At 59.3% G+C, this 115343-nt stretch carries 97 protein-coding genes (2 of these 97 cut by a window edge); 32 read left to right on the top strand and 65 right to left on the bottom strand.

Annotated features, from left to right (window positions below; genetic code table 11):
- On the top strand, window positions 1–990 hold the 3' portion of the coding sequence (locus ACFVTJ_RS18685) for an NAD(P)/FAD-dependent oxidoreductase (protein ID WP_386909926.1). 813 nt of this gene lie to the left of the window's left edge; 990 of the gene's 1803 nt are visible here — the last part of the coding sequence; the start codon falls outside the window, past its left edge; its stop codon occupies window positions 988–990.
- A gap of 161 nt (window positions 991–1151) precedes the next feature.
- On the opposite strand, the gene ACFVTJ_RS18680 is transcribed toward ACFVTJ_RS18685, so the two are convergent.
- Window positions 1152–3095, bottom strand: a complete 1944-nt coding sequence (locus tag ACFVTJ_RS18680) for a methyl-accepting chemotaxis protein (protein WP_386909925.1) — start codon at window positions 3093–3095, stop codon at window positions 1152–1154.
- A 409-nt stretch (window positions 3096–3504) separates the two neighbouring features.
- Window positions 3505–6294, bottom strand: a complete 2790-nt coding sequence (locus ACFVTJ_RS18675; protein WP_386909923.1) for a bifunctional aconitate hydratase 2/2-methylisocitrate dehydratase — start codon at window positions 6292–6294, stop codon at window positions 3505–3507.
- Window positions 6295–6657: 363 nt separating this feature from the next.
- Between ACFVTJ_RS18675 and ACFVTJ_RS18670 the strand changes: the two genes are divergently transcribed.
- The 4 genes from ACFVTJ_RS18670 to ACFVTJ_RS18655 are packed head-to-tail and all read left to right on the top strand — an operon-like array spanning window position 6658 to window position 11250.
- The gene (locus ACFVTJ_RS18670; protein WP_386909922.1) at window positions 6658–7155 is read left to right on the top strand and encodes a spore coat U domain-containing protein; all 498 of its coding nucleotides are present in this window, start codon (window positions 6658–6660) and stop codon (window positions 7153–7155) included.
- Between the two features lie 21 nt (window positions 7156–7176).
- Window positions 7177–7893, top strand: a complete 717-nt coding sequence (locus tag ACFVTJ_RS18665) for a molecular chaperone (RefSeq protein ID WP_386909920.1) — start codon at window positions 7177–7179, stop codon at window positions 7891–7893.
- Window positions 7865–10303, top strand: coding sequence for a fimbria/pilus outer membrane usher protein (locus ACFVTJ_RS18660; RefSeq protein ID WP_386909918.1), 2439 nt, complete (start codon window positions 7865–7867; stop codon window positions 10301–10303). The genes ACFVTJ_RS18665 and ACFVTJ_RS18660 overlap by 29 nt, the downstream gene beginning before the upstream one ends.
- A complete protein-coding gene (locus ACFVTJ_RS18655; protein WP_386909916.1) occupies window positions 10300–11250 on the top strand; it encodes a spore coat U domain-containing protein in 951 nt (316 codons plus the stop codon). The genes ACFVTJ_RS18660 and ACFVTJ_RS18655 overlap by 4 nt, the downstream gene beginning before the upstream one ends.
- On the opposite strand, the gene ACFVTJ_RS18650 is transcribed toward ACFVTJ_RS18655, so the two are convergent.
- The 5 genes from ACFVTJ_RS18650 to ACFVTJ_RS18630 form a co-directional block, all read right to left on the bottom strand.
- Complete coding sequence (locus tag ACFVTJ_RS18650) at window positions 11244–12845, bottom strand: ABC-F family ATP-binding cassette domain-containing protein (RefSeq protein ID WP_386909915.1); 1602 nt, start codon at window positions 12843–12845, stop codon at window positions 11244–11246. The two genes, ACFVTJ_RS18655 and ACFVTJ_RS18650, sit on opposite strands and share 7 nt — an antisense overlap.
- Before the next feature lie 180 nt (window positions 12846–13025).
- Window positions 13026–14840, bottom strand: a complete 1815-nt coding sequence (locus tag ACFVTJ_RS18645; protein ID WP_386909913.1) for an ABC transporter ATP-binding protein — start codon at window positions 14838–14840, stop codon at window positions 13026–13028.
- 459 nt (window positions 14841–15299) lie between these two features.
- The gene (locus tag ACFVTJ_RS18640; RefSeq protein ID WP_386909911.1) at window positions 15300–16289 is read right to left on the bottom strand and encodes a Bug family tripartite tricarboxylate transporter substrate binding protein; all 990 of its coding nucleotides are present in this window, start codon (window positions 16287–16289) and stop codon (window positions 15300–15302) included.
- Window positions 16290–16402: 113 nt separating this feature from the next.
- A complete protein-coding gene (locus ACFVTJ_RS18635; RefSeq protein WP_386909909.1) occupies window positions 16403–17098 on the bottom strand; it encodes a superoxide dismutase in 696 nt (231 codons plus the stop codon).
- 199 nt (window positions 17099–17297) lie between these two features.
- Complete coding sequence (locus ACFVTJ_RS18630; RefSeq protein WP_386909907.1) at window positions 17298–17624, bottom strand: GCG_CRPN prefix-to-repeats domain-containing protein; 327 nt, start codon at window positions 17622–17624, stop codon at window positions 17298–17300.
- Window positions 17625–17882: 258 nt separating this feature from the next.
- Here ACFVTJ_RS18630 and ACFVTJ_RS18625 point away from each other — a divergent pair, with 258 nt between their 5' ends.
- From ACFVTJ_RS18625 to ACFVTJ_RS18600, 6 genes are read left to right on the top strand one after another with little or no spacing between them, the layout of a single operon-like run.
- The gene (locus tag ACFVTJ_RS18625; RefSeq protein ID WP_386909906.1) at window positions 17883–19034 is read left to right on the top strand and encodes an extracellular solute-binding protein; all 1152 of its coding nucleotides are present in this window, start codon (window positions 17883–17885) and stop codon (window positions 19032–19034) included.
- Entirely contained in the window at window positions 19031–19915 is an 885-nt protein-coding gene (locus ACFVTJ_RS18620; protein ID WP_386909905.1) for an ABC transporter permease, read from the top strand. Before ACFVTJ_RS18625 ends, ACFVTJ_RS18620 begins: the two co-directional genes overlap by 4 nt.
- Before the next feature lies 1 nt (window position 19916).
- Window positions 19917–20741, top strand: a complete 825-nt coding sequence (locus ACFVTJ_RS18615; protein WP_386909903.1) for an ABC transporter permease — start codon at window positions 19917–19919, stop codon at window positions 20739–20741.
- A gap of 9 nt (window positions 20742–20750) precedes the next feature.
- Window positions 20751–21785 (top strand): ABC transporter ATP-binding protein, encoded by a 1035-nt coding sequence (locus ACFVTJ_RS18610; protein ID WP_386909901.1) that lies wholly within the window; start codon window positions 20751–20753, stop codon window positions 21783–21785.
- A gap of 1 nt (window position 21786) precedes the next feature.
- A complete protein-coding gene (locus ACFVTJ_RS18605) occupies window positions 21787–22623 on the top strand; it encodes a glycerophosphodiester phosphodiesterase (protein ID WP_386909899.1) in 837 nt (278 codons plus the stop codon).
- On the top strand, window positions 22620–23429 hold the full coding sequence (locus ACFVTJ_RS18600; protein WP_386909897.1) for an inositol monophosphatase family protein: 810 nt from the start codon (window positions 22620–22622) through the stop codon (window positions 23427–23429). Before ACFVTJ_RS18605 ends, ACFVTJ_RS18600 begins: the two co-directional genes overlap by 4 nt.
- 39 nt (window positions 23430–23468) lie before the next feature.
- Here ACFVTJ_RS18600 and ACFVTJ_RS18595 read toward each other — a convergent pair whose 3' ends face one another.
- The 6 genes from ACFVTJ_RS18595 to ACFVTJ_RS18570 all read right to left on the bottom strand — a co-directional run bounded on the left by ACFVTJ_RS18595 (window position 23469) and on the right by ACFVTJ_RS18570 (window position 31338).
- Window positions 23469–25280: an ABC transporter ATP-binding protein gene (locus tag ACFVTJ_RS18595; protein ID WP_386909895.1), complete on the bottom strand. Its 1812-nt coding sequence runs from the start codon at window positions 25278–25280 to the stop codon at window positions 23469–23471.
- Window positions 25281–25284: 4 nt separating this feature from the next.
- Window positions 25285–27069, bottom strand: coding sequence for a gamma-glutamyltransferase family protein (locus ACFVTJ_RS18590; RefSeq protein ID WP_386909893.1), 1785 nt, complete (start codon window positions 27067–27069; stop codon window positions 25285–25287).
- Between the two features lie 21 nt (window positions 27070–27090).
- The gene (locus tag ACFVTJ_RS18585) at window positions 27091–27963 is read right to left on the bottom strand and encodes an ABC transporter permease (protein WP_386909891.1); all 873 of its coding nucleotides are present in this window, start codon (window positions 27961–27963) and stop codon (window positions 27091–27093) included.
- 12 nt (window positions 27964–27975) lie between these two features.
- Window positions 27976–28923: an ABC transporter permease gene (locus ACFVTJ_RS18580; protein WP_063951703.1), complete on the bottom strand. Its 948-nt coding sequence runs from the start codon at window positions 28921–28923 to the stop codon at window positions 27976–27978.
- Window positions 28924–28990: 67 nt separating this feature from the next.
- Window positions 28991–30499 carry an ABC transporter substrate-binding protein gene (locus ACFVTJ_RS18575; RefSeq protein WP_386909889.1) on the bottom strand — a complete coding sequence of 503 codons (1509 nt, stop codon included), beginning with the start codon at window positions 30497–30499 and terminating at the stop codon, window positions 28991–28993.
- Between the two features lie 77 nt (window positions 30500–30576).
- Window positions 30577–31338, bottom strand: coding sequence for a FadR/GntR family transcriptional regulator (locus tag ACFVTJ_RS18570; RefSeq protein ID WP_386909887.1), 762 nt, complete (start codon window positions 31336–31338; stop codon window positions 30577–30579).
- Window positions 31339–31589: 251 nt separating this feature from the next.
- Between ACFVTJ_RS18570 and ACFVTJ_RS18565 the strand changes: the two genes are divergently transcribed.
- The 4 genes from ACFVTJ_RS18565 (at window position 31590) to ACFVTJ_RS18550 (ending at window position 34245) form a co-directional block, all read left to right on the top strand.
- Entirely contained in the window at window positions 31590–33068 is a 1479-nt protein-coding gene (locus tag ACFVTJ_RS18565) for a PAS domain S-box protein (protein WP_386909885.1), read from the top strand.
- A gap of 139 nt (window positions 33069–33207) precedes the next feature.
- Window positions 33208–33387: a CsbD family protein gene (locus ACFVTJ_RS18560; RefSeq protein ID WP_386909883.1), complete on the top strand. Its 180-nt coding sequence runs from the start codon at window positions 33208–33210 to the stop codon at window positions 33385–33387.
- A gap of 7 nt (window positions 33388–33394) precedes the next feature.
- The gene (locus ACFVTJ_RS18555; protein ID WP_386909882.1) at window positions 33395–33742 is read left to right on the top strand and encodes a BON domain-containing protein; all 348 of its coding nucleotides are present in this window, start codon (window positions 33395–33397) and stop codon (window positions 33740–33742) included.
- The gene (locus ACFVTJ_RS18550; RefSeq protein WP_386909880.1) at window positions 33739–34245 is read left to right on the top strand and encodes a DUF992 domain-containing protein; all 507 of its coding nucleotides are present in this window, start codon (window positions 33739–33741) and stop codon (window positions 34243–34245) included. The genes ACFVTJ_RS18555 and ACFVTJ_RS18550 overlap by 4 nt, the downstream gene beginning before the upstream one ends.
- A 102-nt stretch (window positions 34246–34347) precedes the next feature.
- Here ACFVTJ_RS18550 and ACFVTJ_RS18545 read toward each other — a convergent pair whose 3' ends face one another.
- Window positions 34348–34917, bottom strand: coding sequence for a hypothetical protein (locus ACFVTJ_RS18545; RefSeq protein WP_386909878.1), 570 nt, complete (start codon window positions 34915–34917; stop codon window positions 34348–34350).
- A 133-nt stretch (window positions 34918–35050) separates the two neighbouring features.
- Here ACFVTJ_RS18545 and ACFVTJ_RS18540 point away from each other — a divergent pair, with 133 nt between their 5' ends.
- Both ACFVTJ_RS18540 and ACFVTJ_RS18535 read left to right on the top strand, forming a co-directional pair.
- On the top strand, window positions 35051–35713 hold the full coding sequence (locus ACFVTJ_RS18540; protein ID WP_386909877.1) for a response regulator transcription factor: 663 nt from the start codon (window positions 35051–35053) through the stop codon (window positions 35711–35713).
- Window positions 35710–37068, top strand: coding sequence for a sensor histidine kinase (locus ACFVTJ_RS18535; RefSeq protein ID WP_386909875.1), 1359 nt, complete (start codon window positions 35710–35712; stop codon window positions 37066–37068). The genes ACFVTJ_RS18540 and ACFVTJ_RS18535 overlap by 4 nt, the downstream gene beginning before the upstream one ends.
- A 103-nt stretch (window positions 37069–37171) precedes the next feature.
- Here ACFVTJ_RS18535 and ACFVTJ_RS18530 read toward each other — a convergent pair whose 3' ends face one another.
- From ACFVTJ_RS18530 to ACFVTJ_RS18495, 8 genes are all read right to left on the bottom strand, one after another.
- On the bottom strand, window positions 37172–38824 hold the full coding sequence (locus tag ACFVTJ_RS18530; protein WP_386909873.1) for an OFA family MFS transporter: 1653 nt from the start codon (window positions 38822–38824) through the stop codon (window positions 37172–37174).
- A 115-nt stretch (window positions 38825–38939) separates the two neighbouring features.
- A complete protein-coding gene (locus ACFVTJ_RS18525; protein WP_004444566.1) occupies window positions 38940–39284 on the bottom strand; it encodes a formate dehydrogenase subunit delta in 345 nt (114 codons plus the stop codon).
- Between the two features lie 70 nt (window positions 39285–39354).
- Window positions 39355–42237: a formate dehydrogenase subunit alpha gene (gene fdhF / locus ACFVTJ_RS18520; protein ID WP_386909870.1), complete on the bottom strand. Its 2883-nt coding sequence runs from the start codon at window positions 42235–42237 to the stop codon at window positions 39355–39357.
- Window positions 42238–42241: 4 nt separating this feature from the next.
- Complete coding sequence (locus ACFVTJ_RS18515; protein WP_386909868.1) at window positions 42242–43798, bottom strand: formate dehydrogenase beta subunit; 1557 nt, start codon at window positions 43796–43798, stop codon at window positions 42242–42244.
- The gene (locus tag ACFVTJ_RS18510; protein WP_386909866.1) at window positions 43795–44274 is read right to left on the bottom strand and encodes a formate dehydrogenase subunit gamma; all 480 of its coding nucleotides are present in this window, start codon (window positions 44272–44274) and stop codon (window positions 43795–43797) included. The genes ACFVTJ_RS18515 and ACFVTJ_RS18510 overlap by 4 nt, the downstream gene beginning before the upstream one ends.
- Window positions 44275–44378: 104 nt before the next feature.
- Window positions 44379–45314, bottom strand: coding sequence for a LysR family transcriptional regulator (locus ACFVTJ_RS18505; protein WP_386909864.1), 936 nt, complete (start codon window positions 45312–45314; stop codon window positions 44379–44381).
- A gap of 100 nt (window positions 45315–45414) precedes the next feature.
- Window positions 45415–46137: an aspartate/glutamate racemase family protein gene (locus ACFVTJ_RS18500; protein ID WP_386909862.1), complete on the bottom strand. Its 723-nt coding sequence runs from the start codon at window positions 46135–46137 to the stop codon at window positions 45415–45417.
- Window positions 46138–46158: 21 nt separating this feature from the next.
- On the bottom strand, window positions 46159–46788 hold the full coding sequence (locus ACFVTJ_RS18495; RefSeq protein WP_386909860.1) for a flavin reductase family protein: 630 nt from the start codon (window positions 46786–46788) through the stop codon (window positions 46159–46161).
- A 129-nt stretch (window positions 46789–46917) separates the two neighbouring features.
- On the opposite strand from ACFVTJ_RS18495, the gene ACFVTJ_RS18490 reads away from it, so the two are divergent.
- Window positions 46918–47595, top strand: a complete 678-nt coding sequence (locus ACFVTJ_RS18490) for a GntR family transcriptional regulator (protein ID WP_386909858.1) — start codon at window positions 46918–46920, stop codon at window positions 47593–47595.
- An 8-nt stretch (window positions 47596–47603) separates the two neighbouring features.
- On the opposite strand, the gene ACFVTJ_RS18485 is transcribed toward ACFVTJ_RS18490, so the two are convergent.
- The 7 genes from ACFVTJ_RS18485 to ACFVTJ_RS18455 form a co-directional block, all read right to left on the bottom strand.
- Window positions 47604–48626 carry an ABC transporter ATP-binding protein gene (locus ACFVTJ_RS18485; RefSeq protein WP_386909856.1) on the bottom strand — a complete coding sequence of 341 codons (1023 nt, stop codon included), beginning with the start codon at window positions 48624–48626 and terminating at the stop codon, window positions 47604–47606.
- Window positions 48623–49606, bottom strand: coding sequence for an ABC transporter ATP-binding protein (locus ACFVTJ_RS18480; protein WP_386909854.1), 984 nt, complete (start codon window positions 49604–49606; stop codon window positions 48623–48625). Before ACFVTJ_RS18480 ends, ACFVTJ_RS18485 begins: the two co-directional genes overlap by 4 nt.
- On the bottom strand, window positions 49599–51092 hold the full coding sequence (locus tag ACFVTJ_RS18475; protein WP_386909852.1) for an amidohydrolase family protein: 1494 nt from the start codon (window positions 51090–51092) through the stop codon (window positions 49599–49601). Before ACFVTJ_RS18475 ends, ACFVTJ_RS18480 begins: the two co-directional genes overlap by 8 nt.
- Window positions 51092–52285: an amidohydrolase family protein gene (locus ACFVTJ_RS18470; protein WP_386909850.1), complete on the bottom strand. Its 1194-nt coding sequence runs from the start codon at window positions 52283–52285 to the stop codon at window positions 51092–51094. Before ACFVTJ_RS18470 ends, ACFVTJ_RS18475 begins: the two co-directional genes overlap by 1 nt.
- Window positions 52286–52290: 5 nt before the next feature.
- Window positions 52291–53238, bottom strand: coding sequence for an ABC transporter permease (locus ACFVTJ_RS18465; RefSeq protein WP_386909848.1), 948 nt, complete (start codon window positions 53236–53238; stop codon window positions 52291–52293).
- Window positions 53239–53256: 18 nt separating this feature from the next.
- A complete protein-coding gene (locus ACFVTJ_RS18460) occupies window positions 53257–54225 on the bottom strand; it encodes an ABC transporter permease (RefSeq protein ID WP_386909846.1) in 969 nt (322 codons plus the stop codon).
- A gap of 222 nt (window positions 54226–54447) precedes the next feature.
- Entirely contained in the window at window positions 54448–56013 is a 1566-nt protein-coding gene (locus ACFVTJ_RS18455) for an ABC transporter substrate-binding protein (RefSeq protein WP_386909844.1), read from the bottom strand.
- Between the two features lie 162 nt (window positions 56014–56175).
- Here ACFVTJ_RS18455 and ACFVTJ_RS18450 point away from each other — a divergent pair, with 162 nt between their 5' ends.
- Complete coding sequence (locus tag ACFVTJ_RS18450; RefSeq protein ID WP_386909842.1) at window positions 56176–57693, top strand: amidohydrolase family protein; 1518 nt, start codon at window positions 56176–56178, stop codon at window positions 57691–57693.
- Between the two features lie 193 nt (window positions 57694–57886).
- On the opposite strand, the gene ACFVTJ_RS18445 is transcribed toward ACFVTJ_RS18450, so the two are convergent.
- From ACFVTJ_RS18445 to ACFVTJ_RS18415, 7 genes are all read right to left on the bottom strand, one after another.
- Window positions 57887–58942: a porin gene (locus ACFVTJ_RS18445; RefSeq protein WP_386909840.1), complete on the bottom strand. Its 1056-nt coding sequence runs from the start codon at window positions 58940–58942 to the stop codon at window positions 57887–57889.
- Window positions 58943–59411: 469 nt separating this feature from the next.
- Complete coding sequence (locus ACFVTJ_RS18440; protein WP_386909838.1) at window positions 59412–61586, bottom strand: putative bifunctional diguanylate cyclase/phosphodiesterase; 2175 nt, start codon at window positions 61584–61586, stop codon at window positions 59412–59414.
- Window positions 61587–61813: 227 nt separating this feature from the next.
- Window positions 61814–62749 carry a 2-hydroxyacid dehydrogenase gene (locus ACFVTJ_RS18435; RefSeq protein ID WP_386909836.1) on the bottom strand — a complete coding sequence of 312 codons (936 nt, stop codon included), beginning with the start codon at window positions 62747–62749 and terminating at the stop codon, window positions 61814–61816.
- Between the two features lie 23 nt (window positions 62750–62772).
- Window positions 62773–63504, bottom strand: coding sequence for an amino acid ABC transporter ATP-binding protein (locus ACFVTJ_RS18430; RefSeq protein WP_386909834.1), 732 nt, complete (start codon window positions 63502–63504; stop codon window positions 62773–62775).
- Complete coding sequence (locus ACFVTJ_RS18425; RefSeq protein ID WP_386909832.1) at window positions 63485–64144, bottom strand: amino acid ABC transporter permease; 660 nt, start codon at window positions 64142–64144, stop codon at window positions 63485–63487. Before ACFVTJ_RS18425 ends, ACFVTJ_RS18430 begins: the two co-directional genes overlap by 20 nt.
- Window positions 64141–64845: an amino acid ABC transporter permease gene (locus ACFVTJ_RS18420; RefSeq protein ID WP_006700307.1), complete on the bottom strand. Its 705-nt coding sequence runs from the start codon at window positions 64843–64845 to the stop codon at window positions 64141–64143. Before ACFVTJ_RS18420 ends, ACFVTJ_RS18425 begins: the two co-directional genes overlap by 4 nt.
- 66 nt (window positions 64846–64911) lie before the next feature.
- Window positions 64912–65715 carry a transporter substrate-binding domain-containing protein gene (locus ACFVTJ_RS18415; RefSeq protein WP_386909830.1) on the bottom strand — a complete coding sequence of 268 codons (804 nt, stop codon included), beginning with the start codon at window positions 65713–65715 and terminating at the stop codon, window positions 64912–64914.
- A gap of 294 nt (window positions 65716–66009) precedes the next feature.
- Here ACFVTJ_RS18415 and ACFVTJ_RS18410 point away from each other — a divergent pair, with 294 nt between their 5' ends.
- Window positions 66010–66330, top strand: a complete 321-nt coding sequence (locus ACFVTJ_RS18410) for a hypothetical protein (RefSeq protein ID WP_386909828.1) — start codon at window positions 66010–66012, stop codon at window positions 66328–66330.
- Window positions 66331–66487: 157 nt separating this feature from the next.
- The gene (locus ACFVTJ_RS18405; RefSeq protein WP_386909826.1) at window positions 66488–67510 is read left to right on the top strand and encodes a LacI family DNA-binding transcriptional regulator; all 1023 of its coding nucleotides are present in this window, start codon (window positions 66488–66490) and stop codon (window positions 67508–67510) included.
- Window positions 67511–67729: 219 nt separating this feature from the next.
- Here the strand turns inward: ACFVTJ_RS18405 and ACFVTJ_RS18400 are convergent, their stop codons facing one another.
- The 7 genes from ACFVTJ_RS18400 to ACFVTJ_RS18370 all read right to left on the bottom strand — a co-directional run bounded on the left by ACFVTJ_RS18400 (window position 67730) and on the right by ACFVTJ_RS18370 (window position 74742).
- Window positions 67730–68758 (bottom strand): proline racemase family protein, encoded by a 1029-nt coding sequence (locus ACFVTJ_RS18400; protein ID WP_386909824.1) that lies wholly within the window; start codon window positions 68756–68758, stop codon window positions 67730–67732.
- A 10-nt stretch (window positions 68759–68768) separates the two neighbouring features.
- Window positions 68769–70463 (bottom strand): aconitase X, encoded by a 1695-nt coding sequence (locus ACFVTJ_RS18395; protein ID WP_386909822.1) that lies wholly within the window; start codon window positions 70461–70463, stop codon window positions 68769–68771.
- Between the two features lie 112 nt (window positions 70464–70575).
- Window positions 70576–71817, bottom strand: coding sequence for an NAD(P)/FAD-dependent oxidoreductase (locus ACFVTJ_RS18390; RefSeq protein ID WP_386909820.1), 1242 nt, complete (start codon window positions 71815–71817; stop codon window positions 70576–70578).
- Window positions 71817–72539, bottom strand: a complete 723-nt coding sequence (locus ACFVTJ_RS18385) for an amino acid ABC transporter ATP-binding protein (RefSeq protein WP_065657687.1) — start codon at window positions 72537–72539, stop codon at window positions 71817–71819. Before ACFVTJ_RS18385 ends, ACFVTJ_RS18390 begins: the two co-directional genes overlap by 1 nt.
- Complete coding sequence (locus ACFVTJ_RS18380; protein ID WP_386909818.1) at window positions 72532–73185, bottom strand: amino acid ABC transporter permease; 654 nt, start codon at window positions 73183–73185, stop codon at window positions 72532–72534. Before ACFVTJ_RS18380 ends, ACFVTJ_RS18385 begins: the two co-directional genes overlap by 8 nt.
- 12 nt (window positions 73186–73197) lie before the next feature.
- The gene (locus tag ACFVTJ_RS18375; RefSeq protein WP_386909817.1) at window positions 73198–73863 is read right to left on the bottom strand and encodes an amino acid ABC transporter permease; all 666 of its coding nucleotides are present in this window, start codon (window positions 73861–73863) and stop codon (window positions 73198–73200) included.
- A 72-nt stretch (window positions 73864–73935) separates the two neighbouring features.
- Complete coding sequence (locus ACFVTJ_RS18370; protein ID WP_386909815.1) at window positions 73936–74742, bottom strand: transporter substrate-binding domain-containing protein; 807 nt, start codon at window positions 74740–74742, stop codon at window positions 73936–73938.
- A gap of 342 nt (window positions 74743–75084) precedes the next feature.
- Here ACFVTJ_RS18370 and ACFVTJ_RS18365 point away from each other — a divergent pair, with 342 nt between their 5' ends.
- Complete coding sequence (locus ACFVTJ_RS18365; protein ID WP_386909813.1) at window positions 75085–76122, top strand: Ldh family oxidoreductase; 1038 nt, start codon at window positions 75085–75087, stop codon at window positions 76120–76122.
- 339 nt (window positions 76123–76461) lie between these two features.
- Here the strand turns inward: ACFVTJ_RS18365 and ACFVTJ_RS18360 are convergent, their stop codons facing one another.
- From ACFVTJ_RS18360 to ftsZ, 3 genes are all read right to left on the bottom strand, one after another.
- Complete coding sequence (locus ACFVTJ_RS18360) at window positions 76462–77427, bottom strand: dihydrodipicolinate synthase family protein (RefSeq protein ID WP_386909811.1); 966 nt, start codon at window positions 77425–77427, stop codon at window positions 76462–76464.
- Between the two features lie 110 nt (window positions 77428–77537).
- Entirely contained in the window at window positions 77538–78236 is a 699-nt protein-coding gene (locus ACFVTJ_RS18355; protein ID WP_386910064.1) for a GntR family transcriptional regulator, read from the bottom strand.
- A 188-nt stretch (window positions 78237–78424) separates the two neighbouring features.
- Window positions 78425–79387 carry a cell division protein FtsZ gene (gene ftsZ / locus ACFVTJ_RS18350; protein ID WP_060725598.1) on the bottom strand — a complete coding sequence of 321 codons (963 nt, stop codon included), beginning with the start codon at window positions 79385–79387 and terminating at the stop codon, window positions 78425–78427.
- Between the two features lie 380 nt (window positions 79388–79767).
- Between ftsZ and ACFVTJ_RS18345 the strand changes: the two genes are divergently transcribed.
- Window positions 79768–80208: a response regulator gene (locus tag ACFVTJ_RS18345; protein ID WP_386910062.1), complete on the top strand. Its 441-nt coding sequence runs from the start codon at window positions 79768–79770 to the stop codon at window positions 80206–80208.
- A gap of 466 nt (window positions 80209–80674) precedes the next feature.
- On the opposite strand, the gene ACFVTJ_RS18340 is transcribed toward ACFVTJ_RS18345, so the two are convergent.
- The 11 genes from ACFVTJ_RS18340 to ACFVTJ_RS18290 all read right to left on the bottom strand — a co-directional run bounded on the left by ACFVTJ_RS18340 (window position 80675) and on the right by ACFVTJ_RS18290 (window position 96083).
- On the bottom strand, window positions 80675–80821 hold the full coding sequence (locus ACFVTJ_RS18340) for a DUF1127 domain-containing protein (RefSeq protein ID WP_386909809.1): 147 nt from the start codon (window positions 80819–80821) through the stop codon (window positions 80675–80677).
- Window positions 80822–81037: 216 nt separating this feature from the next.
- Window positions 81038–81640 (bottom strand): hypothetical protein, encoded by a 603-nt coding sequence (locus ACFVTJ_RS18335; RefSeq protein ID WP_386909807.1) that lies wholly within the window; start codon window positions 81638–81640, stop codon window positions 81038–81040.
- A 135-nt stretch (window positions 81641–81775) separates the two neighbouring features.
- The gene (locus ACFVTJ_RS18330) at window positions 81776–82894 is read right to left on the bottom strand and encodes an ABC transporter permease (RefSeq protein ID WP_386909805.1); all 1119 of its coding nucleotides are present in this window, start codon (window positions 82892–82894) and stop codon (window positions 81776–81778) included.
- The gene (gene rbbA / locus ACFVTJ_RS18325) at window positions 82891–85668 is read right to left on the bottom strand and encodes a ribosome-associated ATPase/putative transporter RbbA (protein WP_386909803.1); all 2778 of its coding nucleotides are present in this window, start codon (window positions 85666–85668) and stop codon (window positions 82891–82893) included. The genes ACFVTJ_RS18330 and rbbA overlap by 4 nt, the downstream gene beginning before the upstream one ends.
- A gap of 11 nt (window positions 85669–85679) precedes the next feature.
- Window positions 85680–86744: an HlyD family secretion protein gene (locus ACFVTJ_RS18320; protein WP_386909801.1), complete on the bottom strand. Its 1065-nt coding sequence runs from the start codon at window positions 86742–86744 to the stop codon at window positions 85680–85682.
- A gap of 317 nt (window positions 86745–87061) precedes the next feature.
- A complete protein-coding gene (locus ACFVTJ_RS18315; protein WP_386909799.1) occupies window positions 87062–88435 on the bottom strand; it encodes an alpha-glucosidase/alpha-galactosidase in 1374 nt (457 codons plus the stop codon).
- Between the two features lie 22 nt (window positions 88436–88457).
- Entirely contained in the window at window positions 88458–90125 is a 1668-nt protein-coding gene (locus ACFVTJ_RS18310) for an ABC transporter ATP-binding protein (RefSeq protein ID WP_386909797.1), read from the bottom strand.
- Window positions 90126–90137: 12 nt separating this feature from the next.
- The gene (locus tag ACFVTJ_RS18305; RefSeq protein WP_386909795.1) at window positions 90138–91274 is read right to left on the bottom strand and encodes an ABC transporter permease; all 1137 of its coding nucleotides are present in this window, start codon (window positions 91272–91274) and stop codon (window positions 90138–90140) included.
- A gap of 1 nt (window position 91275) precedes the next feature.
- Entirely contained in the window at window positions 91276–92283 is a 1008-nt protein-coding gene (locus tag ACFVTJ_RS18300) for an ABC transporter permease (protein WP_386909793.1), read from the bottom strand.
- Between the two features lie 140 nt (window positions 92284–92423).
- Complete coding sequence (locus tag ACFVTJ_RS18295; protein ID WP_386909791.1) at window positions 92424–94511, bottom strand: ABC transporter substrate-binding protein; 2088 nt, start codon at window positions 94509–94511, stop codon at window positions 92424–92426.
- A gap of 105 nt (window positions 94512–94616) precedes the next feature.
- Window positions 94617–96083, bottom strand: a complete 1467-nt coding sequence (locus tag ACFVTJ_RS18290; RefSeq protein ID WP_386909789.1) for an alpha-glucosidase/alpha-galactosidase — start codon at window positions 96081–96083, stop codon at window positions 94617–94619.
- 198 nt (window positions 96084–96281) lie between these two features.
- On the opposite strand from ACFVTJ_RS18290, the gene ACFVTJ_RS18285 reads away from it, so the two are divergent.
- Both ACFVTJ_RS18285 and ACFVTJ_RS18280 read left to right on the top strand, forming a co-directional pair.
- The gene (locus ACFVTJ_RS18285; protein ID WP_386909788.1) at window positions 96282–97169 is read left to right on the top strand and encodes an AraC family ligand binding domain-containing protein; all 888 of its coding nucleotides are present in this window, start codon (window positions 96282–96284) and stop codon (window positions 97167–97169) included.
- 77 nt (window positions 97170–97246) lie between these two features.
- Entirely contained in the window at window positions 97247–97714 is a 468-nt protein-coding gene (locus tag ACFVTJ_RS18280; protein WP_386909786.1) for a hypothetical protein, read from the top strand.
- 3 nt (window positions 97715–97717) lie between these two features.
- Here ACFVTJ_RS18280 and ACFVTJ_RS18275 read toward each other — a convergent pair whose 3' ends face one another.
- The 3 genes from ACFVTJ_RS18275 to ACFVTJ_RS18265 are packed head-to-tail and all read right to left on the bottom strand — an operon-like array spanning window position 97718 to window position 102274.
- On the bottom strand, window positions 97718–98629 hold the full coding sequence (locus tag ACFVTJ_RS18275; RefSeq protein ID WP_386909784.1) for a DMT family transporter: 912 nt from the start codon (window positions 98627–98629) through the stop codon (window positions 97718–97720).
- Window positions 98626–101028: a PIG-L family deacetylase gene (locus tag ACFVTJ_RS18270; RefSeq protein ID WP_386909782.1), complete on the bottom strand. Its 2403-nt coding sequence runs from the start codon at window positions 101026–101028 to the stop codon at window positions 98626–98628. The genes ACFVTJ_RS18275 and ACFVTJ_RS18270 overlap by 4 nt, the downstream gene beginning before the upstream one ends.
- Before the next feature lie 19 nt (window positions 101029–101047).
- A complete protein-coding gene (locus tag ACFVTJ_RS18265) occupies window positions 101048–102274 on the bottom strand; it encodes an ROK family protein (protein ID WP_386909779.1) in 1227 nt (408 codons plus the stop codon).
- 254 nt (window positions 102275–102528) lie between these two features.
- Here ACFVTJ_RS18265 and ACFVTJ_RS18260 point away from each other — a divergent pair, with 254 nt between their 5' ends.
- The 6 genes from ACFVTJ_RS18260 to ACFVTJ_RS18235 are packed head-to-tail and all read left to right on the top strand — an operon-like array spanning window position 102529 to window position 109029.
- A complete protein-coding gene (locus ACFVTJ_RS18260; RefSeq protein ID WP_386909777.1) occupies window positions 102529–103782 on the top strand; it encodes an extracellular solute-binding protein in 1254 nt (417 codons plus the stop codon).
- Between the two features lie 17 nt (window positions 103783–103799).
- Entirely contained in the window at window positions 103800–104741 is a 942-nt protein-coding gene (locus ACFVTJ_RS18255) for a carbohydrate ABC transporter permease (RefSeq protein ID WP_386909775.1), read from the top strand.
- Window positions 104738–105580, top strand: a complete 843-nt coding sequence (locus ACFVTJ_RS18250) for a carbohydrate ABC transporter permease (protein ID WP_386909774.1) — start codon at window positions 104738–104740, stop codon at window positions 105578–105580. The genes ACFVTJ_RS18255 and ACFVTJ_RS18250 overlap by 4 nt, the downstream gene beginning before the upstream one ends.
- 4 nt (window positions 105581–105584) lie before the next feature.
- Window positions 105585–107099, top strand: coding sequence for an argininosuccinate lyase (gene argH / locus ACFVTJ_RS18245; RefSeq protein ID WP_386909772.1), 1515 nt, complete (start codon window positions 105585–105587; stop codon window positions 107097–107099).
- The gene (locus ACFVTJ_RS18240) at window positions 107099–108139 is read left to right on the top strand and encodes an ABC transporter ATP-binding protein (RefSeq protein ID WP_386909770.1); all 1041 of its coding nucleotides are present in this window, start codon (window positions 107099–107101) and stop codon (window positions 108137–108139) included. Before argH ends, ACFVTJ_RS18240 begins: the two co-directional genes overlap by 1 nt.
- On the top strand, window positions 108136–109029 hold the full coding sequence (locus tag ACFVTJ_RS18235) for a carbohydrate kinase family protein (protein ID WP_386909768.1): 894 nt from the start codon (window positions 108136–108138) through the stop codon (window positions 109027–109029). The genes ACFVTJ_RS18240 and ACFVTJ_RS18235 overlap by 4 nt, the downstream gene beginning before the upstream one ends.
- A gap of 17 nt (window positions 109030–109046) precedes the next feature.
- Here the strand turns inward: ACFVTJ_RS18235 and betC are convergent, their stop codons facing one another.
- Together betC and choX are read right to left on the bottom strand one after the other, a co-directional pair.
- Window positions 109047–110561 (bottom strand): choline-sulfatase, encoded by a 1515-nt coding sequence (betC, locus tag ACFVTJ_RS18230; protein ID WP_386909766.1) that lies wholly within the window; start codon window positions 110559–110561, stop codon window positions 109047–109049.
- Between the two features lie 15 nt (window positions 110562–110576).
- The gene (gene choX, locus ACFVTJ_RS18225) at window positions 110577–111530 is read right to left on the bottom strand and encodes a choline ABC transporter substrate-binding protein (protein WP_386909764.1); all 954 of its coding nucleotides are present in this window, start codon (window positions 111528–111530) and stop codon (window positions 110577–110579) included.
- A 94-nt stretch (window positions 111531–111624) separates the two neighbouring features.
- Between choX and ACFVTJ_RS18220 the strand changes: the two genes are divergently transcribed.
- The gene (locus ACFVTJ_RS18220; protein ID WP_386909762.1) at window positions 111625–112521 is read left to right on the top strand and encodes a choline sulfate utilization transcriptional regulator; all 897 of its coding nucleotides are present in this window, start codon (window positions 111625–111627) and stop codon (window positions 112519–112521) included.
- 30 nt (window positions 112522–112551) lie between these two features.
- On the opposite strand, the gene ACFVTJ_RS18215 is transcribed toward ACFVTJ_RS18220, so the two are convergent.
- The 3 genes in view from ACFVTJ_RS18215 to ACFVTJ_RS18205 are tightly spaced (at most 16 nt apart) and all read right to left on the bottom strand, a layout consistent with a single transcriptional unit that may run on beyond the window.
- A complete protein-coding gene (locus ACFVTJ_RS18215; protein WP_386909760.1) occupies window positions 112552–114003 on the bottom strand; it encodes an aldehyde dehydrogenase in 1452 nt (483 codons plus the stop codon).
- Window positions 114004–114019: 16 nt separating this feature from the next.
- A complete protein-coding gene (locus ACFVTJ_RS18210; RefSeq protein WP_386909758.1) occupies window positions 114020–114742 on the bottom strand; it encodes an ABC transporter ATP-binding protein in 723 nt (240 codons plus the stop codon).
- A protein-coding gene (locus ACFVTJ_RS18205) for an ABC transporter ATP-binding protein (protein ID WP_386909756.1) crosses the window boundary here: on the bottom strand, window positions 114735–115343 show its 3' portion. Its footprint extends 120 nt past the window's final position; the window shows 609 of its 729 coding nt (coding positions 121–729); its start codon lies off the right edge, out of view; the stop codon is at window positions 114735–114737. The genes ACFVTJ_RS18210 and ACFVTJ_RS18205 overlap by 8 nt, the downstream gene beginning before the upstream one ends.

Raw genomic sequence — 115343 nt, 5'->3', positions numbered from 1 at the left:
GAATGGACGGTGATTGTTGATCGCGCCGGAAAGGAGGTCGTGCTGCGGCCGAAACAGTTGGTGCTGGCGACCGGCATGTCCGGCAAGGCCAATGTGCCGAAATTCCCCGGTCAGGACGTCTTCAAGGGCGAACAGCAACATTCCTCGCAGCATCCGGGTCCGGACGCCTACGCGGGCAAAAAGGTCGTGGTGATCGGCTCCAACAACTCGGCGCACGATATCTGCGCAGCGCTTTGGGAAGCGGGCGCTGATGTCACCATGCTGCAGCGCTCTTCCACCCATATCGTCAAGTCGGACTCGCTAATGGAGATCGGCCTTGGCGATCTCTATTCCGAGCGCGCGGTTGCGAACGGCATGACCACGCGTAAGGCCGACCTCATCTTCGCGTCCCTGCCCTACAGGATCATGCATGAATTCCAGGTTCCGATTTACAACCGCATTCGCGAACGGGATGCCGATTTCTACGCGGCGTTGGAAAAGGCCGGCTTCATGCTCGATTTCGGCGATGACGCATCCGGTCTTTTCATGAAATATCTTCGCCGCGGCTCGGGTTATTACATCGATGTCGGCGCCTGCGATCTCGTGATCGACGGCTCGATCAAGCTGAAATCCGGCGTGGACGTCTCACATCTCACCGAAAGCAACGTGGTACTGAAGGACGGCACGGAGCTGCCCGCCGATCTCGTTGTCTATGCCACCGGTTATGGCTCGATGAATGGCTGGGCAGCGGATCTCATTTCGCGCGAAGTAGCGGACAAGGTCGGCAAATGCTGGGGCCTCGGCTCCGACACGACCAAGGATCCCGGCCCATGGGAAGGAGAACAACGAAACATGTGGAAGCCGACCCGGCAGCAAGCCCTGTGGTTCCACGGTGGCAACCTGCATCAGTCGCGCCATTATTCGCAATATCTGTCGCTCCAGCTCAAGGCCAGACAGGCGGGCCTCGAAACACCCGTCTACGGGCTGCAAAAGCCGCATCATCTGTCCTGAGCGTGGTCCGCGCCGCCGGCCAAACCGGCCGCATTCTGGGCTGACACGAACTGAAACGCAGAACACCGGAGATCAGAGCCGAAATCCTGATCCCCGGTGTCCGTGTCTGAAACGATGCCTTCAGCTCCCTACCGAATGGAAGGGCTGAAAGCGGGTGAGGATCAGAACTCTTCCCAGTTGTCCGCTGCGGTATTCAGTGCGGCGTTGCCGGAAAACGCAGCCCTGATCCTTCCACCGAGGGCGCGGGCGGGCGAAGCAGCTGGCCTGTCAGCTGCCGATGCCGTGCGCATGGGTGCTGCGGTTTCCGCATAACCGGCTTCAGACAGCTTGAACTGCGCAATCAGCCGGTTGAGTGACGATGCCTCGCGGGCGAGGCCGTGGCTTGCCGCCGTACTTTCTTCCACCATGGCGGCGTTCTTCTGGGTATCCTGATCCATCTGGTTCACAGCCGTATTGATCTGCTGCAGGCCGGAGGATTGCTCCTGCGCCGATTCCGAAATGGCGGCAACGTGCCGGTTGATTTCCTGCACCTCCGTGACAATCAGTTCCAGCGCCTTGCCGGTTTCGCCAACCAGCTGCACGCCCTGCTGAACCTGCCCGTTCGACGTGTTGATCAGGTTTTTGATCTCCTTGGCGGCATTGGCGGAACGCTGCGCCAGTTCGCGTACTTCCTGCGCGACAACGGCAAAACCTTTGCCCGCCTCGCCCGCACGGGCCGCTTCCACACCGGCGTTCAGCGCCAGAAGGTTGGTCTGGAAAGCAATCTCGTCAATAACGCCGATAATGTTGGAAATCTCATTGGCCGAGGTCGCAATCTGCTCCATCGCGGAGACCGCCTTCTGAACCACTTCTCCGGATTTTTCCGCACCGATTTTCGCGCGGCCAACGAGATGGCCCGCTTCCTGCGCCCGCTTGGTGGAATCCTTCACCGTCGTGGTGATCTCTTCCAGAGCCGCCGCCGTTTGTTCGACTGCTGCAGCCTGCTGCTCCGTGCGTCTGGCAAGATCGTCCGCGGCGGATCTGATTTCGTTGGCGCCGGCATCGATGCCGCGTGCATTCTGCGCCACCTGGGTCAGCGTCGATTGCAGCTGTTCCGCAGCCCTGTTGAAATCGCCGCGAATACCGTCAAGGCTCGGCACGAAGGGCTGGGCGATGCGGTAGGTCACGTCACCTTCGGCGATCCTCGAAAGCGCCGTGGCGAGATTGCTGACCGCGAACTGAACATCGGCGGCCTCCTGCGCCTTCTGTTGTTCGCGCTCCATCCGATCCTTCTCGGACATGGAGCGGTTGGCTTCGGTTTCATTCTCAAGCCGCACGCGCGCGATGGCGTTTTCGCGGAACGCCTGCACGGTGGCGGCCATCTGGCCGACCTCATCCCTGCGGTCCTTGCCGTCAATCTCGCTTGCGGTATCGCCGGCGGCAAGTGATTCCATGCGGGCGCGAAGCCGGGCAATTGGTGTCGTAATGCCGCGCGATGAGATCAGCAGACCAAGCGCAATTACGGCGAGAGACACCAGCGCGAGGGTAATGAGACCCGTCCAGATCGTCGTGTTGGTGCTGGCCGTCAGACGCTCCCTGCCATCATTCATAACCTGGATGAGCTGCTCGTTGCCCGCACTGATCTTTGGCGAGACCTCGGTTATTTTCCTGAGCACGTTGAGTGCCATCTGCTGCGCTTCGGCCTGCTTTCCCGCCTGCATCAGGGTGATGACCTGGTTGCCGATCTCCTCAACCTCGACAATGCCCTTCAGGATGTCGCGGGCGGCTTCCGTGCGCGCCGGCACCAGCTCCATGATCTTGTTCTGGCGCTCTTCGAGCTGCTTGCGGTCCGCTCTGAATGTTTTGACCGCGGCTTCGAAATCGCTGCTGGCCGGGTCATTGAGGCTGGCGCGCAGCATCTGCATGCCGAGCGCATTGAGATTACCGCTGGTTCTGGCGTTCAGCACCGCAGCGAGGGCCTCATGGCCGATGAAATCGCTATAGACGGCGTCGGTACTTTTATATTGCAGGCTGACGTAGCTTATTCCGGAAAGCGACATCAGGCTCATCAACGAGATGACAAAAACGACCTTCGTTTTTATCTTGGTATTCTTCAGGAAAGACATGAATGGCCTCAAGGCAAGCGCTCTCCAGCCGCCCCTAAGGGCAGGCCGGGAACCAATAATGAAACATCGCGGGTAGCTGTTGCCCCTCCTCATAGGGCGACAAGCGGAGCGCCTTTTGAACTGCCGCCGAGGCGGGCAAGGTGGCTCTGCTTGTTCTACCGGCTCCGGACCAACCCTTGGAACCTGCGTATTTTAGATTTCACAAAAACACTGAATGAAGCGTTACCCGGGCCATGCAAGTGCTGACAATTCGGCAGGTAAACACCCGTTTTCGCTATTACACCGAATTATAAAAACCAACCGCCATATAAATGAAAACGCAGCAGAAATTGCTTTCCGCTGCGTCCATTCACGTGATGCTGGTCGGTCTGGCCCGCATTCTCAGGCCAGAGCCTGCGAAATCCGATGCTTAGTAGTGTACCGACTGGGAATCGATCGGTGTTGTCTTCGGCGGAGCGAACTTCGTCAAGTCGATCCCTTCGACGGCAGAGCGATACTCTTCAATGCTCGGCGTGCGGCCAAGAATTGCTGCAAGCACCACGACAGGGGTAGAAGCCAGAAGCGATTCACCCTTCTTGTCGGCGCTGTCTTCCACGACGCGTCCCTGGAAAAGACGGGTCGAGGTTGCAAGAACCGTATCGCCCTTTGCCGCCTTTTCCTGGTTGCCCATGCAAAGGTTGCAGCCCGGACGCTCGAGATACAGGATGTTTTCGTATTCGGTGCGGTTCGTGGTCTTCGGATTGATATCATCGAATTCAAAGCCGGAATATTTCTGGAGGATTTCCCAATCCCCTTCCGCCTTCAGCTCATCGATGATGTTGTAGGTAGGCGCGGCAACGACGAGCGGCGCCTTGAACTCGACCTTGCCTTCGGTCTTTTCGATGTTGCGCAGCATCTGCGCAACGATCTTCACGTCGCCCTTATGCACCATGCACGAGCCGACGAAACCGAGATCGACCTTCTTGGCGGCGCCGTAATAGGACACCGGACGGATCGTATCGTGCGTGTAGCGTCTGGAAACATCGTTGTTGTTGACGTCAGGGTCGGCGATCATCGGCTCGTTGATAACATCGAGATCGACAACGACTTCCGCGAAATATTTCGCATTCGCGTCCGGCTTCAAGGCTGGCACTTCACCTGAACGGATCTCGGCAATACGTTGATCTGCCTTATCAATCAGGCCCTGCAGAGTCTGCGAGGCATTATCCATGCCCTTGTTGATCATGATCTGGATGCGCGACTTGGCGATTTCGAGCGACTCAATCAGCGTCTCGTCTTCGGAAATGCAGATCGACGCCTTGGCCTTCATTTCGGCCGTCCAGTCGGTGAAGGTGAAGGCCTGGTCGGCAAGCAGCGTCCCGAGATGGACTTCGATGATACGGCCCTGGAAGACGTTGTCGCCGTGCTGCTGCAACATCTGCGCCTGCGTGGCGTGCACCACGTCGCGGAAATCCATGTAGGGCTGCATCGTGCCCTTGAAGGTAACCTTGACCGATTGCGGGATCGGCATGGTCGCTTCACCGGTTGCCAGTGCCAGCGCGACAGTGCCGGAGTCGGCACCGAAAGCGACGCCCTTCGACATGCGGGTGTGGCTGTCGCCGCCGATGATGATTGCACGATCATCCACGGTGATGTCGTTCAGCACCTTGTGGATCACATCCGTCATGGAATGATAGACGCCCTTCGGGTCACGACCCGTGATGACGCCGAAATTGTGCATGAAGGACATGAGCTTCGGCGTATTGGCCTGAGCCTTCTTGTCCCACACGGAAGCCGTGTGGCAACCCGACTGATAGGCGCCGTCCACCAGCGGCGAAATGACCGTGGCCGCCATCGCTTCCAGTTCCTGCGCGGTCATCAGACCGGTCGTATCCTGCGAACCGACGATATTGACCTTGACGCGAACGTCAGAGCCGGCGTGCAGCACCTTGCCGGGCGTTACGCCAACGGCGTTGCGGTTGAAGATCTTCTCGACGGCGGTGAGGCCCTGGCCTTCGATCGAGATTTCCTTGTTCGGTGCAAAGACCGGGGTTGCCTCGACGCCGAGTGTCTCAGCCGCGAATGTCTGGAGCTTCTTGCCGAAGACAATGGCGTAGGAGCTGCCGGCCTTCATGAACTCCATCTTCTGGGGCGTGAAGGAAGAAGCGAGATCCACAAGTTCCGTGCCATTCTCGTCGCGAAGCTTGAAGTTTTTGGCGTCGATCTTCAATACGGTGCCGGTCTCGACCGAATATTTTTGCTCGAGAATCGGGTTGCCGTCATTGTTCAGGATCGGCTTGCCGTCTTCGCCGAGCTTCTTTACCCAGTTCTTGAGGTTGACACCGATACCGCCGGTCACATCGACGGTCGTGGCGAAAATCGGCGAAATGCCGTTGGTGCCGGCAACGATCGGCGCGTAGTTGACGAAAGGAACATAGGGGCTGGACTGCTTTCCGGTCCACAGCGCCACGTTGTTGACGCCGGACATGCGCGATGAGCCAACACCCATCGTGCCCTTTTCGGCGATCATCATCACCCGCTTGTCCGGGTGCTGCTTCTGAAGCGCGACGATCTGCGCCTGCGCCTCCGGCGAGATCATACACTGACCGTGCAGCTGGCGGTCCGAGCGCGAATGCGCCTGATTGCCGGGAGACAGAAGATCGGTCGAAATATCGCCTTCGGCGGCGATGAAGGTGACGACCTTGATCTCGTCTTCAACATCGGGAAGCTTGGTGAAGAATTCGGCCTTGGCGTAGCTTTCCAGCACGTCTTTGGCAATGGCATTGCCTGCCTTGTAGGCGTCGCGCAGGCGGAACATGTCGGCGTCGTAGAGGAAAACCTGGGTTTTCAGCACGTCGCCGGCGGCGGCGGCAATCGCCGCGTCGTTACCGAGCGCGATATCCAGCAGCACCCTGATCGACGGGCCACCCTTCATGTGCGACAGCAGTTCGAGCGCGAAGGAAGGCGTGATCTCAGGGACGATTGCTTCGCCGAGAATGATCTGCTTCAGAAAGGCCGCCTTGACACCCGCAGCACTCGTGGTGCCCGGCAGGGTGTTGTAGATGAAGAACTTCAGAGCATCGGCGCGGTGTTCGCTGCCGGCATCCTTGATGAGCTCGATGATTTCGGCCGTCAGTCCACCGTCATCAATCGGCTTGGGCGCGAGACCCTGTGGTTCTCTGCTTTTGATTTCAGCCAGGTAATCCAAGTAAAGTGTCATCGCGATCCCAACGTCCAGGTGTCTGTGGAGCCAAACCCAACGCCACCGGCAGGTAGCGTTGAAAGCCCCGGGTTTCTGTCGTTTTCGACTACGCCAACCGGGGCCGGCTGACAAGATGCCGCACACCGGTAAAGAACGCGTGGATGGATAAATGCCGCTTTCGTGACCCTGCCGCCAGGCCTGTCGCAATATTCATAAAGTTGTAGCTCCTAGCGCATTTCACCCGGAAGTTTTCCGACCTCAGCTATTAAGTATTCGTTAACCAAATGAGCGCGAATATTAGCGTATTCTAATTACTCGTTATCAGAGTAGTTCGAGATCGCGCACGGCTAAATCGGCAGCGCGACAGCTTGGGGAGGCAGCATGAGGTTTTCTACATCAAGCTATGTGTTGTCGCTGGCGGCACTGGTTCTCGCACCGGCATCAGGCCTTGCGCAGGTCGCCACGACGAATTTCAACGTCCAGATCACCATTCAGGCAGCATGCCAGATCAATTCCGCCGGTAATCTCAACTTCGGTACCAACGGCGTGATCAGCAGCAATATCGACGCGACCAGCAGCATCATCGTGCAATGCACGGCCAGCACCCCATACAGCCTGGGCCTAAGCGCCGGTGGCGGCACGGGTGCAACGGTCGCCAACCGCCTGATGACATCACCCGCGGGTGCAACCATTTCCTACTCGCTCTATACGACTGCGGCCCATACGACGGTGTGGGGCAACACCGTGGGAACCGACCGGCAAACCGGAACGGGTAACGGCGCACCGCAGACTTTCACCGTCTATGGGCGCGTACCTGCCCAGACGACACCTGCGGTTGGCACCTATACCGATACGGTGACGGCCACGCTCAACTACTGATCGCCATAGGGAGGATCGCGCATGCGTCTTTTTACCTTAGCGGCTGCGTTTTTTGCCGGTTTGAGTGTTTCATCTTCACAAGCTGCATCGCTACGGGTCGCACCCGTACTTCTTGATCTCAAGGCGCCAACGGCGGCCTCAAGCCTCCGCATCTGGAACGATGCGAAAACCCCGATCAATGTCCAGGTCCGGATTTTCCGCTGGACCCAGCAGAACGGCCAGGATGTCTATACCGCGGTAAATGACGTCGTCGCCAGCCCGCCGATGACGCAGCTGAAGGGCGGGGCGGAAAATCTTGTCCGCATCGTCCGGCTTTCCAAAACACCCATCAAGGCGGAGGAAAGTTACCGCATCATCGTTGACGAATTGCCGCCGGCGGGAAAGATACAATCCGGCACCGTCAATCTGGTAGTCCGCCACTCCATACCCGTTTTCTTCTCGCCCGCTTCCAGTGGTGAGGCGGAACCGGTCTGGAAGGTAACGGCGCAGGGCAAGAGTTACAAGGTCTCGGTGTCGAACGCAGGCGAAAGGCGTATCAGGATCGCCAACCTGACACTGTCAGGCGGCAACGGCCAGCCTGTTGGGCGCCAGCAGGGGCTGGTGGGTTATGTACTCGGCAAATCCGCCGCAACCTTCCTCATTCCGGCAACGGGCCGTGGGGCCGGCGGCACGCTGAAGATTTCGGCAGACAGCGAAGGCGGCCCCGTCAATGCGACGGCGCGCGTCTCGGGCGGCTGACCTTGCCGTTTTGACGATTGCCGGTTTGACGGTCTTTTATTCGGGCAGTTTTTCCATGGCGCAGGATATCCCTCCTGCGGCAGCACCCCCTTCTTTTTCCGCAGGAGAAGCGGGTCAATTGCAGCTCGAAGTCTACATCAACGATGTTTCGACGGACCTGATCGCGACATTTCGCCAAAACGAAGCCGGATCGCTTCTCATCGAACCGAGTCAGCTGAAGAATATCGGGATTTCCCCAGTCAAGAGGGCCGTTAATACGGATGGCTGGATCGATGTCTCCCGGCTGCCCGAGGTGACGGCGCGTTACGATGGAAGCACCCAGTCCGTGCATTTCACTGTGCCGATGGCGGCCCGCGCGAGCAAGGTGCTCGACGCTTCAGGAAAGAGCACCCAGGAGGAAAACGAAGAGACTGAGGAAAAGGCCACGAGCAACTTTGGAGGTCTCGTGAATTACACGATCTATGGCTCGTCCGGCGGTGGCAATTGGTCCGACATCGCCGATTTCAACGGCGTTTCCGCCCTTCTGGAAAGCCGCGTCTTCGGTCCGCTTGGCGTCTTGTCCTCCTCTCAGGTCCTGAGCACGTCTCGCATGTCGGAATTCGATACCCAGCGCCTCGATACCACCTGGAGCTATTCGAACGAAGAAACGCTGACGACCTATCGGGCCGGTGACCTGATCACGGGCGGGCTGAGCTGGACACGGCCGACGCGGCTTGGCGGTCTGCAGATCCGCCGGAACTTCGATCTGCGGCCGGATATCGTCACCATGCCCATGCCCGAATTTGCCGGCTCCGCTGCCGTGCCCTCCACCGTCGATGTCTATGTCAACAATATCCGCCGTCTGTCGCAGGACGTGCCGGAAGGTCCCTTCTCCATCACCAACCTTCCGGTCATCAGCGGTGCGGGCAATGCGAGACTGGTCGTGCGCGACGCGCTCGGCCGCGAAGTCGTCTCAGAAACACCGTTCTACACCTCGCCGGACCTGCTGGCGAAGGGTCTGGTCGATTTCTCGGCCGAGCTTGGCTTTGCCCGGCGCAATTACGGAACCTCGTCTTTCGATTACGACGACAGGCTGCTCGGATCGGCGACGCTACGTTATGGGGTGTCGGACGGTTTCACGGTAGAGGGCCATGCGGAGGGTGGTGAGGATTTCTACAATTTCGGCCTTGGTGGCGTCTTCACGCTCGGAGCCCACGGGTTGGCAGCACTTTCCGGCGCATCCAGCCGTTTCGGCGATGAAAGCGGCTACCAGCTTTCCGCAAGTGTCGAGGCCGAACTGCTGGGCGTAAGATTGAACGCGCGATCGCAACGGGCGTTCGGCGATTATAACGACATGGCCTCGGTCTCCGCCAATGTCTCGAGAAACCAGCCGATTTCCGGCCTGCTCAGCGTGAGGCCACCGCGCGCCCTCGATCAGATTTCCGTTTCCACGCAGCTGGGTTTCAATGAAACCAGCCTGAACTTCTCCTACACCCAGCTCGAGACCTTCGATGAGCGGCGGTCCCGTCTTCTCGGTCTCTCCGCCACCCGACCGTTTGGCGAAAACGGCAATATCTTCATTACCGCCTACAAGGACCTCGAAGACAGCAACTCCTACGGCATTTTCGCGGGCCTCTCCTGGTCGTTCGGCGGCGGCGTCTCGGGCTCCGCCGGCATGTCTTCCAATGCCGATGGATATTCGCTGACGGCGGAGGTCGTGAAATCCGAGGAACAGTCGGAGGGAAGTTACGGCTGGCGGCTGCGCGGCGCGCTCGGCGGCAACGATATCGCCTCCGCATCCGGCAGCTATCGCGGCAGCGCCGCTCGCGTTTCGGCTGGCATCGACCAGTTCAACCACACCACGCAGGCCTATGCCCAGATCGAAGGATCGATCGCGCTCGCCGGCGGCGATGTCTTTGTCGGGAACCGGATCGATGACGCCTTCGCCGTCGTGGATGCAGGCGCGCCCGGCGTCGATATCCTCCTGGAAAACCGCCCGATCGGCCAGACGAACCGGCGCGGCAAGATATTGCTGCCCAACCTGCGCTCTTATGACGTCAACAACATCACGCTCGACCCCAGCAATCTGCCCGTCGACGCCCGCATCGACCATACGAAGCAAATGGTAAGGCCGACCGAGCGTGCCGGCGCGGTCGTCAATTTTAAGGTCGAAACCGAGGGCAAGGTGGCGCTGGTGACGCTGAAGACCGAAAGCGGCGAATTCGTCGAAACCGGATCGACCGGCACGATCGACGGCAAGCACGAGTTCATCGTCGGCTATGACGGGCAAGCCTATCTCGACAATATCGGCGAAACCCATCGGCTCGACATCGCGCAGCCCACCAGAGGAAAATGCGAAGCCGAGATCACCGTCCCCACCGCTGGCGCGCAACGCGCTACTCTCGAAACCCTTTGCAGGAGCGTTCCATGAAGGTCCTGACCCGCGCCGCCCTTGCCATCGCTGCCTTTTTCGCCGCTTCCCCGGTTCTGGCGCAAAGCTGCAGCTTCAGCATGTCGGATATGAATTTCGGCTTCGTCAATCTCGCGGGGGGCGCAGCGGTGGACACCACTGCGACACTGTCGGTGACCTGCAACAACCCATTGTCGCTGGCCCTTTCCGTTCGCATCTGCCCCAACATCAATGCCGGCAGCGGCGGACAGTCGGGCGGTATCCGCCGGATGCTTCAGGGCAGCAACATTCTCAATTACCAGCTCTATCAGAATTCCGCCCGAACAACCTCCTGGGGATCGGTCACGCAGCCAGCACTCGGATCGCCTCCGCCGATCGACCTTGTGCTATCGCCGCTGATCAACACCGCCAGCCGCACGGTCTATGGTCGGATCAATGCGAGCCAGGCTTCGGCGGCCCGCGGTCTTTATCTCTCCAGCTTTGCCGGAGCGGAGACCAGTTTCACCTATACGAGCTATACCGTGATTGCACCAAACTGCTCCTCCGTGACCCAGAACCCCACCCAGGTACCATTCAACGTATCGGCCGCCGTGGCGCCGACCTGTATCATCTCGGCCCAGAACATCGACTTCGGCAGCCACGGCGTGCTGAATACGGCGGTCGATGCGAACGGCGCCATCGATCTCACCTGCACCAATGGCCTGAACTACAGCGTGGCGCTGAATGGCGGCCTGAGCAACAGCCCGCCCGCCGCGCGCCAGATGGTGCAGGGTGCATCGTCGATCATCTACGGCCTCTATCGCGATATAAGCCGCACCAATGTGTGGGGAAGCGCCGCCGGGCAAATCGCGACCGGAACCGGAAATGGCAGCCTGCAGACCTTGACCGTCTATGGGCGGGTGCCGGCACAGAACACGCCGGCACCGGGAAACTACTCAGATACAGTCGTCGTGACGGTGAACTACTGACGCGCACCGGGTAGCGCACCAAGTTCCAGCCGACAATCGATACCGATGCTGGTGAGAAACGCCTCATCATGGCTGACGACCAGCAAGGCACCGTCATAGGCCCTGAGGCCCGCTTCAACGGCGGTAATGGAATCGATATCCAGATGGTTCGTCGGCTCATCAAGGATCAGCAATTGCGGCGGCTGCGGTCCACCGAGGACACAGGCAAGGCCGGCACGCAGCATCTGCCCGCCCGACAGTGTTCCGACATTCTGCAAGGCAGCATCCGTGCGGAACATGAAGCGTGCAAGCGCTGCCCGGCAGGCATTTTCCCCTGATTGCGGATTGAGCTGGAGAAAGTTCTCGCGGATCGACAGCTTCGCATCCAGCAGGCTGACCTGCTGATCGAGAAACGCCGATTTGACACCGAGATGAACCTTCCCTGCGAAAGGTGGCAAATCCCCTGTTATGACTGACAGCAGCGTCGTTTTTCCCGATCCATTCGGACCGGTGACGGCGACCCGTTGCGGACCGGTGATCTCGAAGGACAGATCGGCAAGCACGGGACGGTCGGCAGAATAGCCCGCACTCAGCTTTTGCAGGCTCAACACGGTTTTCGTCGCGTGCAGGCCGCTCGCCGGCAGGGTGACGGTAACTTCCTGCAGGATTTCGATCCTTTCACGCGCCGTCCGCAAATCATCCGTCGCTTCGGCTTTCAGGCGGCTGGCAAGATTGGCATTGTCTCCGCTCGTCTTTTCGGCGCGCCTTTTCATGCCCCCGGCAACGATGCGCGGCATATCCCCCTTCGCTGCTTTTGCACTCCCCTTCGCATCGCGGCGCGCCTTGCGTTCCAACGCCTCCTGCGACTTCCTTCTGACCTCGGTCAGGCGCCTATCGGCGCTGGCAAGATCCTGTTCGGCAGCCGCCAGTTCCAGCGCCTTTTGCGCGCGGTAATGGCTCCAGTTGCCGCCGTAGCGCGTAGCACCCAATGTCGTCATCTCGACGATAGCATCGAGCGTCTCGACAAGCTCGCGATCATGGCTGACCACGATGGCTCCGCCACGCCAGGCCGCCAGGAAATCGGCGACGAACAGGCGGCCGTCGCGATCAAGATTGTTGGTCGGTTCGTCAAGGATCAAAAAATCCGGCGCGGCGTGGATCTGGGCGGCGAGCGCCGCCCGTGTGCGTTGTCCACCAGAGAGAGCGGAAAGCGATGTGGCGGGAGATGCATCGAGCCCGACCTCGGCCAGGGCACCGGCAATCTTTTCCTCCAGAATCCAGTCGACATCGCCGAGTTCTTCGAGCGTGGCCAGCCCCGTCTCTGCGCGGGAAAGGATATGCAGCGCATGGCGCGCCTCGAACAGGTCGGCGATGGTCTCGTCGGCCCCGACCTGCACGCTTTGCCGCAGAATGCCTATCCTGCCGGACACGGAGACCGTGCCTGTCGAGGGCGAAAGCTCACCGGCGATCAGCTTCAGAAGTGTCGTCTTGCCAACGCCGTTGCGCCCGACAAGGCCAACGCGCTCAAGGCCGAAGCGAAGATTGATATTGGAAAAAAGCGAATGACCGTCAGGCGTGGACCACGAGAGGTCTGAAAGGGTAATGGAGTGCGGCATGGATATGGGTTCCCCTGATGACAAGGCGTTGCGGCTTTGTGATCGGGTTGAAATCCATGGTTCACCATCCTGTTGGTATTGCGGGAAAAAATGCCTTTACGCGAGGAAAGCGGCGCGTTCATGGCATGGATTCAGTGATTCCAGAGGAAACGCCGGGAGAACCCCGGCGCCTCGTTTTCTTCAGGCCACAAGGCCCTTGGTCAGTTCCAGCGCCTGCCTTTCGAACAGCCGGCGATAGATGCCATCATGGAGCCGGATCAGCGCCTGATGATCACCTTCCTCGACAATCCTGCCCTTGTCGAACACCAGCAGCCGGTCGAGCGCCCGGACTGTGGAGAGACGGTGAGCGATGACAAGCGTTGTGCGGCCATCCATCAGCCGTTCCATCGCCTGCTGGATCTGCACTTCGCTTTCGCTGTCCAGGCTTGATGTCGCCTCGTCCAGGATCAGCACCGGTGCATCTGCCAGGAAGGCCCGGGCGATGGCAACGCGCTGGCGTTCGCCGCCCGAGAGCTTGACACCGCGCTCGCCCACCATGGTCTCATAACCCTTGGGCAGGGACATGATGAAATCATGGGCGCTCGCCTGTTTCGCCGCCTGCTCGATCTCCCGACGCGAGGCGTCCGGACGGCCATAGGCGATGTTTTCCGCCAGCGTGCGGTGAAACAGGATGGGTTCCTGCTGCACGATGGCGATCTGGCCGCGCAGGCTCGCCTGCGTGACATCAGCGACACTCTGCCCGTCAATGCGGATCGCCCCCGCCTTTATGTCATAAAGGCGCTGGATGAGTTTGACGAAAGTCGTCTTGCCCGACCCGGAATGACCGACCAGACCCACACGCTCACCCGGCTTGATGGTGACCGAGAAGTCCTCATAAAGCGGGGTGGCATGCGCGCCGTACTGGAAGGTGACGTGATCGAAGACGATCTCGCCCTTTTCAATACGGATCGCCTTCGCATCCGCCCGGTCTTCGATGCCGAGCGGCATCTTGTCGAGCAGGACCAGTTCTTCCATGTCGTTGACGGCGCGCTGCAGGTTGCGGATATCCTGACCCACATCGCGCAGATAGCCCTGCAATACGAAGAACATCGCCAGCACGAAGGTGATGTCACCGGGCGTCGCCAGACCCTTTTGCCACATGATGAGGCCGGTGCCGAGGATGCCTGCCTGCATCGAGACCATCATGAAGCTCTGGATCGTGCCGTTCAGCGTACCGCGTTTCCATGTCCTGCGTGTCCGGTTGTCCCATTTCACCAGAACATGGCCAAGCCGCGTTTCTTCACGGGTTTCGGCACCAAAGGCCTTGACCACCGCGTTACAGCTGATCGCGTCCGCCAGCGCACCGCCAAGCCGGGTGTCCCAGGCATTCGCAAGCCGTGCCGCCGGCGACACATAACCCATCGAAAGCCCGACAGTGACGCCGATATAGATCAGCGAGCCGAGACCGACGATCAGGCCCATTACCGGCCAGTAACTGCCAAGCACGATAGTAGCGCCCACCAGCATGACGATGGAGGGCAGGAGCGCGACGAGCAGCAGGTCGTTGAGCGAATCCAGCGCCCACATGCCGCGCGTGATCTTGCGCACCGTCGAGCCTGCAAAGCTGTTGGCGTGCCAGTCGGTGGAGAAGCGCTGCACTTTGTGAAAGCCATTATTGGTGACGTCCGCCATGGTCTTCAGCGTCAGCCGGATGATGCCGTTGAAGATGAACCAGCGCAGCACAACAGTGGTGAGGCCAAGCGCCACAACGATGACGAAGGCGCGCAGCGCTCCGTTGCCCTCCCCGGCGCCCCCATTGCCAAGCCCGTTACCGCCGGCAATGGCATCAACGATCTGGCCGGAAAAGACCGGCACCATCACTTCGGCCAGCGTGCTGGCAACCACCAGCACGATAATGAAACCAACGAGCGCCTTTCGGTGGCGCCAATGGTTGAAAACAAAGCCGAGCACATGACGATAGGCATCGGCGCGGAAATCGAGCTTCTTGCGAGACATTTTAACCAGCCCGGCGCCAGAAAACAGGACGACCGGTCCTCAAAAACGGAAGTTGGATGGCACAGCCCGGGCGGGAGACAAAATGATCCCGTCAGATCAATCGGGCTATGAAGGAAAACAAACCGCATGTCGGGCGCGCAAAAGGCGGGCCGCGAATGGATATGACCTAGTGGCGGGTCATTCCCTGCGGGAGGGTTCTGATGAATGCTGGTGTCATGCAACGCCTCCCTTTGTTCGATCTGACGCGGTGAAGTGTTTTGTAGCTGAGCCGTTCGATCTTGCCAAGCGGGTTTTTGCAACCTTGTGGCAAGTGATGTGAAAATGGCACACCGCCTGACCCGGCTGTCATGATCGTGGCCGCGCCGGGCGCAGCCACGATGTTTGAGGTCACTATCAATCGCCGCGCAACCAGACAGTATGCGCGGCGACAAACCGGAAGCGGAGATTTACCGCTCCTGATCAGTCCATCTGCACATTTGCGTTTTTGACCACCGGTTCCCACTTGGCGATCTCGGCCGCGACGTGGTCTTTCAGTTCATCCGGCGAGGAGGCGACAATCTTAGCGCTGAAATCCGCCATGCGAGCGGCAACGCCCGCATCGGCAAGCGCCTTCTTGGCGGCGGCATTGAGCTTGTCGACCACATCGGCCGGTGTGCCGGCGGGTGCAAACAGCGCATTCCAGGTATAGGTCTCATAACCCGGTACGGTTTCGGCAATCGTCGGCAAATCCGGGAAGGAGGACGCCCGCTCCTTCGTCGTGACGCCGAGCGCCCGCAGGGTGCCGGATTTTATATGTCCTGACGACGACGGCAGATTGTCGAACATGATGGAAATCTGGTTGCCGAGAAGATCGTTGAGCGCCGGACCTGCCCCCTTGTAGGGCACGTGCTGCATGCTGACACCAGCCATGCTTTTGAACAGCTCGCCGGAAAGATGCAGCGGGGTGCCGTTGCCGGAAGAGGCATAGGCATATTTGTCGGGCTCGGCCTTCAGAAGAGCGATCAGTTCCTCAACGCTGTTGACGTTGAGCTTCGGATTGACCACCAGCACGTTCGGGACCACCACCAGCAGCGACACCGGTGCGAAATCCGTCTGCGGATCATAAGGCTTGGTCTTGAGGATGAGCGGGTTGAGCGCGTGGGTGGCAACCGTCCCCATCAGGATCGTATAGCCATCAGGCTCGGCACGGGCCACCCGGTCAGCGCCGAGATTGCCACCCGCACCTGCAATATTCTCAACCACGATCTGTTGGCCGAGCTCATCACCCATCTTCTGCGCGATGACACGCGCTACCACGTCGGTGGAGCCGCCCGCCGCGAAAGGAACGACCAGCGTGATCGTTCGATCGGGAAAACCCTCGGCATTCGCCGTCATTCCCATCATGCCGAAAGACACCGCCGCAGCCGCAAGTTTCAACACGGTGCGTCGTTTTGAAGACCGGTAAATCATGAACCCTCCTTATAGATGGCCTCCTCGCCATCGGCGCATAGTAGCTCAAATGCACCTCGGGGCAACCCGCCAGGCACCCAGCCATCCTGGCAGGTCTACACATAAAGGGCTCGTCAGGCTTTCAAGCGCTCTTCAACGATCCGCCAGTTGACCAGCTTGTCGAGCACGGCGCGGATATGTTCGGGCTTGCGGTTTTCATAATCGAGGTAATAGGCGTGTTCCCAGATATCGATGCCGAGATAGGCGGGGCGACCGACGGCCACAGGGTTGTTGCCGTCCTCATATCCGATCAGCGCGAGCTTGTTGTCGTCACCGCTCGTCAGCCACACCCAGCCGGTGCCGAACACCGTATCGGACACATCGACAGCGCGTTTGATGAAACCCTCATAGTCACCAAATGTCTCGTTCAGGGAAGCAGCGAGATCGCCTGTCGGCCGGCTTGGCCCGCCCGGAACGAATTGATCCCAATAGGCGACGTGGTTCCAGGCCTGCGCAGCATTGTTGAAGATTTTGATATCGGCCGGCTCTTTCGACTTTGCGGATTGCGTCACGATCTCGGCCAGTTCCATATCGGCATAACGGGTACCGGCCGCAAGTGTGTTCAACTTGTCGAAATAGGCCTTGTGGTGTTTTCCGTAATGCAGGCCGACCGTTCTTGCTGAAATGACTGGCGCAAGATCAGCCTCAGCAAAGGGAAGCTTCGGCTGTGCCAAAGGCAGAGCGGCCCGCGCGACATGCGGCCGGGGAAAGATTGCAGCGGCGGCAGTTACTGCGCCGGCGGTGAGAATGGTGCGTCTGTTGATGTCCATCATATCCTCCTTATGAATGGTGATATGGGACTAACCCCGAACTGCCGCCCGGGTTTCCTCACGCCATATGCAATTCTGTCACAGGTTCGGGAGATGAGAGGCAGCGGCACTATGTTAACGCCCTGCCCGGCGACGAATATTTGGGCTTCTTCCCCCCATATGGAAAAAGGCCCTCCCGGGTGGAGAGGGCCTTGCCCGTTCAGTAACGGTAATAATCGCGGCGATCGCGGTAGTCGCGGTAATCTCTGCGGTCGTGCCACTGACGCCATTCACGTCTCGCCTGACGCTCGCGCCATTCCCGGCGGGCTTCCCAGCGGTCGCGTCGGTCCCAGCCACGCTCATAACGCGGGGCGTTCGGACGGCAATTGCCGCGCGGTGTCAAATGATAACCACGCCCACAGGCATAATCCACCGTTTGAACGTGGGATGCCGAAGGTGCGGACGGTTGACCAACTGGCATGGCATTCGCGCCGGTGCCGAACAGGGCGCCGAAAATCAGTCCGGCGGTTAAAATCATCTTGCGCATCTTATTTCCCTCCTTGTGGGATGAGGGGATTTAGCGCCCTGCCGGGTGAACTGTGGCTGAATGAATCGTGATCTTTTCGTGGCAGCGGGGAGGCGTTTGTCAACGGCCAGCTGTCACGAAAGCGTTAAGGAAAGTCATTAGAACCGCCGCCAGCCCGTCCAGAAGATGCACAGCCGTGCAACGACCGGCCAGCGCCTTGCCCCTCCAGCGGGTCAGCGCTTTACAGTTCCACTCGCGCCGAAAATATCGGAGACATAGATGAAACGCCGCACCTTTATGATGTCCGCCGCAGGCGCTGCTGCCGGCCTCGCCCTTGCGCCCCGCATGAGCTTCGCCGCCCCGGGCACGATCGACTGGTACACCGGTTCGGATGCCAATATCCTCGATTTCTGGTCCAACACCATCAAGCCCGCTTTCGAAGCGGCCAATCCCGGCCTCAAGCTCAATCTCGTTGATGCCGGCGATGGTGCAGGCGTCATCGCCATTGGAGAGCGCGCCATTGCCGCCAAACAGACGGGCACCGATCCGCAGGCCGATTATTTCGAAAGCGCCGATCCGCTGCTGCCCGCCGGCGCCATCGATGCCGGTATCTATGTGAACATGGCGAAAGCCGGCCTTTCCAACTATTCGCGCGTCAACCCGCTCGCCATCCGCAGTGAATACAGCCTGCCCTATCGCGGCAGCCAGGTTCTGCTTGCCTATGACACAAGCAAGCTCAAGCCGGCGGATGCACCGAAGACCTGGGATCAACTCGTCACCTGGATAAAGGCCAATCCCGGACAGTTCGTTTATAACCGTCCCGACAAGGGCGGTTCGGGTGGCAACTTCGTCCGCCGCGCCATCCATCAGGTCAACGGTCTCGATCCCAAGGCCTTTACGGTCGACAACTACACCCAGGAAGCCGGTGATAAGGCTCTCGACAAAGCATGGGCGCTTTTGACCGATATCGCCCCTTCGCTCTATGACAAGGGCGCTTACTCCTCCGGCAATACACAGTCGCTGCAGCTTCTCTCCCAGGGCGTTGTCACCATGACCCCCGTCTGGTCCGATCAGGTGCTGAAGGCCATCGATCAGGGCGTTTTGCCCACGGAAACCGGCCTCGTCCAGCTTCAGGATCTGGCACTTTGCGGCGATTTCTCGCGCGCCGTGGTACTCGCGAACGGTGCCAATCGCGACGCCGCCCTCAAGCTCGCAAACTTCGTGCTGTCGGAAGAAATCCAGAGCGCCATTCTCACCGAACTCGGTGGGTTCCCCGGCGTTTCCTGGGAATATGTGTCGGCCGACCTGCGCAAGCGCTTCGCCGCCATCATCCCGCAGACCATTCCGACCTTCCCGGGCGGCAAATGGGAAACTGCCATCAACGATGGCTGGTATCGTCACGTCGCTCCGAACGTCGACCGCAAATCGTGACCGAGGTTGCAGAAGGAGCGGTTCGCCCGCTCATCGACACCACGGCAGGCAGGAGGCCAGTCGGCCTCCTGCTCGTCGCCATTCCCGTTTTCCTGATGATCTGGCTCGTGATCTGGCCCGCCATCAACGCCATCGGCCGCACTGTCTGGCGCAAGGCTGCCGACGGTCATTCGAGCTTTGATCTGTCGAGTTACGTGTTCTTCTTCTCGGATCGTTACAGTCTCGACAATCTCGCCGTGACGCTCTGGACCACCCTCGTCTGCGCGGCGCTGCTTCTGGTGATCTGCCTGCCGATCGCACTTTACCTTCGCTTTTCCCAGGGCCGCCTTTCGGCCTATGTGCAGGCGCTGGCCATCTTTCCCATGTTCGTTCCCTCCATCATCCTCGCCTTCGCCTTCATCCGCGTTCTGGGCCCCAACGGCATGGTGGATATATTGCTGAATGCCGTCCATCTGCCGAAAATCCGCACGCCCTATCTCACCCCCTGGGGGCCGGTGATCGGCCTCGTGTGGGACAATATTCCGCTAACTGTGCTCATCCTGCTCGCGGGGCTCGGCAGCGTCGCCAACCAGTCGGTCGAGGCTGCGCGCGATGTGGGGGCCAATGCCCTTCAGGTCTTCTTGCACATCATCCTGCCGCGCATTTCCAACTCCATTCTGGTTGCGCTTTCCTTTTCGGTGCTCGGCATTTTTTCGTCTTTCACCCTGCCCTATCTTCTCGGCCCCGCAGCTCCCGAAATGCTCGGCCCTTTCATGCAGCGCACATTGCGCGACGTGCAGGATCCCGTCGGCGCCATGACCCAGGCCGTCGTCGCTTTTGGCTTCTGCATCGCGTTCGGCCTGTTCTACGTGCGCTCCGTCGCGCGCAACCAGGGGAAATGACATGGCGACCCTTACAAGACCACGGCTACGCTTGGACTGGCCCGGCATCATCTTCGCCACCCTTCTTACTGTCGTCATCGTCGGACCTCTGCTCGTTGTCGGCACCTGGGCCTTCACCGAGGTCTGGCGTTTTCCCAACGTGATCCCGCAACAATTCGGTTTCCGCTTCTGGGGCCAGACGCTCGGCCGTGCCGACGTGTGGAATGCCCTGACGCTGAGCCTGCAGTTGACCACAACGGTGACCCTGCTTTCGGCGCTGATCTGCCTTCCTGCCGCCTATGCCTTCGCGCGCATGCGCTTTCCAGGCCGCAATATCCTGTTCTTCTCCTTCCTTGCCGGCCATGCCTTTCCGAAATTCGGGCTGCTGGTGGCGATTGCCGCCATTTTCCTGCAACTCAACCTCATTGGCACGTTCTGGGGCGTTGTCCTGATCCAGCTCGTCGGCACACTGATGTTCATGATCTGGATTCCGGTTGCCGCCTTCCAGGCGGTCGACCGGCGCATGGAAGAAGCTGCCCGGGATGTCGGCGCCAGCCCGCTCCGGGTGTTCTGGTCAGTGACGCTTCCGCAGGCGGGACCAACCATCGCTGCCGCCGTGCTTTTGAGCTTCGTCAGCACGTTTTACGAGACCGAAGGCGCTTGGCTCATCGGCGCACCTGGCATCCGCACCATGCCGGTGCTGATGATCAGCTACATCAACAACCAGATGGTCATCCAATATGGCGCAGTTCTCTCCGTCCTGCTCTGGGTGCCGTCCTTCATCGCCCTCATCTTTGCCCGCCGGGTCATCGGCGGCGGCGCCTTCGCCCGTGGTTTTGGCGGTTAGGAAATCAGCATGTCCGTACTTCATATCCGCCAGGTCACCAAAAGCTTCACCGGCGGCACCAAGGCAGTCGACAGTTTCTCTCTTGATGTCGCCGATGGCGAACTCGTCTGCCTTCTCGGTCCTTCCGGTTCGGGTAAATCGACGCTGCTGCGCATGGTCGGCGGGTTCGAGCAACCGACCGGCGGGAGGATTACCATCGACGGAGAAGACGTCACCCATCTGCCACCAGAGCGACGGCCGACCGGCATGGTGTTCCAGAGCCACGCGCTCTGGAGCCATATGAACGTCTTCAACAACCTCGCTTTCGGCCTGAAGCTGCGCCGCCTGCCCGCTGCCGTGATCCGGCAAAAGGTGGAGGCCGTTCTCGAACTCGTCGGGCTCTCGGGTTATGGCGAGCGCGCCACAAGCCAGCTTTCGGGCGGCCAGCAGCAGCGTGTGGCGCTTGCCCGCTCGCTGGTTCTGGAGCCGAAAATCCTGCTTCTCGACGAGCCCTTCGCCAGTCTCGACCAGCATCTGCGCGAAAGGCTGCGGGAAGAGGTTCGGGATATCCAGCAGCGCCTCGGCATCACCACGCTGTTCGTCACCCACGGTCAGGATGAGGCGCTTTCCATGGCAGACCGCATTGTCGTGATGGCGAATGGCAAGACCGAACAGATCGACCGACCGAATGTGATCTATCGGGAGCCGCATACCCCGTTCGTCGCCGGCTTCATCGGCACGATGAACCTGATTGAGGGCACGGTTTCAAGTGGAAACTTCATGCGCGCTGGCTTCACTTTTCCGCTTCCCATCTCTGATGGCCCGACCATTCTCGCCGTTCGTCCGGAAGCCATTGATCTGGCAGTATCCGAAACGCCCGAGGCGAATGTGCATCGCGTGACCGATTACGGGACCCACGGTCTTGTCGACCTTGATCTGATCGATGGTACCAGGATCAAATCCATGGTCTCCCATCCGGATATGTTCCGGGCCGGACAGGGGGTAAGGATTTCGCCTCGTTCCATCACGGCCTATCGCGACAATCGCCCGATCTACCGGAGCTAACATGACCCATCCGATACTCATCAACCGCAACGGCCACAAAACATGGCTCAAATGGCACCGCGGCCGCCGCCGTGCCTCTGATCCGGTCTTTACGGGGGAGCGCATCATCGAAGCGATGCGGCTGGGTGCAAGCATCGAAGTCGACCTCGTCATTCATGCCGATCACGGTTGCGCCGTTTTGCATGACCGGACGCTGGGGCGGGAAACGACTGGCACCGGGAGGGTACGCGACACATCCGCTGCCGCCCTGCGAGAGCTTCACCTGCGCGACAATGACGGCCAGCCGATCGTTTCAAAAGTGATGCTGCTCGAAGACCTTTGCGCCCTGCTTGCCGATGACGCCGTTCATCCCGACGCCCTGCTCCAGCTCGATTTCAAGGAAAACCGGCAGGCGCTTGCTCCGCAGGTCGTCGCCGGGTTCGGGATGAGCGTTTCACCCATAGCGAAATCGTTGATCCTGTCAGGCGGCGATTTCGACGCCATTACCACGCTGGCCGGCTCGGCCCCCGGCCTTCGCACCGGATATGATCCATGCCATCGCACCACACTTGCTGAACTGCAGGCAAATGGACATTATCTGGACTTCATCAAAAATGCCCTCGCCACCGCGCCTGATGCGGGCATCATCTACCTCGCCTATGAAATCGTCCTTGCCGCTGAGGATGCCGGTGTCGATATCGTCGCCCCGGTCCATGCCGCAGGCCGCCGCGTCGATGCCTGGACGATCAACAGGGTAACGCCGCAATCCACTGATGCTGTCGAGCGGCTCTTGAGGCTGAAGGTCGACCAGATAACCACCGATGACCCGGAAGGGCTCGCAGAGGTTTTTAGCAAATGACAGTCAATTACAGCGCCATCCTCGACCACATGGTCGCCACCGCCCGCGAAGTCGGCGCATTGACGCTCGACCATTTCCGGCGCTTTCGCGACATCGAGATCGGCGTCAAGGGGCCGGGAGACTTCGTTTCCGATGCCGACAGGGATTCCGAGACGCTGATCCGAAAGCGTCTGCTCGGCCAATATCCTTGGGGACTGACCGGCGAGGAATTTGCGCCTGTGGAAGGAGCCGATCAGGATCATCGCTGGCTGGTCGATCCAATCGACGGCACCACCAATTTCCTCTTCGGCCAACATTATACGATCACCATCGCGCTAAGGCGCGGCAACGAGACCATATGCGGCCTGGTCTACAATCCCGTCTCCGACGAGATGTATACGACGATCAAGGGCTGCGGCGCCTACCTCAACGGCGAGCGCCTGCAGGTCAATGCCAGCACCGATGTTGCTTTGATGTGCGTCGGCACCGGTCTGCCGACGCCCAATCTCCAGCTTTATCCCGGCGCCTATCAGCGCCTCGACGCGATCCGCGCACCCATCGGCGCGGTCCGTGTTGTCGGCAGCGCCGCCAATTCGTGCGCGTACGTGGCATGCGGCCGGCTGACCGGTTATTACGAGGAAACCGGTTTCGTCGACACCGCAGCCGGCATCCTGCTGGTGCAGGAGGCGGGCGGAATAGTGACCGACTGGTGGGGTCGCGGTCCTGAGTTCTACGAAAAGACGGGCACGCTGATCGTCGCCAATCCCGCGACCCATGCTTACCTGATGGAGCACCTGCGAGGCGTTCCGCTCAAGAACCCGGCTTAACGGCTTCTTCTTCGAAGCATTGATACCGCAGCAACCGCCTCAGGCCACCTGCACCACATGGCCGGGCGATACCGTCCTGTAGTTTCGCGCCGGTGTTTCATATCCCATTGCCCGTATCGGGCTCGTCAGCTCATCATTGGATATGCCACGCCTTATCCCCCGCCTTGCCGGATCGGGCACTGGCACTGCTGCCATCAGCTTTTTTGTGTAGGGATGCTGCGGATTGTCGAAGACGGCCGCCCGCGGGCCGATCTCGACGATTTCCCCCAGATACATCACCGCGACACGATGGCTAACACGCTCCACCACCGCCATGTCATGGCTGATGAACAGAAACGCGAGGTTGAGGCTTTGTTGCAGGTCGAGCAGCAGGTTGCACACCTGCGCCTTGATCGAGACATCGAGCGCCGACACACTCTCATCGGCGACAATAACCTTTGGATCGAGCGCAAGCGCACGGGCAATGGCGATGCGCTGGCGCTGGCCGCCCGAAAACTCATGGGGATAGCGATTGGCCATGTCCGCTGAAAGGCCGACTTTTTCGAGAAGATCGGCCGTCTTTTCCTTCGCCTGTTTCGTGGTGCCCAGCCTGTGCTTGATGAAGGGTTCGGAAATCGCCGTACCCACTGTCATGCGCGGATTGAGCGACGAGAACGGATCCTGAAAAATCATCTGCACGGATTTGCGCATATTGCGCAGCTCGACCGTATCGAGACGCATCACGTCATAACCATCGAGTGACACATCGCCGGACGACGGCTCAACAAGCCGCATGATCGAGCGGCCGGTGGTGGATTTGCCACAGCCGGATTCGCCCACGAGCGACAGCGTTTCACCCTGGAAGAGATCAAAAGAGACGTTTTCAACGGCGTGAACCGCACCCGTCTGACGCGCCAGCAGGCCGGACCGGATGGGAAAACGCGTCACAAGGTTCTTCACCGACAGGACCGGGGTCTGACCGCTTGCAACGGTCTCGGCCACCTCTTGAGGCTCAGTCGAAAGACCGGTCTTCATGTCGAGCACGGGAAAACGCGTCGGCCATCGCCGGTCACGCATTGAGCCGAGTTTCGGCACCGCCGAAAGCAGCGCCCTTGTATAGGGATGCTTGCCGCGTTTGAAGATCTCCTCGGTCGGCCCGGTCTCGACCTCGTCGCCGCGATACATCACGATCGTCCGGTCGGCGATTTCGGCCACGACGCCCATGTCATGAGTGATGAAGAGCACCGACATGCCCTCCTCTTCCTGCAGCAGTTTTATCAGGTCGAGGATCTGGCCCTGAATGGTCACGTCGAGCGCGGTCGTCGGCTCGTCGGCGATCAGCAGTTTCGGTCGTGAGGCGAGCGCCATGGCGATCATCACGCGCTGGCGCATGCCGCCCGAAAACTGGTGCGGATATTCGTCGAAACGGCCTGCTGCATTGGGAATTCGGACCTTTTCCAGAAGCCGCACCGTCTCGGCCCGCGCCTCACGTTTCGAAAGCCCCTTGTGGCGAATGAGGACTTCCGAAATCTGGCGGCCGATGGTGAAGATCGGGTTGAGCGACGTCATCGGCTCCTGAAAGATCATCGAGATATCGTTGCCGCGTACACCGCGCATTTCCTTTTCGGAAAGCGAAAGCAGATCGCGGCCGTTGAGCAGCACCTCGCCTTCTATCCGGCTGGAGGCCGGGGCAAGCAGGCGCATCAGCGACAGCGATGTCACCGATTTGCCGGAACCGGATTCCCCCACAATGGCGACGGTTTCACCGGGCGCGACATCGAAGGAGACATCACGCACGACACTCTTCCAGGCGCCATCGACGAGGAAGGAGGTGGTGAGGTTGCGGACGGAGAGGACTGGTTTTGTCTCCATGGTCTCACCGCCCCACCGCATAGGCCTGCATCAACCGCGGTGTTGCGGCGGCGCGCAGCAGGCCGTCCGCATCGCGGCGGGCGGCGGTGAGCCGCCCGACCGACCAGGCATCGGCAACGGTGACCCGATGGCCTCGACGGCGAAGCTCCTGCAAGGTCTCTTCGCCCACCGAGCTTTCTACCATGATTTCGCCAGGCGAGCTTGTGCGAGGATAAAACGAACCCGGGAAATGCGACGTGTGGAACAGCGGCATGTCGATGGACGCCTGCAGGTTTTTGCCGTGGTGGGCATAACGCAGGAAGAAGGGCAGCTGCCACTGGTCCTGCTGGTCGCCACCCGGCGTACCGAAGACCATGGAAGGCCGGCCCTGATGCAGCGCAAGCGAGGGCGTCAACGTGGTGCGCGGGCGTTTACCCGGCGCAAGCGAGGTCGGCAGGCCTTCCTTCAGCCAAAACATCTGGGCGCGGGAATTGAGCGCGAAACCGAGACCCGGCACGATGGGCGAGGATTGCAGCCAGCCGCCCGATGGCGTGGTGGAAACCATGTTGCCCCAGCGGTCGATGACGTCGATATGCACGGTGTCACCCCGCTTTTCGGTCAGATGCGACATGGTCGGCTCGTAGACGGTGCCCTTGCCGCTCATCTCGGCCAGCATCGCCATTGTCGCGTCCACCTGCTTTTCGTAACCCGGCACGATGCCTGGACGCAGCTCCAGCGAGGCCTCACCACCGATCAGCGCCCGGCGATCGGCATTATATCCCTCGGAGAGGAGATACTCCGTTGGAATCTGCCCGAATTCCGGATCGCCGTAATAGACCTCGCGGTCAGCAAAGGCGAGCTTCATGGCTTCGACGATGGTGTGGATGAAATCGGGACCGGACGGGTCCATGGCGGCAATATCGAAGCCCTTCAGGAGCGCAAGAGATTGTAGCAGAACCGGGCCCTGCCCCCAGGCGGGCGTCTTGGCAATCGTCCAGTCGTGATAATCGAGCGTCTGCGGCGCTTCCACGGTAGCGCGCCACCCGGCCATATCCTGCGCCGTCAGCACACCCTTGTGCCTTGTGCCGCTGGCATCCATCACCTCTGCGGTGCTGACGTAACTGTCGATGGCTTCCGCAACGAAACCCCGGTAGAAGGCATCGCGCGCCGCCTCGATCTGGTTTTCGCGGCCAGAACGCACTTCGGCTTCGGTGACGATCCGCTGATAGGTCGCCGCCAGAACGGGATTACTAAAATTGGCGTGAGGCTCCGGCGCGGCACCGCCCGGCAGCCATGTTTCGTAAGATGTCGGCCATTCCTTCTCGAAGAAATCGGCCAGCCCCTTGATGGTGGCAGAGACACGCGGCAGCGTTGGATGCCCATGTTCGGCATAATAGATGGCCGGTTCCAGTACGTCGCGCACGCTCATTGTGCCATAGTCGCGCAACATCAGCATCCAGCCATCGAAGGCGCCGGGGATGACGGTGGCAAGCAGCCCATCGCCCGGGATGAGTTTCAGCCCTTCCGACGTGTAATGTTCAATCGTCGCACCACTCGGGGCCGGGCCCTGTGCGCAAATGACTTCCACCTTGTCCTTCTGCTTCGAATAAAACACGGCGGGCATATCGCCGCCTGGACCGCACAGATGCGGCTCGACGATCTGCAGGACGAAACCGGTGGCGACGGCGGCGTCGAAAGCATTGCCACCCTTCTCGAGGATCGCCATGCCGACGGCCGAGGCGATCCAGTGGGTTGAAGTGACGACGCCAAAGTTGCCAAGGATTTCAGGGCGTGTGGTGAAATCAGTCATTCCGATATTCCTTGTAAAAAATCATGCTTCGCGCGGATCAAGCGCATCGCGCAGGCCGTCGCCCAGAAGATTGAAACCGATGACGACGAGGAAGATGGCGATACCGGGCCACATCGTCATCCATGGCGCCTGGCTCAAGAAGTTCTTGGCGGTGTTCAGCATCGAACCCCAGGAAGGCGCGGGCGCCTGCTGGCCAAGTCCGAGGAAGGAAAGGCTCGCCTCCGCGATGATGGCGGTCGCGACCGTTAGCGTCGCCTGCACGATGATGGGGGCAAAGACATTCGGCAGGATGTAGCGGGTCATGATGTCGATGTGGTTGAGGCCGATAGACCTCGCGCCCTCGACATAATCCTCCATCTTGACGGCCAGCACCTGCCCGCGCGTCAGCCGCACGAAAATGGGCATGGCGGAAAGGCCGATCGCGATCATCGCATTGGTGAGGCTCGGGCCAAGGAACGCGGCAAGCGCGATCGCCATGATCAGGAACGGCATGGCCAGCAGCGCTTCGGTAATGCGGGAGATGACCATATCCACCCAGCCGCCGAAATAGCCGGAGATCAACCCGAAGGGGACGCCGATTATCACGGCGATCATGACGGATACGACGCCGGCCATCAGCGAAGCGCGGGCGCCATAAATCATGCGCGAGAGGATATCGCGGCCGAGATCATCCGTGCCGAGCCAGTGGGCCGCTGACGGCGCCTTGCGGATGGCCGACCAGCTGGTCGCGACCGGATCGGCGATCGGCAATATCGGCGCGGCAATCGCTAGCACGCCGAAAAACACGACGATGATCAAGCCGGCGAGCGCCGATTTGTTGCGCTTCATCTTTTTCCAGGCGCGGCTTTCCTGCCGTGTCGCCGGTATCGAAAGGTTTTGATCCAGAAGGGTCATGATATCAGGGCCTTAGATTGTCGCCCTGAGGCGGGGGTTGAGCAGGACATAGGCAATGTCGGCCAGGAGGTTCATGAGGATGAAACCAACGGCCGTGCAGAGCACGATGCCCTGCACGACGGCATAATCACGGGTGAAGACGGCATCCACGGTCATCTTGCCGAAGCCGGGAATGGTGAAAATCTGCTCCGTCAGAACCGCACCGGCCAGCAGTTCCCCGAAGAGCAGCGCCAAGAGCGTGATGACGGGCAGAAGCGCGTTGCGGAAACTATGCGACAGGATGATTTCCCGCGGCGAAAGCCCCTTGGCGCGGGCGGTGCGAATGTAATCGGAGCTGAGCACCGCTACCATCGCCGAACGCGTATGGCGCATCAGCGTCGCCGCCAGTGCATTGCCCAGCACGAAGGCCGGCATGATCATGGTTTCGATGGAGCGGACAGGGTCTACGAAGATCGATTCATAACCCGATGCTGGCAGCCAGCCCAGTTTCACCGACACCAGCAAAATGAGCATGATGCCGAGCCAGAAATTCGGGATGGACAGCCCGGAAAGCGCGACGATATTGGCCGTGTAATCAATCCACGTATTCTTCTTGACGGCCGCCAGAATGCCGATCGGAATTCCGATGACCATGGCAAAGAACATCGCCATGACAGCCAGCTGAATGGTCACCGGCAGCTTCTGGCCAATCAGTTCCAGAACCGGCTGGTTCGTGCGTAGCGAAATGCCGAAATCGCCGGTTACCACGCCGCCCAGCCAGTTGACGTACTGGAGTGGAACTGGGTCGTTAAGACGGTATTTCTCTCGCAGAAACTCTATTGTCGCGGGATCGCGCTCTTCGCCAGCCATCGCCAGGATGGGATCGCCCGGCAAGAGTTTCTGCAGGGAAAAAACGAAGATGGAAATGATCAGAAGCGTCGGGATCGCGACCAGCAGTCGCTTGCCGATATAAACAGGCATGGCATTGCCCCCGTTTTGGTCCGGTCTTGGCGGCCGCACGGCAAGCCGCGCGGCCTATGCGAAGTGGTCAGTCCTTGGAAACGCCGAGAAGGCGGATCATGCCGTCAGGCGACGGCGCCCAGCCCTTGACCTTTTTGGAGATGGCATAGGCATAAGGCTGGTGGCCGAGATAGATGATCGGCATGTCATCGTTGAGGATGACGCTTGCGGCATCGTATTTTTCCTTGCGGACCGCGTCGTCGGTCGAAGCGCGGGCCTCGTTCAGCAGCTTGTCCACTTCAGGATTGCAATATTTCACATCGTTGATGCCGCCCTTGCAGGTGACGAACTGGTGCAGGTTGCCATCGGGATCGATACGTCCCGACCAATCGGAGCGGCTGAGCTGATAATTGCCGGCAGTCTGCTCGGACAAAAGCGTGGCGAATTCCGTGGCCTTCAGGGTGACGTTGAAGCCGGCCTCCGCCACCATGGACTGGATGACCTGCATCATCTGCGTCTGTGTGGTATTGTTGGCATGCTGAAGCTCGACATCCAGCGTCTCGTAACCCGCCTCTTTCATCAGCTGCTTGGCCTTGTCGATATCACGCGGCGGAACCGGCAGGTTCTGGTTGAACCAGGGGCTTGTGGGCGGATAAGCCTGATTGCCGGCCTTGGATGTGCCTTCAAAAACAATCTGGCCGATCGCTTCGCGATCGATCGCGTAGGAGAAAGCCTGACGCAGGCGCTTGTCCTTGCCGAGCGGATTATCCGCGCGCGCGCCATTGTTGATGTTGACATACATGGCCATGTAGCCGGGACCGATGACATCGGCATAATTCAATTTGGGGTCATTCTTGACGGATTCCGCATCGGAAGCCGAGATGCGCTCGGCGAGATCGAGATCGCCGGCACGAAGGTTCGCAAGCTTCACCGTGGTGTCGGGGATCGGCAGATAGACGACCTTGTCGACGAGGATTTTGTCCTTGTCCCAATAGTCAGCAAATTTTTCGAGCACGATGCGATCCTGCTGGATGCGCTCGACAAATTTGAACGGTCCGGCGCAGACTGGCTTCGAACCGAAATTAGCGCCCAGTTCCTTGGCCGCTTTCGGTGCGACGATCATGCCGGCGCGGTCGGAAAGCTGTGCCAGAAGGGTAACGTCCGGCGTCTTCAAGGTGAATTTGACTTCCAGCGGTGCTGTCGCCTCAACCTTCTCGACGGAGGACAACTCGCTCTTGCGGCGGGATTCCGGCAGCGTCATGTTGCGCTCGATGGTGGCGACGACGGCCGCCGCATCCAGCGTTTCGCCATCGTGGAACTTGACGCCGTCGCGGATTTTCATGGTCAGCACCTTGCCGCCTTCGGACCAGGCCCATTCGGTGGCAAGCTGGGGCACGATCTTCATGTCCTGCGAGATATCCACCAGCTTGTCGCACATGGCGGTGTAAACGATGCGGCCGACGAAGGTGCGCGATTGGGCGGGGTCGAGCACATCGGCATCGTCATTGAGGCCGATGCGCAATTCGGACGATAGCGCCGGCGAGGCCAGAAATACGCTTGCCAACAGCGCCGCAGTCAATGTCTGGATTTTCTTCATGTTCGTTCCTCTGGTCAGGTTATCTTGGCTTTTTGTCATTGGCCGCCCGTAAGGGACGACAGTTTTTATCCGTGGCCTCAAGAGGCCTCGGTCAGCGAATTATCGAATTTGGCCGCATTGCCCTCCCCGGCACCTTCCTCCAAAAAGCCGAGAGACGTGGCGCGGATCAGCCTTTCCTGATGCATGAGAAGATGCTGACGCATGGCTTCACCGGCTCTGGCGGGATCGCGGTCGGCGATGGCATCGACAATGGCCATATGCTGTTCGAAAGATGCTCTGCCGTTTGCACCGCTGCGCCGGGCAAGCTCCCGTATCGACTGCCAGGCATCATCCTGACGCACGCGGTTGATGACATCGAAGATGGACAGGAAAAGTTTGTTGCCGGCGCTCTGGGCGATCTGGCGATGGAGCGAGCCATCCCACAATTCCTTGGCATCGGCATCCGTGCTCTGACCGGTCTTTTCGACAAGGGCGCGCATACGCTCCACCTCGGCCGGCTTGGCGCGCATGGCCGCGAGTTGCGCCAGCTGCGGCTCGATGCGCAGGCGCACTTCCATGATTTCCATGAAATCCGTACCGGCGACCAGTTCCGTGACATGGGCGGACCAATCATCCGGCTTTTCACCCACAAAGGTTCCGGCCCCCTGCCGCCGCCAGATCAGGCCTTCTGCTTCCAGAACTTCCAAAGCGCGTCTGACAGCGCGGCGGCCGACGTTAAAACTTTCGGCAAAGGCGCGTTCAGTGGGGAGGCGCCCGTCCTTCGAGACCTCATTTGCCTGGATATAGTCCCTAAGGCGAGCGAGCGCGTAGTTGGAGTTGTCGTTAGGACCCGCCGTCAATATCGCACCATTTATGTGAACCAATCTATTATTGGTTCATTTGGGAGGAAATTCAGAGGCAGGTCAAGCATATTTTTGAACCATAATTTCCGATGATTAAAACGTGGGCAGAAAGCGTTTTTTTGGGGCGCACTTTTATCGACGTGCTAGAAAACAAGGAGCACGGGGACAAAATGTCCCCTTCTAATCCTGCTGCAACACTTGGCGAAACCGTGCGTTATAGTCGCGCAAATCAGGAGATGCCGGGCGACATGGACGACAGCTTAGAAATTCCAAAGATAAACCGGCTTGTGTTGCAGAACCTGATAGCCGGACTGAGTGATGGGCTGATATTGCTCGAAAACGACGGAACGATCGAATGGGCCAACAGGGCCGCACTTGAGATGCACCGTGTAGAGACGATATCCGAACTTGGTGCCGATGCGGGAAGCTACAGGCGCAATTTCACGCTTCGCTATCGCAACAACCATCTTCTCGACGAAGGACAGTACCCGCTGGAGCGGCTTCTCGCTGGAGAGACGTTTGAAGATGTGACAGTGGAGATATCACCGAGCGATGACGATACAGAATGCTGGGTCCACACCGTTCGCGGTCTCATTCTCGAAGACGCCGGCGCGAAGCCGGATGTGCTGGTACTGATCATTCGCGACGAGACACCGCGGTTTGAGGCGGAAGCGCGGTTTGAAAGCGCCTTTAATGCCAATCCGGCACCAGGGCTGATCTGTCGTCTGGAAGACGAACGCTTCATTCGCGTCAACCAGGGTTTCCTGGAAATGACCGGTTTCAGCCGGGAGGAGATCATCGGTATCAGCGTCGAGGAACTCGGGTTGTTTTCCGAGTGCGAAACCGGTGAGGATGCTCTTAAGCGTCTGCACGAAGGCCGGGTCATCCGCCACCGCGAGGCCCTCATTCCCATTCCCGGTGGCGACAGGCTGGTGATTGTGGCGGGGGAAACGATTGCCGTTGCCGAAGAACCCTGCATGCTTTTTACCTTTGCGGATCTCGACGGTCGCCGGAAGGCACAAAACGCTCTCCGTCAGAGCGAGGAGCGTTTCTTCAAGTCATTTCGCCTGTCGCCAGCGCCCGCAGCGATTTCACGGCTGGACGATTTCGTGCTGACGGAAGTCAACGATGCATTCCTTACGCTCTGCGGCCGCAAGGAAGCCGAGGTGGTCGGCAAGACCGCAAGCGAATTGCGGCTATGGGAAGATGTGGCGGCGCGGCGCGACATTGAAAAGCGGCTGAAGGACAATATCCCGATCCGCAATGAGGCCATGCGCATGAACCTTGCCGAAGGCGGCGCGGCCGAATGCCTCGTGTCCGCCGAGCGCGCCGAAATCAACGACCAGCTCTGCGTCATCTGGGCAGTACAGGACGTCACCGAACGGCGCAGATCCGAGAACGAGTTGATCGAAGCCATCGAAAGCGTGATGACCGACACGTCCTGGTTCAGCCGCACCGTCGTGGAGCGGCTGGCGGGGCTGCGGCAGAATTCGCGCGGCGGCTCGCCCTCCGCATCGCTGAAGGACCTGACAGATCGGGAAGAACAGATATTGTCGCTGATCTGCGATGGGTGCAGCGACAAGGAAATGAGCGATAGGCTGAACCTATCCAAACACACGATCCGCAACCATATCGCTTCGCTCTATGGCAAGATTGGCGTCAACCGCCGCACGGCGGCAGTCATCTGGGCGCGGGAACGCGGCTTTGCCGGTCGCAGGGAAAAATAACCGTCACAGCAGGCAAATTAGGTCAGTTTGTACCAGTTGAACTAGTAGCTATTGCTCTCCAAGGTGCGTTTTTTCCGGCCTATCTTTCCATCATGCCGTCAATAACAGCGGCACTCTCGAACGATGGAAGGAATTCGTCATGGACAACAACCGTATCGAAGGTATCGCCCGTCAGGCAAAGGGCACCATTAAGGAAGCGGCTGGAAAGATTACCGGCAACGACAAGCTTCAGGCGGAAGGTAAAGCCGAAAAACTGGCGGGCCAGGCGCAGGAGAAGCTCGGCCAGACGAAGGATGCCGTCAAAAAGCCATTCAAGTGAACCGCTGATGTTCAAGGTAGGAAGTTTCACCATGATGCTTGCTAATGAACTGACCCCGGCCACAAACTGCCTTCCCCAGGAGATCAGCCTGTGTGCCGCTTTGCAAGCGGTGCTCGCCTATGCGGATGGACAGGAGAACAGTTCTATCTCCGTTACATCCGTCGAGGGCCGCATCGTGCTCTCGGGCGAAGTAGAAACGCTTTCTGCCTTCGAACGCGCGGTCATCATCGCTGAATGTTTCGCATCGCGGCCTATCATCGCCAATCTGGCGATCCGGCAGCGCCCCCATACCTATCTGGATGCATCTTCACCGCGCATCCGTCTCGTGAATAACAACAGGAGTGACAAACAATGAAGAAACTCGTTCTTGCAACGGCAATCGCAACTCTGGCCGTTGCGCCGCTCGCTTCCGCCGAAACGAAGCACAGCAGCAAGCGCGCAACGGAAACTGCCCAGAAGGAACGCGTCGGCACCCTGTCCTGTGAAATCGCTGGCGGTGTTGGTCTTGTCGTCGGCTCGAGCAAGGCAGTGGACTGCCAGTTCCGCCAGCGCTCCGGCAAAACGGAACGATATACCGGCACCATTGGCAAACTTGGCCTCGACATCGGCGTGACCGGCAAGACCTATATGAGCTGGATCGTACTGAACACGGCGGCAAGCCGCGTGGGTGACGGCGCTCTGAGCGGCGACTATGTGGGTGCTTCCGCAGGTGCATCCGTTGGCGTCGGCGTTGGTGCCAATGCACTTGTCGGCGGTAATGCCAAGAACTTCGCGCTGCAGCCCATCAGTGCCGAGGTTGGTACCGGCGTCAATGTTGCCGCGGGTGTTTCGCACCTGAAGCTGAAGCGTGCGGGTTAATCGCCCATCCGGTCTCTCCATACCCGGCAATGACCGCCTCAAAAGCAAGCGCGCCGCGATTATCGCGGCGCGCTTTTTCAATTGTGATATGGACAAGGTGCGTTAGGGCTTGGGCGGAGGTGGTGGTGCGTCGTCCATCGGACCATGGCCGATCTCACCTGCCGGACCGCGCCTCATATCATGTTTGGGACCATGGCGCGGTGGACCACCCGCCGGGCCTAAGGCTTCTATGGTACCATCCTGCCGAACGATGTAGCTCGCATGCAGCACGCCGTCATCGAAACGACCCTGTACGCTGATCGCCTCATCCACCTTCGCGGCTTTTCCATTTTCGCCCTCCGGGCCGGTATCGACGAGGGCCCGACCGCTCTCATCCTGAACAATGAACTTATTGCCGAATATTTCCGCCACCTTGCCCTTGAAGGTGACGAGATTGCCTTCCTTGACGGTAGAAATCGCGACAGGAGTCATCGGCGCCATCTCGGGTGTCGGCCTTGTCAGTTTCATCGCACCCGCACCGGCGGCAGCACCCACCGCCAGTATGGCTATTGCCGCAAAGGTGAAGGCCGCTTTCTTGCGGCGGTGTTTCCGGTGGGGCGGCACCGGCGCTTCCGCCGCAGTTTTCTGGGTAACGGAAGATTCGATCTCTTTATTGTCTTCAGAATGGGACATGGTGATCTCCTGTTTGAATGGACAGCCATGTTTTAATCGAAGCCTGCCATCGGCAGCCTGAACCTTGTGGTTCAGCTTGAGTTAAGCCTTCCGGGACTAGTAAAACGCATCCATCAGCGCGAGCAGGCACACCATGCGGGTACTTCTTGTCGAAGACGACAGCGACCTTTCAAAACGTATCGCGGCCAGCCTGCGCGCGGAGAATTTTGTCGTCGACATCGCGCAAAATGGTGAGGATGCCGAACATGCCGGCCTGACCGAACTTTACGACGTCGCCGTTCTTGACCTTGGATTGCCCAAGATAGACGGGGTTTCGGTTCTCAAATCATGGCGGGCGGCACAGCGCACGCTGCCTGTGCTGGTATTGACGGCGCGCGATGGCTGGCCGGACAAGGTGGCAAGCTTCAAGGCCGGAGCGGATGATTTCGTGACAAAGCCGTTCAAGGTGGAGGAACTCGTTCTGCGGCTGCGTGCACTGGTTCGCCGTGCCACGGGCCACGCCGCCTCCATTGTCACCTGCGGTTCGCTTGTTTTCGACGCGCAACTCGGGACCTTCGAGCAAAACGGCCTGCCGCTGAAGCTCACCGCGCTGGAATGGCGGGTGCTCTCCTGCCTCATCCTGCGAAAGGAGGTGGTGGTTGACCGTCGCGAACTCATCGAACGGGTCTACGAGGGCGATGTGGAGGTGGATTCCAATTCCATTGAAGTCATCATTGCGCGCCTGCGACGCAAGATTGGTGCCGAACATATCGAGACCGTTCGCGGTCGTGGTTACATGTTGAAGGCCGAGCCATGAGCGAACCGCCAGTGAGCCGAGGGCCTTCCATATCGCGCCGTTTGACGGTTTTTTCGGTGATTTTCGTCACCGCAAGCGTTATGGTCGCTTCGATCATTCTTTACCTCATCGTTGCCGGCGTCGTGCGTGAACAGATCGATCAGCGGCTCGATACGCAGATCGAGGGCCTACGCAGCGCCCTTTCTGGCGACGAGACCGGCCGTCTGACGCTGAACGCGGCCCTTGATGGCCCGCCTTTCGACAGGCGCCGTTCCGGCTGGTACTGGCAGATCCGTGGTGAGGGCGTTGCCATCACCTCACGCTCGCTCGCCGGGCAAAGCCTCGACAATCCACCCTCCCCGTTCGACTGGGGCAAGATGATGGGGCATGGGCCGCGTCCAGGCGTCAATGCCGAACTTCACGGTCAGGAACTCTATCTTCGCTCCATTCAGACCATGGTGGGCGCGAAACTCATCGAAATCACTGCCACCGCGCCACGTTTTGCCCTGGTGGCCCCTGCCCGCAGCGCGCTTTTATGGTTGATCCCGGCCATGACGCTGCTCGGCGCCAGTCTCGTCGCAGGCATTTTCCTTCAGGTGCGATACGGTCTGCGGCCTTTGCGGCAACTGACCGCCGACATTTCCTCGATTTCGGCCGGCACATTGGAACGGTTGCCGGACGCGGAGGTGAAGGAGCTTCGCCCTGCCTCCCATGAGATAAACCGCCTTGTGGAACAGAACAGGGAAAGACTGACCGAGACGCGCCTGCATTTCGCGAATCTCGCGCATGGCCTGAAAACGCCGGTGACGAGCCTTTATCTTGCGCTCAACGATATCAACGACCCGGATAATACGATGCGGACACTGGTGGACAGGATCGACCAGAGAATCCGTCATCATCTTGCCCGCGCCCGCAAGACCGCCGCCGGCGGCGTGGCGGCCGCAACGCCGGTGAGGCCGCGAGTAGACGATATCATCGAGATCATGACGCATATATATGCGGACCGGGGTATCGCCGCGCGGGTGGAGGTGGACGGTTCGTTGCGTGTGCAGGTGGGGCCTGAAGACCTGGATGAGATCCTCGGCAACCTCGCGGACAACGCTTTCAAATGGGCAAAGAGCCGAGTCGAAATTTCTGCCCGCAAGAGCGGGCGCGATATTCTGCTCACGATCTCGGACGATGGCCCCGGTATCGACGGCGCTCTCGTTGCAGAGGTATTTGAGCCTGGCAGGCGGATGGACGAGACCGTGCCGGGAGATGGGTTTGGTCTTACCATCGTCAGGGAACTCGTCGAACTTCACGGCGGCAGGATCACCCTTGAGCGCAATGGCGATGGCGGGCTGTCCTGCGTGCTTACGCTACCCTCCGCCATATGAGACCAGCCAGATCGCAGCCTGCTATTCGAGAAGCTTCTGCTCAGGGCCGTAAACAAATCCGGGCAGCACACGGCTGCCCGGAGGATGTCGAACCTGTCGGTGATCAGCCGAACAGCGCGAGGCTGCTCCTTACGGTCACCCATACACCCCAGAGCAGCGGGATGCCAACGGCAGCCCAGGCAAGAGCCGCCTTGGCATCCAGCCCGCCGCGGCCGATGCCGAAGGAGCCCGTGGGGCCGGCATTGGCGGCCGCCGTTTTCGCCTGCAATGCCGCGACTTCCGCGTCGGACATGAACCACTTGTCGGCAAGTGGTCGTACGAAGGCATTGGCGATCAGGCCAATCGCCAGCATGCCGGCCAGGATATACATGGTGCTTGTGTAGAGCGCCGGTCCGGGTGCCACGCCCGCTGCGATTTGCGCCTCGCGGATGTAGTTGACCACGACGGGACCAGCGATCCCGGCAGTCGCCCATGCCGTCAGGAGACGGCCGTGGATTGCGCCGACGAACTGCGTGCCGAAGATGTCAGCAAGATAAGCCGGGATGGTGGCGAAACCGCCGCCATACATGGACAGGATGATACCGAAGGCGAGGACGAAGAGCGCCTTGTTGCCCATCGTCGCGAGCGTCGGCGCCAGCGCGTAAAGAATGATGCCGAGAATGAAGAAGCAGAAGTAGGTGTTCTTGCGGCCGATCTTGTCGGACATGGACGCCCAGAAGAAACGGCCGCCGATGTTGAAAAGCGAAAGAAGGCCGGTGAAGCCGGCGGCAATCGCCGCAATCTGCGCCTTCTGACCGGCATCGAGATCAGCAAACCCCACGCCCGGAAGGCCGATCAGCGAACCCGCAAAAATTTCCTGCAGCATAGGCGAGGCCATGCCGATGACCCCGATGCCGGCCGAAACGTTCAGGCAAAGCACCGCCCAGATCAGCCAGAACTGTTTCGTCTTGTGGGCATCGCGAAGATGGACGTGTCGGGTTGTGATCATGGCGCTTTTGGCCGCCGGCGCCGTCCAGCCTTCCGGACGCCAGCCCGCAGGCGGAATGCGATATCCGAAAGCACCGGCCATCATGAACACGAAATAGATCAGCGCCATAACGACGAATGTCTGCCAGACGCCTACGGATGTCTCGGTCTTGAAATAATTCATCAGCAGGTTGGCGAGCGGCGCACCGATCATCGCGCCACCGCCGAAACCCATGATGGCCATGCCCGTCGCCATGCCGCGACGATCGGGGAACCATTTGATCAGCGTCGAGACCGGCGAAATATAACCGAGGCCAAGGCCAACGCCGCCAATGACGCCGGCACCCAGCCACATCAGCCACAATTGGTGGGTCATGACGCCAACGGCTGCCACCAGAATGCCGCCGCACCAGCAGCAGGCAGAAACGAAGCCCGCCTTGCGGGGTCCCACCCGTTCCAGCCAGCCGCCCCAGATGGCCGCCGAGCAGCCGAGAAGCACAAAGAAGAGCGTATAGATCCAGCCGAGATCTGCCACGCGCCAGTTGCACTCGGTGGTAAACAACGCGCCCATCAGGGTCAGGGCGGAGCAACTCGGATCGGTCGCAGGCAACGCTTTCGACAGCGGCAGCCAGAACACACTGAAACCATAGGCCATGCCGATGCACAGATGGATGGCAAGGGCCGCCGGCGGCACCATCCAGCGATTGAAACCCGGTCTTGCGATTATTCGTTCGCGGTCCAAAAACCCGGCTTGCGCCGCCTCTCCCGCCGTTGCGCCTGCTACTGCCATTGACACTACCTCCCTCGTGAATGTCTGGACATTTTTCATTCGCCCCGCCAGGCGAATAGCGATGCCGCCGAACGTCCTCCCATGCGGCGGCAAGCTTCATTCATTTCCGCACGCGTCAGACGCGCGTTGTTTCGGGCACGCTCGGCTCCGACAGGGATTCCCCCGCAATCGGTCCCTTGCCGCCCGGTGCGCCCTTTGCGTCTTCGCCGAGCCCTACGGCATCTGCCGCTGGCGCGTCAGGCCTTCTGATCTCTCTGGATGCCGCAATCACGAGTGGTAGAAAATCACCGGCACCGGCGTCCACCATCTCAAAGAAGCGCCGGCGCATGCGCGGTTCCCAGAACTTGTTGATGTGGGTGGCAACACCATCGATACGGATATCTTCCGGCTGCGACAGAAAAAACGTCGCAATCTGGTTCGCCATCCTCACCAGCTTTTCGTCCGTGTGATTGAGTAACATGATCTATTCCCCGCGCCAGTTCACGTCTCGACGCCACATGATGAAAAGGCCGGGACAAGCCCGGCCCCAATTATTCCGCAGCTTCTAGCTTGCCGGCGATGCGGCGGGACTGACGCGAAAGCGCATCATATTCTTCCTGCCATTCCGTCGCCCCGTTGGAAGGCGAGACCTGAACCGCAGTCACTTTGTATTCCGGACAATTGGTCGCCCAGTCGGAGAAATCGGTCGTGATGACGTTCGCCTGTGTGCCGGGGTGGTGGAAGGTCGTATAGACCACGCCCGGCGCCACCCGATCGGTAATCAGCGCTCTCAGCGTCGTGTCGCCCGATCGGCTGACGAGCTTGATCCAGTCGCCGTCCTTCACGCCGCGCTGTTCAGCATCGTGCGGATGGATTTCCAGCCGATCCTCCTCGTGCCAGACGACGTTTTCAGTGCGCCGTGTCTGCGCCCCGACATTGTATTGCGACAGGATGCGGCCGGTGGTGAGCAGCAGTGGAAAACGCGGACCGGTGCGTTCGTCCGTCGCCACATATTCCGTGCGGATGAACTTGCCCTTGCCGCGCACGAAGCCGTCCACATGCATGATCGGCGAACCCTCTGGGAATTTTTCGTTGCAGGGCCACTGCACCGAACCCTTTTCTTCCAGATAGGCATAGGAAACGCTGGCAAAGCTTGGCGTCGTTGCCGCGATTTCGTCCATGATCTCGGAAGGATGTGTGTAGTTCCACGAAAGGCCCATGGCCTGCGCCAGCTTCTGGGTCACTTCCCAGTCGGCATAACCGTTCTTCGGCGACATGACCTTGCGCACGCGGTTGATGCGACGCTCGGCGTTGGTGAAGGTGCCATCCTTTTCGAGGAAAGTGGAACCCGGCAGGAACACATGCGCATAATTCGCCGTCTCGTTCAGGAAGAGGTCGTGCACGACAACACATTCCATGGCGGCAAGGCCGGCCGAAACATGCTTGGTGTCCGGGTCGGACTGGAGAATGTCCTCGCCCTGAATGTAGATGCCCTTGAAACTGCCATCCACGGCCGCGTCCAGCATGTTGGGGATACGCAGCCCCGGCTCGTTGTTGAGCTTCACGCCCCAGAGTTTTTCGAACACATCGCGTGTCGCATCATCGGAGATATGGCGATAGCCCGGCAGTTCGTGCGGGAAAGACCCCATATCGCAGGAGCCCTGCACATTGTTCTGACCACGCAGCGGATTGACGCCTACACCGGGACGGCCGATGTTGCCGGTCGCCATGGCAAGATTGGCGATCGCCATGACGGTCGTTGAACCCTGGCTGTGTTCGGTAACGCCAAGACCGTAATAGATCGCGCCATTGCCACCCTTGGCATAAAGCCGGGCCGCCCCGCGCAGATCTTCCGCGGGAACACCGGTGAAACGTTCCGTCTCTTCCGGGCTATGCTGCGGCTCGGCAACGAAGGCGGCCCAATCCTCGAACTCCGACCAGTCGCAACGCTCGCGGATAAAGGCCTCGTTGAACAAACCTTCCGTGACGATCACATGGGCAAGCGCCGTCAGCACCGCAACGTTGGTGCCCGGCAGCAGCGGCAAGTGGAAAGCGGCCTCCACATGCGGCGTGCGCACAAGATCGATACGGCGCGGATCGATAACGATAAGTTTTGCCCCCTGCCGCAGTCGCTTTTTCAGCCGTGAGCCGAAAACGGGATGACCGTCGGTCGGATTGGCACCGATGACAAGCACGACATCGGAATGCTCGACACTGTCGAAATTCTGCGTGCCGGCGGATGTGCCAAAGGCCTGGCCAAGACCATAACCCGTGGGCGAATGGCAGACGCGGGCGCAGGTATCAACGTTATTGTTGCCGAAACCGGCGCGGACAAGTTTCTGGACGAGAAAGGTTTCCTCGTTCGTGCAGCGCGACGAGGTGATGCCACCGACGGACTCTCGGCCATACTTGCCCTGAATGCGCCGAAACTCCGAAGCAACATAGGCAAAGGCCGCATCCCAGCTCACTTGCTGCCAGGGATCGCCGATGTTCTCGCGGATCATCGGATTAAGAATGCGGTCCCTGTGGGTCGCATAACCATAGGCAAAACGACCCTTGACGCAGGAATGGCCGCGGTTTGCCTGTCCGTCCTTCCACGGCACCATGCGCACCAGCTCTTCACCGCGCATTTCCGCCTTGAAGGAGCAGCCCACCCCGCAATAGGCGCAGGTGGTCACCATCGAATGTTCTGGTTGTCCGATCTCGATCACCGATTTTTCGGTGAGCGTCGCGGTCGGACAAGCCTGCACGCAGGCCCCGCAGGAAACACAGTCTGAATCGAGAAACGCCTCATGCGCGCCGGGAGATACCCGGCTCTCGAAACCACGACCTTCGATCGTCAGCGCAAAGGTTCCCTGCACTTCCTCGCAGGCCCGCACGCAGCGCGAACAGACGATGCATTTGGACGGATCATAGGTGAAATAGGGATTGCTTTCGTCCTTCGGCATCCAGCGGGCATTGAGATCTCCTCCTCCGGTGCGGGCCTTGACGTGGTTGTCGCCCTCATAACCGTAACGTACATCGCGCAGGCCCACCGCGCCTGCCATGTCCTGCAATTCACAATCGCCATTGGCGGCGCAGGTCAGACAGTCGAGCGGGTGATCGGAGATATAAAGCTCCATCACACCCTTGCGGATTTGCTTCAGCCGCTCCGTCTGCGTATGCACAACAAGGCCGGCAGCGACCGGCGTGGTGCAGGAGGCGGGGGTGCCGTTGCGGCCCTCCACCTCGATAAGACAGAGCCGGCACGAGCCGAAGGCGTCCACCATGTCCGTGGCGCAGAGCTTCGGCACATCGATGCCCGCTTCACGCGAGGCGCGCATGATCGACGTTCCCGCGGGAACAGTCACCTGGCGACCGTCGATGGTGAGCGTCACCATGTCCATAGCGTTGGACTTCGGGGTGCCGTAGTCGAATTCAGTTACAAGTGCCATGGTGTTACTCCGCCGCTTCAACACGTGGGGTGGGGGCAAAATCAGCAGGGAAATGCCTGAGAGCGCTCATGACGGGATAGGGCGTGAAACCGCCGAGCGCACAGAGCGAACCGAATTTCATGGTTTCGCAGAGGTCTTCCAGCAGCGCGGTGTTTTTCTCTCGCTCGATCCCGAGCGCGATCTTGTCCACCGTCTCGACGCCACGCGTCGAACCGATGCGACAGGGCGTGCACTTGCCGCAACTTTCGACGGCGCAGAATTCCAGCGCAAACCGGGCCTGATGCAGCATGTCTGCCGTATCATCGAACACCACGATGCCCGCATGGCCTATCAGGCCGCCAGCTGCCGTGAACGCTTCATAATCGAAGATCGTGTCAAACAGCGACACCGGGAAATAAGCGCCGAGCGGACCGCCCACCTGCACCGCCTTGACGGGACGGCCGGTGATTGTTCCTCCACCGATATCGTTCACCAGTTGCCCGAGCGTCAGACCGAAGGCGGTTTCGTAAAGCCCGCCATGTTTCAGATTGCCAGCAAGCTGGATCGGGATCGTGCCATGCGAGCGGCCGACGCCGAAGTCGCGATAAAACGCTGCACCACGATCCATGATGACGGGAATAGAGGCGAGAGAGATCACATTGTTGACGACCGTCGGCTTGCCGAACAGGCCCTGCAGGGCGGGTAGCGGCGGCTTGGCGCGCACCGTTCCGCGTTTGCCTTCAAGGCTGTTCAGGAGTGAGGTCTCCTCTCCGCAGACATAGGCACCGGCACCCATGCGCACTTCCATGTCGAACGCGCGGCCTGACCCGAGGACGGACGGGCCGAGTATGCCCTCACGCCTTGCAATCTCGATCGCCTTTTCCATGACTTTGATCGCGTAGGGATATTCCGAACGCGTATAGATAAAGCCCTTGGTCGCGCCGACGGCAAGGCCGGCAATGGCCATGCCTTCGATCAGCACGAAGGGGTCGCCTTCCATGATCATCCGGTCGGCGAAGGTGCCGCTGTCGCCCTCATCTGCGTTGCAGACGATATATTTCTGGTCTGCCACCGCATCAGCGACGGTCTTCCATTTGATACCCGTTGGGAAACCAGCCCCGCCACGTCCGCGCAGGCCACTCTGGGTCACCTCCGCAACGATATCGAGCGGGGCGATCACCACAGCTTTTTCAAGACCCTTCATGCCCTGATAGGCGCGATAATCCTCCAGCGACAATGGATCGGTGACGCCACATCGGGCAAATGTGAGACGCGTCTGGCTCTTCAGGAATGGAATCTCCTTTGTCAGCCCGAGACAGAGGCGATGGTCGCCACCGGTCAGAAAATCCGCGTCGAAAAGCGAAGCGACGTCGCTTGCCTTCACCGGGCCATAGGCGATACGGCCATGCTCGGTGCGCACTTCCACCAGCACTTCAAGCCAGAGCATGCCGCGCGAGCCGTTGCGAACAATCTTGACGTCAAGGTTACGGCCAGCGGCCTCGCGGGCGATGGCATCGGCAACGCGGTTTGCGCCAACAGCAAGAGCGGCGGAATCGCCGGGAACAAAGACGGTGAAATTCATCGGCGTGCCTCCGCCAGAATGTCGCCAAGACAGTCCTCATCCAGACGGGCATGAACTTCGCCATCCAGCATCAAGGCCGGCGCCTGGGCACAGAGCCCGAGACAGAAGACCGGCTCCAGCGTCACGGAACCATCAGGCGCGGTTTCGTGCCAGTCGAGGCCGAGGCGGCTCTTGATGGATTCCGCAAGAGGCTCGCCACCCATCGACTGGCAAGCCTCGGCGCGACAGAGCTTCAGGACATGACGCCCGTGGGGATGATCACGAAAATCGGGATAGAAGGTGACGACGCCATGAACCTCGGCGCGCGATATGTTCAGCGCGGATGCGATGAGCTGCTTGGCGCTTTCCGGGATATAGCCGAATTCTTCCTGCACAGCGTGCAGGATGGGCAGAAGTGGACCTTCCAGGTGAATAAATTCGTCTATGACAGCGGAAATACGGGCCGCCTCATCTGCGGCAACCGCTCTGATATTCATAAGCCAGTCCTCCCAAACCGACAGGGGCAGTAATGGCGACCGCGACTTGAATAAAGCCGATCGCCACCTCTGCATTACAATCGAGAATGGCGAAGTGAGGCTCGTCAGGTCAATACGGCGTTTCCGTCGTCTGATAGGAAATTCCTATCAAACGCCATTTCCGCGGCTCTGAGACGCGCCTCATGCAGAAGTGCCGAAACGAGAGGCGTGTGCGGTTCCCGGTGCGTGGCAATCAGGCCAACGAGATGTTCCGGGTCGGGATCGGTGATCGGGATGATCCTGATCTGTTTTGGAAAACCGAAGGATTCAGCGAGGTTACGCGGCATTATTGAAGCCCATTGTCCGGTGCGGATATGGGAGAACAGCACGATCATGGAGTTGGATTCGAGCGTCGGTTTCGCCTCCACCCCAGCCTCGGCCATGTGCTTGTTGATGATGCGCCTGTTCTGCATATCCGGTGTTAATAGGCAAAGCCTAAGACTGGCAACCTGCTTCCAGGTAACGCTTTCCTGATCGGCAAGTGGCGTTCCGGCAGCCGCGATGAGGTGATAACGCTCGGAATAAAGCGGCACAGTGGTCACGCGCCCAAGTGGTTCATTGTCGAGGTAACTGATTCCCGCATCGATCTCGAGGTTTTCGATCTGGCTCAAAACCTGCAGCGAGGTGCGTGACGTGACGGAAAAGGTCACATCGGGATGGCGCGCCTGAAAAGATTCCGTCAATCGCGGCACCATGGCGAGCGCGGTTGGAATGACGGCAAGGCGAATGTGTCCGGCAAGACCCTTGCGGGCAGCGCGCATTTCCTCACGCATTGTGCGTGCATCGCCAACGATGCGGCGCGCCCATTCCAGCACGCGCTGGCCCTCTGGAGTTAGTCCTTGGTAGCGCGCCGAACGCACCACGAGAACGACACCCAGTTGATCCTCCAACTGCCGGATTGCCGCCGACAGGCTGGGCTGGGAGACACCGCACTCCTCCGCTGCCCGGCCGAAATGTTCAGCCCGCGCTAATGCAATGAAAAATTCCAGCTTGTCGATCATAAGCTCTCCCCCGCGGCGCGCTCAATTGACCGGTGTGCGCGGGAGAACACTAGAACGTGGCACAAGCGCCCGCAAATGGCCGCAGGCATTTTCCTGCAAACTAGGCGCAGGCGACGAGGGCAGGCCCCTTCACGCGCGGATAGTCATAGGCGTTGACCTTCGAGGTGTTGTAGCCGGCACCAACAAGAGCTTCGGCAAGCTTGATCGCTGCCGTCACGCCATCAATGACCGGAACACCTGTGGCGTCGCGCAGCCGGTCGCAGAGCGAGGACATGCCGGCGCAGCCGAGAATGATCGCTTCTGCCGCATCCTCGCGCTTGGCGACTTCGATTTCGCGGCGCAAAAGAGCTTCCGCCATTTCCGGATCTTCCTCAAGGCCAAGAACCGGCAGGTTGATTGCCCGGACCTTTCGGCAATGCCGTTGCGCGCCGTAATCCTCCACAAGATCCTCGATAATAGGAATGGAGCGAGGAAGCGTGGTGATGATGGAGAAGCGGCGACTGATCGTCATCGCCACCTGCACGGCCGCCTGGCAGATGCCAATAACTGGCCCCTGCGCCACTTCGCGTGCGGCATGAAGCCCCGGATCATCAAAACAGGCGATCACATAGGCATCCACGCCCAGCGCCTCGCCCTTGCGAATTTCCGCCAGCAGCCCGGGAACGGCCATGGCCTCATCCGCCTGCCCCTCGATGCTGACGGGAGTGTCGACCGGATTTGCCGCAGAGACGTGCGTCTCCTGCTGCTTGACCCTTAGCGCGCTATCGAGAGCCTGAGCGGTCATGGAGGCGGTGGAATTGGGGTTTATCAAACGAATATGCATCTCACGCATCCTGATGAGCTGTCACTTGCCGTCAGGCGCGGTGAAATCGGTGATTGGTGGCGCCTTCAGAACAAACTGGCGGTCCGAGGTGATATAGTTGTCGGCATGAAGCCGGGCGATCGGCTGATAGCGATCTGCATCGACATAACGTCCCTCTTCATCGAGGCATTCGTTGTGGACATGCATATGCACCACTTCGCCCAACACCAGTGTGCGGCGGGGGTAATCGATCAGTCGCTCCACCTTGCATTCGAATGCACAGGGCGATTGCGCGGCATAACTCGCGTCGATCTTGCTGCAGGGCACGGCCGTAAGTTTGGCCATCGCCATTTCGTCAACTTCATTGTCGAAGCCGAGACCGCAGATCAGCATCTGCTCCGAAAGCGCCATATCGACCATATTGACCACGAACTCGCCGGTGCGGCGGATATTCACCATCGTGTCCTTCTCCTCGCCGCTGACCTTCGGCTGAATGCCGAGGACGACGATCGGCGGATCATGCGAAAAGACGTTGAAGAAGCTCATCGGCGCCGCATTGTTATGGCCCGCTTCAGAGCGGGTCGTCACAAGCGCGATCGGTCGCGGACCGATAAAATTCGTCAGAAGGCGGTAGCGGCTCTGGGGCTCAAGCGCGCTGAAATCGAATTCCATGATCGGCATCCTAATTTAGTCTACAATTAACTTTCATATTGTTGACAATGTTGCAACCAAAATCCCGTTGATACAGTTGACTTTTTCATTCACATCGCGCTTCTCTAGCGCGATTGGGGAGTATGTCGAATGAGCGAGCAGGCCGGCCCGTCCACGCAGCAGATTGTCGAGAAAGTATGGCTTTCGATCGCCGAACGCCGGCTGCGTCCGGGCGTACAGCTGAAAGAAGAGCAACTGGCGACAATCTTTGGCGTCAGCCGTGCTAAAATCCGCCAGGCGTTGTCCGTTCTCGAACGTGACGGACTGGTGACCATTGTTCCCAATCGCGGCGCTTTTGTTTCCAAACCGTCGGTCGAGGAAGCCCGCGACGTCTTCTTCGTGCGCCGTACCGTCGAGCAATGCGTTGTCGAAAGACTTTGCAAATCCGCCACCAAGACCGATCTCAAAAAGCTACGCGACCACGTGGCCAAAGAGCGTGTGGCCAATGCCAAAAATGTCACGACCGATATCATCAAGCTTTCCGGCGGGTTCCACCTTCTGCTTGCGGAAACGCTCGGTTCCGACTTCCTCTTTACCACCATGCGCGACCTCATTTCCCGCTCGTCGCTGATAACAGCCGTTTACCGTAACACGGATCGGTTCAACTGCGGCCCGGACGAACATGCGGAAATCGTCGATGCGATTGCCAACAATGATCCGTCGCGGGCGATCCACCTAATGACCCACCACCTTGAGCATGTGGAAGCGGAACTCGATCTCAGCGAAATCCGCGACCTTTCCCACGACCTGCGCGCCGCGCTCGGCTGATCTTCCGCTCAGGCGCGCTGTCGCTCGCCTGCCCATTCCGTATCATCTTCCACCATGTGGCAGGCGACCCGCGTGCCGTTGGCGACGCTTTTCACCTTAGGCACTTCTGCCGAACATTGCGCCGTTGCCAGCGGACAACGAGGGTGAAAGGCGCAACCCGAAGGTGGCTTCAGAGGACTTGGCACTTCACCGGCAACAATCTCCCGATCACGCTGCGGCGTCTTGATATTGGGTATCGTCTGGAGAAGCAGCCGTGTATAGGGGTGGCGCGGATTGGCAAAAAGCTCCTCCGTATCCCCCTCCTCGACAATCCGCCCGAGATACATGACCGCGATACGGTCGGACATATGACGAACAACGCTCATGTCGTGGCTGATGAAGAGATAGGTGAGGCCGAGTTCATCCTGAAGGCGGCGCATGAGGTTCAGCACCTGCGCCTGCACCGAGACGTCGAGCGCCGATGTCGGCTCGTCGCAGACCAGAAATTCCGGTTCGCTCGCCAATGCACGGGCAATGGAGATGCGCTGGCGTTGGCCGCCGGAAAATTCATGCGGAAACTTTTCGCCGTCAGAGGCTGAAAGACCAACAGTCTTCAGAAGCTCCTCGACGCGTTCCATCGTTTCAGCCTTCGTCGCACGCAGCTTCAGTTCACGAATTGGCTCTGCGATGATGTTCTTCACCCGCCAGCGCGGATTGAGCGAGGCATAGGGATCCTGAAAGATCATCTGTGCCGACAGGGGTTTGCCCCTGCCGCCTGCCGCGAAACGAAACTCGCCGGCACTTGGCCGAAAAAGTCCCGTTACCAGGCGGGCAACAGTAGATTTGCCACAACCGCTTTCACCGACGATGCTGAGACAGCCACCGGCCGGAACGGAAAAGTCGATATCGTTGACGGCCTGGACGAACTGCCGGGGTTTGCGCTCGATAATTCGGTTGAGCAGCGGAGCTGAAACATCGAAGGTTTTCGTCAGGCCCTTCACCGTCAAGGCCGGCTTGCTCAGTGCTGCCTTTTGAGATGCGGATTGTGTCATGCTGTGCCTCCTGCTTTCAGCCAGCACGCACTGGCGCCGTCGCCGACGGTTTCAAGTTCGGGCCGTTCCCGCCGACAGCGCGGTCCGGCAAATCCACAGCGGGGATTAAACGCGCATCCGGGCGGGATCGCATCCAGACGCGGCATCGCCCCGTCAATCTGATTCAGCCGCTCTACCCGCGCGCCAAGCGAAGGGATGGAGGCCATCAGGCCCTGCGTATACGGGTGACGTGGTTCGTGCAGCACCTGCTCGACCGGCCCCACCTCAATCAAACGGCCGGCATAAAGCACGGCCACACGGTCGGCAGCCTCGGCAATGACGCCCATGTCGTGGGTGACGAGCATGACCGCCGTCTGCTTTTCCTTGCACAGGCGTCGCAGCAACGAAATAATCTGCGCCTGGATCGAGACATCGAGCGCCGTCGTCGGCTCATCGGCAATGATGAGTTTCGGAGAGGCGGAGAGCGCCAGCGCAATGACGACACGCTGGCGCATGCCGCCAGAAAACTGGTGCGGATAATGATCGACACGATCCGCAGGCGACGGAATGCCGACATCCTTCAACAGTTGAACGGCCCGTGCGCGGGCATCCGCTTTCGACAGCGGCAGGTGCTGGCGGATCGTCTCGATCAGCTGCGCACCGACCGTAAACAGCGGATTGAGCGAGGTGAGCGGGTCCTGAAAAATCGCACCGATCTCGCGACCGCGAATGCTTTCCATCGCCCGGTCATCCAGTTGATCGATACGGCGCGACCCGAGCCAGATTTCACCATCGGCAATGTGGCCGGGTTTCTCGAGCAGGCCTTGTATGGCAAGGCCCGTCATGGACTTACCGGCGCCGGATTCCCCGACGACACCCAGGATTTCGCCGGGCCGGATCGAAAGGCTGATATCGGAAAGCGCGGTAACGGTGCCACGCCGGCCGGGGAACTCGACCTTGAGATTGCGGACATCGATAACCGATTGGTTCATGTCAACCATGCTGGGCGACCTCCACCGGATAGCTCGGAGGGAATATTTCGGAGACGGGCGGATTTGCCCAGCTCCGTTCGGGATATTTTGCAATCAGGCGATCGAACTGCGCCTGCGCCTGTTCACGGGCACGCCGCATGTCGATACGGGCGACCTGCCTTTCACGCATGGAAAGACGGCCGTCGACAAAAACGGCCCGCGTGACCTTGCCCGAGCCGCCGGTCACCAGCGTGGTGATCGGATCGATGCTCGGCGCCATGACGGTATCGTCCAGGTCAAAGACGGCAATGTCTGCCCTAGCACCCGGGGAAAGATGGCCAAGGTCAGACCGGCCAAGCGCGCGTGCGCCGCCAAGTGTGGCCGCATCGAAAAGATCGGCACAGCGGATCTGATCCGGAGCACCGTCATTGATGCGGCAGGTGATCAGCCCTACGAGCAAATTCATCAACATGTCCGCCGGCGCCGTATCCGTTCCCATCGCAATGTTGATGCCGCGTTTGCGGCAGGAGGAGAAGGATGAGAGTGTGCTGCCGCCGCGGCTGGAAACCAGCGGACAGTGGACGATGGAGACGCCGTTTTCCGCATAGAGCGCCAGATCTTCTTCCGTCGCATTGGTGGCGTGCGGCGCAATCAGCCTTTCGCTGAGCAGCCCGGCCTTGGCAAGCCAGACTGGCGCGGTCGAGCCGTGGAGCTTGCGAACCGTATCGACCTCCATGACGCCCTGCGCCATATGAAGGCGGAACTTGCAGCCGAGTTCGCGGGCAGCCGCATCGGTGCGCTCTATGAGCGCCAGAGTGGACGTTTCCACGCGGTCCGGCGCCAGCATTCCCCGCACCAGATCGCCGTGTCTTCCTTTCTGCTTTTCGATGAAGGCGATTGCGTCGGCGAGGCCCTGAAAACCACGTTCCTCATCAAAAACAGGCACCATGCGGCCTGGTTCTTCGAGCACCATGCCACCCGAACGGAAGGCGGGGCTGAGATAAACGCGCAGGCCAAGTTCTCCGGCAGCATCGGCCGCCGCTTCGAACTCCGCCACGGTCTCCCCCCACTCGCGATAAAACAGCGAAGCGATGGGGGCTGCGGTCGTGATGCCGTTGAGGAGCAACTGCCCGAAGGCGAAACGCTTCTGGAAGGCGAGCTCTTCCGGAGAATACATCTCGTAAGGACCAGCCTCGACATAGGAGCGCGGCCAGACACGACCCTTCGCCCAGCCCGGATGATGATCAATGCCGAGGATCGTTGTATCGAGATCGGAAAGCGCATCGAGATCGATCAGGCCGGGGCTGACGAGAGCATTGCCAAAATCGATACGCCGGGCGACTTCTCCGGGAAATCCATGCCCGACAAAGACGATTTCGCCGTTTTCGAACACAACCTCACCGTTTTTAAGCAGCCGGTGCGAACCGTCCCGGTGTCCGACAACCCAGCTGGCTGTGAGCAATGTGCGCCCTTGCGGCCTTTCGCCCAATTTCAACGAACTGAGAACGTCGCTCATCACGGCGCCTCCACAATGGCTTTGCCATTTTTCGCCGTAACCCGGCCGCCTTTGACGACCAGCGGCCGCGGCGCGATATCGACAACGGCTTGCGCCAGCGTTTCGCCGGTCAGCAGCGTAAAGTCGGCCACACAGCCGCTCTCCATGCCGTAATCCTCAAGACCCATGACATCGGCGCCACCCTTGGAAGCGACATGGAGCACATGCGCAAGTTCGATATCCGAACGCAGACCGTTTTTCATGCCGATGATCTTGGCGCGATCCAGCATGTCCGGCTGTCCCCACGGACCCCACGTGTCGCGAATGCCATCACAGCCGCCGCCAACACGCACACCCGCCTCCTTGAGGCGCATGATCGACGGCACGCTTGCCGATGGCGCACCCGTGGTGAGGATGGCGACATCAAGCCGCGCAATCTCGTCGATCAGCCTGCCGACGCGCAGATAGTCATTCATGCCAAGGGCAAAGGCATGGCTGATGGCAACGTTGCCCTGCATGCCGTTTGCCCGGATGCGCTCGAAGATGAGCTCCATCGTGAAGGCACCGAGGTCGGCGGCTTCGTGCAGATGGATGTCGATCGGCACGCCGTGTCTTGTCGCGAGCTGAAAAAGAATATCCAGCTGGCCCTTCGGATCGCGGTCAATGCCACAGGGATCGATACCGCCAAGCACCTCGCAGCCTTGCTTCAACGCCTCATCGAGAAGCTCCACCGTGCCAGGCATGACCGTGACACCGGATTGCGGGAAGGCCACGACCTCGATGTCGATGATGCCAGCAAGCTTCTCACGTGTTTCCCAGATGCCCTCGACCAGCTTCAGCCCGTGGGTCGGGTCGATATCGACATGGCTGCGAATATGGGTGCCGCCATTGGCTGCAAGGCCGATGGCATGGCGCATGGACTGGCGATGCGGGTCGATGCCGATCTGAACGCGGTTTTCCCGCTCGAAATCGATCCGCTCGCGCAGGATGGCAGCACGATTGTTGACGTGCCAGGGCATGCCCCACGTCGTCTTGTCCAGATGCGTATGGGCATCGATAAGACCGGGAACGGCAATCGCTCCCCTGCCATCCTCAACCGGCATTCCGGGTTCGGCGTCAAATGTTCCGAAACCTGAAATCTTGCCGTTTCTGATCAAAATATCGCAGGCTTCGCCCGCCATGGGCCGTACGTTGCGCAGAAGAAGATCGTGCATGGAGCTCACCTCAGTTTCGGATTGAGCGCATCGCGCAGCCAGTCACCCAGAAGGTTGACGGTGACGACGAGCAGGCAGAGTTGGAAGACAGGGAACAGCACGATCCACCAGGAGCCGGAGAACAGGAACTGATTGCCGATACGGATCAGCGTGCCGAGCGACGGTTGGCTGGGTGGCATGCCGATGCCAAGGAAGGACAATGTCGCTTCCGTAAGGATTGCCATGCCGAAATTCAACGTCGCGGCAACCATGATCGGTGTCAGCGTATTGGGCAGGATATGCGCCGCCATGATGCGGCGGGCGGGCACGCCAATCAGCTTTGCGGCCTGAGCATAGTCCTTGCCGGTTTCCACAATCGCCTGGGCGCGGACCGTTCGCGCATATTGCACCCAGGCTGAAAGCGCGATGGCGAGAATGAGCACGGCGGATGCACCGACCTCACGCAGATTGTCGGGCAGCATCTGGCGGACGACAGTGGAGACGAGGATCGCCACGAGAATGGTCGGGATGGAGAGCGTGATGTCACCGATGCGCATCAGGAGGCCATCGGCAAAACCGCCGAAATAACCCGCCACCAGTCCGGCGGTCATGCCGATGATGAGGGAGAGCACCACGGAGGCGACACCGATGACGATGGAGATCCGTGTGCCGTAAAGAATGGCGGAGAGCATGTCGCGTCCCTGCGTATCCGTTCCAAGCAGAAACGGCCATTCGCCGCCCTCCTGCCAGATCGGCGGCAGCTCGGCCTTCCACATGTCCAGCGAGGCACCGTCATAGGGGTTCTGGGGCGCGATCCACGGCGCGAAGACAGCGGCGAGGATGAGGATTGTCAGGATGAGCGCGCTGATCTTCGCCGATTTGCTGCGGCTGAAGGACCAGTAGAGATCGCTGTCGCGCATGCGGCTGAAAAGTGACCGACGGGCGGGTTTTTCCGTTTGCGAAAGGTCTGTCATGAAACTGGCTCCCTTCGGTTAGCGCGCGGTGCGCAGACGCGGATCGATGACCGCATAGGTGATATCGACGAACGTGTTGAGGACAACAAAGATGAAGGAAATAATGCAGAGATAGGCCGCCATGACGGGAATATCGAGGAAGGTGACCGCCTGAATGAACATCATGCCCATGCCCGGCCACTGAAACACCGTTTCCGTGATGAGCGCGAAGGCGATAAGCGAACCGACATTCATCGTCGTCAGCGTTACAACAGGCATCAGACAGTTACGAAGTGCATGACGGAAGTAAATCCGCCAGCGCGGAATGCCGCGGGCCCGTGCGAATTTCACGAAATCGGACCGCAGAACTTCAAGCATTTCCGCCCGCACCAGACGCATGACGAGGGTGATCTGATAAAGCGAAAGCGCGATAGCCGGAAGAATGAGCGCAGCACGCCCGGACGAGGTCAAAAGCCCGGTTGACCACCAGCCGAGCTGCACGACATCGCCACGGCCAAAGGCCGGTGCCCAGCCGAGGGAAACGGAAAAAACCAGAATGAGAAGGATGCCGACAACGAAGCTTGGCAGGGAAACCCCGACGATCGACAGGAACTGCAGACCTTCCGTGTACCACTTCCCGCGCCGGATCGCCGTCAGAACGCCAAGAGGCAGGCCGATCACCAGCGATATGATGGTGGCAACCAACACCAGCTCAAGGGTCGCGGGGAACCTTTCCGCGATCAGCGGCAGCACCTGCTGGCCGTTGCGGTAGGAAACGCCGAAATTGCCTTCCGCCGCGTCTTTGACGAACCGCAGATATTGGGTCGGCAGGCTGTCATTGAGGCCGAGCCGCTCACGGAGCGCTGCGCGATCCTCCTGCGACGTCTGTTCGCCGACCATCAGCTCGACGGGATCACCCGCCAGCCGAAAGATGAGAAAGGCGATAAGCGCAACGGAAAGCATGACCAGCACGGCATTTCCCAGACGCTTGATGATGAATACCAGCATTGTTACCTCTCGGACGCGAGCCTGAGCCACGCAGGCTTTCAGGATCGATCATTCTCTTCCAGAGATGGGGCAAAGGTTGCGCGGCGGGCAAGAACCACGAACACGATGCTGCTTTGTCGACAATTTTTGACGCAGCTTCATTCGGTTCCACACGTACTCGAATGTTTGCTGAAACAGGCAAGGCGCTCGGTCCAGTGACCGGCGCCTTGCTTGCTCTCCATCTTATTTGTCGACCTGTGTCAGCCAATGGCGTGGCTTGTTGTCGGCGCGGAAGTCGACACTTTTGACCTTGGCCAGCATCGCCCACGCAATCGGCTGCTGATGCAGCGGAACGAGCATGGTTTCGTCCTTGGCGATTTTAAGGGCAGCTTCTTCGAGCGCCAGACGCTTCGTATTGTCCTGCTCCTGCGCCGCCTGGGCGACTAGCTTGTCGATCTCAGGATTGGACCAGCCGCCATAGTTGGAGACGCCCATCGCGCCCTTGCGAGTCGAGAGGATCTGCGACAGCATCGAGAAGGCGTCGAGTGTCGGCTCGTTTGCCCAGCTGAGGTTGAAGACGTCAGCCTTGCCACCATTGCGCTTGGGTGACTGCACTGAACGAGGCGCGATATCGATAGTCGGCTGAAAACCGCCGCGCTTCAACATGTTTGCAACACCCGAGCAGATATCCTCCTCGTTGACGCTCTCGTCATTCATGCAGGTATAGGTGAAGGCAAGGTTCTTCATGCCCGCATCGGCAAGCAGTTTTTGCGCCTTGGCCGGATCGGCCGGCTCGAACGTGTCGAGCGATTTGGCATAACCAGCGATCTCAGGTGCGATCAGCGAGCCTGAGGGTCTTGCAAGACCACGCATGACTTTCTTATTGATCAGGTCACGATCGATGGAGGCTTCGAAAGCCTGACGGACGCGCAAATCATTGAAGGGGTTTGGCTGACCGTTTTCCAGTTTTTCGCGGCGGTTGAAGCCAATGAAGAGCGTGCGAAGCTCGGTACGATTCTTGACCGAGATATTGGGCGAGGATTCAAGGCGCGGCAAATCCTGGATCGGGGCGGAATCGATCAGGTCGATTTCACCTGACAGCAGCGCCGCGACGCGTGTTGCGGCAGATGCGATAGGCACGAATTCGATGCGGTCGAGATTGTGCTTCTTCTGGTCCCACCAGCCTTCATTGGCAACGAGAACAGTCTTGCTGTCGGGAACGCGGCTTTCGAGCTTGAACGGGCCGGTGCCGTTGGTGTGCATGGTGGTGTAGCCGTCAACCTTCGACGCGAAGTCGGTGGGCTTCTCGCTATTGTTATCTTTCAACCACTTGGCATTAAAGATGAAGATGTTTGTTATGTCGTTTAGAAAGAGCGAGGTGGGCGCGTTGACATAAAGGTCAACCGTGTAGTCATCAACCTTTTTAACGCCGGCGAAAATCGGGATATTTCCTCGCAGCGGCGATGTCGCATCCGAAGCGCGGGTAAAGGATGCGACGACATCATCAGCGGTGAAGTCTGCGCCGTCATGGAATTTCACGCCCTTGCGCAGGGTAAAGCGCCAGGCCTTTCCATCAATCAGCTTCCATTCGGTGGCAAGGGCCGGCTCGATCTGGAAGTCCGGCCCGTAGCGAACTAGGCCCTCGTAGATATGGTTCAGAAAAGCGAGGTTGGACGTCGACGGCACCGAATATGGGTCTAGCGAATAGAGATCGGCGCGACCGGCCCAGCGAAGGGTCTCGGCATTGGCGGGAACGGCAATGGCGGCGGCAGCCATGGCCGCCAGGACGAAACTTCTGATACGGGACATTTGATCCCCCCTTTTTATAAATCGTTGGAAGACCGGCAGGCGGTCCGGTCGGGCAAGGGGAGTATTGTTTCGCTCAGGCTTATTGTCAATAATATTGTTGACAATTATCGTACTCAAAATTGTAAGTTTTTGGATACGAGTTCGAAAGAGGGAGGACGGAATATGGCAGGCTTTCTGCTGCTGCACGGAACGATCGTCACGGTCGACAAGGAGCGGCGCATTATTGAAGACGGCGCCTTGGCCACCGACGGCGACAGGATTGTCGACATAGGCACTGTGGACGAACTTGAACCTCGCCATGAAGACAAGGAGGTTATCGACTGTAGGGGGAAACTAATCATCCCCGGGCTGATAGATGCCCATGGTCACGCAGGCCACGCACTTCTTCGCAGCATTGCAGCGGACACCAATGCAATGTGGATGAAAATCATCACCCCGACCTATTACCACTATGTGACCCGCGACTATTGGTATGCCGACGGGCTGATTTCCGGCATCGAACGGCTCCGCGCCGGGGTGACGACCGGGGCCAGCATCATCACCTCAATGCCACGCGCGGATGACCCCGTCTTCGCCATCAACCACGCCCGCGCCTATAGCGAACTCGGCCTTCGCGAAATCATCTGCGTTGGGCCATCGGGCCTGCCCTGGCCGCATCCGGTCACGCGGTGGGAGAGCGGCCTGCCCAAACGCCACGACGTTAGCTTCGACGAGATGATGGATGGCAGCGAAGCGGTGATTGAAGCATTGGACGGCAGCGCCGATGGCCGTATCAGCGTTTTCCTGACGCCTTTTACGATCGTACCTTCCGTCGAACCATCAAATGCATCGACGCCCGATCAGGCTGTAAAACTGACAGAGGGTGACAGAATGCAGGCCCGCCGGATACGCGAGATGGCGCGCAAGAGAGGTGTCAGGCTTCATTCCGACGCCTTTGCCGGGCAAATCCGCATGGCGTTTCAGGATAAGGAAAATGCCCTGCTCGGCCCTGACATTCACCTCCAGCACTGCTGGGGCATCTCCCATGACGAGATCGACATCTTGGCGGAGACCGGCACCCGCATGACCCACGCACCACCGGGCCGCGCGACCCCGATCATGGAAATGATGTCAAAAGGCATTCGTGTCGCCATCACCACCGATGGTGCAGCCCCGAGCCGCCATTTCGACATGTTGCAGACGGCGCGCCTGGCACAGTTCACGCAGCACCTCCTGCACAATCACGACCGCTACCTGCTTCCGCCCGGCAAGATATTTGAGATGATCACGATCGACGCCGCCTACGCCATTGGCATGGAAGACGAGATCGGTTCGCTCGAAATCGGCAAGAAAGCAGACGTCGTCATCATCGATATGCGCAAGCCGCATCTGATGCCCATGTGGATGCCGGTCCACCGTCTGGTGCATCAGGTGCTCGGCAGCGATGTCGATACCGTCTTCGTTGACGGTGAATTGCTGATGGAAAATGGGCGGGTCCTGACATCAGATGTCGACGCTGCCATTAACTTCGGCCAACAGGAGGCCGTGGCGCTGGCCGAGCGGGCCGGTCTGAAAGCACATATGCATGATCCGGGCTGGGGCCAGCTGCTGCGCACATTCGACGAACCGGTTCACCCTCCCCGTCCACCGGAAGAGACAAGCGACCGCGCGGGCGCGCATGGGCTCGATCAGGATCGATAAATCAACAGGCTACGGCACATCCCCATTCATACACCCGCCAGCTTCATGACAAAAACTCCCCGGCCTGTAGCGGTCCGGGGAGCAAACCTGACATCATGTCAGGAACTTTGACTGGAGCTAGTGACTCACCCGTTCGGAAACGGGGTGGATCTGAGTTGTCTAACCCTGCTATGCTTTTTGCTGGTAAGTTCTATTAGAACGAACGCTCAAGGCGAAGGAAACCGGTCCAAGCCTCAGGCTTCTTTTCGACGTCGAGATAATTCGCCGTCAGCCTCGTCGACAGGCCCTCGGTGATTTTGTAATCAACCGTCAGACCAGCCTTCCATGCGTCGTTGTTCGAGAAGTTATCCCAGGAAGCGAGGCCGTAGCCACCGTAATACTGGACGCCTGGGGTGATCTTTAGCTTGTCGGTAGCCTTGATGGCGTAAGACGCAGCAACCGCCCACTCAGAAACGTTGTAATAGGCGTTTGCGCCGGAGGCCCAGACACCGGCCAGAGCGAACGTACCGGGACCAACGCCAGCTTCAGCGATCAGGCGAACGGCACCGTTTTCACGATCAGTGTCATAACCGCCGATAAGAGCGAAGGAAACGCTGTCGAACTTTGCGCCAACGCCAGCGGCGACGCCAACATTGTTGGAAGTGTTGTTGTTCTTGTTGTAGGAGCCAACAGCAATACCTTCCAGCTCGTCAACCGAAACACCTGCCCAGAACGAACCTGCGTCGTAGGTGTAACGAATGGAGTTGAACTTAGCGTTCGAGGACAGTTCGTCGGTTTCACCACCGATACCATCGTCCCACCAGCTGGTGAACTTACCAACCTTGAGACCGGCGAGTTCGATGAAGGCCTGATCAACGAAAACAGCCGAGCCCTTGTCGCTGGAGCCGGACGTCGTGGACGCTGCAGCGGAACCGGTGTCAGCATTGCCCTGGAAGCCGATGAAACCGCGCAGAGCACCGAGTTCGGTGTCCGTGCGGGTGTCAACTTCGAACTGCGCACGAGTGAAAGAATCCCAGTCAGACTTGCCCGCCTTGTCACGGCCGAAGTCGGTCTGGAAACGGACGTAACCCTGAAACTTTAGGCAGGTTTCGGTGCCCGGGATATAGAAGAAGCCCTTACCGAAAGCGTCGCAGACGCGGACGTATTCCATGGGCTCGGGTTCGGCAGCGACGATAGCGTCAGCGGCCTGTGCGCTGGATACTGCTGCGAGAGCGGCAGCGGAGCCGATCAGAAGGCTCTTGATGTTCATTTGTAATCTCCAGTCAAAAATTTTTCAACGAATGCGCAAATTTGAGGGCTGGTCTTTCCCTGCCGCCCGCTTCCCTGCGCTGATCGAGCAAATGACAGAAATCGCCATGGAGCCGCAATTCAAATCGAGCAAATCCAAATACAATGTAAGTACACATTCGGATTAAGTAGTAAAATTACAACAAATAATCAGTTTAAAATATAGTAATATCTTCATTGTTTTTATATTATTCAATTTATTACTTTTGATTAATTTTCTAAAGTGCATATATCATTATATTTGGAGACGTAGAGAAACCCTCCCGCAATCCTACAAATGGCCGAGAACGCACTCATATGCACGATAAGGCGGCCAAGACTTACCTTGCGAAGCCCAGAGTGAAGGGAAGATGCGCGCGGCAACAAAGCGGCACATTGGGGTGGCCATGGCGGCTCGCCCGCCTCTACCGCAAATCCGTCAAATGGGGAGCTTATGGGCTGTCGCTGGAAAGACCGGCGGGGAATGTCGTGGTGTCAGCCAGCATAGCCTCGATCGTGTCCGCCAGAAGAGGTCGGCTAAAATAATAGCCCTGACCATAAGGGCAGCCCGCCGTGCGCAGGAACGCGGCCTGCTCGACGGTTTCCACACCTTCGGCTATGACATCGATGCCCAATGATCCCGCAAGCTGGATCATGATCGTGACGATGGCGCTATCCTTGGTTTTCTCCGGCAGGTGGGTCAGGAACGAGCGGTCTATCTTCATGCAGGACAGCGGGAATGTCTTGAGCATGCCAAGGCAGGAATAACCAATGCCAAAATCATCCAGTGCCAGGCTGACACCCATCTGTTTTATGGCGCGCATGATCCGTACCGATGTCTCAACATCCTGAATGATTAGCGTCTCGGTGATTTCGATTTCCAGAAGGGAGGGCGCAAGTCCGGTTTCTTTCAGAACCGACCTTATCTGCTGCACCAGCCCGCCCTGAAACTGCCGTGGCGAGATATTGACCGCCATTTTGACCGGCGCGAGGCCGGCGGCAACCCATGCCTGCGCCTGGCGACAGGCCTTTCTGAGGATGCTTGCCCCGAGTTCCACGATCAATCCGGTTTCTTCTGCAAGCCCGATGAATTCGGCAGGGCCGAGCAGACCTTCTGAAGGATGCTGCCAGCGAACAAGCGCCTCGACGCCGCTGAGCCGGCCGCTTGCAAGATCGACCTGCGGCTGGAAATGCAGGACGAATTCGTCCCTTTCCACTGCCTTGCGCAACTCCTCGATCCGGGTGAATTTCTTCCTCAGATCATCCGCCATGTTCGGCGTGAAGGTAGCAATGCTGTCGCGCCCGTTATGTTTGGCCTCATACATGGCAAGATCGGCCGCCGCAACGATTTCCGCCGTGGTTTCCCCATCTTCCGGGAAAAAGGCCATGCCGATGCTGCAGGTGACCTTGATATCGTAATTGCCGATGCGCAAGGGCTGCGAGACTTCGGCCCGGATGCGCTGCAGGCGGTCTTCGACATCGTCCTTGCGCTCTTCGAGAATAATGACGAACTCGTCGCCACCCACCCTCAGAACGAGATCGTTTTGTTTAAGGCTCGCCGCAATGCGCTCGGCCGTTCTCGACAGCAGCGCATCGCCGAGGCTGTGGCCGAGCGTATCGTTGATCTGCTTGAAATTATCGAGATCGAGAAAACCGATACCGACCCTTCTGTTAGCCTTTGCCGCCGCCGCCAATATTTCCGGCAGTCGGGTATCGAGAAAGCGGCGATTGGGTAGCCGGGTCAGCATGTCGTGATCCGCGAGAAACGCGATGTGTTCCGCTGCCCTCTTGCGATCGATCGCCAGGCCAGCCATGCGTGCTGCGCCACCAATAAACTCCACCAGTGCCGCATCCGGTTTGCGGCCGGCAAGCTTGCACCAGACGAAACCATGCGCCTTGCCTTCACTGGCGGGAATATCGAAACTGAAGGCCGTATCCTCCGCTGCATGAGTAAGGCTTGCGGGATCGCCGACATCGGAAATGATCGCGATCAACCCTGCCTGCTGTGCAAGAGCGGGCGAAAGATAAACGGATGGTTCCCCCGTTGCCGCTTCGAATACCCGCACGGCGCAGGCAAGGCCGGTGGCCAGATTTTCGATGGCCTTGACGAACTCCTCGAGAAAATCCTCGATGCGCGCCGCAGCCACGATCATTTCCAGAATACGCGCCTGCGCCTGAAGCAATCGTTCGGAGGCTTTTTTCTGGGTAATATCGCGCGAAGCGCCCACGACGCCGATAATCTTGCCGGACTTGTCTTTCAGAGGTACGCGCGACATCATCAGCCAGCGGTCGATATCGCCGCGCATGGCGCGTTCTTCATAACCGAGATCCGGTTCACCGGTGCGCATCACCCGCGCTTCAGTATCGGGAATGCCGGCGTGCCGCGCCGCTTCGCCGTGAATGTCGTAATCGGTGAGCCCGATCAGTTCCTCGACGCTTTCAAAGCCGTTTTCAGTGACGATGGCGCGGTTGGCAAAAAGAAAACGCCCTTCCAGATCCTTGGCATAGATAAAATCAGGCACATGATCGATCATCGCTTCCAGAAGCGCGTGCCAGCTGGAGGGATTGGCATTTTCGCCCATTGCTGGAGGGGCAGATGGCGCCACGTCGCGCTTTTTCCGCGACATCCGGTTCTCGTCAGGTGTCTTCGGGCCTTTGGAACGCACCTCTCCGCCTCATCGCTTTATAATGAAGCAGAATAGTAGGATTATACATATTATATAATGATGAACGTCGAGCCGGATTGCGCGGTAAACCGACGCTGCAGCCATCTGCCTAGATTACCGCCAGCCAAAATAGAAAACGGCGCGGACAAGGCCGCGCCGCAATATTGTCAGTCGTCATAAGGAACGTGTCAAACCACCGGCGTCGGCAGCTCCTTGCCGGCAAAATGGGCGTCGAGATTGGCCAGAACGAGGTCGGCCATGGCGCGCCGCGTCTGGTGTGTGCCGCTGCCGACATGCGGCGCGAGCGTGACGTTGTCGAAGGCGAAAAGCGCTTCCGGCACGCGTGGCTCGTCCTCGAAGACATCAAGTGCCGCGCCGCCGATTGTACCTTTCGAAAGCGCCTCGATCAGCGCCTTTTCATCAACCAGCGAACCTCGCGCCACGTTAACGAGCACGCCCTGGGGCCCAAGCGCCTTCAGCACAGCTGCATTGACGATGTGGCGCGTTTCAGCAGTGGCGGCGGCGGCGATGATCAGCACGTCGCAATTAGCCGCCAGCGCCTCGATGCTGTCGTGATAATCATAAGCGACATCGCGGCGGTTTCTGGCGGTATAGGAAATCCGACCGTCAAAACCTTCGAGCCGTTTTGCGATCGCCTGCCCGATGCGGCCGAGGCCGAAAATGCCGTAACGACGGCCGGCAACCCGGGTGGATAGCCCCATATCGCCCTTCAGCCATTGCCCCGTGCGCACATGCTGGTCCGCCTGCGGCAGCTTGCGCGCCTGCGCCAGAACGAGACCAACCGCCAGATCGGCAACGTCAGCCGTCAACACGTCAGGCGTATTGGAAACGCGGAAACCGCGCCGTTTTGCTTCAGTGAGATCGACCTTGTCGAAACCGACACCATTGATGGCGACGATTTCAAGGTTGGGGAGCGCAGCACCTATATCCGCCGGCAGGCCGATATGACCACCGGTGACGACGCCGCGGACAGCACCACCCTTCTCAGCCAGGAACGCCGCCTTATCCGCCGCTTCGAACAGGCGATGCACGGTGAAGCGCTGCGCAAGTTCTTCTTCCAGTGCCGGGATGAGCGGGCACAGTTGCACGATTTCAGTAGTCATGGACTTTCCTTTGTGCCGGTGAACTACTTCACATCGGCCTTGACGAATTGCCGGAGTTCCGGCGTTTGCGGATTGGCAAAGAGTTCGGAAGAACGGCCCTGCTCCCATATCTTGCCCTTGTGCATGAAGATGGTTTGCGTCGCCACGCGGCGGGCGAAAGCCATTTCATGGGTGACGAGGATCATGGTCATGCCGTCCTTGGCAAGGTTTTCCATGACGGTCAGCACTTCCTCGGTCAGTTCGGGATCGAGCGCCGAGGTCACTTCATCGAACAGCATCACCTTCGGTCGCATGGCGAGCGAGCGGGCAATCGCCACGCGCTGCTGCTGGCCGCCGGACAGCTGGTCGGGATAGGAATCGAATCTCTCTGAAAGGCCGACGAGCTGCAGAACCTCGCGGGCGATATCCTTCGTCTCCGATTTCGCCACATCCTTGACGATACGCGGCGCGAGCATGATGTTTTCGCCGACCGTCAGGTGCGGGAAAAGATTGTAGCTCTGGAACACGATGCCGACGTCGGTGCGCAGCTTGCGCAGAGCCTTGGCATCTTCGCCGATCGCATGACCGGCGATTTCTATGCGGCCGGAATTGATCTTTTCCAGTCCATTCATGCAGCGCAGAAGCGTGCTCTTGCCCGAGCCCGAACGGCCAATGAGAGCAAAGACTTCACCGCGACCGACCGAAAGCGAGACGCCTTTGAGGACTTCCAGAGCGCCAAAGCTCTTATGAACGTTTTCAACGATTACTTCCGGCATGAAGCCTCCTTTCCAGCCAACGCGACAGCTGGGACAACGGGTAGCAGACGATGAAGTAAAGAATGGCCACCGCGACGAAGACGCGGAACGGCTGGAACGTGGCATTGTTGATGAGCTGCCCCGCTCTCGCCAGTTCGACGAAACCAATGATTGATGCGATAGACGTATTCTTGACGACCTGAACGGCAAAACCGACGGTCGGCGGTAGCGAAATGCGGATCGCCTGCGGCAGGATGACGTAGCGATATTGCTGAGCGCGGGTGAGAGCGAGCGATTCTGACGCTTCCCATTGCTGCTTCGGCACCGCCTGAATGCAGCCGCGCCAGATTTCGGCGAGATAACCTGATGTATAGATGGTCATCGACGCGCCGGCGGCAAAAAGCGGCGGTAGTTCCAGCCCGGCAAGGCTGAGGCCGTAATAGGACAGGAACAGGATCATCAGCACCGGAATGCCCTGGATGACCTGGATATAGGTGCCGGCGGCAATGCGCAGCAGCTTGCTGTCCGAGGTGCGGGCAAGAGCGATAAAGAAGCCGACGATGCCGCCCCCGATCAGCGCAATGATCGTCAGAAGCACGGTCCATTGCAGGGCGGTCAAAAGGAAGCCGAATTCGTTCCAGCCGAAAGTTCTAAGGGTCATGACTGCACCTCCGGCAAAGCGGTCATCGTCTTGCGGGCGACACGACGGCCAAACAGCCACATGCCGACAAGGGCAAGGATGAGCCGCAGCGAAAGCGCCAGCGCCAGATAGATGAGCGTGACGACGATATAGACCTCGAAGGAGCGATAGGTCTGCGATTCCACGAAGGCTGCGGCCGCCGCAAGCTCATGGGTGGAGATGGCCGAACATATGCTCGACGCCAGCATCATCAGCACGAACTGGCTGCAGAGCGATGGATAGACCTTGGCGATGGCCGGCACGATGATGACGTGGCGATAGATCTGGTACTTGGTGAAGCCAAGCGCTTCGCCCGCCTCGATCTGCGACTTGTGCACCGCCTCGATGCCGGCGCGGATGATCTCCGTCGAATAGGCGGCAAGATTGATCGTCATGCCGATCAGCGCCGCGGTATCTGCCCCAACGCGAAAGCCGAGACCCGGAAGGCCGAAATAGACGATGAAAAGCTGCACGAGAAACGGCGTGTTGCGGATAACCTCCACATAGGCGTCCACGATGATGCGGACGATGCCGCCGTTGATGGAGCGCAGTGAGGCCAGAAGAATGCCGAAAGCGCAGCCGAGCACGATGGAGAGGACCGACAGTTTGATCGTCAGCCATATGCCGTTCAGAATTTCATTCTGATATTGGGCGAGCGCGCCAAATTGGAAAGTATAGGACATGCGTCACTCCGTTGACATTTCCCGGCCCGCCGGAAGTGTTCCCGGCGGGCGCGTTGAAAGGCTCAATCAGAAGCTTGGCAATTGCGGCAGCGGACGACCGGTCCACTTCACCGAGATACGGTCGAGATCACCCGACATCTTCATGAGGTAGATGGACGTGTTAAGCCATTGCCGCAGCTCGAAGTCCTCAAGCTTGGTCGCCATGGAGTTGCCCTGCTGGAAGAAGGTGAACCCAACCTGCAGACCGGCTTCCGGGCGCTGCTTGATGATCGCCTCACCCACCGTGGACGGCAGGGCGACGGCATCGACCTGACCTGCAAGCAGAGCTTGGGCGCTGGTGGAATCGTCTTCGTAAACGACGATTTCAAGACCTTCGACATTGGCCTTGCGCAGTGCGGTTTCCTGCGAGGAACCGCGATTGACCGAAACGCGCTTGCCCTTGAGGCTGTCGAGATTTTCGAACTTCTGGTCCTTGCCGGAGATGATATCCATGTTGAAGGCGCTGTAAGGCTGCGTGAACATCACGGTCTTGGCGCGCTCGCCGGTCGGCGCAAGTGTTGCAACAAGGAAGTCGACCTTACCGGTCTGGAGCGCGGGAATACGCGCAGGTGGCGTCAGCGGCACAAGCTCAACCGGCAGCGACAGGTAAGAACCGATGAGGTTGGCGACATCCACGTCATAACCGGAAGGATTGCCCTTCTCATCCACCATGCCCATCGGCGGAGCGCCGGTCAGAACACCGATCTTGACCTTGCCGCGCGCCGTGATCTCGCTGAGCGAGACAGCATGGGCGGATGTGGTTGCGGCAAGCGTTGCTGCGGCAACGCCGACGGCAACCGTCACGTTCTTCAGAAATCTTGAAATGCTCATGGTTTCTCCTCCAACCTTATAGGTGCTGCCCAGATGGAACAGCGGCCTTGCGCAAACCGGAAAATGTTCTCGATAACATTTTAACGCGATTGACTAAAAACTCCTCCCAAGAAATCGTGAAAGCACAAAACCAGATGAATTTCCCATTAAATTCAATTATTTTGGCTGGCTATCGATTTTCCTCTTGTCGACACCGTTTCACGTTCTTGGCAGGATCAATAATGCATGTTATCGGTATCATTGCAAGTCCGATCTAAAGAATCGATGCATCAAACATTCATTCGGGAGGAAACCATGTACACACGCTCGGCAATTTTCGAAGGCACGATCCACCCCGGGCGGGAGGAGGAGTTTTTCCGCATCGTTGAGGAAAAATTGCTGCCGGTCTGGAGACGCATGCCGAATGCACAGGCCGTGCGGGTGATGCGAACCGAGCGCACGGACCCGGACGCGGCGTCGATCATCATGGTGCAGGAAATCGACTATCCTTCGATGGAAGCCGTGGAGGAAGCGCTGGTTTCGCCGGTCCGGCTGGAAGGCCGCGTGCTGACGGATGAGATGATGAGCATGTGCGACGGGCGTTTTTATCATCTGGTCTATAGCCGCGTCGCATGAATCCGGTGCACGCCGCATTGATATCAAATCATACGGCGTGCTTTCCCTTGATATCTTCGTGTATGTCTTGTCCTGAAACGGTTCGAATTTAGGGAGACATGCTTTGGTGGAGCGCACGCCCTTGGCCGCAGCGTTAGTCACGTCAAAAAAAGCTACCATGAGCGACGTCTCGAAACTCGCGGGCGTCTCCAAGATGACCGTTTCGCGGGTGTTGGCCGATCCCGCGCTGGTGTCGGAAGAGACACGCCAGAAGGTGATGAAAGCCATCGAGAAGCTTGGCTATGTGCCAGACCGGATCGCCGGTTCGCTATCCTCCCGCCGCACCAATTTCATCACCGCCATCCTGCCGACGCTCACCAACTCCAACTTCGCCGATAGCGCTCAGGGGCTTGCCAATGCGCTGCGCGCCGCCGACTACCAGTTGCTGATCGGTTACACCATGTACGATCTGCAGGAGGAGGAACGCGTCATCCGCACCATGATGGAGCGCCGCCCCGATGCCATCGTCGTCGCCGGCACGGTGCATACTAAAATGGCGAGCGAGGTGTTGATGCGCGCCGGTATCCCGATCGTTGAAATCTGGGACGTGCCCGAACATCCGATCGACCATGCGGTCGGTTTTTCCAATTACGAAGTGGGAAGAACCGCCGCCAAACACTTGATATCGCTCGGCTTCAAGAGAATCGGTGCGCTCGGTTCCAGGGCCGATGGTCATGTGAAGGACTGGCGCGGAGAAAGCCGCCTTCTCGGTTTTGGTGCAGCACTGCGCGAAGCCGGCATTTCCGACGACCTCATCATCCGCGAGGGGAGCGCGCCGGTTTCCTATGATCACGGTGCAAGGACGCTCGGTTCGCTGCTGACAAAGGCGCCCGATGTCGAAGGTATTTTCGCCGTCTCCGATATTTCCGCCGTAGGCGCACTGATGGAATGTCACCGCCGCGGCATTACCGTGCCCGACCAGGTTTCCATTCTCGGCTTCGGAGATTTCGATATCGGCCGGCAATGTTATCCGGCGATTTCGACTATCCGGGTCGATGCGCAGATGATCGGCCGCAAGGCGGGCGAATTGCTGCTTTCGATATTGGAGCCGGAAAAGGATGCCGCTGTTCCCGAAGGGGCACGAGTGGATGTCGGCTTCGAGCTGATCGTGCGGGAAACGACGAAGCGGTTGAGCCAGTGAGCGTCTAGACCTATTGGGACGAGCGGGTGCTGCTTACTTCTTCTCCCCGCCGGGGAGAAGTCCGCTGCAGCGGGATGAGGGGGCAAGGCCGGCGGTATGCAGTGAGCGTGCCCCCTCATCCGAACCTTCGGGCCACCTTCTCCCCGGCGGGGAGAAGAGAAATGCCGCAGCGCCGCGACATATCTCAAAATTCCACCTGAGTGACCTTAACGCCCTTATTTACTTCGCACCCCATGTATCCGTCAGCCGATACCCCTCCGGCCATGGATCCGACGGATCGAGCATGTGCTGGTGTATTCCGGTGATCCAGCCTCGACCGGAGATTTCCGGCAGGATGGCCGGGCGGTCGCCGACTGTTGTGGTTCCGACAATACGGCCGGTGAAGGTCGAGCCGATCAGAGACACCGCCGTCAGCGTTTCCCCTTCCTTCATTTCGCCGCGTGCATGCAGCACCGCCATACGGGCCGAAAGCGCCGTGCCGGTGGGGGAGCGATCCACCTTGCCCGGCTGGATGGCGACGGCCGCCCCTGCCCGCAGGCCTTCGGCCGTGCGTTCGACCTTGCCAGCGAACAGGCAGAAAGAAAAATGCCGCCAATCCGGGTTTTCGGGATGATCGAAGCCCAGAGCCTTGTTGGCGGCATTGGTGATGCGCACGCCGAGGCGGGCGATCTCATGCGCCTCTTCCGGCTTCAGGCTGAAGCCCATCGCTTCGGCGTCGACGATAACGAAGCTGTCGCCACCATAGGCGGTGTCCACCTTCAGCGTGCCGAGACCTTCGACCTCAAGTTCCGCATCGAGCTTTGCGGCAAAGCTGGGCAGGTTCTGCACGAAAATACGCTCGGCCTTGCCGTTGCGGCATTCGGCGCGCACCTTCACCAAACCGCCGGGAGCTTCCAGTAGCATATGGGTTTCCGGCTCCTGCATCGGCACGATGCCGCCATCGAGCAGCACGGTGGAAACGCAGATGGAATTGGAGCCGGACATGGGCGGCGTATCTTCCGGCTCCATGATGATGAAGGCAGCATCCGCATCGGAATGTTTGGGCGGCACCAGAAGGTTGACGTGGCGGAACACGCCGCCACGCGGTTCGTTGAGCACGAAGTTGCGAAGCGTCTCATCGCGGGCGATGAAGCGGCTCTGTTCCCAGATCGTCTCACCCGGTGGCGGCTTCACACCGCCGACAATCACATCTCCCACTTCACCTTCCGCATGGGCGGAGATGACATGAACGGTCTTGATACTGCGCATTAAATTCTCCTCAGGAAAGCCAGGAAGGAAGACGGGAAACAGCACGGCCGGTCAGCGCGCTGTCGACGCAATCGGCAAGGCTGCCGAAACGCACCGCGCGGCCGCTCAGACCGGGACCGTAATGGGCGTATTTGCCGGAATTGGTCATGAGCGCACGGGTCTTTGTCGGAAAGACCGGCTCGGAAATCGAACACCAGCAGAGATCAGGCAGCACCTGTACGCCGCTGTCCTTCAATTTCTGCAGCGTGCCGTCCTGCACAGCCGCATCGATGATTTGCTGACCGGCGGTGACGATGACGGCGACATCCGTATGGCGTTTGCGGCCGTTGAACGCGGCGGCAAGGGCGCGGCACTCTTCCAGCGAGGCGTGAGGGCTGCCGATGGCAACGAGCTGCACCTCCTCCGGCCCCTCGTTCAGAAGCGACCAGCCGGCGGCCATATCGGCGAGCGAAATGGTCACGGTTTCGGCGGTTTCGAGCCGCGCAAGCTCCGCTTCCGGTGTCACGCCCTCGATATGCAGCATGGGCGAGGCGGAGGTGGTGCCAAAGGCGGCGCAAAGCGCTTTCAGATCATCCCGCGAGGGCTTTGCGGAACCGAGGCCTCGTAGTAGCGGAATGCAATCCGGCGCGGCCTTGCCGGCGAGATAGCCGACGAGCGGCCAGAAGGCGTCATCGATGCCAGCTGGCAAGGCCACATCGATGATCCGCAGCGGCCGGCGGTTTTCTTCGAGATACACCCCGGAAAGCGGCGCCCTGCCCGTCATCGCAATGCAGAGATCGAGAAAATCCGGGTGCTTTGCGGTGCGGGCACCGAGCACCGTATTGGCGAAGATCACCGCATTCGATTCGGCCCAGCCAATCGATTCGCCGGCACTCGGCGCGCTATCGAGCAGGTAAGGCGAACACGTGAAGGTGGGACGACAGCCCATGCGCACATAGGCATCCGCCAGCCTTGCGGCCGGATCGCCGAAATCCTCCGGCACGCCCTGCGCCCGCCAATTCGCCTTGTCCACCGAAATGGCGTTCATGGTCGTCGGCACCCGCACGTTGCCGCCCATGTCAGCCATTTTTTCCGCAAAGGTTAGGTTGGCGGGGCTGGCATAGATACAGCCATCGATATGACCCTGCGTCACATCGACAAGCGTCGACGCCCCCTGCTGGGCGGCCATGGCGACGATGATGCGCATGGCCTGCCGCGCGGCAATGCCGTCGCGCCCTTCCAGCATTGCGCCATCCTCGTCCTTCAGGTCGAGATGGGCCGTCGCCGGCGGCGCGATGGCAAGCGAGATACCGTCGGCCTCAATGGTGCTCTCATTGATGCTGACATGCGCAGCACGCGAAAAGCGGGCAAAATTATCCGCATCGAGACGGACGACCGGCAGAGCCCTGTCGAACATTTCCGCCGCAACGAGGGCACCCAGCGTCAGGACGTCTTCAGCCTCGCAGAAAACCAGCGCCGAGGGCGCACGGCCGGTGAGGATAAGATCCAGCAGAACGCCCGAACCGGTGCATGAGCCGCGGCTGGTCGGCATGAACAGCACGCCGCCGGTGAGACAGACGCCATGCAACGGGTGGTGAACGTCGATCACCTTGCCGGTGGCAGGATCGACCCCGCCCCAGAAGCTCAGCGCTTCGGTCGAGGCAATCACGGGACCCTCGGCGGCTCCGGCCAGAATGCTGCGAGCTTCAGGAACGGCAGAAAACATCGAAAACCTCCCCAAAGCATTTCCGTCAAAACCGCATAGCGGTTCTACGCCCGGTAAATGCTTGAAAAACAGAGCCAAGAGTTTTTGCGTTTCGGAGAAAAGCCAAAACTCTCTAGAAACGTTGCGGCGAAAATGCCCCTGTATCGATGGCGGGCTTTTGCCCCGTCAGAAGATCAGCGACGATGCGCGCCGTGCCCGCAGATTGCGTCAGCCCCAGATGCCCATGGCCGAAAGCATAAACCACTCGTGCCGTGTACCGCGCTTGCCCGATGGCCGGCAGGCTGTCCGGCAACGAGGGGCGAAAGCCCATCCACTGCTTGCCGCCTTCGGTTTTCAGGCCCGGCAGGAAGGCCTTCGCCTTGGTCAAAAGCGCCTCGGAACGGGCAAAATTGGCCGGAAGCTCCAGCCCGCCGAGCTCCACGGCACCGCCAACGCGGATACCGGAGGAAAGGCGGGTAACGACAAAACCATGGCCGCCGAAAGTCACCTGCGTGCGCAGATCGAAGGCGCCAGACGGCAGGGTTGTATTATACCCCCGTTCGGTTTCGAGCGGAATTTTTTCCCCGAGCGAACGGGCGATGCGATGTGAAAAGGCGCCGGCTGCCAGTACCACCTTGGCGGCCCTGCGGGTGCGGCCGTCATGGCTCACCACCTCGACACCGTCTTCAAGCGGTCGAAGCGAAGCGATATCGAGGCATTCGATACGGCCGCCGATGGTGCGGAAATGGTCGGCCAGCGCCAGCGTATAAAGCTTGGGATCGGCGATGGAATACCAGCCGGGCGTAAAGGTCCCGCAAGTAAAACGCGGCGCGATGCCGGGCTGTATCTCGGCCATTTGTTCGGCATTCAGATGCCGGAACTCGATGCCGTGACGTTCGCGCGCCTTCCAGCCAGCAAGCGAGCCTTCGAATTCCGCCTCGCTTTCATAGACCTGAAGGTTCCCCTCCTTGCGCAGCATCGCAATCGTGTCCGTCTTTTTGAGGAACGGCTCCAGCTCTGCCTTGGAAAGGTCCATCAGCGCCGTCTGGGCGGCGGTGGAGTGTTCGACTTTCGATGCCGCGCAGGCCCGCCAGAACCGGAACATCCACGGCGCGATCTTCAGCGCATAGGCCGGCGGCACGCTGAGCGGACCCAGCGGATCGATGAGCCATTTCGGCGCTTTCCAGAGAATGCCGGGCGATGCAAGCGGCAGGATATCGGTGAAAGCGAAAGCGCCGGCATTGCCGGCCGAAGCCCCCGCCGCCGGTCCTTCGCGGTCGATAGCGGTAACCGAAAGACCGCGGCCCTGCGCCGCGATTGCCGCCGAGAGGCCGACAACGCCGGCCCCGATGACGATGACATCATTCGCAGGCATTACCGCACGCTCGCCAGGAACTTCTGCGTTTCAGGATGCTGCGGCGCGCCAAAGAGCTGATCCGGCGTGCCGATCTCAGCCATTACGCCCTGATGGAAGAAGGCGACGCGGTTCGAGACATCACGGGCGAAGGCCATTTCGTGCGTGACGCAAATCATCGTCATGCCCTCATCCGCCAGCATCTTCAGTGTGTCGAGCACTTCGCCCACCAGCATCGGATCGAGCGCGGAGGTGACTTCGTCGAACAGCATATATTCCGGCGACATGGCGAGCGCGCGGGCAATCGCCATACGCTGCTGCTGGCCGCCGGACATGCGGTTCGGGTAGACCTTCAGCTTTTCGGCAAGGCCCACATGGGTCAATTGCTTCACCGCGATTTCCTCGGCCTGCTCCTTCGAGATACCGAGCACCTTGCGGGGTGCGAGCATGACGTTTTCAAGCACCGTCAGATGCGGGAAAGCGTTCCATTGCTGGAAGACGATGCCGACCTTGCGGCGCAGCTTGTTGAGGTCAGTCGATTTGGCATGCACCTCGGTGCCGTCGATGACGATCTTGCCGCTGTCGATGGGCTCAAGGCCGTTGATGCAGGTGAGCAGGGTCGACTTGCCGGAGCCGGAGCCACCGATGATGGTGACGACCTCGCCCTTGTTGACGGTGAGGTTGATCCCTTTCAGAACCTCCAGCGGGCCGAAGGATTTGCGGACGTTTTCGATCTCAATCATTGGGGGACCACCGTCTTTCGAGATACCCGCCGAAACGGGCGATGGGGAAGCTGATAAGGAAGTAGATGGCGCCGCAGATCATCAGAATGGTCAGCGGTTCCTGCAGGCGGGTAACGAGGATCTGCGAGGCGCGCAGAAGCTCGATGAGGCCGAGCCACAAAACAAGCGCGGAATCCTTCATCACACCCAGCGTCAGACCGATCCACGCCGGCAATGACACACGCGTGGCGAGCGGTAGAACGATGTAACGCATGTCCTGTGACCAGGTCATGCCGAGCGACCGGCAGGCGCGGCGGGTGTTCGACGGCACCGCTTCGATGCCGCCACGCACGATTTCCGTGCAATAGGCCGCGGTATAGAGCGACAGAACCACGCAGGAGGTGGTGAAGGGTGGCCAGCCGAGCTTGGCGATCGACTGGAAGGCATTGCCGAGAACCAGCTGGATGAGCAGTGGTACGGAACGGAAAATATCCAGAATGAAAGTCAGCGGCAGCGACCAATAAGGTCCGAACTGGAAACGGATGACGCCGAAGATGATCCCCATAATGGTGCCTGCCGTGACGGCAACAGCGGTGACGGCAAGCGTCATGCCGGCACCCTTGGCCAGGAAGGCGAGATCACTCCAGGTGAGAGCGGTTTCAAACATGGCTCACCTCTCTCAGTAACGAAACAGACGCGCGGCCAGCAATCGGGCGGCGAGCGTGACGATCTTGGCGATCACATAATAGATGACCGCGGCAAGCGCGAAGAATTCGAAGGTGCGGAACGAACGGGCGTTAAGCGCCTGGGTAACACCGGCGAGATCCGTGTTCATACCGACCGTGACACCGAGCGAGGTCATCAGGATCGCCCAGACCATCTGGTTTGTGGCGGGCAGAAACGCAACGCGCAGCATCTGCGGCAAGATGATCAGTCGGAAAGTCTGCATCGACGTCATGCCGAGCGAGCGGCCTGAACGGGTCTGCGTATCGGGAATGGCTTTCAGCGCGCCACGGAAATTCTCTGCGAGATAACCGGCATTGTTGAAGGCGATACCGACGAGAAGCGCCGTATAGGGGCTAAGGTGAATGCCGAAATTGCCAAGGCCGAAATGGGCCATGTAAATCTGGAACAGCGCCGGCGTGTTGCGGGCGATTTCCACCCAGACAGAAGCAAAGGCGCCGAGGATGCGGTTGCCGGAGAGCCGGAACAGCGTCAGCACGATGGCGAAGGTCAGGCCGATCACCATCGATAGAATGGCGATCTGCAGCGTCACCACCGCACCGTCCAGAAGCTGGGGCAAAGCCTTCAGCGCCTGATTCCAGTGGAATGTATAATTGAACATCAAGAGTCCCGCCTTTTCAGAAACGATCAACGGCGCGGTCATTTCGACCGCGCCGTTTACGAAAAGTCCTGATCAGCGATAAACGCCGTTGACGGTGAGCGAGGGAACCTCACCGCCAACCCATTTCTTGTAGAGTTCCGCGTAACGGCCGGTGCGAACCTGCTGGTTGATGAAAAGGTTCAGGTAGTTGATGAAGCCGTATTCGTCACGGTTGGTGAACAGCGAGACATAGTCGATATCATACGGTGCCTTGCCGACCACCGAGATGCCGGCGAACTTGCCGCTCTTCACCGTCGACTGCGCAACGGTCGAGGTGGAGACCGTTGCATCGATCTGGCCCTGGCTGAGCGCGAGGAACACGTCAGCCTGCGTCTGGTAAGGACGGAACTCGCCCACGCCCCATTCCTTGACAGTCTTTTCGAGAGCGATCGCTTCGAAGGTACCGGCGGTTGCGCCAACAGTCTTGCCCTTCATGTCTTCGAAGGACTTGATGCCGGACTTGTCATTGGCGGTGACAGCCATTTCGAAAGCAAAGTAAGGCACGGTCATGCCGACCGTCTTGGCGCGTTCCAGCGTATCGGAAGTCGAGGCGACGCCGACGTCGACGCGACCGGACATCAGCGCCGGAATACGCTCGGGGAACGGGGTCTCGACGATTTCAGCCGTGACACCCAGCACCTTGGCCAGATCGTTGCAATAATCGACGTCAAAGCCGATCGGATTATTGGCGTCATCGCGCGCACCCATGGGTGGGAAGTCAAGCACGACGGCGCAACGCAGCGTGCCGGACGAGATGATGTCGTCAAGCTTGTCAGCCTTGGCCGGGGTGATAGCGGAAGTGGCGGCCAAGAGGCCGGCGAAAATGACCGATTTCTTCATTTTTGATTTGCTCCCAGAATTGGTCTGCCCTTGAAGGCGCGGTCACTATTTCCCCATGACAGCGATAAATCAATATAAAAATACAATGAGTATACAAAAAGAATTTTTGCAGGTGCGAACTGGAGAGGTTTGGTGGATGAGTTTCGCCAGTGCGCGCGGGGCCGAAACATCCCGCCCCTCATTCCTCTATGCGACACGGGAATGGATACCTCAGGCAATCTTGGTGCCTGATAGAGTGGATTTCCGTCCTCATGGAGCTTCGCAGAAAAGACAGATTGCAATACTCCCGCCTTTGTATACTTTATGTATTCAAAATGTGCGAGCCCGTATCGGAGGACTATGATGAGCGACATGACCACCTTGACCATTGAAGCACTGTTCCAGCGGGTCGAGTCGATTTTTTTGCGAGCTGGACTGAATGCCGTACAGTCGGGAGCGCTCGCACGCGTCATCACTGCCGGCGAACGGGACGCCTGCAAATCGCATGGCATTTACCGCATCGAAGGCGCGCTTCGCACCGTCAAGGCGGGCAAAGTGAAGCCAGATGCGATACCGGAGGTGGCGCAAGACGACGGCACAGCCATTGTGAAGGTCAACGCCAGGGGTGGTTTCGCCAATCCCGCCTTCGAACTCGGCTTGCCGGTTCTGGCGGAGCGCACGAAACGCCTGGGCGTTGCAGCGCTTGTCATCAATGATTGCACGCATTTTTCGGCGCTCTGGCCAGAGGTCGAGGGACTGACCTCGAACGGGCTGGCCGGGCTGGTGATGTGCCCGAGTTACTCCACCGTCGCACCAACCGGCGGAACCAGACCACTGCTTGGCACCAACCCCTTTGCCTTCGGCTGGCCACGCAAGGGCGCGTCGCCCTACGTCTTTGATTTCGCGACATCCGTTGCCGCGCGCGGTGAGATAGAACTGCACCGACGCGCTGGAAAATCTTTGCCTGAAGGCTGGGCCGTGGATGTTGAAGGCAACCCGACCACCGACCCGGAGGCGGCGCTGGCCGGCGCCATGCTGCCCTTTGGCGGTCATAAGGGTTCGGCCATCGGCACCATGATTGAGCTTCTCGCCGGCATTATGATCGGCGATCTCACCAGCCCCGAAGTGCTCGATTATCTCGGCACCACGACGCTGGCGCCTTTCCACGGCGAGTTGATCGTTGCGTTCTCCCCGGAAGCCTTCGCCAAGGGGCGCCCGGGCGATCCCTTCCAGCGCGCCGAAGTGCTGTTCGATGCCATTATCGGCCAAGGCGCTCGATTGCCCTCCGGCCGTCGCTTTGCTGCCCGCGTCAAATCGGAAAGCGAAGGCATCACGCTTTCCGCTGCTGAAGTAAGCGGCCTAGACCGGCTGCTGGAGAAAGGTCTGGACGCGGTCTCCTGACCGAGTCGGAGAACAGTATACACAATGCCCGCGGCCCGGTGCAGAATTGACGGCGGAATCCGCAAACCTTTCCTCCGTCATCCTCGGGCCTGTCCCGAGGATCTGCAACGTATTGATTTATTCACCGTGATTAGAACCTCGGCACAAGGCCGAGGATGACGCCGAGAGAATATCCACTCTTCATCACCAACTTCGTGGGGATTTTAGCCGGCAGAAAATTTAAACCGTGCAGCCGTGGGACAAGTCCGGGGATGACGTCGAAGCCAAGAAACGCTCGAACCTCATAAATGCAAAAAAGGCCCGCAGTCGCGGGCCTTTCGTTTTCACGTCAGCGACTGTTCAGGCAGCCTTGCAGGTCTGCACTGCGCCCGGCAGCTTGCTCCAGTCGGCATACCAGCTGTTGAAGAGCTTGAACTGCGCTTCGACATAACCGCGCTGGCTGTCCGTCAGGGCATCGGTTTCGTTGAAGTGCAGCGTGTATTCCTTTTCGCCCTTCAGCACCATCATATGCTTGAAGTAAAGAACCAGATCCGGGCCTTCATCGAAGGAGGAGAGCACGGCGAGCGCCTGTTCCAGCTCGAGCGCGCGGGCGCGGGCATCCGCATCACCCTTGGCGGCCGCCTGGGACAGCTTGCAGAGATGAATGACTTCTTTCGGAAGGACATTGCCAATACCGGTGATAGCGCCGGTTGCGCCGCAATTGACGAAGCCGTGGAAAACGGCGGTATCGACGCCAATCATCAGGGTCACATCGTCATCACGGCTGGTGATGTTTTCAGCGGCATAACGCATATCGGCAGGGCCGCCGAATTCCTTGAAGCCGACGAGGTTCTTGTGTTCGGCGCGCAGCGCGAAGAAGAGATCGGCGCGGGTCGCAAAACCATAATAGGGGCTGTTGTAGATGACGGCAGGGATTTCCGGCGCAGCCGAGAGGATCGCCTTGAAGTGAGCCTTCTGGGCAGCGATCACCGAACCGCGCGACAGAACACGAGGAATGACCATCAGCCCCTTGGCGCCAACCTTCTGGGCGTGGGCGGCATGGGCAACGGCAGACGCCGTGTTGACCGCACCCGTGCCGACGATAACCGGAATGCCAGCCTTCACCAGGCGCTCGACGCCTTCCATGCGCTGCTCGTCCGTCAGGAGCGGCCAGTCGCCCATGGAGCCGCAATAAACGACCGCGGACATGCCATCGGCGATCAGTTCCTTGCCCTTGCGAACAAGCGCATCGAAATCGGGGGTGCGATCATCCTTGCAGGGCGTCATCAAGGCGGGAATCACGCCGGAAAAAATGCTGGCCGTCATTACTAGCTCCTAAGGGACATGTTTTTTCGGGAATGGACGCACGTCCGCGCCACCCTTTCGAGAGGGACATTACTATCTTGTATTTTATTTGTCGACAAGAAATCGACAAGCTAAAGATTTATTTCCAGCCGCTCGTTTCGCACCAGCAGTTTCTGCACCTGCCGCACGATCTGTTCGGCGTGCTCCCGCGCCAGCCTTTCGGAAAGAGCGATATCGCGCGCGGCAATGGCCGCTATCATCTCTTCATGGTCATCGACGAAGCGCTTGGGTAGACGATCATCATAGGACTGGTAATAAAGCCGGAGGATGCGTCGCCCCTCGTCCAGCAGCCGCTTGAACAGGCTGGTAAAATAGGGATTCCGTCCGGCCTCGGCGATGGAGAGGTGAAGGGCGGCATTGGTGGAAATCATCGCCAGCGCGTCCTGCTCCTCAACCGCGATGGCGAATTCCGCATTATGGGCGCGGATGCCGGCCAGATCTTCCGGACGGTGATATTGCGCGGCAAGCTGGGTCGTTACCCGGTACATCAAGACCAGCGCATCGAAATAGGTGTGCATGTTGAGGAAATCGATATTCGACACCATGGTCGAGCGGTTCGGCAACGTATCGATCAGCCCCTCGCCCGAAAGCCGCACCAGCGCCTCACGGATCGGCGTACGCGACATCTTGAATCGTTCGGCAAGCTGCACCTCATCGATGGGACTGCCGGGCGGCAGCACCAGATCGAGAATCTCGTCGCGCAGCAGGTCATAGACCATCTTCACGCCGGAACCGCGTTTGCGCTCGGCAGAAGCAATTACATCCGTCATCATCAAATCCCTCTTGTCGACATAAAGAGTACTATTATATTTTTTCGTTATCAACGACGCGTTGCAGCACTGCCTTCCCGAATGGCGGAATAATTGTTCAAAAACAACAAAAAGCCGTCGCGAAAATTACCCGCGACGGCTTTTAATCGTTCAATTTGTGGCGTGGGCGCCAGCGTCCTAAGCAGACATTAGTTGCGCAGGCCCGTGGCTACGACGGAAATCTTGAAAGCGCCATCCAGCGTCGGATCGAAGGAAGCGCCCATCACCACGTCGGTCTCCTCGCTTACAGCTTCGCGCACCAGCGTCATCGCCTCGTCAATTTCATACAGTGTTAGATCGTTGCCGCCCGAAATGGAGACCAGAGCACCTCTTGCCTCCTTCAATGAGGGTTCGCCGAGCAGCGGATTGGCGATGGCTGCCGCTGCCGCTTCCGAGGCACGTTTCGGGCCCTTGGCCTGCGCCGTACCCATAAGCGCGCGTCCGCCATTCTTCATGACATAACGCACGTCGGCAAAATCGAGATTGACGAGGCCTTCGCGCAGAATGAGATCAGTGATGCAGCGCACCCCAAGCGACAGAACCTTGTCGGCGGTCTTCAGCGCATTTTCGAAGGTGGTGCCAGCATCGGCGATACGCAGCAGGTTCTGGTTGGGAATAACGATAACGGTATCGGCAGTGTTGAGCAGGTTGGCGAAGCCATATTCGGCCGCCCGCATACGCCGTGCACCCTCGAAGCTGAACGGAAGCGTGACGACACCGACGGTGAGGATGTTCTTTGCACGGCAGGCTTCGGCGATAACGGGCGCCGCACCCGTGCCCGTGCCGCCGCCCATGCCGGCGGTGATGAAGCACATGTCGTAACCGCTTAAGTGATCCATGATCTCATCAAGCGAATCGATCGCCGCCTGACGGCCGACCTCGGGATCGGCGCCCGCACCCAGGCCACCGGTCAACTCGGAACTCAACTGCACGAGCCGCGGCGCATTGGTTTTCTTCAGCGCCTGCGCATCCGTGTTGGCGGCAATGAAATCCACTCCGCTAATGCCCTCGGCAATCATGTTGTTGATCGCATTGCCGCCACCGCCACCGACGCCGACGACGGCGATATTGGGCGTGTTGCGGGCAATGGTGGCGCGCGGAGACTGGGTCATCGTCTTATTCTCTTTCTTAACTCATAGGGTCCGGCGCCGTTTTTGATTGCGGCACGCGAATGGTCAGCAAGGTCGCAGCACCTCTATCCTGACAGGAAAAGAAGGCTGTAACGCTTTGAATTTTCATGCCAGCCTATTGCGCCAGAATGACGAAAGACTGGCGTTCCAGGGGGCGAAATATGCTCCACGGTGACGTTCTCCGACCCCTTACCCGGATGAAAACCGAACCGAATCAACTGCTTCGCTATTCAGTGGTGATAGCCGAAAAGGCACGCCGTTTACACTCCATTCACTATGTTTATCTCACTTTGGAACGAGTTGCGCCGACAGGTGTTTGCCTGCCGACAGCGCCCCATGAGCGCACGGAATGGAGACAGGCAATGTTGGCGGACGTCTTGCAGAGAGAAACGGGTTACAGCACGCAACAACCACGCGTCCTGATCGTGGAAGACGAATTTCTGATTGCCATGGATATTGAAGATTCCATCATGCAGGCAGAAGATGAGGCCAACGTTATCGGCATTGCCAACCGCTTGGAGGACGCCATCGCGCTGGGCCGCAGCGCCGATGTAGCTTTTGTTGACGTCAATCTGGCAGACGGCCAAACCGGTCCTGAGATCGGCCGCAGACTTTCTGAAAGCGGTGTGGTCGTCATTTTTATGACGGCCAACCCGGAGGTCGTTGTTAATCTTGGCGTCGGGGCGGGTGTTATCTCAAAGCCCGTGCCACAGGACGCCGTCGAACAGTGCCTCGCTTATGCCATCGCAAAACGCGCCGGCACCCATGCAGTGACCCCGATCGGCATGATGCCCTTCGAGTGACACCCTCGTCCTTAGAAAAAGCGCTTAAAACAAAAAAGCCTGCCGCGGGAGGAGGTGCGGCAGGCTTTCTGAAAAGATGAACAGCGATATGGGAGGAGGAAAACCGCTGTCCCCGGGGCAATCCTTTGGGAGGAGGAGTAGGATCACCCGCATTACCGAAAGGATGTGGGAGGAGGTACATCCGTTTCGATGATTGGAAGATAACATTTTTCCGCGCGTTTCACAGGCACAAGGTTGCAGCACAGATATGCGCCTTACGCATGGCAATTTTCTCCCTCGAAAATCCGATGCAGCATCGCCGCAAGGCCGCGCGATCTAGGCGGCGAGACCTTAGCCTGCGGACAGGTGAAAACTCCCCCGCGCGATCAGCGGCATCGCCGAGGTGGAAAACCACGGGGGATGCCAAAAAGCAAAAACGCCCGCTAAGCGGGCGTTGAAGCATTCATAAGCGGCGATATCGCCTGTATTATCTGCCGACAGCGGCGCGGGCAACGCTGTTGATCTGGCTGCGATCAATACCGAGATCGTGCAGTTCACGGGAGCTCATACGGCCCAGTTCGTTGACGGTCTGACGATATTTGCGCCAATTGTTAAAGCTGCGTGCTACGTTCATGACATGACCCTTTCTGAGGTTTAGGTGACGTCAGCAACGTTTTCGTTCCGGCGTCGTTTGATGTCCCGTATATGCGCTTTTCGATGACGAATTAACAGGCAGAATAAGTCATTGCACCCATGCGTTGGGCGCAAGGGTTCCAGTTTAGCTCTTCTTGGAAAATGACAGGCGGCTGAAAATTCAGCCACATGGAGGTGCGCCTATACGCCCCTCCCCTTAGAACTTGTAGCGCACGCCGAAGACGTTGGCGTTTGTCGCGCCCTTCATATTGCCCAATGTCTTGCCACCACCGGAGCGGTGGTGAAGGCGCCAGAAGAATTCCGTCGAGGAATCCTCGCTGAAGGAGACGTTGATCTCGGGCCCGAGGTAAAACAGGACATTGGCATTGCCACCATCCTTGATTTCCTGCTCGCGTTCGCGACCCCGCTGTGCGTCCGTGACGAGGCTGAGGCCGGCGGTGAAACTCGGCGTGATGAACAGCCGCTCACCGAGCCTGATCTGCTCATAACGCGCAACCGGGCCAGCCCACACTTCACCGGTAAAGCCCTTGCCGAACCTTGCGGCAATGCCGATTTCGCCACCCAGTCTCACGCTGCCTAGACTATAGGGATAAAACTGATAACCGCCGCCCAGAATGGCATTCTTTTCGTATTCAACCGGAATGAGGGTAGCACTTTTCAGCATGTCTTCTTTCGTCAGCGCACCACCGAAACCGAATATTGCCTCGCTCGTCCCCGAAGCCATATCCTCCGATGCGAAAGATGGTGTCGCGGCCAGTGCTATCATGGCCGCCAGCGACAGACGTGCTGCGATATTCATTGTGATACTCCTGAACAAGCCCTCTTTTACCCAGCCGTCTCATAGGCATATTCCGGGAAGGCGAACATCCCGTTACCGAACACAATTAATTCAACTCGTGCGGAAATGGCGTAAAACCGGCTTTTCTCCAGCCGTTCAGCGCAGGAACCGCCGGAAGCGACGAAGCGCAAAAATGAAGAGCGCCGAGCCAATGGCGAGCAGAGCCAGCAATTGCGGCCAGACCACATCCAGCCCCGCACCCCTGAAAAGCACCGACTGCGCCAGAATGACGAAATGCGTGTTGGGCGCGAGCAGCATGATGTACTGGATGATGTCAGGCATGCTTTCACGCGGCGTCATGGCGCCCGAGAGCACCTGCAGCGGCAGCAGGAACAGGATCAGCAACATGCCGAATTGCGGCATGGAACCGGCAACAGTCGCGAGGAAAATGCCCATTGATGTCATCGCAAAGAGCTGCAAAGCGGTTCCGAGCAGGAAAAGCGAGAGCGAGCCTTCGATTGGAATGGCGAGCAGCCCCCTGACGACAACAAAAAGGGAAAATGCCGAGGCTACCAGCACAACAAGGCCCATGGACCAAACCTTGCTGAGCATGATTTCCAGCGGCGTGACCGGCATGACCAACAGATGCTCGACCGTGCCGTGCTCGCGCTCACGAATGAGCGCCGCTCCCGTCAGCACGATCGACAGCATGGTGATGGCGGTGATGATGTTATTGATCGAGCCGAACCAGGATTTGTCCAGCTCCGGATTGAAACGGGAGCGCAGCGTCAGTTCCACCGGCACCGAGGTCGCACCGCGATAACGGTTGATATATTCCTGAACTTCGCTCGTCACGATGCTCTGCACATAACCGCCGCCGCTGAAAGCCTGGCTCATGCGGGTGGCATCGATGTTGAGCTGGATGGCAGGCTGCTGGCCGGCCATCAGCCGACGCTGGAAATCCGGCGGGATATTGAGCGCGAAGGTATCGAGACCCGCATCCATGCGCTTGTCCATTTCGGCGATGGAAATCTGCTTCGGCGGCGCGAAATAGGGCGGATAAAATGCCGTGCTGATGCGACCGGAAAGCGGCGACTGATCCTCATCGACAATGGCGATGGCGGCATTGTTCAGCGTCTCCGGCAGAGCGCTGGAACCGGTGTATATCTGCAGCGTGAAGGCATAGACGATCAGGAGCAGCAACATGCCGTCACGCGCAAGGCCGCGCAGTTCCTTAATGCCGAGCTGGAAGATGTTGGACGAAAACAACCTCATGACGCCTGTTTCCTCAATAGAGCGGCACCGGCGATGAGCAGCAGCGGAATGGCGATGATGAGCGGCAGGAACGAGCCGGAAAGGCCGGCGAAATCCAGCCCCTTGGAGAAGGTCCCGCGCGAAATGGTCATGAAATAGCTGGCTGGATAGATGTTACCGATAAAGGCTCCTGCCCCCTGCAGCGACGAGACGGGATCAATCATGCCCGAATATTGCGTGGCCGGAATGAGCGTCAACAAGGCAGTGCCAAAAATCGCCGCGATCTGGCTCTTCATGAAGGAAGACATGACAAGACCGATGGATGTGGCGATGATGACGAAAAGCAACGCACCCGTCGCATAGGCGAGATAACTGCCGGTAAACGGCACCCGGAAGATGAAGATCGAAAAGGCGGTCAACAGAAGGAAATTGAGCATTCCGAGCGCCACATAAGGAAGCTGCTTGCCGATCAGGAATTCCAGTCGCGTGGTCGGCGTCACATAAAGATTGACGATGGAGCCAAGCTCCTTTTCCCGCACCACGCTGAGCGCCGCCAGCATGGCCGGAATGAGCATCAGCAGCAGCGGAATGACCGCCGGCACCATGGCGACGAGGCTTTTGACGTCAGGGTTATAACGATAGCGTGTTTCGATGCTGAAACTGCTTTGCGTCGCCGCGCTACCGTAGATTTCACTCGCCTTGCGCGCCAGCCATGTCTGGTGCATGCCCTGCACGTAACCGCGCACGGTCTCCGCCCGCTGCGGCATGGCGCCGTCTATCCAGGCGCCAACCTCCACCGTCGCGCCGCGCAGGACATCGCGGCCGAAACCGGGGGGAATTTCGATGGCAAGGCTGAGTTCCCCGTCACGCATCCGCCGGTCCATATCGGCATAGTCGCGGATCGGTTCCTTCTCGATGAAATAACGGGAACCGGCAATATCGAGCACATAATCGCGGCTGATGGTAGAATCGTCGCGGTCCAGCACCGCGAAGGTCAGGTCTTCGACATCGAGATTGATGCCGTATCCGATGACGAACATCAGGATGACGCTGCCAAGCACCGCGAGCGTGCCGCGAATGGGATCGCGCTGCAGTTCCAGCGCCTCGCGGCGCGTATAGCTGAACATGCGTCTGAAATCGAAGAACCTCTTGCGGGCGGGCGCAATGTGCTGCGTCGGGGGCAACGCCGCTGCCGCCACGGGCGCTGCTGCAAGATCAGCCTTCTTCACACCCGAGGCATCCTCGAGATAGGCGACGAAAGCCTCCTCCAGCGTTGCGGCATTCCGGCTTCTGGTAATCGCGTCAGGCGTATCGCTGATAAGGACCTTACCGGCATGCATCAGCGAAATACGGTCGCAGCGCTCCGCCTCGTTCATGAAATGGGTGGAGATGAAGATGGTGACATTGTCGTTGCGGGAGAGATCGGCAAGGATTTGCCAGAACCCGTCTCGCGCCACCGGGTCGACACCGGAGGTCGGCTCATCGAGAATGAGAATATCGGGCGAATGGATCATCGCTACCGCAAGCGACAGTCTTTGCCTGATGCCGAGCGGCAAGTCGTCCGGCAGCGTCTCCATGACTGCGCCGAGATCGAAACGCTCCGCCATTTCGGCGATACGCGGCTCAATTTTCTCCTCCGGCAGCTTGAACAGCCGTGCATGAAGATCGAGGTTCTGACGAACCGTGAGTTCGGAATAGAGCGAGAAGGCCTGGCTCATATAACCGACGCGGTGGCGGATCGCCATGTCGCTGGCATCCACTTTCTGACCAAAGAGTTTCGCCTCACCTTCACTGGCAGCCAGAAGCCCGGTCAGCATCTTCATCGTGGTAGATTTTCCGCAACCGTTCGAACCAAGAAAGCCGAAAATCTCGCCGCGCGGAATCTTGAAGCTAACATTGTCGACTGCAGTAAAGTCGCCGAAGCGCATACTAAGATGTGAGGCCTCGATGGCGTAATCGCCCTCGCCGGTCATCTTGCGGGGCTCAATCTGCACCTCCCGGTAACCCTTGCGTTTCTCCTCTGGCAGAAGCGCTATGAAGGCCGCATCAAGATTGGCGGCAGCGGTGCGTTGCAGCAGCTCGGCGGGCGAACCGGTGGCAAGGATCTTGCCGCCATCCATGGCAACCAGCCAGTCGAAACCGGCGGCCTCTTCCATATAGGCCGTCGCGACAATCACACTCATACCCGGGCGACCGGCGCGAATGGAATCGATCAGCTCCCAGAACTGCCGGCGCGACAGCGGATCGACCCCTGTGGTCGGTTCATCGAGGATAAGCAGGTCCGGATCGTGGATCAGCGCACAGCAGAGTCCGAGCTTCTGCTTCATGCCGCCGGAAAGCTTCATGGCCGGACGGTCGGCGAAAGGTTCGAGACCAGTGCGATCAAGCAACTCGGCAATACGTGCCCGTCGCTCCCTGCCATCCTGTCCGAACAGCCTACCGAAAAAGTCGATATTTTCGAAGACGGACAGGGTTGGGTAAAGGTTCTTGCCGAGGCCCTGCGGCATATAGGCGATGCGCGGGCAGGTATCGTCGCGGTGGCGCGGATCTGACATGTCGCCACCCAGGACCTCCACCTTGCCCTTCTGTATGGCGCGTGCGCCGGAAACAAGAGAAAGCAGGCTGGATTTGCCAACACCGTCAGGCCCGATAAGGCCTATCATCCGTCCGGCTGGAACTTCGACCGATATGTCGGCCAGCGCCATCGTGCTGCCGAAAGTCAGCCGTACATCCGCCAACCGTGCGACCGGCGTGCCAGGATCGTTTTTGGTGCTCGTCGCGGAGGGCGTGACCATTGCGGCCGCCGTCACTTTACAAGATTGCGTTCGAGGATTTCCGGCCAGGCGGCGTTCGGATCAAGCCGGACATAGGCCATACCGGGAAGGCCGGTTTTGACATACTGAATATATTTCTGCAGCAGCTCCTGCGGGATTTGTGCGCGCACCCGGAAGGTGAGCTTCTGGCGCTCCTCCTCGGTTTCAACCGTTTTCGGCGTGAATTGCGCCACATCGGCGACAAAGGAAACCTTTGCCGGAATGGTATATTGCGGTGCGGCGTCCAGTATCAGGCGCACATCCGAGCCCATGGAGGTGCGACCTGCCTCGGCCGTCGGAAGAAAGAACGTCATATAGACATCGCCGAGATCAACGAGGTTGAGAACACGTCCACCGGCCGAGAGCACTTCGCCGGGCTGGGCTATACGATATTGCACCCGGCCATCGCGGGGCGATTTCAGTGTCGCATCGGCAATGTCTGTCTCGATGCTCTCAATATCGGCCTGCGCGGCATCGACCGCCGCCTCGGCATCAACAATCTGCGCCTTGGCGGCGTTTATAGCCGCATCCGAGGCGGCAAGCGAGGCCTGTGCCGAGGCAAGCGTGGCGCGGGCGGATTGCTCAGCCGCTTCGCTGTCATCAACGATCTGCTGCGATACGGCGTTACCGGTCAGCAGCTGTTTCGAGCGCGCATAGGTCTTGGATGCCGAATCGAGCTGCGCCTTGCGCTGCTCCACCACAGCAAGCGCCGAAGTGTTTTCTGCCTCCCGCTGGGCAACAAGGCTGTGGGCCGTATCGATCGCGATTTTTGCGCGCCGAAGCTGGGCTTCCGCCTGCCGCTTTTTGGCCTCCAGCTGGGACGTATCCATCTGGGCAAGCACCTGCCCGGCCTTCACGAAATCGCCTTCGCGCACCATGATGTCCTGAAGGCGGCCGGCGGTCTTGGTGGAGATATCAATCTCGACCGCCTCTATCCGGCCGTTACTGGCCACGAAACCGGAAGGCAGCCCCTCACCTTTCAGCTTCGACCAGGCAAAGTAAGCGGCAATGGCAACAACCAGAACCAACAGACCAATAAGCAAGCCTTTTTTTGACATCCGTCTTCCCCATGAACCCCTCGGATTTCAACCCTAATACGTATAATCCGAAGAAGCCAGCCACCTTTACGTTCACAATTCGTACCTGATATTTCCCATATTCAACGAGAGAAAGTCCGGTACTGGAGCCTTCTTAGGTTAGGAATCGCGGCGTGGCTTTGACACATGTCAATTGAAGAAGGACAAAGGCCTGCTTCGTCATGCTCGGGCCTGTCCCGAGCATCTGCCAGCCACCAGTTTTTTTCAACGTGTCTGGATGCCCGGAACGAGCCCGAGGATGAAGTTTAAGTTTGTAGTGGACGGCTACCGTCGCGTCCTTATACCGCCCGCGCCCTCTTCACCTCCGCTTGCGTCCATTCCGGCAACCAGTCGCGATGGGCCACGAGAAGGTCATCCACCAGCGACCAGATCTGATCGAGATCCAGTTCCGCCGCCGTGTGCGGGTCCATCATCGCCGCGTGGAAGATGTGCTCGCGGTTTTCGGTCATCAACGCCCGTACCGTCAGTTCCTGCACATTGATGTTGGTACGCATCAAGGCGGTGAGCTGCGGCGGCAATTCGCCGATATAGGTGGGCTGCACGCCGTTATGGTCGACAAGGCACGGCACTTCCGCTGCACAATCTGTTGGCAGCGAGGTGATGCAGCCATTGTTGCGCTGGTTGCCGTAAATCACGGAAGGTTCGCCGGTCCAGACCGAGTTGATGATGGAAGATGCATATTCCTTCGACTGCTTGACTTCGATCTTGTCAGCCGACCGATAGGCCGCCGCCTGCCCCTTCCAGCGCTCGATCTGTTCGATGCAGCGCTTGGGATATTCATCGAGCGGGATGCCGAATTTCTCGATCAGGTCCTCACGGCCTTCCTTGATGAAATAGGGTGTGTATTCGGCGAAATGTTCGGAACTTTCGGTGACGAAATATCCAAGCCGCGTCAGCATCTCGTAACGCACCTTGTTGGGGCAGCGCGGGTTCCAGCCGGGTTTTGGCGCGCGACCTTCGCTGTAGGCGCGCAATAGATCGGGGTAGAGATTCTTGTAGCTCCTATCCGGCTGGCGATGTTCGAATTCCAGGAAGAAAGCCATGTGGTTAATGCCGGCAGAACGATAGCGAATGTCCTCGTAGGGTATATCGAGATCATGGGCGAGTTCCATCGCCGTGCCCTGCACGGAATGGCAAAGGCCGACCTGCCGAATCGTCGGGTATTTCTCCGCGATCGCCCAGGTGTTGATCGCCATGGGGTTTACATATTGCAGCATGATGGCGTTCGGGCAGACCGTAAGCATGTCCTCGCAAATCTTCCACAGATGCGGAACGGTGCGAAGACCGCGCATGATACCGCCGACACCGAGCGTATCCGCAATCGTCTGGCGCAGGCCATATTTGCGCGGCACCTCGAAATCGGTGACCGTGCAGGGCTCATATCCGCCGATCTGGAATGCGACGACGACGAAATCCGCACCGGTGAGTGCCTTTTTCTGGTCGGTATAGGTCTCGGCTTTCGCCTTTGCCCCCAATGTCGAAATCAGCTTGTTGACGACGATGGCGCTCTCTTCGAGCCTTTCGCGATTGATGTCCATCAACGCAATCGTGGCGCCGGAAAGGGCCGGACGCTGCAGCACATCGCCGATGATGTTCTTCATGAACACCGTGGACCCTGCGCCGATAAATGTGATCTTGGGATCTCTTGCCATGTCTACCTCCGGCATTTTGAATTCAAGCGATTTCGAAGGCGGCTCGTACAAGCCGCTGAGTATATTCTGTTTTGGGATTGGTCAGTACGTCCTCGACAGGGCCTTCTTCGACGATGCGCCCGCTTTGCATGACGATGACGCGGTGGCAAAGGGCGCGGACTACCTTCAGGTCATGCGAGATGAACAGATAACTCAGGCCCCGCTCATCCTGCAGCTTGCGCAAGAGATCGATGATCTGCGCCTGCACGGAAAGATCGAGCGCCGAGGTCGGCTCATCGAGCAGGATGAATTCCGGCTCCAGCGCCACAGCACGGGCAATGGCGATGCGCTGGCGCTGGCCGCCGGAGAATTCGTGGGGGAAACGTGAGAGGATATTGCCGGGCATGCCCGCCGCCTCCAGTGCGTCACGCACCCGGTCCAGCCTATCGGCTTTCGTTTTGCCGAGACCGTTGATGATGAGGCCTTCCTCGATGATCTGGCCAATGGTCATGCGGGGGTTGAGCGAGGCAAAGGGATCTTGAAAGACGATCTGCATGCGCGAACGCAAGGGGCGCATTTGCGCGCGGGAGCGGCCATCGACCCTTTCGCCATCAAAAATCACCTCGCCGCCCACCGGCTCGTTAAGCCGCAGCAGCGATTGCCCGAAGGTCGTCTTGCCGGAACCGGATTCACCGACAAGCCCCAGCGTCTCGTGCCGCCTCAGCGTAAGGCCGAGGCTGTCGACGGCGATCAGTTCTTTCAATTCCGGTTTGAACAGCCCGCCGTAACGCATCATGAAAGAAACGCGCACGCCGCTCGCCGTCAGCAATACGCCGGAATTTTCCGGAAGCGGCTTTGCCGTGCCATGCGGTTCGGAGGCGAGAAGCCTTTTCGTATAGGGGTGCTGCGGCGCTTCGAAGAGCTTTTCCGTGGTGTTGTGCTCACGCATCTCGCCATGCTGCATGACATAGACGTAATCGGAAAACTGCTTCACGATTGTCAGATCATGGGTGATGAGCACCACGGCCATGCCGCGCTTCTTCTGGAGATCGCGGATGAGGTTGAGGATCTGCGCCTGCACCGTCACATCGAGCGCGGTGGTTGGCTCATCGGCAATCAGCACGTCGGGATCGTTGGAGAGCGCCATGGCGATCATGACACGTTGGCGCTGGCCGCCGGAAAGCTGGTGCGGGTATTGTTTGAGCCGCGCTTCTGGTTCGGGTATCTGCACCTGCCGCAGAAGATCGAGCGCCCTCGCCTCGGCCTCTTTCCGGCTCAGTTTCGAATGAACGCGGATCGCTTCAACGATCTGGCTGCCGATCGTATAGATCGGGTTCAGCGAACTCATCGGCTCCTGAAAGATCATCGAGATGCGATTGCCGCGCAGCGCCCGGCGCTGGCGCGACGAGAATTTCAGGATGTCGTCGCCGTTGAAGCGGACGACGGCTGATTTCGAGACCGTGGCACGCTTGGTCAACAGGCCCATGACGGTGCGGGCTGTCACTGATTTTCCCGAACCGGATTCGCCGACGATGGCGATCGTCTCCCCCCTGTAAAGCTGGAAGGAAATGTCCTTCACGGCCTCCACCATTCCGTGTTCCACCTTGAAGGTTACGGCAATGTTGCGGGCATCGATGATGGCGTTATCCTGACGATCATCGGCGTCGAAGCGGATGGCGGGGGCGAAGGTGTTGTTCAGGGCAGCTACCATGTCACGCTCCTCTCAATAGGGATCGACGGCATCGCGCAGGCCGTCGCCCAGCGCGTTGAAGGCAAAGACGGTGACCAGCACGAAACCGACCGGTGCAAGAATCCACGGATAGGAGCCGATGACCGAATAGGTCGCTGTATCCTGCAGCATCAGCCCCCAGGAGATCAGCGGCGGTTTCACCGCAAAGCCGAGGAAACCGAGGAAGGATTCGAGCAGCACGACGCTTGGAATATGCAGGGTGACAGCGACGATCACGTGGCTCATCACATTCGGCAGGATGTGCTGAAAGATGATGCGCCTGTCGGTGGCGCCGACAGCGATCGCCGCCCGGACATAATCGATCCGCGCCAGTGCCAGGGTCTTGCCGCGCACCTCCCGCGACATCTGTGCCCAACCAAGCGCCGACATGACGCCGACCACGAATACGAGGAAGACGGTGGTTGGCGCGGTGACGGGAATGAGGGAAGTCAGCGCGAGGTAGAGCGGCAATTGCGGGAAAGCGAGCACCACCTCCACGAAACGCTGCACCCAGGCATCCAGCGGCCCGCCGAAATAGCCTGAAATCAGCCCGACGCTGGTGCCGATGACGGTAACGATGGCGACGACGCTGAGTGCAATGGCAAGCGATATGCGTGAGCCATAGATGGCGCGCGACAGCACGTCGCGCCCGAACTTGTCTGTTCCGAGGAAATGCACGGGCTGGCCATCGGTTGAGCCGAAGAAATGCCGGCTCATCGGAATAAGACCCAGAAGTTTGTAATCCGCACCCTTCACGAAGAAGGCGAGATAGACGGGATTGTCGTAATCCGGGCCGACGATAGGCTGGAAGGTGATCGGATCGAGCTCTTCCGTCTCCGCAATGGCATAGACGCGCGGCGCAAGGCTGAAATTGCCGTCCTTGTCGGTGAAACGAACGACCTGCGGCGGTGAAAAGCTGCCGTGGGTTTCGAGCGGGTTCATCGGCGCAAAGAAATCCGCAAAGACGGCAATCAGGATCAGCAAGGCGACAAGGACCAGGCCGACCATGCCGGTAAACGTGCGCCGGAGACGCCGCCAGACCAGTGCGAGATAGGTCTCGTTACCATGGGTGGAGCGGTCGGGTTTTGCCGCGACGGCGGTTTCGGTTTTCATCTCGTCAAACGCCATCATCTCAGGCCCTCCCGAATTCGCGGACTCGCGGGTCAAGCATGGCGAGCAGCATATCGGCGATGATGTTGCCGACGATAAGCGTGGCAGCCAGCACCATCATGAAGGTCGCGGTGACATAGACGTCACCCACTGCCATGGAGCCGACGATGGCCGGGCCGACAGTCGGCAACGCGAAGATGATGGCGGTCTCGATCTCGCCACTCAGCATGTAGGGCAGCACCACACCCTGATACATGACGAGTGGATGCACGGCATTTGGCACCGCATGGCGCATGATGACGGCGCCTTCCGAAAGACCCTTGGCGCGGGCCGTCTCGACATATTGCGCATTCAGCGTATCGAGCAGATTACCTCGCATCACCCGCATGTTGTAGGCCAGTCCCCCGAAGACGGCGATGGCGACCACCGGCCAGACATGGCTGACCAGATCGACGAATTTCGCCCATGACCACGGCGCACCGCCATATTGCGGTGAAAAGAAGCTGCCGATCTCCGACACATCGAAATGAAACACCATGAGATAAACGAGGATCAGCGCCATCAAGAAGCGCGGGATCGTCATGCCGAGGAAGGCGATCGTAGAGAGCAGGTTGTCGACCCAGGAATATTGCCGTGTGGCCGCCCAGATGCCGAACGCAATGCCGAGAACGGATGCGAAGATGTGGCAGACCAGCGCCAGCGCGATCGTGCGCGGCAGGCGTTCGCCAACCACATCGGCGACGGGCTTGTTGTAATAAAAGCTGTAGCCGAAATCGCCGCGAGTAATGATACCGCCGATCCAGTTGAAATATTGAACGACAAGCGGCTTATCGAGCCCGTGTTCGATACGGTAGGCCTGCGCCTGCGCTTCCGCCTGTTCGAAGGAAGCTCCGCCCTGGTTCATCAGTTGCGAGCGGATGTAGTCGGCGTAATCGCCGGGCGGCGCCTGAATGATGGCGAAGGTTACCACGCTCAGGATCAACAGCACCGGAACGGCGGATGCCACGCGTATCGTCAGAAATCTCAGCATCGAACGGTCTTCCTCGGTTTGGATTGGCCGTGTGTTGCCGGCCGCGCTTCACGCGCGACCGGTACCGGGTGTGCTCCGGGAGGAGTTCTTCAGGGTCTCGGTATTTCCAGCAAAACCGGGGTCCACTTCCTGAAAATGCTTTAGTTGATCGGCCCGCCCTCGCCCGGCTTTCCGGGAAGTTGCTCAGGGAAGAGTTCATATTTGCCCTGCTTGTCGGCTGCGACCCACAGTCGTTCACGGATGATGGCGTCTTCAGCCCAGTTGAACATGAAGATCGGCGTACCCTGCGGCACATTGGAGAACCGCTTGTTGACGATGAGGGCACCGGGATATTCGGTGAGGCCAATCGTATAGAGGTTCTGCGTATAGACCTTCTGGTACTGCTTCATCAGCTCGGCCCGCTCGGCATTGTCCTGCGAAGATATGAACTTGCGCACAATGTCGGCCATGTCCTTCTCGAAGGGCATCAGGTCCAGTTCCTTGCCCTCAGGCGAGCGGTGGTTCCAGCTGGTGCGCGGCCCGACTGGGGCCAGTTGCTCGGTATTTTGCACCACGGATGAAAGCTCGGTGGAATTGCGCCGCACCAACCAGTCAAACTGCCCGCCATAATGGGCGGCGTCACGCTGGTTTGAATCAAGGCTGTTGATGACAACGCGAAGCCCAAGTTTCGCCATCTGGCCAACGAGACCTTCCGCAAGGCTCTTGTCCGTCGCGTACCCGTTGTTGACGAGAAGGGTAATCTCGACATTACGGCCACCAAGCGTTTCCTTGGGGAAATTCAGGAAACCATCGCCATCCGTATCCTCCAGGCCAATCGAAGCCAGTGCAGCCTTGGCAGCCTCGAGGTTGAAGGGGTAATAGACCGTCGAAGCGCGATCATAAAAGCTTGTCCCCGACGAAATGCCACCCGGATAGATCGCCGTGAAAGGCCCCTTGACCAGCGAGTCACCGATCGCCTTGCGATCCAGAGCGGAGGTGACGGCCTGGCGGAATACCTCGTTGCGGTTCAGCTCACGGATGGCCTGTCCGCGCTCATCCGGATTGCCCCAGCCATTGGCGGAAAAATTCATCTGCAGATTATAACCGATAAGACGCGGCCCAAAGGCAAGGCGGGCTGGCGCATTGGGATCAGCGGCGCGTTTCAGCGAGGCAACGAAATTCTCCGGCTGCTCGAGATTGGAAAAATCGCCCGATCCCGCCACAGCCTGCACATCGCGGTCCGCCCAGGTGGAAAGCTTGTAGTGGACCTCGTTCAAATAGGGCAGCTGCTGGCCCTTTTCATCCACTTTCCAGTAATAGGGATTACGACGAAGAACGATCAGATCATCCGGCCGGTATGACACGGGGACCCATGCGCCCATGACCGGCATGTTCATATATTCCGGCGGAAACGCGTTCTTGAACTGATTATAGGTGTTCTTGGAATATTTCGGATGCTGCGGTTTCAGAATATGCGACGGCCCGGGGCAAAAGCTCGGATAGGCCATGGTGTAAAGATATTGCTTGGGAAACGCCGCCTTGAAGGTCCATTCGACGGTGTAGTCATCGACCTTCTTGAGCGTCGTTCCCTCGCCGAAAGCCTCGGGCGATGCACCGCCGCCAAGCGGCGAGACATTGGGATCAATGACGGCGTCTTCCCAGTAAAACATCACGTCATCAGCGTTGAAGGGCTCGCCGTCGGACCATTTCGCACCCTTGACGAGATGCATCGTCAGCTTGTGGCCATCTTCAGACCATTCCCAGCTTTTCGCCAGATTGGGCAGCGGCTCGGTATCCTTGGCGTCCACCTGGAAGAGCGGTGCGGTGCGTGTCAGGCATTCGGAAAGGGCGATATCGATGCCGCCCCACCCCTGGCTCTGGCCGGCAATGTAGTTCCAGCCCTCCGGCCTGCCGCCGACCACATGGCGCATCGTATCGCCGTAAACGCCCATGCCGTCGGGCATGTTGCCGGTCTTATAAACCAGCGGCTCTTCCGGCAGGCGCTCTTTCAACGGTGGCAGCTTGCCGGTCTTTTCGAATTTCTCGGTGATCCAGCCGGGTTCGCTATAATTTGGAAGCGCCTTGAATTCGAGGATCGAGTCGCGTGCCACATAGTTGATCTTGCCTTCGGCCGGAAATTGCGGCGGCTCGGGCGGCGTGGTGGTCTCGAAGGCATTCGCATTGAGTGCGATCATCGAAACACTTAAGCCCAGTGCCGCGATGGTACCGATCCTGCGTTGAAGTAACATCGTTATTCCTCCCAAATGGCAGCTCTTCGAGCGCCCACCCTCTGTGATCGTTAAGACCGGATGGCGAACTCCCTTTCGCCACCGGCCTGTTTTCATGCTTTTTCCTCAGACAGCCTTCTTCAGTGCCGATTTTTCGGCCCGCAACTCTTCGATGGAACGTACATTGCGGCGTGCAGCACCCGCCCAGTCGCGCGTCTTGACGGTTGATGTTGCCAGCCGCTCCTTCGCAGCCGGAACCGCATCGGCATATTGCGGCAGCCAGCTTGCCTGCGCGACAACCATCTCGTCCACCATCTGCCAGACCTCCTCCGGCGTGGCGACAGCGCCGACCAGCGGGTCATGCAGCACGGCGAGTTTCAAAAGATCGATATCGCCGCTGATCGCCGCATGGACCGACATGCGCTGCACATTGATCGAGGCCATGCAAGTGGCCGCACAGGCTTCCGGCAGAGTGATGCCGGAGACCATATTGATGCCGAAACGGTCGACAAAACCGGGCGATTCGATGATGGCATCCGCCGGCAGATTGCTGATAACGCCATTGTTCTTGACGTTGAAATGGCCGCGATAGACACGCCCGGTTTCCAGCGCTTCCAGAATGTGGCTCGCATGTTCGTTGGAGCGCTTTGCCGGATCGATCGGCTTGGCGGCCGAGGCGAGGAACTGCGGAAACTCGGTTTCGAACCAGTTGCGTGTTTCGGTGGAGTGGCGCAGATACCCCCCGGTTTCGCCGTGAATCCAGTCGGACATATCGATCCAGCGAGCAATCTCTTCCGGCCGCTTGCGATACCACGGCAGATATTCGGAAAGATGGCCGTTGCTTTCGGTCGAATAAACACCAAACCGCTTCAGGACGTCGATGCGCAGCTTCTCCTGCTGCGAAAAGACCGGATGCGCCTCGAAGGCGGCGACCAGCTCTTCCTTGCCGATCTTGCGGCCGTTGAGCCTCAGATCGATGAACCATGTCTGGTGGTTGATGCCGGAGCAGATGTAATCCAGTTCGGACGACGATTTCGCACCGAGTATTTCGGCGATCTGTTCCGCACCGTGCTGAACGCCATGGCAGAGACCGACCGTATCCACCTTGCCATATTCGATGGCTGCCCAGGTGTTCATGGCCATGGGATTGGCATAGTTCAGGAATTTCGCACCCGGTGCGGCGACTTCGCGGATATCCTTGCAAAAATCCAGAATGACGGGAATGTTGCGCTGACCGTAGAGAATGCCGCCGGCGCAGATCGTATCGCCCACGCACTGGTCGATGCCGTATTTCAGTGGAATGCGGATATCGTCCGCATAGGCTTCGAGCCCACCGACCCGCACGCAGCTGATGACGTATTTCGCGCCCTCCAGCGCCCGGCGGCGGTCCGTATGGGCGGTCACCTTGACGGGGAAACCATTGGCCTCAACGATCTTGTCGAGGATCGCCCTGATCATATCCAGATTGTGCTGGCTGATATCCGTGAGCGCGACTTCAATATCGCGAAACTCCGGCACACACAGGAGATCGGTGAACAGTTTTTTCGTGAAACCGACGCTGCCTGCGCCAATAATAGCGATTTTGAAACTCATAACGCCACCTCTGTTGCAAATCGAACGGGTGAAACGGGCCTAAGGATCGTAAAATGGCATTGCAGAAAAATACCCGTAAGAATCCCGGAAAACCGGCCTTCCTCTCCAATTTTTCAGCAACAATATCCTGCTGGCTGTCTCCTCGGATCGGGATTATGCGTATAATATCGGCGAGGACCAGAGAAGGATTATGCTTTCATGGGTAATTTTGTGCTGCAGGATTTGATCGATCAGGGACCCGGCATGCGCACCGTCTCCCTGCCGCGCGGCCGCCAGACGTTGCACACCATGCCGACCAGCAGCGGTTATGAAATCCGTCGCAGCGGCAATTATGACTGGGATGGGCGCAAGCGCGGCCAGACGCCGTTCACCGTGCTGCAATATTGTATCGGCGGACAGGGCAACCTGCGTTACGAGAACCGCCATTACGTGGTGAGACCGGGCGAAACCCTGCTGCTGCTCATCCCCCATAATCACCGCTACTGGCTGGAAGAGGGCAAGGAGTGGGAATTCTTCTGGATTTCCATGAACGGCGAGGAAGCGCTGCGCATTCACCGCAATATCCTCTCCGTCACCGGTCCGATCCTCAAGCTCCAGCCCGAGACCGTGGATCATCTTGCCGAATGCTGTTCGCGCCTCGTCAATGGCGCGGAAACGCCGGGGGCCGCCTCAGCCGTCGCTTACGAGGCGGCGATGACACTTTACGATGACGTCTTCGGCTCTCACCCTTCCTTTAGTGGCGAATATCGCACCATGCAGCAGGTGCTGAGCTACATAGACAGCCATCTCGGCGAACGGCTCTCGGTCAGTGACCTTGCTGATGTGGCGGGCTTGAGCCGTGCGCATTTCTCGCGCATCTTCACGGCAAGCGAAGGCATGCCGCCTGCAGAATTTGTGCTGCAACGTCGCCTGCGCCGGGCAGCCAAGCTTCTCACCTCGGCCGCGAACATTCCCATCAAGGAGGTGTCCGTACTATGCGGCTTCGAAGATCCCAACTACTTTTCCAAGGTCTTCCGTAGACTTTATGGCACCAACCCCAGCGAATTCCGCACCACCGGCATGTATGCAAGCGTTCGCCAGGGCTGACACGAAATGCGACTTGGTTTTGACATGTTTCAGGCGATTAAGAATGGGCGTTACACCCTTTTTGGAGACCTATCGAGGTGAACAGCAAAATCCGGACAATCCTCGTCTTTCCGATCAGGGCCATCATCGTTTTCGCCCTCGTTCTCGACGGCATTTTCCGTCCGCTCTACCGGCCGGTCATCGCGACCATATCGAAGCTGACATTCATCCAGCGGCTGGAAAGCCGGATCGCACGATTGCCGCGTCTTGCCATTCTTCTCTGTCTTGCCGTCCCCTTTGCGATCGCCGAGCCGATGAAGATCGTCGGCCTCGTCCTCATCGCCCATGGCGCTTTCAAATCGGGGGTCATTTTGACGATCCTTGCCCATCTTTCGACCTTCCTTATTGTCGAGCGCATCTATCATGCGGGCCGGGAAAAGCTCCTGACCTATGGCTGGCTGGCATGGATCATGCGCTACGTGCGCTTCGCCCGCGCCTTTTACGATCGCGCCAAGTCCTCCGCGCTAAGCTGGATACGGCTCCGCCTCCTGGCGCAGCAGCGGTAACAATCATCGTTTTCGCCGCACCCTCTTCAGAAGATATTCCGCAAGGGCAGTGGACTGCAGCGAGACGAGGATGATGACGATACCAAGTACAACGCGGGTTTCTGGCACCTCATCGAAGAGGAAATATCCGACAGCGGTCACGAACAGGATCGACAGGTAACCGACGGGCGCCAGTACGCTGGCATCGGCGATACGATAGGCCCGCAGAAAACAATATTGCCCCATCTGAGCCAGCAATCCAATGCCGAGCAGCGGAACCCAGTCGAACGATTCCACCGGCTTCCATGTCCAGATCGCCGGCGCCGCCGTGATGACGGCGAGCCCGACCGTATAGAACACCATCATGACCGTGGTGTTTTCCTGCCGCAGCGCCCGTGTCTGGATCACCGCAAGCGCGCCGAAGACCACCGATATCAGAACAACAAACACGCCCAAGCCAAATTCTGCGCCGCCCGGCCCTATGACGACGAGAACACCGAAGAATGCCAGAATGGCCCCCGCCCAGCGAAAACGGCTCACCCTCTCGCCCAAAACGGCAACGGCCATCGCCATCGTCACCAATGGCCGGGAAAAACCAACGGCATTGACTGTCGCAAGCGGCAAGAGGGTAATGGCGATAAAATTGCTCGTGAGCGCGATGGCATTGCAGCAGATGCGGAAAATGTTGCGCCACGGATATTTGACGCGCACCATTTCACCTCTGTGCCGCCAGATCAGCGGCAGGATGAACAGCAGACCGATCATCGCCCTGATGAAGACAAGCTGGAAGGCGGGATAGGTGGCACCCTGCGCCTTGACGAGCGCGGTCATGCCACCCGAGACAAGGGTCATGTCCAGCAATAGCCAGCCTATGCCCGCGCGCGTATCCGTTTCACGCGGGCTTTCCTGTTTCTCGTTTTGGCCGTTGCCATTCACGCCGGCTGCACGAGATTGGCCATGAGGCGGAATGCCCCGGGCACAAGCTTGTCCATCTGGTGATGCAGCACGAGGCTGGTGTGCGTATGCCGGCCCTTGCCGATGATGCCTGAGACCAGCGCGCCCTTAAGCGGCTGTTCATCGACATCATGCATGGCAAGCAGGGGCTCGTAGACATCATCCCACCGCGACGCGAAATAAAGACCGCGCTCTTTATCCCAGCCCGCCCAGTCGGCGGTATCGATGGCGTTAGGGCCAGCCAGTAAAGGGTGATCTGGCAATAGAACCGTTACCTCCGCTTTCGGGTCCGTCACCCGCCAGCGCAATGATGGCTTGCCGATTTCAAGACGCCGCACTGGCGTCGTCTCCGGGTTCCAGCCATCCGTCGGTCGATGATAAAGCGTGACCAGATGACCGCCATTTTCCACGAAACGATGAAGTCTTTCCGTTGCCGCGGCAAGATCCCTGCGGATGCCGAAGGCAAATATGCCGACGACGACAGTGGTAAAGGAGGAAAGATCACCGGCAAGCGCCTGCGCGTCGAGTTCGGTGACATCAAGGCCCATCCGTGAAAGCCAGAGGCCCACCCTGTCGGCACCGCCTCCAACATAGCCCACGCGCGCCCCCGCCGGCAGCTTGAGGTCCAGCGAGAGGATTTTCAGGGCAGAAGGGGCGAGAAACCTTGCCCTGCCGATATGGGGATATGCGATGGGGGTAATCTGGAAAGCCGGTTGCGAACCGACACCCGCGTCGATCTCGGCAAGGCCGGCCGTCGTGTTTCCCGTGCGTTCGGCCACCCAGCCGTTACCGCTCTTGCGCAGGCTCCAGCCACCGGCAGCGCGGAAGGATACCGGTGTATCCGCACCCTTGATGTGGACCTGAAAACCCGGTGTACCCTGCCCCTGCCCCAGCGGCACCAGAAGCGCCTCGGGCGAAATCGTCAGCGACTGCGCGGGTGTAACAAAAAACGGCTCCTCCAGATCATAGAGGGCGGAAATCTCCCGGCCTTCAACCCTTGCGGAAAGGCGCAAAAAGGCATGACCATTGCCGCCCGATGCTTTCCAGTCCGGCTGATAGAGCCCGGAAACCGGGGCATCCTGATCAGCGGCAAGCGAAAAGACCAGCGTCTGGCCACGCGACTGAACCGAAGACGAAACACCAGGAGGCAGAACCGGGTCGACATTGACTTCAAATTCCGCCGCCCTGTCTGCCAGCTCCACATAAAGAGCCGAGCTTCCTCCCGGAACGAGCTCTGCCGGCTCGGCATAGGCCCGCTCGAAAAGATCGAGCGCCGTCAGGATGGCCGCATCGACCTGCGCCCGCTTGCGTGCGATCCTGTGCGCATGCAACGCGCTGAAATCCGCACTCGCGGCTTCATCGACCTTCTGCAGCAGCCCAGCCGCCTTCAGCAGTTGCGCGATGATGCCTTGTCTGTCGGGAAAAGCCGAAACTGCGGAAGTGATGGCCTCTTCGGCCTTTACCAGCGCATTTGCCAATTCGGCATCCAGCCCCGGGAAAGCGGCTAGATCGGCAAGGGCGGACGGTAGATTGTCGAGGATCGAACTTTCTTCACCTTCCGCACCGCTGGAAAGTTCGAGATGCAGCGGCCAGATTTCCTGCGCCTGCTTCGGCCAATGTCCCATTCCTTGCGATGCATGGTAATAGCGTGACCACTCGCCGATGCGATCATATTGCGCGCCGGTCGCCGGTTCCTTGCCTGGCGCGCGAACCGACAGCGTCGTTTCCGGCGGCGGCACTTCGTCGTCATAGGTGTCGCCGCCGCCCGACCATGCCGGCAGGTAGAATTTCGCCACCTGCCACGGTTTGAGCCCTTCGGCAGAATGCTCCGGATAGGCTGAAGGATCCGCCGCCAGCGTGATTGCGCTTTTCGCCGCACGCGTCATGGCGCGGTGGTGACCGTGTTGTCCCGGCACGTCGAGAAAGGTCGGAATGACGATGTCCGGCCGCTCCTTGCGATAGGCGCGGACCAGCCTTTCGACGATGCGCTGCTGCCCCCAGCGGCCAAAAGTCTGGTCGCCATCCTTGGAGAAACCGAAATCGTGGATAATATCCGCCGGACCATGGCCGAGCCAGCTGATGTCAGAATCGATGACACGCGCCGCCTCTTCAAGCTCCCGTGACCGGATGACGCCGAGCGCGCCGAGCCGTTCCGGCCCCAGCGCATTCTGACCGCCCTCACCGCGTGTCGAGCAGGCAATGATGGTGCGCATGCCGAGCTCCATGCGGAAATAGGCGAGAAGTCCGTTCTGCTCGTCGTCCGGATGCGCGCCGGTATGCATGACGGTGACGGTGGATTTCAGCGCGCTCAGCTTGCGGTGCAGACGCACAAGCCATGGATCGGCCATCTGCCGTTCGATGCGCTCCCGGGGGTTAAGCATGGGCGGTCTCCTCCAAATTTCAGCCGGGTGCCTGCGTTGCAGCTCCCGTGGATGTCTCGAGTTTTGGTGTCACGATATTGAACAGCGGCAACGCGGCTGCACCGAGTGCCGCGGTCAACTGCCCCGATTTGCCGTGCATGACACGCGGCAGTTCGCGCTGCCTGCGGCTTGCGACCGAGGTCGGCAGATGCCCCATTTGCTGAATAATCTCGCTAATGATGGCTTCGGGTAGCGCACCGCCGAGAATGACAGTCTGCGGATCGAGGATGTTTTCGAGCATCGCAACCATCGGCGCCAGATGGGCAGCGGCCTCATCGATCCATTCCATCACCACCGGATGACCCGCCTTGAACAGGACTTCAAGATCGTCAAGCTCCGTATCCGCAACACCGGCACAACGGAGTTTTTCCTTCAGCACGTAAGCCGAGGCATAGGCTTCGAGACACCCTCTCTGTCCGCAGGATGGGCAAGGCCTTCCCTTTGGTGAAACGGTGACATGGCCTATTTCTCCGGCGTTCCCGAATGCGCCGCGATAGGGTGAACCATCCTGAATGATGCCGAGGCCGATACCCACGCCGAAATAGATCATGCAGAAATTCGGGATCGCCAGCCCTGCGCCGAACAGGCGTTCGCCGACGGCGGCGGCTGTCGCATCGTTTTCCACCACGACCTGTTGGCCGCAGGCCTCGCTCAGCATCTGGCGCGCATCGATACCCACCCAGCCGGAGAGTGTCGTTGGTCCGACGGAGGTCATGCCATCGATCTCGAAGGGGCCGGGCATGACGACGCCGGTACCCAGAAGCCGGCATCCGACATTCTTTGCAACCGCGGCATGTTCCGCCGCAAAGGTTTTAAGGATGGCTTCCGGCGTCGTGTCCTTGAGAGAGGTGACACGCTGCGTGCGAAGCACGCCGGCAAGATCGAGGCCGACGGTGACCATGTGGTCTGCGGCGATCTCGACGCCGATCGTTGCCCCGCCATCAGGATTGACCGCGAACTGGATCGGCGGCTGCCCCCGCCCGGTGCGACGACGGCCGAGTTCCTTCAGCAATTCCTCGCCAACCAGCTCGTCGACGATATTGGCAACCGCCTGCGGGGTGAGATGGGTAATCTTGGCAATCTGGGCGCGACCGAGTGAGCCGTGCCGCCGCACGAGGTCGAGAACGACTCGCCTGTTGTGCTCCCGGCTCCGCTCGGGATTTTTTCCGATTGCTACGGGATAAGCGTCCACCGTGTGCACCGTCATCTCTTCAACTTCCCGTCTGTTAGAAAATTCATAGCGTCGAATTGAGGATAAGCGCAATATAATAATTCAAGTAAATTATCTTATTGACAAAGGCGCGCCTTCGGAGAACCGTAGAGGGCGACCGGGGGTCAGGCTTGCTTGGGGCGGAAGAGGAAACTCCGCTGCCGGTAAATCGATGAGCACGCGCGAAAGCGCGGATAAAGGGAACGATCGCTCCGCATCCGGAAGACCGGGCGGAGGAAAAGGAGGCTTACATGCGCAGGGCAACTCTGTTCGCCGGCTTGGTTGCCGGTTTCAGCACATTTGCATTCAACGCCGCACAGGCAGTTGAAATCGAATATTGGCAATATGTCTTCGACACCCGTGTGAAAGCCATGGATGAGCTGATCGCGGAATTCCAGAAGGCCAATCCTGATATCACCGTCAAGCAGGTGACCTTTCCTTACGCCGACTACCAGACGCGCGTGATTGCCGCCAACATGTCCGGCAAGGGCCCAGACGTGATGCAGCTGTTTTACGGCTGGCTCGACAAATTCGCCGCTGGCGGCATTTTGCAGCCACTGCCGGTCGATACCTTCCCGCATGACAAAATCGAAAGCGAGTTTTTCCCGATCGTCAGCGCCATGAAACGCGGCGACGACTATTATGGCCTGCCGACAGCGGTTCGTTCGCTTGCGCTGTTCTACAACAAGAAGCTCTTCACCGAAGCCGGTCTCGATCCCGCCAATCCACCAAAGACGCTCGACGAGTTTGTTGCTACAGCCGAGAAAATCGCCAAGCACGATACCGCTGGAAACCTGACGGTTGCTGGCTCCACACTCGACATGGGCGGTCAGGATCACCAGTGGTGGCGCGAAGTCCTCATCCGTCAATATGGCGGCGAGCCCTATACCGATAACGACCAGAAGGTCGCTTACAACAGCGAGCCGGGCATTCAGGCGCTGAAATTCTACACCAGCCTGCAGCTTGAAAAGAAGATAGGCCAGGCGGGTTTCATGGATGAGGGCCAGGCCGCCTTCCGCGCCGGCAAGGCGGGCATGACCATCGACGGCACCTTCCGGCTGGGCTCGTTCCGCACCATCAAGGATTTCGAGTGGGGCGTGACCGAGCTTCCCACCAATGACAAAAACATCCGCTCCAACTATGCCAGCTACTTCGCCAACGGCATCAGCGCCAAGACCACGGGTGAAGAGCTTGAGGCCTCCAAGAAGTTCCTCGCTTATATCTCCTCGCCGGAAGCCATGGCTATCTGGTTGAAGACGGTAGGGGAACTACCGGCGCGGCGCTCCGCGGCGCTGACCGAAGAAAACCTGAAGGACCCTATCTACGCGCCGTTCCTGAAGGGACTGGAATATGCCCATACGACGCTGTTCATGGATGAAGCCGCCCAACGGCAGAATGCCATCGACATGACCAACCGTGTGCTTCTCGAAGGCCAGTCGGTCGAGGATTCCATCAAGCAGGCCGCCGAGGCCGAGCAGGAAATCATCGACGCGGCGAAACCCTGAAAACCGCAGGTCCAACCATGACAGCGATAGATCAACAGGGGGCGGCATCCGGCCGCCCCGGCGGCTCCTTCGGAGATCGCCTTTCCATGCGCACCAAACGGCTTTTGTGGATCTGGAGCTTTTTGGCGATCCCGATCCTGTTTTACAGCGTCATCCGTTTTTATCCGACGCTGCAGGCCTTCTATCTATCCTTCACCAACTGGGACTTGCTCAGGCCGGCAAAGTTCATAGGCACGGCCAATTACGTCAAGCTGTTCAAGGACCCGCAATTCTGGAAGGTTTTCAAGAACACCTTCACCTATCTCATCGTCGGCACGCCGATCAGCCTCGTTCTGGCTTTCGTCATCGCCTTTTATCTGGACCGGGTGCGTATTCTGCACGGTTTCATCCGCGCGCTCTATTTCCTGCCCTACCTGACAACCGCAGCGGCGATGGCCTGGGTTTGGCGCTGGTTTTATCAGCCCCCGCCCATCGGCATCATCAATGACGTGCTCGGCATGATCGGCATTCCTCAGCAGCCGTTCATCCGCTCCACCGATCAGGCGCTTTATTCGGTCATGGTAACCGCCATCTGGGCGGGGCTCGGTTTCCAGATCATCATCTTCATGGCCGGCTTGCGCGCCATTCCCACGACATTCTACGAAGCCGCTCGCATAGACGGGCTGGGTGAATGGGCAATCCTGCGCAAGATCACGCTGCCGCTTCTGAAACCCACCACCGTTTTCCTTGTCGTATTTTCATCGATCGGTTTCCTGCGGATTTTCGACCAGGTCTATAACATGACCACCAACGATCCGGGCGGCCCGCTAGGTTCCACCAAACCGCTGGTGCTGATGATCTACCAGACCGCGTTCAATTCCTATGCGATGGGCTATGCGGCCGCGCAGACTGTGGTCCTCTTCACCATTCTTCTTGTCGTATCGCTGATCCAGCTCTGGGTCCTGAGGGAAAAGAAATGAGCGAATCCTCGCCACTCTCCCACGCCCGCATCCGCCCCGGCCGCATCATCGCCTGGACGCTGCTGTTCATCGGCGGCCTGATCATGGTCTCGCCGCTGCTGTTCATGTTCGCGACCTCGTTCAAGACGGCGGATCAGGTCTATGATCTGCGCCTCATTCCCGCTGCACCGACAATCGCAAACTACATGACCGTCATGGCTGATGGCCGTTTCCTGCGCTGGTTCTTCAACTCGACGCTGGTTGCGGTCCTCGTCACCGTCTCCAACTGCTTTTTCGACAGTCTGGTTGGTTATACCTTGGCGAAATTCGAGTTTCGCGGACGCTACTTCATCTTCCTCGCCATTCTTTCCACGCTGATGATACCGACAGAAATGCTTGTTATCCCATGGTATCTGATGTCCAGCCAGTTGGGCTGGCTCGACAGCTACTGGGGCATCATGTTCCCCGGCATGATGACGGCCTTCGGCACCTTCCTGATGAAGCAGTTCTTCGAGACGGTTCCGAACGACTTCATCGAGGCCGCGCGCGTTGATGGGCTGAATGAATTCCAGATCTGGTGGAAAGTGGCCCTGCCGCTCGTCACACCAGCGCTCTCCGCACTCGCGATCTTCACCTTCCTCGGCAACTGGACAGCCTTTTTCTGGCCGTTGATCGTCACGACAAGCAAAGAGCTCTACACCCTGCCGGTCGGTCTTTCGAGCTTTGCCGTGGAACAGCAGATCCAGTGGGAAATGATCATGACGGGCGCAGCCATTGCGACCATCCCTACCCTCATCGTCTTCATCGTCCTGCAACGCTACATCGTGCGCGGTGTGATGTTGGCGGGCTTGAAAGGATAATATCATGGCCGATATCAACCCGCGCCAGTCGGATACCAGCAAGTTTCCCGACCCCGTCTATAAGGAAACCGTGCTGCGCCCGCTTTTCGATGGCGCCAAGAACCACCATGTCGACGGCTTCCGCCGCATAGACCGCGCCCATCTGGTCATGCTGCGCGAAACCGGCATTCTCGATGCCGAAACAGCGGCCAAGATCGCCGGCGCGCTTGAGGATATCGACAGGACCATTGAGCCCTCCGAGCTCGTCTATACCGGCGAAGTCGAGGATTTCTTCTTCCTGATCGAGAAGGAACTGAAAGCCCGCATCGGCGTCGATGTCGCCGGTCGCCTGCACACTGCACGTTCGCGCAACGATATCGATCACACGCTGTTCAAGATCGGTCTGAAGGACAAGATCGACACGCTGACCGCCAAGGCGCGTGTTCTGCTGAAAGCGCTGATCGATGCCGCCGAGCGTAACCAATCCACACTGATCGTGGCCTATACCCATGGGCAACCGGCCCAACCCACCACCTTCGGCCATTACCTTTCTGCCGCCATCGAAGTGTTGATCCGGGATATTGACCGCTTTGCGGAGGCACGCCGCATCGTTGATCTTTCGCCGATGGGCGCGGCCGCCATCACCACCTCTGGCTTTCCCATCGATCGGGCACGCGTTGCCGAATTGCTGGGGTTTGCTGAACCGTTGCGCAATTCCTATTCCTGCATCGCAGCCGTCGACTATACAACGGCAACCTATGGCGCGATCGAACTGATGTTCCTGCATCTCGGCCGGCTTATTCAGGACTTCCAGTTCTGGACGAGTTTTGAGGTCGGCCAGATCTATGTTCCGAATTCGCTAGTGCAGATTTCCTCTATCATGCCGCAAAAACGCAACCCGGTGCCGATCGAACATCTGCGCCACCTCGCCAGCCAGACCTTCGGCCGGGCGCGGACCGTGCTGGACCTGATGCACAATACGCCCTTCACCGACATGAATGACAGCGAGGGCGAGACGCAGGGCATGGGTTACGAAGCCTTCGCCTCTGCCGGCCGCGTTCTCGATCTTCTCGCCAGCCTCGTTGGCCAGATCAGCATCGATCCTGAAAGGGTCGACCAGAATATTCGCCGCTCCTGCATCACCATCACGGAACTGGCGGATTCGCTTGTCCGCATCGAAGACCTTTCTTTCCGACAGGCACATGAAATTGCCGCGACCGTCGCCAAAAGCGTCGTCGCCCTGAAGGGTGACCTGCCGAATGACGGTTACCAGCCCTTCCTCAAGGCGTTTCATGAACTGACGGGGCGCGAGACCGGCATCGACGAGGAAAAATTCAGGCAGATCGTCTCGCCCGAGCACTTCGTCGCAGTCCGCAGCCGTTTCGGCGGCCCTGCCCCCGAACCGATGCGGGAGGCGATTGCTACCTATCGCAGCACGCTCGCTGCATTCGAGGCGGAAGCACGGCGTTTCGCCGATCACGAAGCGGCGAAAGCCGCCGAACTGGCAAAGAAATTCACCGCCCTGACGGGAGCGCGATAATGGCGACAATCGAACTCAATCAACTCGTGAAGCGCTACGGCAAGGTCGACGCGGTCAAGGGCATAGACCTGGCAATTAAGGACGGCGAGTTCGTCGTTTTTGTCGGCCCCTCTGGCTGCGGAAAATCCACCACCCTCAGGATGATCGCCGGGCTGGAAGCGATTTCCGACGGCACGCTGAAGATCGCCGGTAACGTCGTCAATGAGAAAGAACCGAAGCAGCGCAACATCGCCATGGTGTTCCAGAACTATGCGATCTACCCGCATATGACGGTTCGCCAGAATATCGGCTTTGGCCTCTACACCTCGAAACTTGACCGCGAGGAAAAGAACCGCCGCATCGAGGAGGCAGGCCGGGTGCTGGGGCTTGAAGCCCTGCTAGACCGCCGTCCCGCGGCTTTGTCGGGCGGCCAGCGGCAGCGCGTCGCCATCGGCCGCGCCATGGTGCGCGATCCCGCCGCTTTCCTTTTCGATGAGCCGCTATCCAATCTCGACGCGCAGTTGAGATCGCAGATGCGCATTGAAATCAAGCGCTTGCACCAACGTCTTAAGACGACAACCGTCTACGTTACCCATGATCAGGTGGAAGCCATGACCATGGCGGATCGCATCGTGGTGATGAAGGACGGTCATATCCTGCAGGTCGGCACGCCGACGGAACTTTACGAAACACCTGTCGATATCTTCACCGCACGCTTCATCGGCAGCCCCTCGATGAACCTCCTGCGCGGAACGAGCGCCGGCGACAGCGTTGCGCCCTCCGCCACGGGTGAACTTCTGATTGGCGTCCGGCCGCATGATCTGTTGGTCGGCGAGAACGGTGCTGCACAGGCAACGTTTACCCTGGAAGGAACGGTAACGGCAGTCGAGCCGCTTGGGCCGGAGACGCTCGTTCATCTGGACACCGACACAAGTTCGGTAATTGCCACTGCGAGAAGCAAAACCATTCCGGCCGTCGGCAGCCGGCTGCAATGCCAGGCAGAGCGAGGTTCGCTTTATCTTTTCGACGCCAAGACGGAAAAGCTTCTGGGCCGCGCATGATGACAACGGAAAAAACTGCCGTCATCAGCATCGGCCGGATCTACTGTGACCTCATCTTCACCGGTCTTGATGAACTGCCAGTGCTCGGCCGGGAACTTTTTGCCCGAGACATGGAAATCGCAGCCGGCGGCGGCGCCTTCATTGCCGCCGCACATTTTGCCCATATAGGCCGCCCGGTTGCGCTGCTTGCAAGACTGGGCACCGATACGTTTTCGCGCGATATCGGTGAGAAAATGGCGCAGAGCGGCGTCGACCTGCAGTTTCTGGAACATGCAGCAGATGCCGGACCGCAAGTCACGGTGGCGACCGTGGTCGGTCAGGACCGGGCATTTTTGACGCGCCGTGCCGGGGCCGCGCGGCCTTCGACATTGGAGGCCGCCTTTGCGTGGGGCAAGGCACTGCATCTTCACATCGCCGAATTCGCTACTCTGCACGAGATTCCCGATCTGGTCTTGCGCGCCAAGGCAAGCGGATTGTCCGTTTCGCTCGATCCAAGCTGGGATGCTTCGCTGATCTATGACAGGGGCCTGCTCAAGGCCTGTGCCGGCGTCGACGTGTTTTTGCCTAATCTCGAAGAGGCCGAAGCGATCACTGGCCATTCTGATCCGAAAACCGCGATCCGCGCTTTATCAGAGGCGTTTCCCGTCGTGGCCTTGAAAGGCGGCGCGCAGGGCGCGTGGGTTTCCTCTCAGATGGGGCTGCGGCATGTGGCGGCCCAGGAAGTCCCGGTTATCGATACGACCGGCGCAGGCGACGCCTTTAATGCCGGTTTTCTCGATGCGTGGCTTAAGGGACAGGACGACCAGCGATGCCTCAAAGCCGGGGTGGCTGCGGGCAGCCTTGCCGTGCAGGCGGCAGGCGGTGCACCAAGGGTGGTCGCCGCCGCTTGAAAAGCATCCCGCCTGTTTCACTCTCCGCGCGGAAAACGCTGGTTTTCCTCCAGCACGTTGAGGTCCATGTGGTTGCGCATGTAGCGTTCCGAGGCTTTCTGCAGGGGCTGGTAGTCCCACGGGTAATAGGCGCCGTTGCGCAGCGCCTTATAGACCACCCAGCGCCGCGCCTGACTTTCGCGAACGGCTGCGTCGAAGACCGGCAATTGCCAACGCCGGCCAATCTCGGCGGAAAGCGATGAGAGCACAGCACTGAAAACAGGATCGCCGGCAAGGTTCGTGCGCTCCTCAGGGTCCGCCTCGATATCATAGAGCAACGGCGGATCGGCCTCGCAGACCGACAGCTTGTAGCGCCCATTCCTGATGGCGACGAGCGGTGCGACCGAGCCTTCGGCGGCATATTCCATCGGCACCGGGCCACGTCCGCCGGTTCCCATAGCCAACGCCGCAAGATCCTCGCCATCCGTCCAGCGCTTGAGAGAGGTTATATCGAGACCCGCCAGGCCACAGAGTGTCGGCGTGACATCGAGTGTCGAGACCGGCGCGTCGATAAGGGCCGGCTGCCAACCGGGTGCGGCCACCATCAGCGGCACACGGGCAGAGCCTTCGAAGAAACACATCTTGAACCACAGGCCACGCTCGCCCAGCATATCGCCATGGTCGGACAGGAAGAGAATGATCGTCTCCTCCTCCATCCGGGTCGCCTTCAAGACGTCGAGGATTTCGCCGATCTTTTCGTCAATATAGGAGATATTGGCGAAATAACCGCGCCGCGCCCGGCGTATCTGCTCGCCTGTAATCTCGAATGCCTCATGATCACAGGCTTCCAGCAGCCGCTTGGAATGCGGGTCCTGCTCCTGGAAGGCAATCGCCTCCGACTGCGGATCGAGCGCCGGACAATCCTCGTAAAGATCCCAGAACTTACGCCGCGCCACATAGGGATCGTGCGGATGGGTGAAGCTGACTGTCAGGCACCACGGCCGGTCATCGAGACGACGCGACAGGTCGTAAAGCTTGCGGGTAGCGTTATAGGCGACCTCGTCATCATACTCCATCTGGTTGGTGATTTCCGCGACACCTGCGCCGGTCACCGAACCAAGATTGTGATACCACCAGTCGATCCGCTCACCCGGCTTGGTATAATCAGGTGTCCAGCCGAAATCGGCGGGATAGATATCTGTCGTCAGACGCTCCTCGAAGCCATGCAACTGGTCCGGGCCGACGAAATGCATCTTACCCGAAAGACCGGTGTAATAACCCGCCGCCCGCAGGTGATGCGCATAGGTCGGAATATCGGAAGCGAATTCGGCGGCATTATCGTAAACCCGCGTGCGGCTGGGCAATTGCCCGGACATGAAGGAGGCGCGGGCCGGTGCGCAGAGCGGGCTTGCCGTATAGGTATTGGCGAAGCGGACAGAGCGCTTCGCCAAGGCTTTCAGATGGGGTGCGTGGAGAAAATCGGCCGGACCATCGGGAAAGAACGTCCCGTTGAACTGGTCGGCCATCAGGATCAGGATATTGGGACGCGGCATTTCCACTTTCCGATTTTAGAGGCCAAGCTTGCCTTTGACGGCGTCCGCCCCCGGCTTACCGTCCAGCGTGTTGACACCCTGCAGCCAGCCATCCACCACTTTCGGATTGGCTTTCAGCCAAGCCGTTGCCGCCGCCTTGGAATCCTCACCACCGAGAATGGAGTCCATAAGGCTGTTTTCCATGCCGATATCGAATTTCAGGTTCTTGAACAGCGTCGCCGCATTCGGGCATTGCTGCGGCCAACCGGTGCGGGCAAGCGTATAGACTTCCGCGCCGCCGAAATTCGGACCGAAATAGGCGTCGCCGCCGGAGAGATAGGCGATATCGATCTTCTCATTCATCGGATGCGGCGCCCAGGCAAGGAAGACCACGGCCTTCTTGTCCCTGCCCGCCCGTTCCACCTGCGCCAGCATGGCCTGTTCCCCGGATTCGACAAGCTGCCAGCCTTTCAGGCCGAAATCATTCGCGTCGATGATTTTCTGAATATTCTGGTTGGCCGGCGCGCCGGGCTCGATGCCGTAAATCTTGCTTTCAAACTCGTCGGCATATTTGGAAAGATCGGCAAAATCCTTGACGCCCTTTTCGGCCATATAGGCCGGCACTGCCAGGGTGAACTTGGCCCCTTCAAGGTTCTTCGTCATCACCTCGGCCGCCTTGGCGGCATTCAGGTCGTCCACAAAGGATTTCTGCGCCGGCATCCAGTTGCCGAGAAAAACGTCGATCTCGCCGTTCTTCATCGCCTGATAACCGATCGGCACCGACAGTGTCTTGACGTCAGCCTCATAACCCAGCGCATCAAGCAAAACGGAGGCAACGCCATTGGTGGCGGTGATGTCGGTCCAGCCGGGATCGCTGAGGCGGATGGTCTTGCAGGCCGCGTCATCGGCCGCCTGCAGCGGGGTGGAGAAGGCTGCCATGGACAGAATGAGACCGGCGGCGATGCGATGCAGATGAGAATTGATTTTCATTGCGGCTCCCCTTTTATCAATCCAGTTTATTGAACACCACGTTGCTTTTGCCTGTGAAGCGGGTATTTTTCGATAACTGATATAAGGAATTTTAATGTCAGACCGGCCGCTCGATCTGGGATGGATGCGCATTTTCGCCGAGATTGCCCGCCGTGGCAGCCTGACGGCTGCGGCAGCATCGCTGCGGCTGACCCAGCCAGCCGTCAGCTATCAGATCCGCAGGCTGGAGGATGAGCTGGGCGTAACCCTCATCCGGCGCAAACATCGCGGCATCGAACTGACGGCGGAAGGACAAAAACTCTTCGAGATCGTCGCGCGCAATGTCGACGCCATCGATCTTCTGGCGCAGCAGCTTCGCCGTACGGAGGAGCGCCAGACCATCCGCCTGCATACGGACTACGCTTTCTCGTCGCTGTGGCTCATCCCACGCATGCATGGCTTTCGCGCGCTGAACCCTGACATCAATATCCAGATCGTCGCCACACAGGATCCGCTGGGCCAGGGCAAGCACGATAGCGACGTGATGATCATCTTCGGTACGCGCCAGGAAGCCGGCGAAGGAGCAGTATTATTGCTTTCGGAGAAGGTGACGCCGGTCTGCTCACCTGCCCTGCTGGCTGAAACGCCGGCGCCCTCGACCATAGCGGATTTTTCGCGGCGGAAACTCATCCACCTCGAAAACACATCGCAGGCACACTGGTTCGACTGGTCCGCCTATTTCAAGCATTTCGGCGTGCAGAGAAGCGCCGAAAACGATGGCGGCGACATCAGCTTCAACAATTACACCATGGTGGTGCAGGCAACCATCGGCGAACAGGGTTTCGCGCTTGGCTGGGCCGGACTGGTCGATCCGTTGCTCGAGGCCGGCGTGCTGGTGACCGCAGGCCCAAGCCTCGACGCACCGGGACGCGGCTACTGGCTGATGCGCCCCAAAAGCAGCGACAGCGCGGTGAGAAAACTCACCGGCTGGCTGATCGACGAGCGGCGGTGAGTCCGCCCGCCAGCCTCCATCGCTTCCGGTTCAGATCGGATAATGCAGCGGCCCGTCCTGCAGCGTGACCCAGCGTAATTCGGTGAATTCCGCAATGCCTGCCGTGCCGCCGAAGCGGCCGTAACCGGAGGCCTTGACCCCGCCGAAGGGCATCTGCGCCTCATCGTGAACAGTCGGCCCGTTGATGTGGCAAATGCCGCTTTCGATCCGCGCGGCAATGGCAAGCGCCCGCGCCTGGTCCCTGCCGAAAATCGCGGCGGAAAGACCGAACTCTGTTTCATTGGCGATGCTTACCGCCTCATCGACGCTGCCGGCCCTGATGATTGAAACGACCGGACCGAAACTTTCCTCGGAATAGAGCCGCATGGCGGGAGTGACGCCATCGATGGCGATCGCATCAAGCATGGTGCCGGTGCCGCCGCCGCCCGCGACCAACTTTGCGCCCTTGGATACGGCGTCGTCCACCAGCGCCCTTATGCGTGACGTCGCTTCGGCGCTGACCAGCGAGCCAAGCGGTGTTTTGCCCTCGCGTGGGTCTCCGGCCGTGAGGCTGGACGCTTTTTTGGCGAAGGCCTCCACGAATGTATCGGCAACGCTATCAAGCACGATGATGCGCTCTGTCGACATGCAGATCTGGCCCTGGTTCATGTAGGCGCCGAAAGCGGCAGCCGCGACCGCCGCATCGATGTCGGCATCGTCAAGCACGATGAACGGCGCCTTGCCGCCCAGCTCCAGCAGAGCGGGTTTCAGGTAACGGCCGGCCGTTTCGGCAATCACACGGCCAACGCGGGTCGAGCCGGTGAAGTTCACCCGTCTAACGGCGGGGTGCGCGATCAGCGTATCGACGATCTTTGCCGCATCTTCCGGCGCATTGGAGACGGCGTTGAGCACGCCCTTCGGCAGACCTGCCGATGCCACCGCTTCGATGATCAGCGCATGGGTGCGCGGGCAAAGCTCCGAGGTTTTCATCACCACCGTATTGCCGCAGGCGAGCGGCGTGGCGATGGAGCGAATGCCAAGAATGACCGGCGCATTCCACGGCGCGATGGACAGCACAACGCCCGCCGGCTGGCGCAGCGCCATCGCCATGGTGCCGGGACGGTTGGAGGGAATGATCTCTCCCTTGATCTGGGTCGTCAGGCTCGCCGCCTCCACCAGCATGTCGCTTGCCAGTTTGACGTTGAAACCGGCCCAGGCATCGGTTGCGCCGATTTCTTCCTTCATTGCCTGGGTAATATCAGTGCCGGCGGCGAGAAGCGCCTGCGCGGCAGCCAGAAGCAGGCCGCGTCGTTCACCGGGCGGCGTTGCCGACCAGACCGGGAAAGCGGCGGCCGCGGCATCGGCCGCACGCGTGGCGTCCTCCACCGTTGCCGCCGCAGCACTCGTCGCAACGTCGCCGGTGATCGGATTGTGACGCTCGAAGCGCTTTCCGCTCGCGGCCTGGCAATGGTCGCCGCCGATGAAAAGATTGACAGTCTGCATGGTCTTCCTCCTGAACTCACACAATAGCGGCGGTGGTGCCGCCAAGAAATGCCCGTTGCACGGCGGGATCGGCGGACAGGGCCTCAGCCGTGCCTGCCCCGACGATACGCCCCGCTTCCAGCAAATAACCCCGGTCGGCCAGCGCCAGGCTTTCGCGCACATTCTGCTCCACGAGCAGAATGGAAAGGCCGGTCTTCTTGATCTCGGCCAGACCGGCAAAAAGTTCCTGCGTGACGATGGGCGCAAGACCCAGGCTTGGCTCGTCCAGCAACAGATAATCCGGCGCCGACATCAGCGCCCGCCCGATGGCGACCATCTGCTGTTCGCCGCCGGACATGGTGCCGGCAAGCTGCTGCCGGCGTTCGGCGAGACGCGGAAACAGCGAGAAAATATTCTCCTGTGTCACTTTCTCTGCTGAACGGGCATGGCGGGGATTAGCGCCGAGGCGAAGATTATCCTCGACCGTCAGCGCCGGGAAAATTCCGCGTCCTTCTGGCACCAGCGCCACGCCGCAGTCCACGATCCGATGGGGAGGAACAGCGGCAAGCGACGCCCCGTCGACGCGCACTTCGCCGGATGCCGGCACAACCATGCCGCCGACAGCTTTCAGCAGCGACGACTTGCCGGCGCCATTGGCGCCAAGCAGAACCACTGTTTCGCCCTTCGCAAGATTGAGCGATATGCCATCAACAGCGAGATGTTTGCCGTAGCGGATTGTTAGCGCATCTATTTCAAGCATGTGGCGCTCCCAGATAGGCGGAGATGACCTGCGGATCATCAAGTACCGCTGCCGTCGGCCCGTCGGCGATCTTGCGGCCGGCCGCCATGACCACGGAGCGCGGGCAAAGAGCGCGCACGGCCGCCATGATATGCTCCACCAGCAGAATCGTCGTTCCTTCCGATGCCAGCCGCCGGATCAGCGCGATCCCCTCCTGCAGCTCCGTGGGGTTGAGGCCTGCGAGCCATTCGTCAAGAAGCAGAAGCTTCGGTTCGCCCGCAAGCGCACGCGCCAGTTCGAGGCGCTTCTGATCGATATAGGTGAGATCGCCGGCCGGCATGACTTCCCGCCCGGCGAGCCCTATTCTTTCCAGACAGGTGCGCGCGACCTTCTCCGCCGCGGGGCGGGACAACCGCTGCGGCCCGAACATGGCCGAAACCGCGACATTGTCCAGTAGGGAAAGCGAAGGCAAAAGCCGCACGAGCTGAAAGGTGCGCGCCACGCCTGCGCGCGCAATCGCATCCGGCCGCCGGCCGGCAATCTCCTGCCCTTGCAGCCGGATCGATCCCTCCGTCGGCCTTAGCGCGCCCGAGATCAGGTTCATCAGCGTCGTCTTTCCGGA

The organism is Agrobacterium sp. NPDC058088 (assembly GCF_042885035.1).
GTDB lineage: Bacteria > Pseudomonadota > Alphaproteobacteria > Rhizobiales > Rhizobiaceae > Agrobacterium.
Note: the sequence above shows the minus strand (reverse complement) of the source record. Positions and strands in the feature narration are given on the sequence as shown.

Coding starts and splice junctions, on each gene's coding strand:
- ACFVTJ_RS18680 (WP_386909925.1), bottom strand. CDS start 3,095: ATGTCTTTCCTGAAGAATACCAAGATAAAAACGAAGGTCGTTTTTGTC.
- ACFVTJ_RS18675 (WP_386909923.1), bottom strand. CDS start 6,294: ATGACACTTTACTTGGATTACCTGGCTGAAATCAAAAGCAGAGAACCA.
- ACFVTJ_RS18670 (WP_386909922.1), top strand. CDS start 6,658: ATGAGGTTTTCTACATCAAGCTATGTGTTGTCGCTGGCGGCACTGGTT.
- ACFVTJ_RS18665 (WP_386909920.1), top strand. CDS start 7,177: ATGCGTCTTTTTACCTTAGCGGCTGCGTTTTTTGCCGGTTTGAGTGTT.
- ACFVTJ_RS18660 (WP_386909918.1), top strand. CDS start 7,865: ATGCGACGGCGCGCGTCTCGGGCGGCTGACCTTGCCGTTTTGACGATT.
- ACFVTJ_RS18655 (WP_386909916.1), top strand. CDS start 10,300: ATGAAGGTCCTGACCCGCGCCGCCCTTGCCATCGCTGCCTTTTTCGCC.
- ACFVTJ_RS18650 (WP_386909915.1), bottom strand. CDS start 12,845: ATGCCGCACTCCATTACCCTTTCAGACCTCTCGTGGTCCACGCCTGAC.
- ACFVTJ_RS18645 (WP_386909913.1), bottom strand. CDS start 14,840: ATGTCTCGCAAGAAGCTCGATTTCCGCGCCGATGCCTATCGTCATGTG.
- ACFVTJ_RS18640 (WP_386909911.1), bottom strand. CDS start 16,289: ATGATTTACCGGTCTTCAAAACGACGCACCGTGTTGAAACTTGCGGCT.
- ACFVTJ_RS18635 (WP_386909909.1), bottom strand. CDS start 17,098: ATGGACATCAACAGACGCACCATTCTCACCGCCGGCGCAGTAACTGCC.
- ACFVTJ_RS18630 (WP_386909907.1), bottom strand. CDS start 17,624: ATGCGCAAGATGATTTTAACCGCCGGACTGATTTTCGGCGCCCTGTTC.
- ACFVTJ_RS18625 (WP_386909906.1), top strand. CDS start 17,883: ATGAAACGCCGCACCTTTATGATGTCCGCCGCAGGCGCTGCTGCCGGC.
- ACFVTJ_RS18615 (WP_386909903.1), top strand. CDS start 19,917: ATGGCGACCCTTACAAGACCACGGCTACGCTTGGACTGGCCCGGCATC.
- ACFVTJ_RS18610 (WP_386909901.1), top strand. CDS start 20,751: ATGTCCGTACTTCATATCCGCCAGGTCACCAAAAGCTTCACCGGCGGC.
- ACFVTJ_RS18605 (WP_386909899.1), top strand. CDS start 21,787: ATGACCCATCCGATACTCATCAACCGCAACGGCCACAAAACATGGCTC.
- ACFVTJ_RS18600 (WP_386909897.1), top strand. CDS start 22,620: ATGACAGTCAATTACAGCGCCATCCTCGACCACATGGTCGCCACCGCC.
- ACFVTJ_RS18595 (WP_386909895.1), bottom strand. CDS start 25,280: ATGGAGACAAAACCAGTCCTCTCCGTCCGCAACCTCACCACCTCCTTC.
- ACFVTJ_RS18590 (WP_386909893.1), bottom strand. CDS start 27,069: ATGACTGATTTCACCACACGCCCTGAAATCCTTGGCAACTTTGGCGTC.
- ACFVTJ_RS18585 (WP_386909891.1), bottom strand. CDS start 27,963: ATGACCCTTCTGGATCAAAACCTTTCGATACCGGCGACACGGCAGGAA.
- ACFVTJ_RS18580 (WP_063951703.1), bottom strand. CDS start 28,923: ATGCCTGTTTATATCGGCAAGCGACTGCTGGTCGCGATCCCGACGCTT.
- ACFVTJ_RS18575 (WP_386909889.1), bottom strand. CDS start 30,499: ATGAAGAAAATCCAGACATTGACTGCGGCGCTGTTGGCAAGCGTATTT.
- ACFVTJ_RS18565 (WP_386909885.1), top strand. CDS start 31,590: ATGGACGACAGCTTAGAAATTCCAAAGATAAACCGGCTTGTGTTGCAG.
- ACFVTJ_RS18560 (WP_386909883.1), top strand. CDS start 33,208: ATGGACAACAACCGTATCGAAGGTATCGCCCGTCAGGCAAAGGGCACC.
- ACFVTJ_RS18555 (WP_386909882.1), top strand. CDS start 33,395: ATGTTCAAGGTAGGAAGTTTCACCATGATGCTTGCTAATGAACTGACC.
- ACFVTJ_RS18550 (WP_386909880.1), top strand. CDS start 33,739: ATGAAGAAACTCGTTCTTGCAACGGCAATCGCAACTCTGGCCGTTGCG.
- ACFVTJ_RS18545 (WP_386909878.1), bottom strand. CDS start 34,917: ATGTCCCATTCTGAAGACAATAAAGAGATCGAATCTTCCGTTACCCAG.
- ACFVTJ_RS18540 (WP_386909877.1), top strand. CDS start 35,051: ATGCGGGTACTTCTTGTCGAAGACGACAGCGACCTTTCAAAACGTATC.
- ACFVTJ_RS18535 (WP_386909875.1), top strand. CDS start 35,710: ATGAGCGAACCGCCAGTGAGCCGAGGGCCTTCCATATCGCGCCGTTTG.
- ACFVTJ_RS18530 (WP_386909873.1), bottom strand. CDS start 38,824: ATGGCAGTAGCAGGCGCAACGGCGGGAGAGGCGGCGCAAGCCGGGTTT.
- ACFVTJ_RS18525 (WP_004444566.1), bottom strand. CDS start 39,284: ATGTTACTCAATCACACGGACGAAAAGCTGGTGAGGATGGCGAACCAG.
- fdhF (WP_386909870.1), bottom strand. CDS start 42,237: ATGGCACTTGTAACTGAATTCGACTACGGCACCCCGAAGTCCAACGCT.
- ACFVTJ_RS18515 (WP_386909868.1), bottom strand. CDS start 43,798: ATGAATTTCACCGTCTTTGTTCCCGGCGATTCCGCCGCTCTTGCTGTT.
- ACFVTJ_RS18510 (WP_386909866.1), bottom strand. CDS start 44,274: ATGAATATCAGAGCGGTTGCCGCAGATGAGGCGGCCCGTATTTCCGCT.
- ACFVTJ_RS18505 (WP_386909864.1), bottom strand. CDS start 45,314: ATGATCGACAAGCTGGAATTTTTCATTGCATTAGCGCGGGCTGAACAT.
- ACFVTJ_RS18500 (WP_386909862.1), bottom strand. CDS start 46,137: ATGCATATTCGTTTGATAAACCCCAATTCCACCGCCTCCATGACCGCT.
- ACFVTJ_RS18495 (WP_386909860.1), bottom strand. CDS start 46,788: ATGGAATTCGATTTCAGCGCGCTTGAGCCCCAGAGCCGCTACCGCCTT.
- ACFVTJ_RS18490 (WP_386909858.1), top strand. CDS start 46,918: ATGAGCGAGCAGGCCGGCCCGTCCACGCAGCAGATTGTCGAGAAAGTA.
- ACFVTJ_RS18485 (WP_386909856.1), bottom strand. CDS start 48,626: ATGACACAATCCGCATCTCAAAAGGCAGCACTGAGCAAGCCGGCCTTG.
- ACFVTJ_RS18480 (WP_386909854.1), bottom strand. CDS start 49,606: ATGGTTGACATGAACCAATCGGTTATCGATGTCCGCAATCTCAAGGTC.
- ACFVTJ_RS18475 (WP_386909852.1), bottom strand. CDS start 51,092: ATGAGCGACGTTCTCAGTTCGTTGAAATTGGGCGAAAGGCCGCAAGGG.
- ACFVTJ_RS18470 (WP_386909850.1), bottom strand. CDS start 52,285: ATGCACGATCTTCTTCTGCGCAACGTACGGCCCATGGCGGGCGAAGCC.
- ACFVTJ_RS18465 (WP_386909848.1), bottom strand. CDS start 53,238: ATGACAGACCTTTCGCAAACGGAAAAACCCGCCCGTCGGTCACTTTTC.
- ACFVTJ_RS18460 (WP_386909846.1), bottom strand. CDS start 54,225: ATGCTGGTATTCATCATCAAGCGTCTGGGAAATGCCGTGCTGGTCATG.
- ACFVTJ_RS18455 (WP_386909844.1), bottom strand. CDS start 56,013: ATGTCCCGTATCAGAAGTTTCGTCCTGGCGGCCATGGCTGCCGCCGCC.
- ACFVTJ_RS18450 (WP_386909842.1), top strand. CDS start 56,176: ATGGCAGGCTTTCTGCTGCTGCACGGAACGATCGTCACGGTCGACAAG.
- ACFVTJ_RS18445 (WP_386909840.1), bottom strand. CDS start 58,942: ATGAACATCAAGAGCCTTCTGATCGGCTCCGCTGCCGCTCTCGCAGCA.
- ACFVTJ_RS18440 (WP_386909838.1), bottom strand. CDS start 61,586: ATGTCGCGGAAAAAGCGCGACGTGGCGCCATCTGCCCCTCCAGCAATG.
- ACFVTJ_RS18435 (WP_386909836.1), bottom strand. CDS start 62,749: ATGACTACTGAAATCGTGCAACTGTGCCCGCTCATCCCGGCACTGGAA.
- ACFVTJ_RS18430 (WP_386909834.1), bottom strand. CDS start 63,504: ATGCCGGAAGTAATCGTTGAAAACGTTCATAAGAGCTTTGGCGCTCTG.
- ACFVTJ_RS18425 (WP_386909832.1), bottom strand. CDS start 64,144: ATGACCCTTAGAACTTTCGGCTGGAACGAATTCGGCTTCCTTTTGACC.
- ACFVTJ_RS18420 (WP_006700307.1), bottom strand. CDS start 64,845: ATGTCCTATACTTTCCAATTTGGCGCGCTCGCCCAATATCAGAATGAA.
- ACFVTJ_RS18415 (WP_386909830.1), bottom strand. CDS start 65,715: ATGAGCATTTCAAGATTTCTGAAGAACGTGACGGTTGCCGTCGGCGTT.
- ACFVTJ_RS18410 (WP_386909828.1), top strand. CDS start 66,010: ATGTACACACGCTCGGCAATTTTCGAAGGCACGATCCACCCCGGGCGG.
- ACFVTJ_RS18405 (WP_386909826.1), top strand. CDS start 66,488: ATGAGCGACGTCTCGAAACTCGCGGGCGTCTCCAAGATGACCGTTTCG.
- ACFVTJ_RS18400 (WP_386909824.1), bottom strand. CDS start 68,758: ATGCGCAGTATCAAGACCGTTCATGTCATCTCCGCCCATGCGGAAGGT.
- ACFVTJ_RS18395 (WP_386909822.1), bottom strand. CDS start 70,463: ATGTTTTCTGCCGTTCCTGAAGCTCGCAGCATTCTGGCCGGAGCCGCC.
- ACFVTJ_RS18390 (WP_386909820.1), bottom strand. CDS start 71,817: ATGCCTGCGAATGATGTCATCGTCATCGGGGCCGGCGTTGTCGGCCTC.
- ACFVTJ_RS18385 (WP_065657687.1), bottom strand. CDS start 72,539: ATGATTGAGATCGAAAACGTCCGCAAATCCTTCGGCCCGCTGGAGGTT.
- ACFVTJ_RS18380 (WP_386909818.1), bottom strand. CDS start 73,185: ATGTTTGAAACCGCTCTCACCTGGAGTGATCTCGCCTTCCTGGCCAAG.
- ACFVTJ_RS18375 (WP_386909817.1), bottom strand. CDS start 73,863: ATGTTCAATTATACATTCCACTGGAATCAGGCGCTGAAGGCTTTGCCC.
- ACFVTJ_RS18370 (WP_386909815.1), bottom strand. CDS start 74,742: ATGAAGAAATCGGTCATTTTCGCCGGCCTCTTGGCCGCCACTTCCGCT.
- ACFVTJ_RS18365 (WP_386909813.1), top strand. CDS start 75,085: ATGAGCGACATGACCACCTTGACCATTGAAGCACTGTTCCAGCGGGTC.
- ACFVTJ_RS18360 (WP_386909811.1), bottom strand. CDS start 77,427: ATGACGGCCAGCATTTTTTCCGGCGTGATTCCCGCCTTGATGACGCCC.
- ACFVTJ_RS18355 (WP_386910064.1), bottom strand. CDS start 78,236: ATGACGGATGTAATTGCTTCTGCCGAGCGCAAACGCGGTTCCGGCGTG.
- ftsZ (WP_060725598.1), bottom strand. CDS start 79,387: ATGACCCAGTCTCCGCGCGCCACCATTGCCCGCAACACGCCCAATATC.
- ACFVTJ_RS18345 (WP_386910062.1), top strand. CDS start 79,768: ATGTTGGCGGACGTCTTGCAGAGAGAAACGGGTTACAGCACGCAACAA.
- ACFVTJ_RS18340 (WP_386909809.1), bottom strand. CDS start 80,821: ATGAACGTAGCACGCAGCTTTAACAATTGGCGCAAATATCGTCAGACC.
- ACFVTJ_RS18335 (WP_386909807.1), bottom strand. CDS start 81,640: ATGAATATCGCAGCACGTCTGTCGCTGGCGGCCATGATAGCACTGGCC.
- ACFVTJ_RS18330 (WP_386909805.1), bottom strand. CDS start 82,894: ATGAGGTTGTTTTCGTCCAACATCTTCCAGCTCGGCATTAAGGAACTG.
- rbbA (WP_386909803.1), bottom strand. CDS start 85,668: ATGGTCACGCCCTCCGCGACGAGCACCAAAAACGATCCTGGCACGCCG.
- ACFVTJ_RS18320 (WP_386909801.1), bottom strand. CDS start 86,744: ATGTCAAAAAAAGGCTTGCTTATTGGTCTGTTGGTTCTGGTTGTTGCC.
- ACFVTJ_RS18315 (WP_386909799.1), bottom strand. CDS start 88,435: ATGGCAAGAGATCCCAAGATCACATTTATCGGCGCAGGGTCCACGGTG.
- ACFVTJ_RS18310 (WP_386909797.1), bottom strand. CDS start 90,125: ATGGTAGCTGCCCTGAACAACACCTTCGCCCCCGCCATCCGCTTCGAC.
- ACFVTJ_RS18305 (WP_386909795.1), bottom strand. CDS start 91,274: ATGATGGCGTTTGACGAGATGAAAACCGAAACCGCCGTCGCGGCAAAA.
- ACFVTJ_RS18300 (WP_386909793.1), bottom strand. CDS start 92,283: ATGCTGAGATTTCTGACGATACGCGTGGCATCCGCCGTTCCGGTGCTG.
- ACFVTJ_RS18295 (WP_386909791.1), bottom strand. CDS start 94,511: ATGTTACTTCAACGCAGGATCGGTACCATCGCGGCACTGGGCTTAAGT.
- ACFVTJ_RS18290 (WP_386909789.1), bottom strand. CDS start 96,083: ATGAGTTTCAAAATCGCTATTATTGGCGCAGGCAGCGTCGGTTTCACG.
- ACFVTJ_RS18285 (WP_386909788.1), top strand. CDS start 96,282: ATGGGTAATTTTGTGCTGCAGGATTTGATCGATCAGGGACCCGGCATG.
- ACFVTJ_RS18270 (WP_386909782.1), bottom strand. CDS start 101,028: ATGCTTAACCCCCGGGAGCGCATCGAACGGCAGATGGCCGATCCATGG.
- ACFVTJ_RS18265 (WP_386909779.1), bottom strand. CDS start 102,274: ATGACGGTGCACACGGTGGACGCTTATCCCGTAGCAATCGGAAAAAAT.
- ACFVTJ_RS18260 (WP_386909777.1), top strand. CDS start 102,529: ATGCGCAGGGCAACTCTGTTCGCCGGCTTGGTTGCCGGTTTCAGCACA.
- ACFVTJ_RS18255 (WP_386909775.1), top strand. CDS start 103,800: ATGACAGCGATAGATCAACAGGGGGCGGCATCCGGCCGCCCCGGCGGC.
- ACFVTJ_RS18250 (WP_386909774.1), top strand. CDS start 104,738: ATGAGCGAATCCTCGCCACTCTCCCACGCCCGCATCCGCCCCGGCCGC.
- argH (WP_386909772.1), top strand. CDS start 105,585: ATGGCCGATATCAACCCGCGCCAGTCGGATACCAGCAAGTTTCCCGAC.
- ACFVTJ_RS18240 (WP_386909770.1), top strand. CDS start 107,099: ATGGCGACAATCGAACTCAATCAACTCGTGAAGCGCTACGGCAAGGTC.
- ACFVTJ_RS18235 (WP_386909768.1), top strand. CDS start 108,136: ATGATGACAACGGAAAAAACTGCCGTCATCAGCATCGGCCGGATCTAC.
- betC (WP_386909766.1), bottom strand. CDS start 110,561: ATGCCGCGTCCCAATATCCTGATCCTGATGGCCGACCAGTTCAACGGG.
- choX (WP_386909764.1), bottom strand. CDS start 111,530: ATGAAAATCAATTCTCATCTGCATCGCATCGCCGCCGGTCTCATTCTG.
- ACFVTJ_RS18220 (WP_386909762.1), top strand. CDS start 111,625: ATGTCAGACCGGCCGCTCGATCTGGGATGGATGCGCATTTTCGCCGAG.
- ACFVTJ_RS18215 (WP_386909760.1), bottom strand. CDS start 114,003: ATGCAGACTGTCAATCTTTTCATCGGCGGCGACCATTGCCAGGCCGCG.
- ACFVTJ_RS18210 (WP_386909758.1), bottom strand. CDS start 114,742: ATGCTTGAAATAGATGCGCTAACAATCCGCTACGGCAAACATCTCGCT.